Raw genomic sequence first — 111805 nt, 5'->3', positions numbered from 1 at the left:
CGGTCAAGCAGAAGTACGGTCGCAACATTTCCTGGGCCGACCTGATCGTGCTCACCGGCAACGTCGCCCTCGAGTCCATGGGCTTCAAGACCTTCGGTTTTTCCGGTGGCCGGGCCGACGTGTGGGAGCCGGACGAAGACGTCTACTGGGGCTCGGAAACCACCTGGCTGGGCGGTGAAGAACGCTATGGCGCGCACAAGGCCATGCAGCAGCCGGGGCAGGGCGATCTGGTGGCGGAACCGGCCAAGCGTCCCGAGGAAGAAAGCAGGACCGACTCTGGAGAGCGCATCCTGGAAAACCCGCTGGGCGCCGTGCAGATGGGCCTGATCTATGTGAACCCGGAAGGCCCCGAAGGCAATCCGGACCCGGTGAAGTCGGCCATCGACATTCGCGAAACCTTCGGCCGCATGGCCATGAACGATGAGGAAACCGTTGCGCTGATCGCCGGTGGCCACGCCTTCGGCAAGACCCACGGCGCCGGCCCGGCCAGCAACGTGGGCGCCGAGCCGGAAGCGGCGGGCCTGGAAGAACAAGGCCTGGGCTGGCGCAACAAATTCGGCAGCGGCAAAGGCATCGACGCCATCACCAGCGGCCTGGAAGTGACCTGGACTTCCACGCCGACCCAGTGGAGCAACGAGTACCTGGAAAACCTGTTCAACTTCGAGTGGGAACTGACCAAGAGCCCGGCGGGCGCCCATCAGTGGAAGCCGAAAAACGGCGCCGGCGCAGGGCAGATCCCCAACGCTTTCGACCCGGCCAAGCGGCAGGAACCGCGCATGCTGACCTCCGACCTGGCGCTGCGTTTTGACCCGGCCTACGAGAAGATTTCCCGGCGCTTCAAGGACAACCCCGATCAACTGGCCGACGCCTTCGCCCGCGCCTGGTTCAAGCTCACCCACCGCGACATGGGGCCGCTGTCCCGCTATCTGGGCCCGGAAATGCCCGGTGAAGAACTGCTCTGGCAGGATCCGCTGCCAGACGCCAAGCACCCGCCGATCGGTGACAGCGACGTCGCCGCGCTCAAGGCCAAGGTGCTGGCCTCGGGGCTGTCGGTGTCGCAACTGGTGTCCACCGCCTGGGCGGCCGCCTCGACCTTCCGTGGCTCGGACAAGCGCGGCGGTGCCAACGGCGGGCGTCTGCGTTTGGCGCCGCAGAAGGACTGGGCCGCCAACCAGCCGGAGCAACTGGCCAAGGTACTGAAAACCCTGGAAGGCATTCAGGGCGAGTTCAATGCCAGTGGCAAGCACGTTTCGCTGGCGGACCTGATCGTCATCGCGGGCGCCGCCGGCGTGGAACAGGCGGCGAAAAATGCCGGGCACAGCGTCACCGTGCCGTTCACCCCGGGGCGTACCGATGCCTCGCAAGAGCAGACCGATGTCGAGTCGTTCGGCTTCCTTGAGCCGATCGCCGATGGTTTCCGCAACTACCTGAAAGGGCAGTACAAGGTCTCGGCGGAAAAACTGTTGGTCGACAAAGCCCAACTGCTGACCCTCAGCGCCCCGGAAATGACCGTGTTGCTCGGCGGCCTGCGGGTGCTGGACATCGGCCAGGGCAAGCACGGTGTGTTCACCGACAAGCCGGGCGCGCTGACCAACGACTTCTTCAAGAACCTGTTGGACATGGGCGTGGAATGGAAACCCACCTCAGCGGCCAACGAGACCTTCGAGGGGCGCGATCGCAAGACCGGCGCTGTGAAGTGGACCGGCACTCGCGTGGATCTGGTGTTCGGCTCTCACGCGCAGTTGCGTGCGCTGAGCGAGGTGTATGGCAGTGACGATGCCAAGGAGAAGTTTGTGCAGGACTTCGTCAAGGTCTGGGCCAAGGTCATGAATCTGGACCGTTTCGACCTGGCCTGATTCAGCCCTGTTCTGTGCCTGAGTGAACGACAGCGCCGCCTCTTCAGGCGGCGTTGTCGTGTGTATTCCTGACGGGACTGGGCCCATGAAAAACATTGATTTGTATTGGATACGGCGGTTCTCGTAGCGTGGCGTTTCCTGCCGTTACGTTCCCTGAATACGGAGATCAAAGTCGTGAACACTGCCCGCGCCCGCCTGTACGTCGATGCCCAATACACCAGCCCCTACGCGATGTCGGCGTTCGTGGTGCTCAAGGAAAAGGGCATCGATTTCGAACTGATGCCGCTGGACCTCGGCGCCCGCGAGCACCATGCCAAGGACTATGCCGACCTGTCCCTGACCCAGCGCGTGCCGACCCTGGTGCAGGGGGATTTTGCCCTGTCCGAATCCAGCGCGATCATCGAGTACCTCGAAGAGGCCTTCCCGCAAACGCCGGTGTTTCCGCAGGACCTCCAACAGCGCGCCCGCGCCCGGCAGATCCAGGCCTGGCTGCGCAGCGACCTGATGCCCATCCGCGCGCAACGCTCCACCGAAGTGGTGTTCTGCGGGCAAACCCGGCCGCCGCTTACCGCCGAGGCGCTGCCTGCCGTGCGCAAGCTGTTCGACGCTGCCAGTGCCTTGCTGGCCGATGGTCGCGAGTACCTGTTCGGCGAGTGGTCGATTGCCGACGTGGATCTGGCGCTGATGCTCAACCGCCTGATCCTCAACGGCGACGAAGTACCGGCTGCGCTGGTGGCGTACGCAAAACGCCAGTGGGAGCGGCCGAGCGTTCAAGCGTGGGTGACCTTGCCCCGTTGAGAGGGACACGCTGACCTCGGTGCGAACCGCTTCTGGCCGAAGGCCGTGGGAGCCGGCTTGCTGGCGAATGCGATGTGTCATTCACCCCTTTGGTGCATGACGTGCGGCATTCGCCAGCAAGCCGGCTCCCACAGTATTGCGGTGTTGCGCAGAATCGTGCCGGGCTCTGTACCTGTGGGAGCCGCCTTGGTGGCGAAGCGATAGTTCGGGCGACTCGAATCACTTGTCTGGCGAACATTGAATCTTCCACAAGGTAATGGTCAGCTCATCTGATCCGTATTTTTCTCGCAAACCTGAATCTGTACTGAAACAGTCATCGCGCCCAAAATCATTCGCACATCAAGGCGATCCGCGAGCACCGCCAACGCCTTGGATGCCAGGTGTTTGCACCTGTACCGCACATCCATCGATCAGAGGTGGCCCCATGGGCAAGATGACGCTTTTTCTGTTGGGATTTCTGGCGCTGACCATTGGTGTCGGCCTGTTGGCGACCATTCCGCCGGGCTGATCGCCACGCCCGATCAGGCGCCGTAAAAGCTCTGGGCCTGGGAGTAGCACTGCTGGGCGATGGCCGAACGCGGTTCGGTGGCGCGCATCACGATGCCGAGCGGGGCGAGAATGCCGGCGTCCGGCAGTTTGATGAACGCCAGATGATCGTCGTTGGCTTCGATGCCGTTGTTCATCGGCATCACCGAGCAACAGAACCCCGAACGAATGGCCTGCAGCAACTGCCAGGTCGAATCGCTTTGCAGCACCGCGCGCGGTTGCAGCCCTCGGCTGTGAAAACTCAGGTCGATGGACTTCCGAAAGTGCATGCCGTCGGTAATCATGCCCAGCGGTAGTTCGGCGGCGGCTTGCCAACTCAATTCTTCGTCTTCGAATTGAAAATGGCGCTTGTCATACAGCAGGCCGACTTGGGTAGAACCCACTTCGAAGAAATCGAAATAATTGCGATCCACCCGGTCCAGATAACAGACACCCAAGTCCAACTGATTGTTGGCCAGCCCTTCAATGATTTCATCGGAACTTGCCGACGATACCGAAAAGGTCAGTTCCGGAAATACCGCTGACAAGTGCTGCATGTAATCGATCGGGTTGAAACTGCTCAGCGGCACCATGCCCAGCCTGAGATTGCCCACCAGTTGCCCACGGCACGCAGCCACTTCGGCAAACAAGCCGTCGTGAGCCGCCAGCAGGGTGCGTGCCCAGGCCAGCACCCGTTCGCCGGTTTCGGTAAAACCTTCGAAGCGCTGCCCGCGGTTGACCAGCACCACATCGAGTTCTTCCTCAAGGTTGCGCAGGCGCATGGACAGCGTGGGCTGGGTGATGTTGCAGCGGGCAGCCGCCTGGCCGAAGTGGCGGGTCTGGTCCAGCGCGATCAAAAATTTGAGCTGTTTGATGTCCATGCAAAGCCTGCGAGCAAGAGATGACCGTATGCCGCGCATGGTTGTTTCGATCCGCTGTGGGGTCAAATCGTTTGTATCGAAGGCGTCATCGACGCGCTCTATGTGTTTCGAACAGGCAACAGTCAACGCCTCGAAATAATAGTTATTCCAATAACATGGATGGGGTATCGAGCGGATTTATCGTCGGTTAAATATCATCGATCAGGACGCTATTAACCCTTTCGTTATCAATATTCATCCTGATGTATAGGTATTTGTAGCTGATAGATCTCGCTTATGGTGTGGTCGTAAATAGCGATTAGACAGCTTTTGCTCACCGCTTTATGGTGTTGTTCATGCCGAACTGATCCGCAGGGATTAAAAAGTTCGTGCAACTTCCGCTGTCGTGACTTTGTTATATAACCGCCCCTGATAGTGGCCGCGTGCGTTGTGCACGTTGCCGCTGTGGAGATCTATTGCCATGAGCCAAGTCAACCGTTACAAGCCCTACAAGGGCGCCGCCGCAGGATGGGGCGCATTGATCGCCGTGACCCGCAACTGGCTCGGCAGCAAGAACGCCTTCAAGAACATCCGCACCATGCTCAAGACCAACCAGAACGGCGGCTTCGACTGCCCGGGTTGCGCCTGGGGCGAGTCGCCGGAAGACGGCATGGTCAAGTTCTGCGAGAACGGCGCCAAGGCGGTGAACTGGGAAGCGACAGGGCGTTCGGTCGATCCGCGATTCTTCGCCACCTATTCGGTGTCGGCGCTGGCCGAGCAGACCGATTACTGGCTCGAATATCAGGGGCGGCTGACTCACCCGATGCGTTATGACGCCGCCAGCGATCATTACGTCGAAACCAGTTGGGACGACGCCTTCGCCCTGATCGCCCAGCATTTGAACAGCCTCGATTCGCCCGATCAGGCCGAGTTCTACACCTCGGGCCGTGCCAGTAACGAAGCGGCGTTCCTGTATCAATTGTTCGTCCGCGCCTTCGGCACCAACAACTTCCCCGATTGCTCGAACATGTGCCACGAAGCCAGCGCGGTCGGGATGTTCGAATCCATCGGCGTGGGCAAGGGCACCGTGGTGTTCCATGACCTGGAAAAGGCCGACGCCATTTTCGTCATCGGCCAGAACCCCGGCACCAACCATCCGCGCATGCTCGAACCGCTGCGCGAGGCGGTCAAACGCGGCGCTCAGGTGGTGGTGTTCAACCCGCTCAAGGAGCGTGGACTTGAGCGTTTCCAGCACCCGCAGCATCCGCTGGAAATGCTCAGCAACGGCTCGGAACCGACCAATACCGCGTATTTCCGTCCGGCACTGGGCGGCGACATGGCGGCCATTCGCGGCATGGCCAAGTTTCTCCTGGAGTGGGAAAAGCACGCACTGGCCACCGGCGGCGAAGCGGTGTTCGACCGCACCTTCATCGCCGAACAGACCTCGGGCCTCGATGAGTACCTGAAGGCGGTGGAGGCCACCCCGTGGCAACAGATCGTCGAGCAGTCGGGCATGTCGCTGAGCGACATCGAAATGGCCGCACGCATGTACAGCAAGGCCGAGCGGGTGATCATGTGCTGGGCCATGGGCCTGACCCAGCACACCCACTCGGTGCCAACGATTCAGGAGGTGATCAACCTGCAACTGCTGCGCGGTAACATGGGCCGCGAAGGCGCGGGCGTGTCGCCGGTGCGCGGCCACAGCAACGTGCAGGGCGACCGCACCATGGGCATCAACGAGGTGCCGCCGACCTGGCTGCTCGACGCGCTGGAAACCCGCTTCGCGTTCAAGGTGCCGCGTGAAGAAGGCCACAACACCGTGACCGCGATCAAGGCCATGGAAGAAGGGCGCTCGAAGGTGTTCATCGGCCTGGGCGGCAACTTCGCCCAGGCCACGCCGGACACCCCGCGCACCCATGCTGCGCTGCGCCGCTGCGAACTGACCGTGCACATTGCCACCAAGCTCAACCGCAGCCATCTGGTCACCGGCAGGGACGCACTGATCCTGCCGTGCCTGGGCCGCACCGACATCGACCTGCAGGCCAGCGGCCCTCAGGGCATCACCGTGGAAGACACCTTCAGCATGGTGCACATCTCCCACGGCCAGTTGCGGCCGCGCTCGAAACTGCTGCGCTCGGAACCGGCGATCATCGCCGGTATCGCCCACGCCACCCTGGGTGACAACCCCATCGACTGGAACTGGGTGATCGAAGACTACAGCCGCATCCGCAACCTGATCGCCGACGTGATCCCCGGCTTCAAGAATTTCAACCAGCGCCTGGAACACCCCGGCGGCTTCCATCTGGGCAACAGCGTCGCCGAGCGCATCTGGAAAACCACCACCGCAAGGCGCGTTTTATCCCAAGCAAACTGCCCGAGCACCTGGTCAACGCCGCGATTCGCAGCCTCAAGCAAAAGCCCGACCTGATTCTGCAGACCATGCGCTCCCACGATCAGTACAACACCACGTTGTACGGCCTGGACGATCGTTATCGCGGGGTTTACGGCCGACGTGACGTGGTGTTCGCCAATGAAGAAGACATTCGCCGCCTGGGCTATGCGCCGGGGGACAAGGTCGACCTGATTTCGCTCTGGGACGACGGTCGCGAGCGGCGGGTGTCGGGCTTCACCCTGATCGCCTACGACATTCCGCAGGGCCAGGCGGCGGCCTATTACCCGGAAACCAACCCGCTGGTGCCGCTGGACAGCTACGGCGACCGCACCTTCACACCGACCTCTAAGTTCATCGCGATCAAGTTCGAGAAGGCGGCCGAAAGCGATCTAATCACCGCATCCGTCGCTTGAGTGTCAGCCGTACCCGGAGCGCCAGACGACGCCCCGGGCACCCTTGATCACGCCTGCAGATACACCACATGGGTGTGGGTGTACTCATACAGGCCGTGCTTGCCGTCGGCGCCGCCAATCCCCGACTTGCGCACCCCGGCGTGGAAGCCCTGCATGGCTTCGAAGTTCTCGCGGTTGATGTAGGTCTCGCCGAAGTCGATCTCGCGCATGGCGTACATGGCCTTGGACAGGTCGCGGGTGTAGAGCGACGAGGTCAGGCCGTATTCGCAATCGTTGGCCAGGGCGATGGCCTGATCCAGGTCGTCGACGATCTGGATCGGCAGCACCGGGCCGAAGATTTCCTTGCGCATGATCTCCATGTCGGCGCTGCAGCCGGCCAGTACCGTCGGCTGATAGTGGAAGCCTTGGCCGAGATCCGCGACGTCACCGCCGGTGATCAGCGATGCGCCTTGGGCCTGAGCCTTCTTGACCTTGGCAGCCACGCTGTCCAGGCCCTTGCGGTTGATCAGCGGGCCCATCTCCACCGTGCTGTCGGCCAGCGGATCGCCGTAGCGGGTGGCGGCCATGGCGGCGCTGATCTTCTCGATGAACTGATCGGCCACCTGACGCTCGACGTAGACCCGTTCGGCGCAGTTGCACACTTGCCCGGTGTTGATGATCCGCGAGTCGCGAATGGCTTTGACCGCCAGCTCCAGGTCGGCATCGGCCAGGACGATGGCCGGGGCCTTGCCGCCCAGTTCCAGATTGAGCTTGGTGATGTTTGGCGCCGCCGCGCTCATGATCCGCGCGCCGGTTTCGACGCTGCCGGTGAAACTGACCATGTCGACCTGCTTGTGCGCCGAGAGCGCCGCACCCACGCGACCGTCGCCGCTGACCACGTTGAACACGCCGGGCGGCAGATCGGTTTCGGCGACCAGACGGGCGAATTCGAAGCAGTTGTTCGGCGTCTCTTCGCTGGGCTTGACCACGATGGTGTTGCCGGTGAGCAGCGCGGGGGCCATCTTGCGCGCGATCAGGAAGAACGGGAAGTTCCACGGCAGGATCCCGGCGACCACACCCAGCGGCTTGCGGAACATGAAGATGTTTTCGCCTGGGCGGTCGCTGGTAATGATTTCGCCTTCGATGCGCCGCGCCCACTCGGCCATGTAGTCCAGATAATCGGCGGTGAAGTTGACCTCGACCTCGGCAAGACCCGAGATCTTGCCCTGTTCCAGGGTGATGGTCCGTGCCAGGTGCGGGACATGTTCGCGCAGCTTGCTGGCGATCTTGCGCAGGTAGCTGGCGCGGTCGTTGGCGGTACGCCGGCCCCATTCGGGTTGCGCCGCGCGGGCAGCGGCCAGGGCGCGGTCGACCTGCTCGGTGTCCGCTGCTGGCACATGGGCCAGCAGCGCGCCGGTGGCCGGGTTGAGGACCTCGAAGTGCTCGCTGCCGGGGACGAACTGGCCGTTGATGTAATTCTGATAGACAGGCACTGAACTCATGGTCGGGCTCCTTCCTTATTAGTAGGTTTTGGATGCACTGCGTTGTTCGGTTTCGCGGTAGCGCGCCAGATTGTTCAGCGCCGCCTGACGCATCAGGCTGATGTCGATGGCCACGGCGATGAACTGGCAACCCCAGCCCTGATAGCGGCGCGCGTCCTCTTCGGCGGGCGCGAGGATGCCGCACACCTTGCCGGCGGCGAGGGTGGCGTCGATGGCGTGGCGGATCTTTTCCTGCACCTCGGGGTGGGACGGATTGCCGATGTGGCCAAGGCCGGTCGACAGGTCGGCCGGGCCGATGAACACCGCGTCCACGCCTTCGATCGCCGCGATTTCAGCGACGTTATCGACGCCGGCGCGGGACTCGACCTGGACGATTAGACACAGCTCCTGATGAGCGCTGTTGATGTAGTCGGGCACGCCGTCCCAGCGGGTCGCGCGGGTCAGGCCGCCGCCCACGCCACGGATGCCGTGGGGCGGATAGCGGGTGGCCTGGACCAGCGCGCGGGCCTGCTCGGCGGTCTCGACCATCGGGATCATCAGGTTCTGCGTGCCGATGTCCAGCAATTGCTTGATCAGCACCGGATCGTGGCCGACGGCGCGCACGATCGGTGCCGTGTCATAGGGCGCGACGGCCTGCAGCTGGGCCAGAATCGACGGCACCGTGTTCGGCGCGTGCTCGCCGTCGATCAGCATCCAGTCATAACCGAAGCTGGCGGTGATCTCGGCGGCGTAGCCGGTGGCGAACCCGGCCCAGATGCCATAGAGCGGTTCGTTTTTGGCCAGTGCGGCCTTGAAGGTGTTGCGCGGCAGTTTCATGAAAGGCTTCCTGTCGAATCGTGCATGGCCGTGGGATCAATGCTGATAGGGGCGATGCAGCTGGCATTCCGGGTTCAGGGTCACGCCAAAGCCTGGCTGGTCCAGGCGCGAGAGGCGCATGCGGCCGTTCTCAGGCACCGGCTCGCCGAGCAATTGCGGGTGGAACATCGGCACCACTTCGTCGGCTTTCGGCGCCATCATCAGAAACTCGGCGAACGGGCTGTTGGTGCGCGTGGCGACGAAGTGATAGCTGTACACCGACGAGCCATGGGGCACGACCAGCGCGTTATGAGCGTCGGCCAGCGCGGAAATCTTGATCAGCTCGGTGATGCCGCCGCACCAGCCGACGTCCGGCTGGATGATGTCGCAACAGCCCATTTCCAGCAGCATGCGAAAACCCCAGCGTGTCGCCTCGTGCTCGCCGGTGGTGACCAGCATCCCCGGTGGAACCGCCTTTTTCAGCGCGGCGTAACCCCAGTAATCGTCGGGGGACAGCGCTTCTTCGATCCACTTCAGGCCGAACTCCTTGGCGCCGTGGGCGAGCCTGGTAGCGTAGTTCAGATCCAGGCTCATCCAGCAATCGAGCATCAGCCAGAAGTCCTTGCCCACCCGCTCGCGCATCACCGCCAGTTCTTCGAGGTTCTTGCGCAGGCCTTCCTCGCCCTCGGCAGGGCCGTGGTGCAGCGGCAGCTTGCCGCCGATGAAGCCCATCTTCTGCGCCAGGTCCGGACGCGCGCCGGTGGCATAGAACTGCAACTCATCGCGCACTGCGCCGCCGAGCAACTGGTGCACCGGCTCCTTGCGCACTTTGCCGAGCAGGTCCCACAGCGCCAGGTCGATGCCGGAGATGGTGTTGATCACCAGGCCCTTGCGCCCGTAGTACTGCGACGAGAAATACATCTGGTCCCAGATGCGCTCGATGTCGGTGACCTTGGCCCCTTCGACGAAACGCGCCAGGTGTTTCTCGACGATGTAGGCGGCAGGTTCGCCGCCGGTGGTCACGGCAAAGCCGACGTTACCTTGGCTGTCCTCGACTTCCACCACCAGCGTGCCCAGCACGTTGATGCCGAAGCTGCGGCGGCTCTGGCGGTACTCGGGGTATTTGCTCATGGGGGTGGCGATGTGATCGTCGATCCAGTGGCCGTCGCCCTGGTCGTGATAGTCGGCGCCACCGCCACGCAGGACATAAGCGCGTACATGTTTGATGGTTGGAGTGGCCATGTTCGATTCCTTGGGGTCAGAGCTGAAATGAAGGCTGCTTGTGCGGGGTGACGCTGCGCGGACGGCGAATGCCCATGACCAGCGCAGCGGCGAGCAACGTGGTGATGGCCAGCAGGTACAAGCCTGCGGCCGGGGATTGAAAACTGCTTTCGGCCCAGTTCTTCAAAATCGGCGCGATAAAGCCGCCCAGGGCGCCGAACGAGTTGATCAGGGCAATCGCCGCTGCTGCTGCGGAGCCGGCGAGGAAACTGCCAGGAAAGGTCCAGAACACCGGCTGCACGGCGATGAAGCCCGAGGCGGCGAAGCACAGTGCGAGGATGCCCAGCAGCGGGCTGGTAAAGGTGACCGACGCGGCGATGCCAAGGCCGGAAACCACCAGAGTGATCGCCGCCACGGCCCGGCGTTGCCCGGTGCGGTCGGCGATGGCCGGGATCTTCCACGCCGCGAGCAACGCACACAGCCAGGGCACGGCGCTGACCAGCCCGACCATAAAGCCGACCTTGGTGCCCATCAGCCCGGCGACCTGGCTGGGCAGGTAGAACACCACTCCGTAGACGCTGGCCTGAATCAGCAGGTAGATCGCGCACAGGTACAACACCGCCGGTTGGCACATGGCCTTGAGCACGCTGCCGTGGGCCTGCTTGTGGCTGTCCTCGGCGTCGAGCACCGCTTGCAGTTGGGTACGTTCATCAACGCTCAGCCACTTGGCGTCGGCGGGGCGGTTGTCCAGATAGAAGTACGCCCACACGCCGACGGCGGAGGCCAGCAGGCCTTCGACCGCGAACAGCCATTGCCAGCCGTGGCTGTCGAGCACGCCGTCCAGTTCCAGCAACAGGCCCGACAACGGACTGCCGAAGATGAACGCCAGCGGTGCGCCGAAGTAGAAGAAGCCCATGGCCTTGCCACGCGCGTCCTGGGGGAACCAGTAGGTGAGGTAGAGGATCACCCCGGGGAAGAAGCCCGCTTCGGCAACACCCAACAGAAAGCGCAGCACATAGAAGGTGGTTTCAGTGTGGGCGAAGACCATCGCCGCCGACACCAGGCCCCAGGTCACCATGATCCGGCACATCCAGAGTTTGGCGCCGACCCGGTGCATGATCAGGTTGCTGGGCACTTCCAGCAGCGCGTAGCCGACGAAGAACACCCCGGCGCCAAAGGCGAAGGCGGCATCGCCGATCCCGGTGTCGGCCTGGAAGGCCTGTTTGGCAAAGCCGACGTTGGCCCGGTCGAGAAACGCCATGATGTACATCAGCAACAGAAACGGCAGCAGCCGCCACGAAACCTTGGCCAGCAAAGACGCAGGAAGAGTGTTCACGTCAGTGTCCTTTTCTTGGAATTGTTTGACTGCGTAGCTCTTTATAGAGACGGATGAGGCGGGCAACGCTTCAACAGGAATCGGCGAACGGGCGGGCGAGCAGCGGGGCGGGACGAGGGGGCAAAAGGGTCATGCGGTGCACCTCAGTGGGTGTGATTTCTTGTTGAACGGACTCTACTGCGTCGCTGTGATGCATGACTAATCGAAATAAGCTTATAGTCGATACCTTCAAGTTATCGATCAGAGGCGCCCCGATGAGCATCGAGCGATCCCCGCAGCACCTGTTCAGCCGCCTGCGCTACAAGCATCTGCAAATGCTCGTGGTGCTGGGCTCGAGCCTGAACCTGCACCGCGCCTCGCTGACCATGAACATGTCGCAGCCGGCGGCCACCCGCATGCTGCAGGAAATCGAAGACATGTTCGGTTGCGAACTGTTCGAGCGCCTGTCCCGCGGCATGCGGCCCACCGCGCTGGGCCGCGAGCTGCTGCGCTTCGCCGAGGCAGCGCTCAGCGGCCTGGACCGCGCCGCCGCGGATCTGGCGGCACGCAAGCAGGGCGGCTATGGCTATCTGTCGATCGGCACCATCATGGGCGCCGCGCCGGACCTGGTGATGAACGCCGTGGCCGAGATCAAGGCCATCCACCCGCAACTGCGCATCCGCATCATGGGCGACACCAGCGACCAGGTCATTCAACTGCTGGAACAGGGCCGGGTGGACATCGCCGTGACCCGCCGCAGCCCGGCCAACGACCGCGAGCAGTACGAATTCGAACCGCTGGGCAACGAGCGGCTGATCGCCGTGGTGCACAGCGGCCACCCGCTGGCCAGCCGGCGCAAGCTGGAGTGGGAAGAACTGGTGCGCGACTGGCCGTGGATCTTGCAGCCGGAAACCAGCCCGGCGCGCATCGCTATTGAACACGCCCTGGAACGGCTGGAACTGCCGATGCCAGCCGACATCATCGAATGCAGCTCGGTGTACTCGATGCAGCAACTGGTGCAACTGACCGACGCGCTGATGGTGCTCTCCGAATCGGCCATGCGCGACTACCTGAAAATGGGCCTGGTCAAGGCCCTGCCCGTGACCCTCGACGCACAGATGGCGCCGTTCGGCTTGCTGCGGCGTCGGCATGAGTCGGTGAGTCGGGAGTTGGCGCAGTTTATTGAGTTGTTGCGCAGGCGGGCGCAGGAGGGGTGTGATCGATCGCTGATACCTTGCGGGTATCAGTTAAAAACAAAAATCGATTAGTCACGCATAGCAACCCGCCTTAGAGTCTGTCGCCAATAACAACAAACATGGACGGACTCGGGTATGACGGCAGACCTGCACACAGGCGCTCTCTATAAAGGCGATATTGTCGACAGCCACATCCATCTGTTCGATGCCGGCCGCGCCGAGGGCATACCCTGGCCTGAGAAGGGCCATCCGTTGCACGGCGTGGCCTTGCCCGACACCTATTGGTGCGTGGCGGAAAATCATCCGATTGTCAGCGCCATCGTGGTGGAGGCCAGCCCCTGGCGGCAGGACAACTTCTGGTTGCTGGAACGGCTGCGCAACAGTCCTCGCATGGCCGGTTTCATCGGCAATCTTTGCCCCTTCGATGAACACTTCGACCAGGATCTGACCCGGCTGGAATCCGAGCCGCTGTTTCTGGGGCTGCGCTACGGCAATCTGTGGGACCGCAATCTGCGCGAGGATCTGTCTCGACCGGCGTTCATCGCTGCCATGAAGCGCCTTGCCGCCTCGGGCCGGACGCTGGACAGTGCCAATCCCGACCCCGAGCTGATCGAGGGCTTGCTGCGCCTGAGCGATGCGGTGCCTACGCTGCGCATCGTGGTCGACCACCTGCCCAACGCTCAGGTGCCCGATGGGCGAATGGTCGAATTTCAGCAGGATGTGTTCAGCCTGGCCGAACGACCCAATGTCTTCGCCAAACTGGCGGAAATCCCGCAACACAACGGCGCAGGTCAGATGATCGGCGACCCTGCGTATTACCGTGATCGGCTGGCGTATCTGTGGGAGGCCTTCGGCGAGGACCGCTGCTTCTTTGGCAGCGACTGGCCCAACAGCAACAGCATCGCCGATTTCGACACCACGCTGGATCTCGTACGCCGCTGCGTGGCGGACAGATCGCTGGCCGTGCAGGAGAAGTTCTTCCTGAAAAACGTCGGCCACGCCTACACCTTGCCCGCTGCAACGGGAGGCGCGTGATGCCGATCCGAGCCTTTCGCATGTCACTCAATCCTGGCCAGGCCGAAGAGTATCGCCAGCGCCATGAGCAAATCTGGCCGGAGCTGGTCGATGCCTTGCGCAGCGCAGGCGTGTCGGATTACCGGATCTTTCTCGACCCCCAGTCCTTCGCGCTGTTCGCGGTCATGACTCACGACGACGTGCATCAGCTGGACCAGCTGCACACCCTTGAGGTGATGCAGCGCTGGTGGCAATACATGCAGCCGATCATGCACAGCCATCCGGACGCTTCACCGGTCACCGTGGATCTGCAGCCAGTTTTCAGCCTCGCTCGAGACTGAAGACCGGCTGCGGCAAATACGTCAATCAATAACAACAAAAGGACGCGAACGTGGAAATCATCCTCCTGGGTGTGGTGCTGCATTTCATCGGAGGCTCGGCCTCGGGCAGTTTTTACATCCCCTACAAGAAGGTTCGAGGCTGGGCCTGGGAAAGCTACTGGATCACCGGGGGCCTGGCGTCGTGGCTGATCGTGCCGCTGATTGCCGCGCAACTGACGGTGCCGGGTTTTATCGACATTCTGCGTCAGGCCGATGGCGTGACCCTGTTCTGGACCTACGTGTTCGGCGTGTTGTGGGGCATCGGCGGGCTGACCTTCGGCCTGACGATGCGCTATCTGGGGTTGTCGCTCGGGATGTCGCTGGTCATGGGCCTGACCTCGGCATTGGGCGCGCTGATGCCGGCGCTGTATCGCGACCTGTTCACCGACGCCAGGGCCGGTACCCTGAGCGAGATGGTCACCAGCGCCAGCGGCAACTGGGTGCTGTGGGGCGTGGCGGTCTCGCTGGTGGGTATCGCGCTGTGCGGCCGGGCCGGGATGCTCAAGGAGCGTGAAGTCAGTGCTGAAACCAAGTTCGCAAGCATCAGTGAATTCTCCCTGAGCAAGGGCGCGCTGGTGGCAGTCATTTCCGGGGTGCTGAGCGCCTGTTTCAGCTACGGCATCAGCGCCGGGCGCCCTTTGGCCGAGGCCGCGGTGCAGCATGGCGCCAACAGCCTGTTCCAGAACAACGTGACGTTCATGGTGATCATGTGGGGCGGCCTGACCACCAACGCCCTCTGGTGCCTGTGGCTCAACAAGCGCAACCGTAGCTTCGGCGACTACACCAACACCCAGACTCCGCTGCTGCGCAACTACCTGCTGGTGGCCTGCGCCGGGACGCTCTGGTTCCTGCAGTTCTTCTTCTACGGCATGGGCGAGAGCCGCCTGAACAACGATGCCAGTTCCTGGGTGCTGCACATGTCTTTCATCATCATCGTGTCCAACTGCTGGGGCCTGTATTTCCGAGAGTGGCAGGGCACCAGCACCTCAAACAGAACCGTGCTGGTATCGGGCATCGTGGTGATTCTGGGAGCCATCGGCATGGTCGGCTATGGCAATTATCTGAGCTGAATCCGTCGCGGATTCAGCGTTTGATCGATCAAGGAGATTTCTATGTTACTGGCAGACAAAACCGTCATCATCACCGGCGCCTCCCGCGGAATCGGCCGCGCGGCGGCCGCTGAGTGTGCACGGCAGGGCGCGCGCGTGGTCATCGGCCACAGTGGAAGCGAGCAGGGCACAGAGGCTGCGCGCAGCCTGGTCGAGGAGATAGAAGCCTTCGGCGGCAAAGCGGTGGAAGTGGGCAGCGATGCGGCAGACCCGGACACCGGCGAGCGTCTGGTGGCCGGGGCGCTGGAGGCGTTCGGCAGTGTCGATGTGTTCGTCAACAATGCGGGCATCTGCCCGTTCCATTCTTTCCTCGACATGCCGCGCGAGGTTTACCTCAAGACTGTCAACACCAACCTCAACGGTGCTTACTTCGCCGTGCAGGCGGCTGCCAACCAGATGAAGAAGCAAGGCCGGGGCGGGGCGATCATTGCCGTGAGTTCGATCAGTGCGCTGGTCGGCGGCGGCATGCAGACCCACTACACGCCAACCAAGGCCGGCCTGCACTCGCTGATGCAGTCCTGCGCCATTGCGCTTGGGCCTTACGGCATTCGTTGCAATTCGGTATTGCCCGGTACCATCGCCACTGACATCAACAAGGACGATCTGGCCGACCAGGAAAAACTCGCCTACATGACGTCACGCACGCCGCTGGGACGCCTGGGAGAACCCCAGGACGTGGCAGGCCCGATTGTCTTTCTCGCCTCGGACATGGCCCGCTATGTAACGGGGGCTTCATTGCTGGTCGACGGTGGGCTGTTCGTGAACTTGCAGTAGTTCGGCGTCGTGCGTCGTGATGGCAAAGAGCGCAGCTTTTTGCCACCCGACGCAGCGGGCACAGAGTGGATTGCGGGTTTTAATAAGAACTATTACTATTCGCGCCTTTCTCTCCCCCAACATCCCATCCCATGTCCCTCAAGCTGCCACGAAGCAAAGGCTTTCTTGATCACTACGAAGAGCTCGTGGGCACCTGGACGCGTCGTTTGAAGAACCGTCAGCAGGCCGAAGACCTGACCCATGATGCGTTCGTGCGGGTCCTTGAATCGGGTGGGGCCAGTGTCGAGCAGCCGCGGGCGTATTTGCACCAGACTGCGCGCAACATCGCGGTCGACACCTGGCGCCGGGAAGATCGGCGTTTTGAGCTTGAAAACCAGTCCATCGACAGTTCAGCCGGCCACGAAGGTGACCCGGAGGCGTTCATGCATGCCGTTCAGTTGGCGGATTCGGTCGAGCGGGCGCTGGCCGAGCTGCCGCTCAATTGCCGCAAGGTGTTCATCTGGCAGAAGCTCGAAGGGCTCACGCAGCTGGAAATCGCCGAACGCCTGGGGTTGAGCAAGAACATGGTGGAAAAGTATATGATCCGCACACTTCGCCATTTGCGTGACCGGCTGGACGCCTCGGGCAAATGAAGCCGTGTCATCGGGTACAGGCCCGCCCTTTATCAGCTCAGGAAATTCCATGACGACGGACCGTGAATGCCCGTGCGGCACCGATACCGTACGCGATCAGGCAGCCTTCTGGTTCGCCCGCTCGCGCGACGGCGTCCTGAGCGCGGAAGAACAGGCCGGCTTTGAAGCCTGGCTGGCCGAGCACGACCAGCACGCCCATGAGTTTCGCCTGCTGCAGAACCTCTGGGGCGCTGCCGACCTGCTGCCCCGCGCGCGCCTCGAAGCGCTGTGCGAAGCCGATGCGCCGACGCCGTTGCATCCCCCGAAAGCCTCGACCCGCCGCGGCTTTGTCCGTTACGCGGTGGCGGCCAGCCTGGTGGCGATGGTGGGGGCAGGCGCGCTGTACTTCGGCATGAACAGCCAGCCTGACTACAGCGCCGAATTCGCCACCGTGCTGGGCGAGCGGCGTCAGGTGGCATTACCCGATGGTTCGGTGCTGGACCTCAACGGTCGCACGCGCCTGAAGGTACATTTCTACAGCGCCAGCCGCCAGATCGAGCTGGTCGAAGGCGAGGCGATGTTCAGCGTCGAGCACGACACCTCGCGGCCGTTCGTGGTGCAGACCGGCCACGGTTCGGTGACGGTCACCGGCACGCGCTTCGATGTGCGCAGCGATCCGGCGCTGACCCGGGTCGCGGTGGAGTCCGGTACGGTCAAGGTCAAGGGCCGCGCCGATGAGCAGGGCAATCAGGTCACCCTGACGGCGGGCCTGGGCTCGAACATCGACGCCAACGGCAAGGTGACCCCGGCGCTGGCGGTCAACACCGCAGCGATCACCGCCTGGCGCGGCGGCAAGCTGGTGTTCAACGACGCGGCGCTCAAGGATGTGGTGCAGGACGTCTCGCGCTACCGGGAGAAACCGCTGCGGGTGGCCCAGGGCAAAACCGAAAACCTGCGCCTGACCAGCGTGTTCAAATCCGACGACACCGACGCTCTATTACGGGCTTTGCCGAGCATCCTGCCGGTGGCGGTGCGGACGCTTGCCGATGGCAGTCAGGAAATTTTTTCAAAATAGATTCAGGTTTTTTTCGCGTCCTTCGTCTTCTTGTCCAACTGCGATTGCTTAGCATTCAAAAAAACGCAGGCGTGCCCCGCATTTCGGACTTCAGGACAAGAAACGACGTGAAAAACAATAGACTCAACGCGCTTCAACTGGCGGTCAGCCGCTCGCTGCCATCAGCTCCATCGGTGCAATCCTCGCGCTGGCTGCCCTGGGTGCTGGCGATTGCCGTCGGCACCGGCGCCAGCAACAGCTTCGCCGAAGGCGCGCCGACCGCCATTCACATTCAGGCCCAGGCGCTGGGCGCTGCGTTGAGTCAACTGGGTCAGCAGACCTCCCTGCAATTGTTCTTCAGCCCTGATCTGGTCGCTGGCAAGCAGGCGCCAGCGGTCGATGGCAACCTGTCGCCCGAGCAGGCGCTGCGTTCGCTGCTCCAGGGCAGCGGCCTGGACTACGAAATGTCCGCCGACACCGTGGTGCTCAAGCCGGCGGGCACTAGCGCTTCGGCCACCCCCGGCAGCATGGAAATCGCGCCCATGGAAGTGAAAGTGGTGGGCGACTGGCTGGGCGATGCCGACCAGGCCGTGGTGCAGAACCACCCCGGCGCACGCACCGTGGTGCGGCGTCAGGCCATGGTCGAGCAGGGCGCGCAGAACGTCGGTGACGTGCTGCGGCGGATCCCCGGCGTGCAGGTGCAGGAATCCAACGGCACCGGTGGCAGCGATATCTCCCTGAACGTCGGCGTACGCGGTCTGACGTCGCGCCTGTCGCCACGCTCCACCGTGTTGATCGACGGCGTACCGGCGGCGTTCGCGCCTTATGGCCAGCCGCAGTTGTCCATGGCGCCGATTTCCTCGGGCAACCTGGACAGCATCGACGTGGTGCGCGGCGCGGGCTCCGTGCGTTACGGGCCGCAGAACGTGGGCGGGGTGATCAACTTCGTGACCCGGGCGATTCCGGAAAAACTCAGCGGCGATCTGTCCAGCACCATCGAAACCAGCCGTCACGGCGGCTACAAGAACATGGAAACCCTGTTCCTCGGTGGCACCGCCGACAACGGCCTGGGCGCCGCCTTGCTGTATTCGACGGTCAATGGCTCAGGCTACCGTTCGAGCAACAATGACAACGACATCAACGACGTCATGCTCAAGACCCACTGGGCGCTGACCGAGGAAGACGACCTGTCGGTCAACTTCCACTACTACGACGCCACCGCCGACATGCCCGGCGGCCTGACCCAGAAGCAGTTCGACGCCAACCCGTACCAGTCCGACCGCGACTACGACAACTTCACCGGCCGGCGCAAGGACGTGTCGATCAAGTACAAGCGCCAGATCGACGACTCGACCCAGGCCGAAGTGCTGACCTACTACACCGACAGCTTTCGCGGCAGCAACATCGCCGCTCGCGATCAGAAGACTCTGGGCTCGTTCCCGCGCAGCTACCACACCTTTGGCATCGAGCCGCGGGTGTCCCACGTGCTGGACCTGGGGCCGACCACTCAGGAAGTCAGCGTCGGCGCGCGTTACCTGAAAGAAGCCATGCACGAACAGGCCTCGCGCCTGGGCCTGGTCAACAACACGCCGGTGGCGATTCCGGGCTCAGACGGGCACGTCTATCAGGACCGCACCGGCGGCACCGAGGCCACCGCGTTCTATATCGACGACAAGATCGACGTGGGCAAGTGGACCATCACCCCGGGCATCCGCTTCGAGCGCATCAGCACCGACTGGCACGAGCGCCCGGTGCTGGGCACCAACGGCGTGCGGGTGCAGGAGAAGGACCGCAGCGTCAACAACAACGAGCCGCTGCCGGCGCTGAGCGTGATGTATCACCTCTCGGATGAGTGGAAGTTGTTCGCCAACTACGAGACCTCGTTCGGCAGCCTGCAGTACTTTCAGGTGGCCCAGGGCGGCATCGGCAACGACACCGCCAACGGCCTGCAACCGGAAAAGGCCAAGACCTACGAGCTGGGTACGCGCTATGACAACGGCACCTGGGGCGGCGAGCTGACGGCGTTCTACATCGACTTCGACGACGAACTGCAATACATCAGCAACGACGTGGGCTGGACCAATCTGGGCGCGACCAAGCACCAGGGCATCGAGGCCTCGGCGCACTATGACCTCAGCGCGCTGGACGCACGCCTGCAAGGCCTGACCGCCAACGCCGGTTTCACCTACACCCGCGCCACCTACGAAGGCGACATCCCGGGCTTCAAGGGCCGCGATCTGCCGTTCTATTCCCGCCAGGTGGCGACGGTCGGCCTGCGTTATGAAGTGGACCGCTGGACCTACAACATCGACGGCTACGCCCAGTCCAAACAGCGCGCACCGGGCACCGGCACCAATGCCGACGGCAGCTTCAACGGCAACTACATCACCGAGCCGTCCGCCGATGGCCAGTACGGCAACATCCCCGGTTATGTGACCTGGAACCTGCGTGGCGCCTATGACTTCGGCAAAACCCTGTCCAACCTGAAACTGGGCGCGGGGGTGAAGAACGTCTTCGACCACCAGTATTTCACCCGCTCCAGCGACAACAACTCGGGCATCTACCTGGGCCAGCCGCGGACGTTCTTCGTGCAGGCTAGCGTGGGGTTCTGATTCAGCACTGCATTGCGTGAGCAAGAGCGCCTACGGGCGCTCTTTTTCGTTAATCCGGAAAACTGAACTGGAAACTCACCGCCCGGTGATCCGAAGGTCCCGCCGGCAGCACTGTCCCGGTCGAGGGCTGGGTACCGTTGACCACGGCATAATCGAGCACGCTGAGCGGCGCAGTACTGGGGTGGGTTTCGGAAGCGGGTAACGCCAGTTCCGCGATGTCGGGCGGAGAGATCCAGTTCCCTCGGTGCAGGGCGACATTGTCTGGAACGGGACGTGGATCCCTGTTGAAATCTCCCAGCAGGATGAAGCGCGAGGGCGTGTGCCAGCTGACTTCACGCAGCATGCGCGGGGCATTGACGCCGCCACCGGAGATTGAGTGAAAACTGTAGACGGTGATGAGTTCCTGTGAAGTCGATCGAAACCTGAGTTGCACGCCCAGCGCCGGGCGATTGAACCGGCCGCTCTCACTGTTCGGCAGGCCGTCGGAAATCAACACGGGACGCACGATGTCCAGTCCGCTGGCCTCCGAAACGACGATGGCCAGATTGACCCGCAAGCGTTGAACATCGATGAAGAAGATCTGATACCGCTCCGGGCGCGAATCCGTTCCGGCGTTCCAGCGGTAATGCTCTATCTGGAAGGGCGTTCCAAACTGGTCCAGAACCGCGATGTGGTGCACGAGCTCTGCGGAGCTGGGCATGACCCCCACTTCCTGCAAGGCCACCACGGCGTTGGCGCGAGCCAGTTGCAGGACAAATGTACGCCATTTGGCGTCGGTCGCCTCCGATACGCCCTGCATGTTCCAGGTCGCGACCTGGACTGAGTGGCCGTCCGCCAAGGGCACCCTGCCAAGCTCGATCAGCGCGTCCTGGGCGTCATCGCGAATCAGTGCGTGGTAGTAATCACGGATTCCCCCTTGCAGACGAATCCGCGCGAGCCACGGGCCGTGCGCCGCGCCGACGATGATCTGCAACAGTCTCAGCGCATCGCCATGGTCGAGGGTTTGAGGACCCTCTGGCGCCCGTAGGCCGTTCATGATCAGGGCGTGGTGCAGGTGATAGAAGCTCAGCAGCAATGGGTAGCTGTCCCGGGGATGCACGGCGGTGATGCGAGCGATGATGCGCGGATCGTTGTACAAGCGGCGAAACGTTGATGTGAGTATCAGCGCGTAGTTGCCTTGCGCGCGTTCGTTGGTGCTGCGGATGTGATGGGTCGACAGGTAATACACCAGCCAGGTGGCCGTGTGCCGCGCGTTGTCGGGGTGGGTTTGCAGGAGGTCGAAGATGTCCGTCACGATGACTTCCAGTTGTGTTTCGAAGTCGGTCATGGTGGCGGAGGGCAGCAACTGCATCAGGGTGTAGTTGTGAAGGGTGTTGTCAACCGGCATGGGCGAGGCTCTCCATCAGGAAGCAGAAGGCGTGGCGGGTTCAACGTAGCCGGGAAAAACCGCGACCAGTGCGCCGTCCTGGACGGCCACCCCGGGGCTCCCCCACCCGCATTGCACGCCGCTGCTGGAGATGAGCGGGCTGATGGCGTTGCCGTCGTAGGTGTATTGATCCAGCCCATGGTTCCTGCCGATGAAGACCAGTTTGAGCAGTCCGTTGTGTACCGCAAGGCCTGGGGAGTGGCCATACATTTTTTCTACCAGCAGGACGCTCCTCGTCCAGTTTTCGCCATCGCTTTTGAGCAGATAGACCTTCTTGTCGTCGCGATCTTCATAAATCAGGTGAATCAGGTTTTGATAGGTGGTTGCGACAGGACTCAGGTAGGTATACGCGTTGTTGGCGTTGTATCGCTTGATGGTCTGCCACGCGCTCCAGGTGATCAGATTGGTGGTCGTTCGGTAGAAGATGCTTGAGTAGTCAGGACGCTTGTAGAACATATGCAGCACGCCATTGAGGACTGCGAACGCCGGGGTCTGTGACAGCCCGCCTCGCAGCTCTGACGTCTGGGTGAAGGTCTGTGTCTGTTCGTCGAACCTGCACACCGCGAGGAGGTTGGGTGTCTTTCTGTATGCGATGACCAGGTGGTCTTTGAAAGACGCAAGTCCGGGTATCTCGGTGCTGACCAGGCCTGTGAGTGGCGTGCCGACGTTCCAGTGCGATGAAGAGGGCTGCCTGCGGCTCATCCTCACTTCAGTGCCGCTGAGGTAGACGCAATACAGAACGTTTTTGTGCAGTACCATGCGGCAGCTTTCCGAGGAGGCCTCGTCGAGCAGGGTTGAACCGGTGAGGATGCCGTGCCGGTTCTGTGTGTAATTCAAGTTCATGTTCGTGAGTTTCCTGAAGAAGGGAAGCCTCACGTAATCGTGCTGCGGCAGAGCTTTCTATCGGACCCCAGCCCTCTTGAAGGTGGGAAAGGGCGACTGGTAAAGGAGGATGCAGGACAAGAAAAGCGCCGAACGGATAGGCTCAAGCCTTGACGACAATTTGTAACGGGACAATACTTCGCCCAGATTCATATAGATGACTATATAAATACAACAGCGAAGCGCCTCCCATGAATAGACTGTCCAGTGATGTCCGCCTGCCGCTCTACCAACGTCTGCGCGACCAGTTGGCCGAGCAGATCGCCAATAACCGCTGGCGTCCGGGGGAAGCGATTCCTACCGAAGCCGCCTTGTCCAGTGAGTACTGCCTGTCCACCGGTACGGTGCGCAAGGCCATCGACATGCTGGTGGCCGAAAACATTCTCGAGCGTCAGCAGGGGCGGGGCACGTTCATTCGGCGTCCGCAGTTCCAGTCTTCGCTGTTCCGTTTCTTCCGTTTCCAGAGCGTGTCCGGCGAGCGTCAGGTTCCGGAAAGCCGCATTCTCTCCATCGACCCTGTCACTGCGCCGTCCGCGGTATCTCAGGCCCTGGGCCTGCCGCTGGAAGCCCCGGTGATCCGCATGATCCGTCTGCGTCTGCTGGACGCCCAGCCGGTGCTGGCCGAAGAGATCTGGTTGCCGCAAGTGCAGTTCCAGACCCTGCTGGAAACCGACCTGAGCAAACAGGGCCCGCTGTTGTACCCCATTTACGAAGAGTTGTGTGGCCAGGTGGTCGCCTATGCCGAAGAAACCCTCACCGCCGAGGCAATCAATGACGTGCATGCGCGCCTGCTGCAGGTGCCTGCGGGCAGCCCCGTGGTGGTGATCGAGCGTCTGGCGCGCAACTACGCAGGGCAACCCCTGGAATGGCGCCGCTCGCGCGGGCATGCCAGCCATTTCCGTTACAGCGTCGATATTCGTTAGGGTCCAGACGCTGCACGTGGACATGCCGCAGGCGTGTGGGAGTGAGCTTGCTCACGAACTCATGGGCCCGGCCACTGCGTATGGAGCGTCTGCATCTCTTCGTGAGCAAGCTCACTCCCACAGGGGGTCGTGATCTCGCTCAAATCAATATCAGGCCTGTCACATGAGAACAGGCTCAACAACAACTGCCGCATCACACGCAATAAGGACAAGAAATCATGTTCAACTGGTATCGCCAAGTCACTCCTCGGGAGCGCAAAACGTTCTGGGCCTGTTTCGGCGGATGGTCGCTGGATGCCCTTGAAGTCCAGATGTTCGGCCTGGCGATTCCGGCGCTGATCGCAGCCTTCGCCCTGAGCAAGGGCGACGCGGGCCTGATCAGCGGCGTGACCCTGGTCACCTCGGCATTGGGCGGCTGGGTCGGCGGCACGCTGTCGGACCGTTACGGCCGGGTGCGCACCCTGCAGTGGATGATCCTCTGGTTCTCGTTCTTCACCTTCCTGTCGGCGTTCGTCACCGGCTTCAGCTCGCTGCTGGTGGTCAAGGCCCTGCAAGGCTTCGGCATCGGCGGCGAGTGGGCGGCCGGCGCGGTGCTGATGGCCGAGACCATCAACCCCAAATACCGCGGCAAGGTCATGGGCACCGTGCAGAGCGCCTGGGCCGTGGGCTGGGGCCTGGCGGTGGGCGTGTTCACCCTGATCTACTCGCTGGTGCCGGCCGATATCGCCTGGCGCGTGATGTTCCTGGTCGGCCTGCTGCCGTCGCTGCTGATCATCTGGGTGCGTCGCAACGTCGAGGAGCCGGACAGCTTCCAGCGCCTGCAAAAGAACAACGCTATCCCGCAGAGTTTCTTCAAATCCCTGGCCGGCATCTTCCGTCCTGAACTGCTGCGCGTAACCCTGCTCGGCGGCCTGCTGGGCCTGGGCGCACACGGCGGTTATCACGCGGTCATGACCTGGCTGCCGACCTTCCTGAAAACCGAGCGCAACCTGTCGGTACTCAACTCCGGCGGCTACCTGGCGGTGATCATTTTCGCCTTCTGGTGTGGCTGCGTGGCCAGCGGTTTCATGATCGACCGCATCGGCCGTCGCATGAACATCGTGCTGTTCGCCCTGTGCTGCGTGATCACCGTGCAGTGCTATGTGTTCTTGCCGCTGACCAACACCCAGATGCTGTTCCTGGGCTTCCCGCTGGGCTTCTTCGCCGCGGGTATCCCGGCGAGCCTGGGTGCGCTGTTCAACGAGCTGTACCCGGCTGACGTGCGCGGTGCGGGCGTGGGCTTCTGCTACAACTTCGGCCGCGTTTTGTCCTCGGTGTTCCCGTTCCTGGTCGGCCACATGAGCGAGTCGATGTCGCTGGGTTCGGCCATCGGCATCGACGCCGGTATCGCGTATGGCGTAGCCGTGCTGGCCGCGTTGTGCCTGCCGGAAACCCGTGGCCGCAGCCTGGAAAACAGCGCCGCTGCCGCTCAAGGTTCTGCCGGGCACAACGAAACCGCCAGCGCCTGATGTGCTACCTGTGCGGCGGCCGGCTGAACCGGGCGCCGCACGTTCTTCGATAGATGAGACCCATGTCCGATACCTTTCCCGCGTCGATTCTTGGCATCGACGGCCACGCACACGTATTCAGCAGGGAGCTGGATCTGACCTCGGCACGACGCTATTCGCCCGACTACGACGCCACCCTGGCGCAGTATCAGCACAACCTGCAGGGCCACGGCCTGAGCCATGGGGTGCTGGTGCAGCCGAGCTTTCTGGGCACCGACAACAGCTACCTGCTGAACGCGCTCAAGCAGGCGCCAACGCAGCTGCGCGGGGTGGTCGTGGTGGATCGCGACATCAGCCGCGCCGAGCTGGATGCGATGGACCGTCTGGGCGTGGTCGGCATTCGTCTGAACCTGATGGGCAAGGCGCTGCCGGATTTTTCCGAGCCTGAGTGGAAGGGGCTGTTCGGGCACATCGCCGAACTGGACTGGCACGTGGAACTGCATCGCCATGTGGCGGACATTCCTGAGCTGATTCGCGGCCTGATGCCGTTTGGCGTCAAGGTGGTGATCGATCACTTTGGCCGTCCTGACGCGCGCCTTGGCCTGGAGCAACCCGGCTTTCGCGAGATGCTCGAACTGGGCCTGAGCGGTCAGGTGTGGATGAAGGTCTCGGGTATCTATCGGCTGGAGGGCAGCGAGCAGGAGAACCTCGACTTCGCCCGCGCCGCGTTCCCGTCGCTGGAGCAGAGCTTCGGCGCCCAGCGCATGGTCTGGGGCAGTGACTGGCCGCACACCCAGCACGAAGGCCGTGTCTCGTACGGGACCGTGGTCGAGCAATTGCAGGCGCTGGGTTGCTCGGCGCAAGCGATGCGCTCGCTGTTGATCGAAGCGCCGCAGGTGTTGTTCGATTTTGCGGTGGTCGAGGCCTAGGAGCGCATTTTCCGATAGCCATGTCTGCTTCGGCCGAAGGCGTGGGAGCCGGCTTGCTGGCGAATGCGTCAGATCAGACGCTGCAACGTTGAATGACCAATTGCATTCGCCAGCAAGCCGGCTCCCACAGGTTTGTGCTCGCAAGCTCGCGCTATAAATTGCTTTTCCAGCCACCTCCCAGCGCCACCATCAATCCCACACTGGCCTGCAACCGGCTGGTGTCGATTTCCTGCAAGCGCCGCTGCGCCTGTAGCGCGGTGGTCTGGGCGGTGACCACGTCCAGGTAATTCACGGCGCCAGCCTCGTAGCTGCTGGTGGCCATGCGTTCGGCGTTTGTCGCGGCGTCGACGGCGGCCTGCTGGTCGGCGGATTCGCGTTGCAGATCGCGCAATTGCCCCAGATTGTCTTCCACCTCGCGCACGGCCTTGAGCACCTGGCTGTGGTAGTGCGCGGCGGCCTCTTCGAATTCCGCGTGGGCTGCGCGTTCATCGGCGCTGCGTTTGCCGCCATCGAAAATCGGCAGGTTGACCAGCGGCCCCAGCGCCCAGAAGCGATTGGCCGCGGCCAGCAAGTTACCGTTGCCCTGAGTCTGGCCGCCGAGCAGGCCGGTCAGGCTGAAGTCCGGGTACCACGCGGCTTTGGCTACGCCAATGTTGGCGTTGGCGGCGAACACCCGACGTTCGGCGGCGGCGATGTCAGGGCGCTGTTGCAGCAGGGAGCCGGGCAGCGCTTGCGGGATCTCCGGCTGCTTGAGGGCCGTGCTGTCGTGGATCAGCGTCAGTTGGCTCGGCAACACGCCGACCAGTTCGGCAATGGCGTGCTGATTGAGATCGCTCTGGGCCTGCACATCGTCCAGTTGCGCCTGGGCTTCGGCCAGTTGGCTCTGGGCGCGGGTCAGGTCCAGTTCCGAGGCGATCTTGCCCTCGTAACGGTCGCGGGTCAGCTTCAGCGCCTGGCTGTAGTCATCCAGCGAGGTGCGCAGAATCCGGCTTTGCGCATCCAGCCCCCGCGCCTGCACATACAGGGTCGCCAGTTGTTTTTGCAGGCTCAGGCGCGCCACGGCCAAGTCATCCGCCGAGGCCTGGGCCTGGGCGTCACCGGCGGCCACCTGATTGCGAATGCGGCCCCAGAGGTCCGGGTCGAAGTTCAGGCTGAACCCGGCGGTGTCGCTGTTGTACACCGAAGGCTGATTGCTGCCGCGTAAGGGCTTGCGGTCCGACTGGCGCTGACGCAGCGGCGCGACGCCGGCGTTGACCTGCGGGAACAGCCCCGAGTGCAACTGGCTGGCGTAGGCGAGCGACGCATCGTAGTGCGCCAGTGCTGCTGCCAGGTCCGGGTTGGCCGTGAGCAATTGCTGTTGCAGGTCATCGAGTTGCCGGTCGCCAAACAGCTGCCACCACTGGGCATTCAGGCGGTCGGCGGGTTGTGCGGGGTGCCAGGGGCCGGCCGATTCCTGGTAATGCTCAGGCAGCGCCACGCTGGGGGCGTGATAGACCGGCGCCAGCGAACAGCCTTGCAGCGTCATGGCGATGACCAGAGCCAAGCCTTCAAGCCTTGGGCGCATGCTCACCTCCTGCGTCTGCCAGTTGCACCGGGTCGTTCTCGCGCAGCGCGTCAGGTGGGTTGTCGACCACTTTGTCTGCCGCCTGCAGGCCCTGATCGATCACCAGCCGGTCGCCCAGGTCCATGGCGATATGAATGTTGCGCAGGTGCACGTGGCCGGCGTTGTCCAGTGTCGCCACCTGGGTGCCCTTGGCGCGGAAGATCAGCGCACTGGCCGGAATGCTCACGCCATGGCTGCCCGCTGTAACGGGCAGCGTGGTGTCGGCGTAATCACCGGGCAGCAAGGCGCCATTGGGGTTGTCCGCCACGAACTGCGCGAGCAGGGTGCCGGAGCGCGGATCGACCGCCGTGGAGTCGCCCATCAAAGTGGCCGTGAAGGTCTGCCCGGGATGTTCCGGAACGCTCAGTTTCACCTGCATGCCGGGCGTGATCACGCTGGCGTAGTTCTGCGGGATCGGCACGTACAAGCGCAGGCGATGGGTGTCGGCCATGCTGAACAGCGCAGTACCGCCGCCATCGTCGGCCTTGATCAACTGGCCGATGTCGGTGTTGCGCGCGGTGACGGTGCCGCTGAACGGCGCGCGAATGGTCTTGTACGCGGTCAGGTCGGTCAGGCGTTGGTAATCGGCGTTGGCGGCTTGCAGGTCAGCCTTGGCCGCCGTCGCCGCCGAGACTTTCTCGTCCACTTCCTGTTGCGACACCGAGTGGGTCGCCAACAGGTGCTGCCAGCGTTCGGCGGTGGTCTGGGCGATACGCGTGGTGGCCTGCTGCTGCGCCAGATGGGCGCGGGTCTGGGCCAGTTGCTCATCGAGTTCCGGACTGTCGATCTGCGCCAATACCTGCCCGGCCTGGACCTGGGCGCCGATGTCCGCGCTCCAGCTTTTCAGATATCCGCTGACCCGGGCGTTGATCGAGGCCTTGCTCCAGGCCTCCAGCCGGGCGGGCAGTTGCAGGGTGTCGCCCTGGGCGTTCTGCGACGGCGAGATCACTGTGACCACCGGCACCGACTGGCTTTCGGTCCAGGCCGCGACGGCATGCTCATGGCGTGTGCGGGCCGCCAGACCGTTGGCGACCAGCAGCGCCGCCAGGGTCAGGCCGCCGATGCCGGTGAGCATCAGGCGTTTGCGCGAAGGGGCGTTTTCAGACGACATGGGGTGTTTCTCCATCAGTGGCACGGGCTTCATTGGCGAGGGTCGGATTTATGGAGCGGGGCTGCGATTTGCGGTGCACCAGGCTGAACACCACGGGCACGAACAACAGGGTGGCGGTGGTGGCCAGGATCAGCCCGCCGATCACAGCGCGGCCCAGTGGTGCGTTCTGTTCTTGAGAGATCGCCAGCGGCAGCATGCCGATGATCATCGCCAGGGCGGTCATGCAAACGGGCCTAAAGCGCGTGTAACCGGCTTCCAGCGCCGCGAGCAGGGCGTCGCCATGTTCGGCCAGGCGCTCGCGGCAGAAGCTCACCACCAGAATCGAGTTGGCGGTGGCCACGCCCATGCACAGGATCGCCCCGGTCAAGGCCGGCACCGACAGCGAGGTGCCGGACAGGAACAGCATCCAGACGATCCCGGCCAGCGCCGCAGGCAAGGCGGTGATGATCACAAAGGGGTCGGTCCACGACTGGAAGTTGACCACGATCAGCAGGTAGATCAGCGCCACCGCGCCCAGCAGACCCAGGCTCAGGCCGCTGAAGGCTTCGTGCAGGGCGTCGATCTGGCCGTGCAGGGTGATCGTCGCGCCCTTGGGCCGCAGCTGCGCCATGCTGTCGATGACCTGTTGTACGTCCTTGGCCACGCCGCCCAGATCACGCGCCTGAACGTTGGCGAACAGGTCCAGCGTCGGCTCGATGTTGTAGTGGGTGACCACCGCCGGGCTGTCGACCCGCTTGATGGTCGCCAGGCCGCCGAGGATCTGCGACTGGCCATCGCTGCCAGTGATCGGCAGCGCTTCCAGGCTTGGCAGGCTGTCGAGGCGGTATTGCGGGGTGGCGGCGACCACCGAATAGGACACGCCGTTTTTCGGGTTCAGCCAGTAGGTCGGCGCCACTTGCGAGGTGCCGGCCAGCGACGCGCCCAGGCTTGTGGTCACGTCTTTTTCAGTGATGCCCAGCTGCTTGGCGCGCAGACGATCCACGTCCACCTGCAGCGAGGGATAGCCGGTCGATTGCTGGATGCGCAGGTCGGCGATGCCGGGGACGTGCTCAAGGCGCCGCTGCAATTCCAGAGCGTAAGCGCGGTTGGCGTCGTTGTCGGGGCCGGAGATTTTCACGTCCAGCGGGGCCGGGGCGCCGAAGTTGAGGATCTGGCTGCTGATGTCCGCCGGCAGGAAGGCGAACTGGCTGCCGGGGAAGCTCTGCGGCAGTGCTTCGCGCAGGCGTTTGACGTAATCGGCGGTGGGCGCGTGGCCTTCCTTGAGCGTGACCTGAATGTCGCCGTCCTGCGGGCCGATGGTGCCGCTGGCGCTGTAGGCCATGTCGATGCCGCTGAGCGGGATGCCGATGTTGTCGATGACGGTGTCCAGTTCATTGGCCGGAATGATCTCGCGAATGCGCTGTTCGATGCGGTCGAAGGCCGCCGCACTTTCTTCGATCCGCGTGCCCAGCGGCAGGCGCACGTGCATCGACAGGGCACCGGCGTCGGTGGCCGGGAAGAAGTCTTCGCCGAGGCTCGGCAGCAGGGCGAAACTGGCCAGCACGCAAGCCAGAAAACCCAAAAGGAACGCCTTGCGCCGCTTGAGCGCCAGCCCCAGCAGGCCGTGATAGACATCGCGAATCGCCGAGAAACGCTTTTCGAACCCCTGCTGGAAACCCAAGGCGCCGCGCAACAGCGCATTGCGCTGGCGGCCATGCTGGTCGCCTTCGTGGTGGTTGATATAGGCGTCTTCAGGGTGATGCCCGGCGCCGCTTTCCAGCACGTGGGGCTTGAGCAGGAACATCGCCAGGGTCGGCACCAGCGTGCGCGACAGCAGGAACGAGCTGCCCATGGCGAAGATCACCGCCAGCGCCATCGGCCGGAACAGGTAGCCGGCGATGCCTTGCAGCATGAACATCGGCACGAACACGATGCAGATGCACAGCAGCGAGACGAACGCCGGGCCGACGATCTGCCGCGCGCCGTCGAGGATGGCGTCCTTGACCGCCTTGCCCTGTTCCAGGTGCCAGTTGATGTTCTCGATGGTCACCGTGGCGTCGTCCACCAGAATCCCCACGGCCAGCGCCAGGCCGCCCAGGGTCATGACGTTGAGGGTCTGCCCGGTGACCGAGAGCAGGGCGATGGCCGACAGCACCGCCAGCGGGATCGACGCGGCGATGATAATGGTCGAGCGCCAGCTGCCAAGGAACAGCAGGATCATCGCGCTAGTCAGCAGGGCGGCGATGATGCCTTCACGGGCCACGCTGCCCACCGATTCCTTGACGAACACCGAGGCGTCGCCCAGCAGCGAGGTCTTCAGCGCCGGTGGCAGGGTTTCGTCGATGCGCGGGAGCATGCTGCGGATGTCGTCGATGATCGACAGGGTCGAGATGTTGCCGTTCTTCAAGGCAGGCATCAGCACCGCGCGCCTGCCGTCGACCCGCACCACGTTGGTCTGCGGCGGTGAGCCGTCACGCACGTGGGCCACCTGGCCGATAGTGATCAGCGCGCCGTTGACGGTCTTGATCGGCAGGTCATTGAGTTCGTCGATGGCCTTGGGGCTGTTGTTGAGCAGCACGGTGTATTCGTCCTGGCCCATCTTCGCCGTGCCCACCGGGATGATCTGGTTGCCCGCCGCCAGCGCATTGCCGACGTCCTGGGCGGACAACCCCTTGGCGTCCAGCGCCTGCGGGTCCAGGTCCAGGGTGATTTGCCGCTGCTTGCCGCCCATGGGCGTCGGCATCGCCAGACCCGGTACGGCGCTCAGCGGCAGTCGGATGCTGTTCTGCACCAGGTCGCGGATCTTCGCCTCCGACAAGGTCGGGCTGGAAAACGCCATCTGCAGGATCGGCACCGTGGAGGCGTTGTAGTTGAGGATCAGCGGCGGGGTGATGCCCGCGGGCATCTGCTTGAGCACGGTTTGTGACACCGCCGTCACCTGGGCGTTGGCGGTGCGGATGTCGACCCCCGGCTGGAAGAAGATCTTGACGATGCCCATGCCGGGCAGCGATTGCGACTCGATGTGTTCGATGTCGTTGACGGTGGTGCTGAGCGAGCGCTCGTAGGTGTAAATCACGCGACCGGCCATGGCATCCGGCGATAACCCTGCGTACTGCCAGACCACCGCCACCACCGGAATGCCGATGTCAGGGAATACGTCCGTAGGCGTCTTGAGCGCCGCCATCGGCCCCACGATACAGATGAATATCGCCAACACGATGAACGTGTACGGCTTGAGCAATGCAGTCTTGACCAGCCCGAGCATGCCGAGAATCTCCCCATTTCGAATGGGCGAAGTCTTGCGGCGGGTACTTAACAGGCAGCTTTCGGCCAAATGAACAAATCGTTAGTCAGGCGCACAAAGAGCTTTCATGGGGTCTTCATTTGTACTTCATCAGGGGTGGGCGCAGCCTTGATTCATTGAAATCCGCACCGGCAAACCGGGGATTTCGCAACGGCTTTCCAACTGCTGAGGTGTGCCATGAAAACCCGATCGTTACTGCTGATCCCCTTGTTAGGCGTGGTGGCCGTGCTGTCCGCCTGCGCCGGCCCCATGCCCAAGGCCGACCCCACCGAGGCCTGGATCGGCCTGCAGGAAGAGCCTTCCGGCGTGCTGATGGCCGAAGACGTCGACGGCCACCGGCTCAGTGACGGCCGCTACTTCGACGTCAAACCCGGCGCGCACAAACTGGACGTCAATCTGATCGTTGAAGGCAACGGCGACGATGGCCAGATGAACTGCGAGGCAGGCATCAAGTTCAGCCAATTCAAGGCGGGCGAGACCTACAAACTGGTCGAATCGAGCCTGGGCGAAGAGTACAGCGTCAAACTGGAAGACTCCCACGGCCATCAACTGGGCCACAGCAAAGACTTCACCTGCATGCCGGGGTGACCCGAAGCTCCCTTGATCAACGGTTTTCGTTGGGCCCACGGTTGCAGGACCGTGGGCTTTTTTCTGTGAATGGTCGGCTACGTATCCTGTTTCGTTTTGTTGCGTCGGATAGGCATGGTCTGTGGGGCTATCAATACTGCGCGCTCTTTTACGGACGGGCGTTTGCACTATGGATGAAGATGATCAGAGGATTGCAGATCAAGCGGTGGCATTTGCGAAGGCAAACAGAAAGGAGATTGTGAGGCGGCTGACGGACCCGTCGATTTATCTGTCTGAGGACTCACCGGTCTCGGTGTTTATGGCGGGATCTCCCGGTGCCGGAAAAACAGAAGCTTCTCTGGAGTTTCTCGCCCGCTTCGGTGGGAGGGTGCTGCGGATAGATCCTGATACGTATCGCGGTGAACTGCCCGGCTACACAGGCAGTAATTCATCTCTGTTTCAACGGGCAGTATCGGTTCTGGTTTCTGCTGTTCATGATGAGGCGCTGCGATTGCAGCAGTCTTTTTTGCTGGATGGCACTTCTTCGAATTACGAGACGGTCTCGCGTAATATCCGACGCTCGCTCAAGCGTGATCGGTTTGTTCTGGTGCTTTATGTTCACCAAAAACCGGAACGCGCATGGGAGTTCGTGCAGGCGCGTGAACAGGTGGAAGGGCGAAATATTCCGCTCGCTGGATTCATTCATCAGTATTTCGCCGCCCGCGATGTGGTGAATCGGTTGAAATTCGAGTTTGGCCACGCAGTGACTGTCGATATCTTCATCAAGAACATCGACGGGTCGACGCGGGCGTACAAGGAGGACGTCCAGCGAATTGACAGGTATATACCCCAATCCTATGATCGAGCTTCGCTTGAACGAACGCTCAGTTGCACGAGGTATGAATAATGGGAGCCTCTGGAAAGCTCAAAACGGTGAAGTCGACGCCATTTTCCGACTTCGTCCGCAACGCCACATCCGAAGAAAAAGAACGCGTTTATCAGGACGTCATGAAAAAAGCCTGGGAGCGCCAGGACCGAATCATCGAGCAAGCCCGCAAGATGCAGTCCTGAATTCCGGATATCAAAGCAAAGCCGCCCGCGAGGCGGCTTTGTCGTTTCAACCCAACGCCAACACCTGCCGACACTCCAGCACCAGGCTCGCACCGCCTGAGGGGCTGTTGCCGATGCGCAGTTTGAAGCCGTGCAAGTTGACGATGGCCGCGACGATGGACAGGCCCAGGCCGAAGCCGCTTTGCTGGTTGCCGGTTTCGCTGCGGTAGAAGCGCTTGAACACCGCGTCGCGTTCGGCGTCGGGGATGCCGGGGCCGGTGTCCTGGACTTCGAGGAAGGTGGTCTCGCCTTCGGCCCGGGCAATCATCAGCACCTGGCCGCCCGGCGGAGTGAATTTGATCGAGTTGCTCAGCAGGTTCGACAGCGCCTCGAACAGCAACGCGCGATCGCCGACAACCGGCGGCAGGTGATCGGCGATCTTCAATTGCAGCGAGACGCGGCCTTCCTCGGCCAGCGGCAGGTAGAAGTCGTGCAGCTCCTGCAGCAAGGGCGCCGGGTCCAGTTGGCCAAACGCCGAACGCCGCTGGTGGTCTTCCAGCTCGGAGATGCGCAGCAGCCCGCGAAAACGCGCCATCAGCGTGTCGGCATCGGCGATGGCCTGGGTCAGTTGATCGCCGTGGGGCGAGTCTTCCGCTGACTGCTGCTGGATCCGATAGAGCTGCGCGCGCAGGCGGGTCAGCGGGGTGCGCAGGTCATGGGCGATGTTGTCGCAGACGCCCTTGACCTCGTTCATCAGGCGCTCGATGCGGTCGAGCATGGCGTTGACGATGTCGGCCAGCATGTCCAGCTCATCCCGGCGATTGGACACCGGCAGGCGCCGGGTCAGGTCGCCGATGACGATGGCTTCGGCGCTGGCCTGAATGCCGCGGATGCGTTGCAGCGGACGCTTCCTGAGAAAATGCCAGCCCAGCGCGCCGGGCAGGATGGTCAGCGAGATGCCCCACAACAGCGCGCGCAGAATCAGGGTGCTGACGGCGAACAGCGAGCCGTTGTCGCGCACCAGGATCAGCCAGCGGCTGTCCATGGTGTGGATGGCCACGGCGTCACAACTGGCGGGCGGCAGATTCGGATCGTCGGAGTCGATGCAAGTGTCCAGCTCCTGGATCTGGCCGTTCAGCGCCAGCCCCTGGGGGATCTCGCGGATCGGCCCGTTCAGGGGCTTGAGGTTCTCGTCGAACAGGCCGTAGGCGTCTACGGTGCGGATGTCGAACTTGTCGCTGGTGCGCAGGGCATCGTCCAGCTGTGTGCCTTCGAAGCGCGAAAACAGCTGCTGGCGCTGCATCAGCGAGTGCCGCGCCAGGGTGTTCAGGTAGCTGGTGACTTCCCAGTACAGCACCCCCATGAGGATGCTGCTCCAGGCCACGAACAGGAAACTGTAAAGCGCCAGCAGACGGCTGCTGGAGGAGCGCCAGCCCTTAGACGGGTTCGGCAATGACATAACCTGAGCCTCGAACGGTACGTATCAGCGGCGTCAGGGTAGGGGGATCGATTTTCTTGCGCAAGCGACCGATATGAACGTCGATCAGGTTGGTGCCCGGGTCGAAGTGATAACCCCAGACTTCCTCGAAAATCATCATGCGGGTGATGATCTGGCCGCTGTTGCGCATCAGAAATTCCAGCAGCTTGTATTCGGTGGGCAGCAGGTTCAGCGGCTGCCCGGCGCGGCTGGCTTCGCGGGTGATCAGGTTCAGTTCCAGGTCGGCGACCTTGAGCATGGTTTCGGCCTGGGTCACCGGATTGCTGCGGCGCAGCAGCACTTCGACACGGGCGGCCATTTCGTCGGAGGCAAACGGCTTGGACAGGTAGTCATCGCCGCCGGCACGCAGGCCGCGCACGCGTTCGTCAACGTCGGACAGCGCGCTGATCATCAGGATCGGCGTGGCAATGCCCAGTGCGCGCATGGTGGTGACAATCGCCAGACCGTCGACCTCCGGCAGCATGCGGTCCAGGGTGATCAGGTCGTAGTCGCCGCTGACGGCGCGCACCAGGCCTTCGCGGCCATTGTCGACCCAATCGACGGAAAGGCCATGGCTGCTGAGTTCGGCAACGATTTCCTTGGCGGTGACGGCATCGTCTTCGATTGTCAGGATTCGGGTCATTGGAGTGTCTGAACCACGTAGTGACTGGAGGCTTTAGTTTGCCTTTAAACGTAGCCTGATTTTCTTAAAAATAATTTAAGAAGAATCCGAGCGTTTTTGCATTGCGTAGCAGCACGGCTTGCCGGCGGGGCGGTATGTCGGACATATCGATGCCGACTGACACGCCGCTCCCGCCGGCAAGCCGTGCTGCTACGGGGCGGCGGTGGCCCGGGTTTTCTCGTTTTTGCTCTTTGGGTTTTTCTTCGGCGTGCCGCTCTCGCTCCTGATCTGCGCATGGCTGAGCAGGGCGAAGATAAAGCTGCCGCCAATGATGTTCCCCGCCAGCGTCGGCCCCGCGAACACCAGCCAGAATTCCTTCCAGGCCAGCTCGCCAGCGAATACCAAGTACGACACTTCCGCCGAGCCGACCACGATGTGGGTGAAGTCCCCCAGCGCCATCAGGTAGGTGATCATCAGGATGACCCACATCTTGGCGTTCTCCATGGACGGGATCATCCAGACCATGGTCGCGATCATCCAGCCGGAGACGATGCCTTTGGCGAACATGGTCTCCACGTCGTTTTCCATGACCTTGCGCCCGATTTCCAGAAAGGCTTTGTCGGTCTTGGCGTCGAAAATCGGCAGTTCCAGCATCACGTAGGCGACCAGCAGGGTGCCGCACAGGTTGCCCACCAGCACGACGGTCCAGAGCCGCAGCAGACGCACGACATTAAACAGTGTCGGCTTGGTCATCACCGGCAGTACCGCGGTCAGGGTGTTTTCGGTGAACAGTTGCTGGCGGGCGAGGATCACCGCCAGAAAGCCCGCGCTGTAGCCGATGCTGGCAATGACCTTGAAAGTGTCGCCGTCCGGCAGCCGCGAGTTGAGCAGCCCCATGGCCATCAGCGACAGGCCCATGGTCAGGCCGGCGGCCAATGCCGACCAGAACAGTGCGGCGACATTGCGCTCCAGCTCCTGATCGCCCTGCATGCGGATCGTCTCGTGCAGGACGGCGGCGCGGGGCGGCTGGTTCTCATCGATTTCGCGTTCTTCTTCCGGGGTCAGGCCGGGGGTTTTGCCGTCTTCTGGCTCGTGGTGTTGGTCGTTCATGGCAGGCGCTCGCGGGTGGGTCGTGCTGTTGATTCAGACACGTGGCGCGAGCGGTTCGTTCTACGAGGACATTGGCATTTACCCCGTAGCAGCACGGCTTGCCGGCGGGAGCGGTGTGTCAGTCAGCATCGAGGTGTCTGACACACCGCTCCCGCCGGCAAGCCGTGCTGCTACGGGCCGATGTTGAGCCGGGTTCTGGGTCGGGGGCCTACCCGAGCAGATCGGTGCTGTTGATGGGAACGACACCCGCCGTCTGCAGATCCTGCCAGGCCTTGGCCAGAGAGCCATTGAGGTCAATGGCCTTGCACGCATCGCCGATCACCCAGGTATTGAACCCGGCGGCGCGGGCGTCCAGTGCCGACCAGGCCACACAGAAGTCCAGCGCCAGGCCGACCACGAACACGCTGTCGATGCCGCGCTCCTTCAGGTAGCCCGCCAGACCGGTCTGCGTGGTGCGGTCGGCTTCGACGAACGCCGAGTAGCTGTCGATCCCGGCATTGCAGCCCTTGCGCAGAACCAGCTGTGCGTGGGCGATGTCGAGATCGGCATGCAGTGCGGCGCCGTGGCTGGCCTGCACACAGTGGTCAGGCCACAGCGTCTGCGGGCCGTAGGGCAGGGTGATGCTGTCGAACGGCTGTTTCCCGGCGTGGCTCGACGCGAACGAGATGTGCCCGGCCGGGTGCCAGTCCTGGGTGATCGCCACATTGCGAAAGCGCGCGCCGAGCCGGTTGATCAGCGGCACCAGTGCGTCACCCTCGGCCACTGCCAGCGCGCCGCCGGGCATGAAGTCGTACTGCATGTCGATGACCAGCAAGGCGGCGCGCGGGTCATCGGGCAGTCGGGCCAGCGGCGTGCTCATCAGGCGAACACCCGGATCGGCGCACCGGCATGCCAGGCCTGGATGTCTTCGATCATCTGGCTGAAGAACATGCCGTAGTTGTTCTCCGTCACATAACCCACATGCGGCGTGGCCAGCAAGTTGGGCAGGCTGCGGAACGGATGGTCGGCGGGCAACGGCTCGACGCTGTACACGTCCAGCGCGGCACCGGCGATTTTCTTCTGCTTGAGCACCTCGATCAGCGCGTCCTCGTCGACGATCGGGCCGCGGGCGGTGTTGACCAGATAGGCCGTCGGCTTCATGCGGTTGAGCGAGTCGGCGTCCACCAGCCCACGGCTGCGGTCGCTGAGCACCAGATTCACCGAGATGATGTCCGACTGCTCGAACAATTCCTGCTTGCTGACGTAGGTGGCGCCATGCTCGGCGGCGCGCTCGGCGGTGAGGTTTTCGCTCCAGGCGATGACCTTCATGTCGAAGGCGTGGGCATAGCGGGCTAGCTTCTGGCCGATGCTGCCCAGGCCGACGATGCCCAGCGTCTTGCCGTACAGGTCTCTGCCGATGCCGATCTGCCAGTTGCCGGCGCGCAGGGAATTGGCTTCGTCAACGATATTGCGGGTGACACCCATGATCAGCGCCCAGGTCAGCTCCGGCGCTGCGTACTTGTAGCTGTCGGTGCCGACTACGGTGATGCCCAGCCGCGCAGCGGCCTTGAGGTCCAGCGCGGCGTTGCGCATGCCGCCGGTGACCAGCAGCTTGAGATTGGGCAACTGGCTGAGCAGGGCATCGTCGAAAATCGTGCGCTCGCGCATCACGCAGATGACGTTGAAGCCTTTCAGGCGCTCGACCATCGTCTGGGTGTCGGCAGGGTACTGGTGCAGGAAGCTGACTTCGCCGATGGGGTTCAGGACGGTCCAGTCCACCACATCACGGGCCACCGATTGCCAGTCATCGAGTACGGCAATTTTCAGCGTCTGAGTCATTTGGGTTCACGCCTCGTTCAAGGAGCACATTGGATTTGTGGGCGCCAACATACGCTTGCCACGCCTAGTTGAACAACCCGGCGGCAATATTGATCGAGAACCCCAGAATCGAGGTGTTGAACAGAAAGCCGATCAACGACTGGGCCAGCACCACCTTGCGCAAGGCGCGGGTCGCGACGCCCACGTCCGAGGTCTGCACCGCCACGCTGATGGTGAACGAGAAATACAGAAAGTCCCAGTAATCGGGGTTCTGCTCGCCATCGGCAAAGCGCAACGCCGCGTCTTCGCCGTCCCAGGTGTAGAACATCCGCGCGTAGTGCAGGCTGAAGATCACCCCGATCAACAGCCACGAGCCGACAATGGTCAGGCCGGTAAAGGCGTAATGCAGGGCCTTGTCGCTGGATGACATGTCCTTGATCCCTGACAGCTCCAGCACAATGGCCGCCAGGCTGGCGATGGCGGCGATGCTCACCACCATCAGCACCAGGCCTGCGTTCTCGTCCTCGACCTCGGCGATGCGCCGCACGTCTTCGGCGTTGGAGTTGGAGGTGCGCAGCATGATCAGCGCCATGTAGATCCAGCCCGCGACGTTCCAGGCGATCAGGCATTTGCTGGTCAGGGTGATGGTCGGCGCGAGAATGGCGGCCGCAATGCCTGCGACGATGCCTAAGGCGACTGCGATGGTCAGGCGAGGGTGGGTCTGGGTCAGATGGGACATGGACGGCTTCACGCAGGCAAGATGGTCAAAACCATAGCACGCGGTGAGGCGGAACGCGGGGCAAGAAAAACGGCGCGCAAGGGGTTACGCGCCGGTCGCCAATTGGCAAGTTACGTGGTCGGTCTCAAGCAGCCTTCAGTGATCAGCGGACCAGGCAAGGCTGCTTGTTGTTGAACTTCCAGTTCGGGATCAGGAACTGCATCGCGACGCTGTCGTCACGCGCGCCCAGGCCCATGCCTTTATAGAGTTCGTGTGCCTTGGCCACCTGATCCATGTCGATCTCGATGCCCAGGCCCGGTTTTTTCGGCACGTCGACGTTGCCGCCGATGATCTTCAGCGGCTCTTTGGTCAGGCGCTGGCCGTCCTGCCAGATCCAGTGGGTGTCGATGGCGGTGATGTTGCCCGGCGCGGCGGCGGCGGCGTGGGTGAACATTGCCAGCGAGATGTCGAAGTGGTTGTTCGAATGTGAACCCCAGGTCAGGCCCCACTCGTTGCACATCTGCGCCACGCGCACCGAACCCTGCATGGTCCAGAAGTGCGGGTCGGCCAGCGGGATGTCCACCGATTGCAGCTGGATCGCGTGGCCCATTTCACGCCAGTCGGTGGCGATCATGTTGGTGGCGGTACGCAGGCCCGTGGCGCGGCGGAACTCGGCCATCACTTCGCGGCCCGAGTAGCCGTTTTCGGCACCGCACGGGTCTTCGGCGTAGGCCAGCACTTTGTGCTGGTCGCGGCACAGGCGGATGGCTTCTTTCAGCGACCAGGCGCCGTTGGGGTCCAGGGTGATGCGCGCTTTCGGGAAACGCTCGGCCAGCGCCGTGACCGCTTCGATTTCGGCGTCGCCACTCAGTGCGCCCCCCTTGAGCTTGAAGTCTTCGAAGCCATAGCGCTCGAACGCGGCTTCAGCCAGACGCACCACGCGCTCAGGGGTCAGGGCTTCTTCGTGGCGCACGCGGAACCAGTCGTTGTCGGCGTCTTCCTCGGTGCGGTACGGCAGGTTGGTTTTCTTCTGATCGCCCACGTAGAACAGGTAGCCGAGCATCTTGACCGAGTCGCGCTGCTGGCCTTCGCCGAGCAGTGCGGCCACTGGCACTTCCAGGTGCTGGCCGAGCAAGTCGAGCACGGCGGCTTCGATGCCGGTGACCGCGTGAATGGTGATGCGCAGGTCGAAGGTCTGCAGGCCACGACCACCGGCGTCGCGGTCGGCGAAGGCGCGGCGCACGTCGTTGAGGATCTTCTGGTAGTTGCCGACGGTGCTGCCGACCACCAGGGAACGGGCGTCTTCCAGGGTCTGGCGGATTTTTTCGCCGCCGGGGATTTCGCCGACGCCGGTGTGGCCGGCGTTGTCCTTGAGGATCACGATGTTACGGGTGAAGTACGGACCGTGGGCGCCGCTCAGGTTGAGCAGCATGTCATCGTGACCTGCGACGGGAATGACGTGCATCTCGGTGATGACGGGAGTGCTGCCGGAATATGGTGTGGTCATGACTCAATCCTTGTTGTTGGCAGGGCGCCGCAGGGCAGCGCCGGATGAAATGAGATTTGAACGGATCAGGAGTGGCTCGGGGTCACGTCGCTCTTGGCGAGCGGCACGCTGCCGGGCTTGCGGGTGGTGCGCACAGTGAACACCAGAATCGCCGCGATGATCGAGGTGGCGGTCAGGCCGTACAGGCCGCCCTGGATCGAACCGGTCTGCTGTTCGAGGATGCCGAAGGCGGTCGGGGCGACGAAGCCGCCGAGGTTGCCCAGCGAGTTGATCAGCGCAATCACGCCAGCGGCGATCCGTGCATCCAGATAACCCTGGGGAATCGGCCAGAACAGCGAAGAAGCGGACTTGAAGCCCAGCGCAGCGAAGCAGATCGCGACAAAGGCGAACACCGGACCACCGGTGGTGGACATGAACATGCCCGCAGCGGCGATCAGCAGGGCACAGGCGACCCAGGCTTGTTGATGCTTCCACTTGGCCGAGATGGCGGCAAAGCCGTACATGGCGACGATGGCGATGAACCAGGGGATCGAGTTGAACAGGCCGACCTGGAAGTCGGTCAGGTCGCCCATCTTCTTGATAATGCTTGGCAGCCAGAAGGTGGCGGCGTAGATCGTCAATTGAATGAAGAAGTACATCAGGCAGAACAGGATGATCTGCGGGTCCTTGAGCAACTGGCCGATGGACAGCTTCACCGGGCTGGCCGCTTCACGGGCGCGCTGCTCGTCGTCGATGGCGGTGGTCAGGGCGTCTTTCTCTTCTTGGCTCAGCCACTTGGCGTCCTGGGGCTTGGAATCCAGCCAGAACCAGACGAAGAAGCACAGGCCCACCGAGAACATGCCTTCGATGAAGTACATCCACTGCCAGCCGTGCATGCCCAGGCCTTCGATCTGCAGCAGCAGGCCGGAGAGGGGACCGGAGATCAGCGAAGCGAAGGCCGAACCGCTGAGGAAGATCGCAATGGCCTTGCCGCGCTCGACGCTCGGCAGCCAGCGGGTGAAGTAGTAGATCACCCCAGGGAAGAAACCGGCCTCCGCCACACCCAGCAAAAAGCGCAGGATATAGAAGTGGGTTTCGGTCTGGATGAACGCCATGCCGGCGGCCACCAGGCCCCAGGTGAGCATGATGCGGGTCAGCCACAGACGGGCGCCGACTTTCTGCATGAGGATGTTGGAGGGCACTTCGAACAGCGCATAGGCGACGAAGAACAGGCCGGCACCGAAGCCGTAGGCGGCTGCGCCGATACCCAGATCATGTTCCATGTGGCTACGTACGAACCCGATGTTGACCCGGTCGATGTAGTTGACGATGAACATGATGACGAACAGCGGCAGGATGTGGCGTTTGACTTTGGAAACCGCCGATTGCAGCACGGAATCGTTGCCGTCAGCCATCCGGGATGAGGATGTGTTCACTCTTGTTGACTCCCACTGATTATTTTTATGCGGGTTGTTGCCATGTGTGTGACAAGGTGTGTCCCTTGTTGTTAGTCATCATACAAGTAATGTTTGCCGGTGCAACTGGTTTTGCGGGGCTTGTGCAGTTTTTTTGAAGGAGTATTCTCGCTTGTACGACAAGTTGGATGAGTTTGAATTCAGGGGAAAAAGCCCCGTTTTTTCTGGCTTTTTGGCCGTTTTCTGCTTGCGTCAAGTTGACGCAGGGGGCGTCTTCAGGCTTCCGGTTGACCGCAAAAATACAAGTAGGATCGGCCCTTTGATCCGATCGCACCATTAACCACTGTTCGTACAACTGATCATGCAGACATCCCCCAAGCGACGGCAGCACAACCTGGCCACGGATCTGGTCACCGAACTCAGCCAGCGCATTCTCATGGGCAGCATTGCGCCGGGCGCCAAGCTGCCATCGGAAAATGAGATCGTCCGCGAGCACGGCGTCAGCCGCACCGTGGTGCGCGAGGCGATCTCCAAGTTGCAGGCCTCAGGGCTGGTCGAAACCCATCAGGGCAAGGGCACGTTCGTGCTGGCGCGCTCGGAACAGAGCGGCCTGCACCTGAAAATGGAAACCGCCTTCAGCGTGCGGCACATGATCGAACTGCGCATGGGCCTGGAAACCCAGGCCGTGGCGCTGGCGGCGCAGCGACGCACCCAGGCGCACCTGGCATCGATGCGCGAGGCGCTGGACGATTATCAGGACCTGCTGGCCAAGGAAGACAGCTGCGTGGAAGCCGACCGGCGTTTTCATCTGCTGATCGCCGAGGCGACCGGCAACCCGTATTTCTACGAGATCCTGCAGAACCTGGGCAACGCCGTGATCCCGCGCAGCCGCATCGCCTCGAGCGAGCGGGCAGGAACCAGCCTGACCCACCACGCCTATCTGGCGAACCTGGAACACGAAGCGATCCTCGCCGCCATCCGCCGCCAGGACCCCGATGCCGCGCGGGCGGCGATGTGGACGCACCTGTCCAACAGCCGCGAGCGGCTGGCGCCGGTGGAGTGAGCTGAGCGGGCGTCAGATGTCCAGTTGATCGGGGCGAATGCCAAACGCCTTGGCGATCTTTTCCCGGGTCAGCTTGCGCGGGCGTGACACCGATTCCTGCTGCGCATAGGCCGGTTGGGATATACCCAGGCGCCGCGCGACCTCATCCTGAGTCAAGTCCAGGTACTCGCGCCAGGCGCGAATGGGTGTAGCACCGTCGACCATGAGGCTGACGACCTCGTGGGGGATCAAATGAATCGTCTCGGGTTTGGCTTTTGAATGGGTGGGTGAAGTTGAAGTCATTTGCATGCTGGTACCTGTCAGAACTTGCTCGCTTATAAAGAAGTTTCCGGATCTTGGTCAATCGGCTTACATACGGCGATGCCGTAAGCATGCGAGCTACACAGGACCTCCCCGCAAAATTCAGGCAGACTCACCCCACCCATAAAAACAATTCGTGATGTGTATGAACCCTCAAACCCCTCGCTCCCCGGATGTGCCTCATGTTTGCCCTTGATCATGCCCTGGCCCAGGACATCGTCGACCGGGCGATGGCGATCCTGCCGTGTAACGTCAATGTGATGGATTATCTGGGGATCATCATCGGCAGTGGCGAGGCCGAGCGCTTGTATACGCGGCACGAAGGGGCACAGTTGGTGCTGGCCAACAGCCGGGTGGTGGAGATCGATTCCCACACCGCCAAGCGGCTCAATGGCGTGCGGCCGGGGGTGAATCTGCCGTTGATGCTCGATCACAAGCTGGTCGGCGTGCTGGGGATTACCGGCGAGCCGGACGAAGTGCGGGTGTACGGCGAGCTGGTGAAGATGACCGCCGAGATGCTGCTCGAGCATCGTCGGCAACAGGCCGACCAGCAATGGCGGCATCAGCGCAGTGAGGATCTGTTGTCACGGCTGTTGCTCGGTGACAGCGCCGCTCACTTGGTGGACGAGGCCGAGCAACTGGGGCTGCAGCCGCAATTGCCGCGTCAGGCGGTGTTGCTCGAATTGCCTGAAGGCGCAGCTTACGCCGGGCAACTGGCCGCCTGGCTCAATGGCCGTTACGCCAACAGTTGGTGCGTGAGTTGCGAGCCGGGCCTGGTTTACTGGTGCCGGGCGGCAGGCAAGGATCGCGACGATGCGTTGCTGCTGGAGCAGTTCGAAGAGCAGGGTTGGCCGGTGCAGCGCATGGCCACGGTCGAGCCTTCGGCCGACCTTGCCTCGTTGCGCGAAGCCTGCGCCGCTGCTCGCGATTTGCTCGATTACGCCCGCCACGTGCAGCCCGAGCGCAAATTGCTGCGCCTGGCGGCCCATCGGTTGGCGGTGCTGTTCTGGCGCAATCGCGAAGACTGGCTGGCCCGGGACATCAGCGAGCCGGTCATGCGCCTGCAAGGCAACGGCCAACTGCTCGACACGCTGCGCGCCTGGTTTGATTACAGCGGCGAGAACCAGGCCTGCGCCGACGCGCTGGGGATTCATCGCAACAGCCTGCGTTACCGATTGGAGAAAATCGCCGAAGTCAGCGGCTGCGACCCGTACCGCACCGACGATCTGCTGCGCCTGTATCTGGGGATGCAGATGCTGGCGCGCTGATTACAAATCCACCGCTTCAACCACCTCGACTCGCCCACGCACCCGCTTGGCGCGGTACAGCGCTTTGTCCACTGCGCGCAACAGAGCCTCGAAATCCTCACGGCTGTCCATGGCCTGGATCTGCGCCAGGCCCGCGCTGAAGCCGATCGGGCAGGGCAGTGATGGCACGTCGGCGGTTTCGCTCAGTGCTTCACGCAGGCGCGTCATGAAGTGCTGCGCTTGATGGATGTCGGTGCCTGGAAACACCAGCAGAAATTCCTCGCCGCCCCAGCGCACGAACACATCGTCCTGACGCTTGAGCCGCTTCACGGTGTGGGCGAACACCTGCAGTGCGGTGTCGCCGGTGGCGTGGCCGTATTGGTCGTTGATGCGCTTGAAGTTGTCCAGGTCGATCATCGCCACGGACAGCGGGTAGCGCTGCGCGGTGTTCTGCCGCCGTTCCTGGAGGATGGTCGACACCGCGCCACGGCGATTGAGGGCGCCGGTCAGGGTGTCGGTGACGCTGAGCTGCGTGACCTGCTGGCGCAATTGCTCCTGCAGCATCAGGGCGAAGCTTAAGGTGAACAGAAACGAAACCATGAAATCCATCGCCAGCGCCGGCAGGGAAAACATGTCCGGTTCGCTGAAATCCAGCGCGGGCGGCGGGTCAATCGACAGCGTGACAGCGGAGTGGGCATGGAACACCAGCAGCGCCGCGTGCCCGGCCAACAGAGCCCAGGCGCCACGAAAACGCTTGCGCAACGGCCAGGTCACGGCGAACTGAATGCCGATGGTGATCACGCAGAACAGGAAAAACCACGCCAGCATGAACGGATTGTGCAGCAGCATCGAGGTGCCGATCCCGTATACGGCCACCGGTGCCAGCAGGATTCGCGCATGCCAGCGCCCGTCGTGCCGGCGCTCGGCCAGTTGGTGCAGGGCCAGGGTATGGCAGCCGATCGCTAGCAGCAGCCCGGCGGTATTGGCGATGAACGCGGTCTGCGGCGCGAGGATCCCCAGCCACTCATGACCTGGCGGGACGACGCCCGGTTGCAGCAGATCCACGGCGCGGTAGGCGGCCAGCACCAGATCGCCGGCAATCCACCAATGCAGCGGCGCCCGGTGCTCGCTGGTGCCCACGTACGACAGGCACAGCATCAGCGTGGTCATGAGTCCGAAGGGGATGATGATGAGAAGCAGAGTGACCGGATCGTTCAGCAACATAAGGCAACGGCTTTCATCAGCGAGGAGCGGTCTGCGGGCGGGCCAGAGACCTTAAGAAAATAGTGGCTATATAGTGTCACATTTGTCAGCCCAAGTGGCGCTATCGCCGCTGACTTCCTTCTTTTATAGGTAATTTGCGTCAACGCGTCGATTGGCGCTCGTCGCACCCGTCGTTTTTGTTCGGATGAACAACGTCTCGGCGCGGCCGTTGTGCGAAGGTCTGGCGGAATCTGTCGCCAGTAATGAGAAGATCGCGACCATCGGATAAGGAGAACACCATGAAAATCGTCATCGCCCCGGATTCCTTCAAGGACAGCCTCAGTGCCCAAGGCGTGGCCCAGGCGATCGCCAGCGGCTTGCGTGAGGTCTGGCCGGATGCGCAACTGGTCGAATGCCCCATGGCCGATGGCGGCGAAGGCACGATCGAGGCGGTGCTGGCGGCGTGCGACGGGCAGTGGATGCAGAACACTGTCACCGGGCCACTGGGGCAGCCCGTCGAGGCGCAGTGGGGCTGGCTGGCCGAGAGCCGCACCGCGATCATCGAAATGGCCATGGCCAGCGGCCTGCAATTGCTGACCCTGGAACAGCGCGACGCCACGGTGACCACCACTTACGGCACCGGTGAGCTGATCGCCGCCGCGCTGGACGCCGGCGCGCAGCGCATCATCCTCGCCATCGGCGGCAGCGCCACCAACGACGCCGGCACCGGCATGCTCGCCGCACTCGGCGCACGGTTCCTCGACAGCCATGATGAGCCGCTGCCGCCGGGTGGCCTGGCGCTGGCCAGGGTTGCGCGCATCGACGTCGAGCATCTGGACCCGCGCCTTGAGGATGTGCGCTTCGAGGTGGCGGCCGACGTCAACAACCCGCTGTGCGGGCCGCAAGGCGCATCGCACATTTTCGGGCCGCAGAAGGGCGCCTCGCCCGAGCAGGTGCTGGCGCTGGATGCGGCGCTGCAGCACTTCGCCGAGCACTCGGCGCGGGTGCTGGGGCGCGATGAAAGCGAGCACCCCGGCAGTGGTGCGGCAGGCGGCATGGGCTTTGCCGCCAAGGCCTATCTGAATGCGTCGTTCCGCCCGGGTGTGGAGGTGGTCGCGGACCTGACCGGCCTTGCCGACGCCTTGCAGGGCGCGGATCTGGTGATCACTGGCGAAGGCCGTTTCGATGCCCAGACCCTGCGCGGCAAGACGCCGTTTGGCGTGGCCCGCGTTGCCCAACGGCACAACGTTCCGGTGATCGTGCTCGCCGGAACCTTGGGGGACGGCTATGCCGATCTCTATGAACATGGCATCAGCGCGGCTTTCGCCCTGACCAGCGGGCCGATGACCCTGGAGCACGCCTGCCGTAATGCCGAGGCGCTGTTGCATGACCGGGCCCGGGATCTGGCGCGGGTCTGGCGCCTGGCCGCACGCTGAGCGCTAACCGCCCGCATTTCGGCGAAGGGGCTATGCTCTAACCCTGTCTTGCCCGCGTGAGGTTCTCGCCAGAACAGCGAGAGACGCGGGTGGCGGGGCCTGGAGGTGCAAGTGCGGGTGCAAGGCGAGGCGCTGGAAATCCTGGTGGTGGATGACCAGGAAGAAAATCTTGAGCAGATGCAGGAGTTGCTCGAAGAGCTCGACAGATCCGTTCGCTGTGCCGACTCCGGGGCCAAGGCCCTGGCGGCGCTGGCCAGCGGCAACATCGGGCTGGTGCTGATGGACGTGCAGATGCCGGGCATGGACGGTTTCGAAGTGGCGCGGCGGATGCGCGCCGACCCCGAGACACGCTTCACGCCGATCATTTTCATTTCGGGCATGCGCCAGACCGACGAGGTGCTCGATCAGGGTTATTCGGCCGGTGCGGTCGATTTCATGACCAAGCCGGTGCAGCCCAATCTGTTGCTGCACAAGGCCCGCGTGCTGCTGGAGCATGAGCGCTACCGGCGCGGGCTGCTGCACACCACCGTCCAGCTGGAACAGGCCAGGGCCTTCAATGCGTCGATTCTGGACAACACCGGCGAAGGCATTCTGGTGGTCGACAGCGACGGCCTGATTCGTTACGCCAACCCGGCCATCACCCGCATGCTCGGCTGCAGCGGTGACGAGCTTCAGGGCAGCGCCTTGCTGCAATGGGTGCAGACGCCTCAGGAAGACCAGTGGGTCGGCTCGGTGTGGCGCGATCACTGGCTGCGCGGTGAGGGGCTGCGCCTGCACGACGCCAGCCTGCAAACCCGCGACGGGCAGAGCGTGCCTGTGGCGCTGTCCTGTTCGCCGCTGCCCCAGGGGCAGCAGGCCATGACCATCCTGGCCGTGGACATGTCGCCGGTGCGCGAGCTGCACCTGAGGCTGGAAAAACTCACGGTCACCGACGCCTTGACCGGGCTGCTCAACCGCCGCGGTTTCGTCCAGGCCTTGCAAGGCGCTATCGCCCGCACCGAGCGGTCGGGGCAGATGAGCGTTCTGCTATATCTGGACCTGGACGGTTTCAAGCAGATCAACGATGAACATGGCCATGAGCGCGGCGATGAGGCCCTGCGTTGGGTCGCCAACCAGTTGCAGGCCTGCCTGAGGCCGTATGACCGGCTGGCGCGAATCGGCGGCGACGAATTCACCGTGATCATCGAAGGCGTCAACAGCTCCGACGCAGCGGCTGCCGTGGCGCAGAAGCTGATCGGTCAGGTGTCTGCCGATCAGGACAGCTTCCGCCTGGGCGCCAGCATCGGCATCGCCTGCCTGCCGGACTGCGGGGGCACAGTCGAAGACTTGATACGCGCCGCCGATGCCGCCATGTACGAGGCCAAGCATCGCGGCAAGGGGCAGTATCGCTTCGCGCCTGGTCAGTGACGCGACCGTCTGCCCTCAGGCACTGGCCAGTTTCAGCGCCGGGATGGGTTTGCGCATCAGGGTGCCGACCAGCAACGCCGCGATCAGCCCGACGCTGCCGGCCACCCACAATACCGAACCGAATCCTTGCACGAAGGCCTGCTGCGCCAGCGGTTGCACAACGCTGCGCGCCCCGGCATCGACCGCCTGCAGCGCTGCGCCCATGTCGCCAGCGACAACGCGAGAGGCAACGTATTGCGCCTGGTCCAGCCAGTCCGGCGCCACATTGCCAAGGTTCAGGCGCAGCGCGTTCAGGGTGTGGCCGGCCAGCAGCGCGCCGTACACGCCGACGGCCAACATGATCGCGCTGAAACGCATGGTGGTGCTCATCCCCGAGGCCATGCCGGTGCGCTCGCGGGGCACGCAGGCCATGATGTTCTTCTGGGTGTCGCCGTTGAGCAATCCCGCGCCGGCACCGGTGACCGCCATGGCGATGGCGAACGCCGGGTAGCCGCCGATGGACGTCGCCAGGGCGCACAGCAGGTTGCCGGCACTCACCAGCGCCAGGCCCAGCGCCATGATCGCCGCCGGTGACAGATGGCGCGCCAAGGTCGGCCCAAGGCGAGGGAACAGCAGCATGGTGATGGCGAACGGCAACATCCCCAGCCCCGAACTGATCGCGCTGAACCCCAAACCGTTCTGCAGGTAGAACGGCAGCAGGGTCATCATCACCTGGGCGCAGCCGGCGTAGGCGAACATGCCCAGCAGCGCGCCGATGAAACGCGGGTGCCTGAACAGTTGCAGGTCGACCATCGGCCGCTGCTGAAGGCGCTCGGCGATCACGAACAGCCCCAGCAGCAAGGCGCCCCCCGCCAGCCGGGCGAAGGTCAGCGGGTTGTCCCAGCCGATGCGGTTCGCTTCGATCAGGCCCCAGATCAGGCTCAGCAGGCTGGAGCTGAAAAACAGGCTGCCGACCGGGTCCAGCCGCGCCGATTGCTCGTTGCGCGACTCGCCAATATTGCGCAGCACCATGGCCAGCAGCACCAGGCCCACCGGCAGGTTGAGGTAGAAGATCCAGCGCCAGCCGACCAACTCGGCAATCAGCCCGCCCACCGTGGGCGCTGCGGTCATTGCCACGCCCATGCACGCGCCCCAGAACGCCCAGGCCTTGGCCCGCTCGGCTTCGTCGTGGAACACGTGGCCGATGGTTGCCAGCGCCGAAGTCAACAACAGCGCCGCGCCCACGCCCTTGATCGCCCGGGCGATGTCCAGAAACAGGATGTTCGGCGCCGCCCCGCAGCCCACCGAGGCCAAAATGAACAGCAGCAGCCCGGTCAGCAGCATCTTCTTGCGCCCGAAGCGGTCGGCCAGGCTGCCCGCCGGCAGCAACAGCGCAGCAAAGGCCAGCATGTAGGCGCTGACCACCCACTCGATGTCGGCGAACCCGGCGCCCAGATCCCGGGCAATGCTCGGCAGGGTGACCGCAACGATGTTGGTGTCGAGCACGATCAGCGAGCACACGCCCGAGGCGGTGAGCAGGGTCATGCGGGGGGGGCTGGGTCGTGACATGGCGTGACTCCGACGCTGTTAGGTTTTAACTAATTAACGATGCCTTCGTAGCAGTCCGGCTTGCCGGCGGGTGCGGTGTGTCAGTCGGTATATCTGTCACTGATACACCGCACCCGCCGGCAAGCCGTGCTGCTACGTTTGATGACTGCCCGCAGAATATCCCGGTATGGCGTATGCTTCGTTACCCGCGCCTCGCATTTTCATTACCTTAAAGGTAACGCTCCATGGAAATCCGCCACTTCCGCTATTTCCTCGCCGTCGCCCGGCATCGGCACTTCACCCGTGCCGCCGAGCAGCTGGGCATCGCGCCGCCGACCCTGACTCGGCAGATCCAGGATCTGGAAAGTGCGCTGGGCACGCGCCTGTTCGTGCGCGAGCAGCGCGAAGTGCGTCTGACCGATGCAGGCCGGGCGTTGCAGATCGAAGCAGAGCTGGCGGTGCGCCAGTTCGAAACCGCGCAGTACAACGTGCAGCGTGCCGGCCGTGGCGAGGCGGGCAGGATCGAGCTGGGTTATGTGGCGTCGGCGGTGTTTTCCGGCGTGCTGCAAGATCAGGTCGGCCAGTTCCGTCAGCAATACGCCGACATCGACTTCACCATCACCGAATACTTGATGCCGGTGCTGCCGAAAATGATCGAAGAGGGCAGGCTGGACGTGGGGTTCATCCGTTCGCCCATGAACCTTCCCGAGTCATTGGGCGCGGTGAAGCTGCTGACCGAAGGCTTCGCCCTGGCGCTGGTCGAGCACTCCTGGCTGTGCAAGCTCAAGACCCTCAACGCCGCGCACTTGCAAAACGAGACGTTCATTCTCCCCGAGCAGATTTCCGGCACGCTGGAAGTCGCAGCGCAAGGTGGATTCGCGCCCACCCTCGGGCCGCAGCCGGGCACGTTGGTGTCGGTGGTGGCGCTGGTCAGCATGGGCCAGGGCGTGGCGGTGGTGCCGGAGTCGGTGGTCGATCACATCAGGTTGCCCAATGTGGTCTATCGGCGCATCGAAGACTGTCAGCCCACCTCGTACCTGTCGCTGATTCACCGCCGCCACGAGAAAGCCCCGGCGGTCACGCGCTTCATCGAGCACGTCAAACGCGCTCGCCAGGGCTGATCAGCCGCGTCGGGTCAGCAGCGCTTGCAACACGGCCTTGAGCCTTACCTGGCCCTTGCGTGGCAGTCCCTCGAAACGAATCCAGCCCTGGTTGAAACCGTCGAGCATCTGCATGCGCGGCAGCGGGTTGCTCATGCCTTGAGCGCTGAACAGCTCGTGCCAGCTGTCCCGCGGCACTTCCTGCATCGTCACCGGTTTGCGCAGCAGTTCGCTGAAGGTCGCAGCGATCAGGTTAGGCGTGACCTGTTCCTCGGCTTCAAGCTCGACAATGCGCTTGCCGAACCACTGCTCTTGCAGCAATTCGGCCGCCACACGGCCCACATCGGCGGTGGCGATCATCGGCACCGGTTTGTCCAGTGGTTGCAGGAAACTCGGAATAACACCGGTTTCGACTGCCGGGTCTATATCCCACAGGCAATTCTCCATGAACCAGGCGGGGCGCAGGAAGGTCACCGGAACATCCAGCGCCGACAGGCTTTGCTCCAGCAGCTGCAGTTGGTTGAGCAGGTTGGGCTGGGTCGCCTGAGCACCGATGGTGGAAATGCACACGACTTTGCCGGGGCGAGCCGCCGCCAGTGCCTCACTGATATGCGCGATCACCTGACGGGTTTGTGGGAAGCCTTCAATGGGATCGAAGTTAGGCGGCAGCAGAATGAACACCGCCGTGCTGTTCTGAAACGCCTGGGTCAGCGCCGAGACATCATCGACATCGGCCACCGCCACCTCACAGCCCTTGTCCGCCCAAACCTGGCCTTTCTCTGCGCTTCGCACGACGGCGCGCACCGGTTTGCCTGCTGCCAACAGATTGCGCGCCACTTCACCGCCCACTTGCCCGGTCACGCCCATGATCGTGTACATGTGTTGATTCCTCGAAAAGGACGACCCGATGTCGCCGTTGCCGGAAATACTGCGCCTGGCGGAAGGATTCTCCGATAGCATGGGTGTCATTGGATTCATGCCGGAGAGTCATCAATGAGTTTCGATGCGCGTTTGGCCAGCGGCATGGGGGTGATGTCGGCGGTGGTGGACACGGGCAGCTTCGTCAAGGCCGCCGAGGTGCTGGACATGACTCAGTCCGGGGTCAGCCGCGCCATCGCCCGGCTCGAAGCGCGCCTGGGGATTCGCCTGTTCGACCGCACCACGCGTTCGATCAAGCTGACCGACGAAGGACGGCGTTTTTATGAGGACGTCGCGCCGCTGCTGGCCGGGCTCGAAGAAGCCGCGTCACTGGCCTCGGGCAGTGCCACGGCAGTACGCGGGCGGCTGCGGGTCAACGTCGATCCGTATTTCTCGCGGCTGATTCTGGCGCCCGCGCTGGGGGATTTCATGGCCACGTATCCCGAGCTGGAACTGGATCTGGTGACCCGCGACGAGCTGGGCGACCTGGTGGCCGACGGCGTGGACCTGGCCGTGCGCTTCGGCGAGCCGCCTGCGTCGTCGCTGATCGGCCGTCAGTTGCTCAAGACCCGGGTGCTGACCGTGGCCGCACCAGCTTATCTGCAAAAACACGGGCGGCCCCGGCATCCGAGCGAGCTGCAAGACCCGCGGCACGTGTGTATCGATTTTCGCGATCCTCAGACCGGTCGGCCGTTCGTGTGGGAATTTCACCGTCAGGGTGAGCGATTGAGCCTCAATACTCGCAGGCGTCTGATGGTCAACGACGTGGGCACCATTCACCGCATCTGCGAGCAGGGGCAGGCGGTGGCGCAGGTGCTGGAACTGGGGGTGGAGCCGGCGATTCGGGAAGGGCGGCTGGTGGAGCTGTTTCCCGACTGGCCGGACGAGTACTTCCCGCTCTATGCGTTGTACCCGTCCCGCCATTTGCCGCCGGCGAAAGTGCGCGCCTTTCTGGAATTCGTGGTCGCGCTCAGCCGCTGAACTTAGCCGTGGATCATGGCTTGGTCGCGAGTTCGGCTTCCTCGTCCATGCGGTCGGACTCGAACAGCTCGGCCAGTTCCTTGCGGGCTTCCAGCGCGCTCTGCATGACCTTGGCTTCATCGTCGTAGATCAGGTGCTGACGGTTGAGCACCTGTTCGTCGTGACGTTTGAAGCGGTTGATCCGCGCCGCCGCCTGAGCCTCGCTCAGTCCCAGGCCGATCAGCGTGCGACGGGTCATTTCAAGGCTTGAATAGAAGGTTTCCCGGACCGGCTGCGCGTCCAGGTCCAGCAGGCGATGCACGTGCTGACGGTTACGGGCGCGGGCGATGATTTTCAGGTGCGGATACAGCTTGCGCACCAGTTCCGCGGTCTTGATGTTGGTGTCCGGATCGTCGGTGGCAATGACGAAATACTCGGCCTGATCGACCTTGGCCGCGCGCAGGATTTCCGGGCGCAGCGGGTCGCCGTAGAACACCGGCACATTACCGAAACTGCGGGTGAATTCGATCATCTCCACCGAGGTGTCCAGCGCGATGAACGGAATGTTCTGTGCACGCAGGATACGCGCGACGATCTGCCCCATACGGCCCATCCCGGCGATCACCACACGAGGATCGTCCGACTCGATGGCCTTGTATTCCTCCGGCACTTCCTTGACCACCGCCTTGGGCTTGAGCCAGCGCGCCATGACCAGCAGGATCAACGGCGTCAGCGCCATCGACAGGGTGATGGTCAGCACCAGCGTGTCGTACAGCGCAGCGTCGAACAGCCCCTGATCGCGGCCGATCTTGAACACCACGAAAGCGAATTCACCGCCTGCGGCCAGTACCAGCCCCAGACGCAGCGCGCTCTGTTTGCCCAGGCCACCGGCCAGGCGCCCGACGACGAATAACAGTGGCAGTTTCAGGCCGATCAGCAGCAGGGTCAGGCCGATGATGGTGGCCGGCGAGTCGAGCAGCAGGCTCAGGTTGGCGCCCATGCCGACGCTGATGAAGAACAGCCCCAGCAGCAGGCCCTTGAACGGCTCGATCTGCGATTCCAGCTCGTGACGGTACTCCGAGTCGGCCAGCAGCAGCCCGGCGAGAAACGCGCCCAGGGCCATGGACACGCCCACCAGGTCCATCACGTAAGCGGTGCCGATCACCACCAACAGAGCCGTGGCAGTGGACACCTCCTGCAGCTTGGTCTTGGCGACGACGCGGAACACCGGACGCAGCAGATAGCGACCGCCGACCACCACCACGGCGATGCCGCCGAGCACCTGCAGGCCATGGCGCAACGAGTCGCCGCCGGACGCTGCGTGGTCACTGCCGGCGAGCATGGGCACCAGGGCGATCAGCGGGATCGCGGCAATGTCCTGAAACAACAGGATGGCAAAGGCCAGACGACCATGGGGCGCGTTCAGCTCCTTGCGCTCGGCCAGGCTCTGCAGGCCGAAAGCGGTGGACGACAACGCCAGGCCTAGGCCCAGCACCACGGCGCTGTTGAGCGGCTGGCCGAAGCCGAGCAGGGCGACCACACCGATCACCAGGCCGGTCAGCAACACCTGGGCCAGGCCCACGCCGAACACCGACTTGCGCATCACCCACAGACGCTTGGGCGACAACTCCAGACCGATAATGAACAGCAGCAGGACCACGCCCAGCTCGGAAATGTGCGCCACGCTCTGCGGATTGCCGATCAGGCCAAGGCCGGACGGGCCGATGATCACGCCGGCGATCAGATAGCCGATCACCGCGCCCAGTTGCAGGCGTTTGGCCAGCGGAACGGTGACGACGGCGGCGAGCAGAAACACGACTGCGGCCTGTAGCAGGCTGCCTTCATGGGGCATTGGGAACTCCTTGTGACGACAAAAGAAAATGCGTTCAAAACGTAAAGTGCGCGTATTAAACCACGCAGAAGTGACAGCCCGCGCCGCCCGAGACGCTTCGCCGCAGTGCCGCGCGGCGCTTCGGGATGCGGGGCGGGCGAGGACGGCGTAAGATGGCGCACGATTTTTGCGTTGCCCACACGATTCGAAACGCTTTCAGGAAACCTGCAATGACCATCAAACAGCGTCTAATCTACTCGATCATCATCGCCCTGAGCGTGCTGGGCATCATGCTCGGCCTCTCGCACCTGCAGCAGATCGGCGTGCTCGACCAGAAGACCTTCCAGTACATCGCCATGGCCATCGCGGTGGTTGTCGTGGTCCTCAACGGCATCATGCGGCGCAAGGTCAAGCGCTGACCCCAAGCCTTGTAAAGATCGACTGTAGGAGCGAATTCATTCGCGAATGGCCGGGTCTGGCGACGCATGTGTGTGGCCTGACAGATGTTCGCGAATGAATTCGCTCCTACAGGGTTCAGCGTCCCTGAACTATTTATGAATCCGCGAACTCCAAAATTTCGCCTGTCATAAAGCCCGCAACGGGAAATGGAGTTCAACATGATCAAGAAACTGACCGCCGCCGTTCTCGCCACCGCCGCCCTGGCCACCGCCCAGGCCGCGCTGGCGGACAAACCGGGTCCCGGCTGGATCACCATCGAGAAGGCCATCGAAAAGGCCAAGTCGGCCGGTTACACGCAGATCTACAAGATCGAGGCCGATGACAAGGGATACTGGGAAGGCGAGGGCCGCAAGGCTGACAGCCTGACCTACGAATTCCGCATCGACGGCACGTCCGGCAACATCCTGCGCGATCAGAAAGACTGATCCACCCAGCGTTCAACCCTCTGCGGGAGCGGCCTGCACCGACTCCCGCGTCTTCGAACTATTACATCTTGTTGCCAAATCGATCCGGGCTGTAAGGCGCCGGGTCGGTGAATGCGGGCGCTCCCGTCATCATCTGCGCCAGCAGGCGCCCGGTCACCGGTCCCAGCGTCAGGCCATGATGGGCATGGCCGAAATTGAACCACAGGCCCTTGTGGTTGCGCGCTGGCCCGATCACCGGGCGCATGTCCGGCAGGCACGGTCGGCGACCCAGCCACGGCTCGGCATCCAGGCGTTCCCCCAGCGGATAGAGCGCGCGGGCGATGGCTTCGCAGCGGCGCAGCTGGATTTCGTTGGGCGCAGCATCGCTGGGGGCGAACTCGACGCCGGTGGTCAGGCGAATGCCCCGGGCCATGGGCGCCAGCACATAGCCGGCCTGGGCATCGATGACCGAGTGCTGCAGTTCTGCGCCCGGCTGTGTGGCGTAGTGCATGTGGTAGCCGCGTTTGACCGCCAGCGGGATACGATAGCCCAGCCCTGAAAATACCTCGGCTGATTGCGGGCCGAGGGCGACGATCACGTTCTGTGCAGTGACCGGATCTTGCTCGCTTTGCACCTGCCAGCTGTCACCGGCCTGCCGCAGGCTGCGCGCGTCGCCTTTGAGCAGCACGCCGCCGCGGGCCACGAACAGGGCCGCATAACCGCGCACCAATGCACCGGGATCGGTCACGCTCTTCGGATCGAGCCAGTGAATGCCGCCCACAGCGCCGTGCAGATCCGGTTCCCGCTCGCGCAGTTGCGCGGCATCGAGAATCTCGAAGCGCAGGCCGTACTGGTCGTAGGTGCGGGCATCGGCGGCCGCCAGCTCGAAGGCGTTAGGCTCGCGATAGAACTCGATCCAGCCCTTGGCGCGGAATAGGCCGGTCATGCCGGCGGCCTCGGCCAGCAGATCGTGTTCCTCGACGCAGCGCTGAATCAGCGGCTGCATCGCCCGGCTGGCCTTGGCCAGATTGGCCGGCGAGGACTGACGCCAGTATTCGAACAGCCACGGCGCGATGCTGGGCAGAAAGGCAGGGCTGAAGCGCATCGCCGAGTGCCGGTTGAGGCTGTAGCGCAGCAACGTTGACCACTCACGGGGAAAGGCATACGGGATGATGCTGGAGCGCTCGATCAGCCCGGCGTTGCCATGGCTGGTGCCGCGACCGGGTTCATCGCGATCGAGCAGCACGATGCGCTGGCCTGGGGCTTGCATTTGCAGATGAAGCGCAGAGCAGACGCCGACGATTCCGGCGCCCAAGACGAGGGTCTGACAATCCATGTAACGATCCTTGATCGGCGCAAAGTATGCGATGGGCAACGAGCAGATTGGCAGTTTACCCGGTTGTCGGCGCGCAGTACTCTCCCTGCGCGCACCTTCTGTTCGGCCTCCACTTCCAATAATCACACCGGAGCTTCAGATGTCTTCACCCCGCGATCCTGCACAGATTCAGACGATTTCCTTCGACGAACTGACCCACTTGCTCACCCAGGTATTCCAGCGCAACGGCACATCCGAGGCGGTTGCCGCGGTGCTGGCCGAGAACTGCGCCAGTGCCGAGCGCGACGGTTCGCACAGCCACGGGATCTTCCGCATCAAGGGCTATCTTTCGTCGCTGGCGGCCGGCTGGGTGAATGGCCACGCGGTGCCGAAGGTCGAGGACGTCGGTGCAGGTTTCGTGCGGGTCGATGCGGCCGGCGGCTTTGCCCAGCCTGCGTTGCAAGCGGCCAGAGACTTGCTGGTAGAGAAGGCACAATCGGCCGGCATCGCGATCCTGGCGATTCGCAATTCGCACCATTTCGCCGCGCTATGGCCGGATGTCGAGCCATTCGCCCAGCAGGGGCTGGTAGCCTTGAGCGTGGTCAACAGCATGACCTGCGTGGTGCCCCATGATGCGCAGAAGCCGTTGTTCGGCACCAACCCCATCGCCTTTGCCGCGCCGAGGGCAGAAGGGCAACCCATCGTTTTCGACATGGCCACCAGCGCCATCGCCCACGGCGACGTGCAGATCGCCGCGCGGGAAGGGCATATGCTGCCACCGGGCATGGGCGTGGACCGCGCAGGCCTTCCCACCCAGGATCCCAAGGCGATTCTCGATGGCGGCGCGCTGCTGCCGTTTGGCGGCTACAAGGGCTCGGCGCTGTCGATGATGGTCGAGCTGTTGTCGGCGGCGTTGACCGGCGGCAACTTCTCGTTCGAATTCGACATGTCCAAGGCACCGGGTGCGCAGACCCCGTGGACCGGGCAGTTGATCATCGTCATCGACCCGGACAAGGGCAGTGGCCAGTCCTTTGCCCAGCGCAGCGAGGAACTGGTGCGGCAGATGCACGGCGTCGGGCAGCAGCGCATGCCGGGCGACCGTCGCTATCGCCAGCGGGAGAAATCCCTGGCGGACGGCATCGAGCTGCCGGTGGCGGATCTGGCGCGGCTCAGAGAACTGGCTGGCGTTTGACCGCTCGTCGAATCGGCACTTGCGTTTGCGGGTCGATGAAAATACTGTATGTTTAAACAGTATTCGAAAAAGAGGGCTCGACCATGCAACTGAACCAAGCCATCACCCACGCTTCATTCTCCGTTCAGGCTCCGGAAGCGACGTTCAACAGCGTTTGGGGCAATGAAATGCAGCGTGAGGATTTCCTCGCGCTGGCCGCAGGCGTTCGCCAGTTCAGCGCCGATCTGGCACTGCTCAACGGCAACACGGGGTATCCACTGGAAAGCGCGCACTGCGCAGCAGAGTGAGCCCTCTGCTGCGTGGGGCAGTCAGTTCTGCGGGGCTTGCGCGGTGTTCACTGCGGTGTCATGGGGCACAGGATCATCGGCTTCCGGCTGGCGCCGTTTGCCGGTTCTGATCAGGCTGAGTGCAATCAGGGTGCCGATGACCGATAAAACGCACCAACCGAGCAGGAATGTGATCACGTCTGGTTCTCCGAACTGCATAAATCGGGTTGTCATGCAAAATGACAAACTGTCCATCCGAATCCATCGGCCTGCCAGGGAAAATCCTGAGGCCGAAAAGCGCGCAGCTTGAACAATTGTCGGAAGAATCGCAACTCCCCCGGACCAATGGGGTCTTGGTTTAAACATAACCAGCTTCGAGGTCCAGCGTATGAAAGATCTTGGTACCCGCTTGAAAGAGGAACGCAAGCGCCTGGGGCTCTCGCAACAGGAGTTCGGCACCATCGGCGGCGTGGAAGCCAATGCCCAGGGCAAGTACGAGAATGGCGAGCGTATCCCCAGGTCCGACTATCTGGCGGCCTTGGGCAAAAAGGGCGTGGATGTGCTTTACGTCATCACCGGCGAGCGTACGCCGATGACGGTGGATGCGCTGAATGAGGCGGAGCGGGCAATCATCACCCACTATCGCGCCTTGAACGAAGAAGACCAGGAGGCGATTTCGCAGTTGGCCACGTCGTTGTCCGAATGCGTGACGGAGCCTGCGAATTAGTTCGTCCTGCAGCGCAGAAGTCTTCAGTGGTGCTGATGACCTGCTTGTGAGTGAGTATATGAAACGTATATGCTTCGTATATTCAACGCGAGGTCATTTATGGGACTGGTCAAGATTTCCGAACACATGCATGCCAACATTCGATCCGCCAGCGCCGCGCTGAGCCGCTCCATCAATGCTCAGGCCGAGCACTGGATGCGCGTTGGCATGCTTGCCGAGCTCAACCCCGGGCTCAATTACAGCGACATCTGCCAGCTGTTGATCCGTGCCGAGACTTCCGGGCAGGCCTTGCAGGGGCTCGACCCCGACGTCTCCGTCAGCGAACCGCGCGTCAAGGCGGTGCTGCAATGAGTGTCAGCATCAAGAGCGAAGCCGATCTGGTCGGTCTGAGAGTAGCGGGGCGCCTGGCGGCCGACGTGTTGGCCATGATCGTGCCTTACGTCAAGCCGGGGGTCAGCACCGAGGCCCTGGATGACATCTGCAATGCCTATATCGTCAATGAACTGAAAGTCACTCCGGCCAACGTCGGCTATCACGGCTTCACCAAAACCACCTGCATTTCGCCCAACACGGTGGTGTGCCACGGTATTCCGTCGCCCGACGACATCCTCAAGGAAGGTGACATCGTCAACATCGACGTTGCGGTAATCAAGGATGGCTGGTACGGCGACACCAGCCGCATGTACTACGTCGGCGAAGTCAGCCCGCTGGCCCGGCGCCTGGTGGAAACCACCTACGAGGCCACTCTGGCGGGTATTCATGCGGTCCGCCCGGGGGCGACCCTGGGCGATATCGGCCACGCGATCCAGACCGTGGCGTACCGCGAGGGTTTCAGCGTGGTTCGCGAGTACTGCGGGCATGGCATCGGACGCAAGTACCATGAAGAGCCGCAGGTGCTGCATTACGGTGCAGCGGGCAAGGGCCTGAAACTCAAGCCGGGGATGGTGTTCACCATCGAGCCGATGATCAACGCCGGCAAGCCTGGCACCCATGTGCTGGAAGATGGCTGGACCGTGCTGACCCGGGACCAGTCGTTGTCGGCGCAGTGGGAGCATATGGTCGCGGTGACCGAGACCGGTTACGAGCTGCTGACCCCCTGGCCAGACGGGACGGGCAGCTACCCGCCGGTATAAGGCAAAAGGCCTTCAGAAGGATCAAGACACAATTGGAACGGTGACGAAAAGCCGACTGAGCCTGTAGTCTTTTTCTCGTTCCCCTGTAGTGCTGCTTCCTGACCGGCTCATGGATGATCAGGCTGGCAGCACTTGGGGAGAACACCAACGGGTTTCAATCCTCTGACAACTCACAAAATCTGATTCGATTCCCGAACGGATCGGCAATCTCCATCACTTTCCCCCAACCCTGCTCGACAATCCCCGGCCGCGAATAGCCATAGCGCTTGGCATTCAAATCCCGGCAAAACTCATCGATCCCCAGCACCGGCACAAACACCGTAGAACCCGGCGTCGCATCGCCATGATGGCCGGTCAGATGAAGCAGAAGACCGTCCCGACGAACCTGCATGTACAGCGGCAAATCCGCCTCGAACCGGTGCTCCCAGTCCACACTGAACCCCAGAAAATCCACATAAAATTCCCGGGCCTTGTCCTCGCAGAACATCCGCAACACCGGCACCGCGCCTGAAATCTGCATCACCCTCACTCCTTGACGGAAAAGCGCCGAGTCTAGCCCGACCGCTGCGAAACCCGAAAGTTAAAGGATTCAGCGTGCAATTCCGACCAAAGGCCCGATTTGCGCAAATAGGTTAGCGAGCAACGGCACATCGCCATAGGTATAGTGGCAACATTCCCCGGTCTGGGCATCGTCGATGAAATACCTGCGCCCGTTGGGGTTACTGTTGTGCTGCGTCCTCGCGTCGGTGCCGATTCAGGCTGCCGAACAGACGCTGCGTGTGCTGGCCTGGCCCGGTTACGCCGACTCCGATTTGGTGAGCGTTTTCGAGAAGCGCTACAAGGTCAAGGTCGAAGTCACTCTGGTGGGCAGCGATGAAGTCCTGCGCAGCAAGATGGCCGAAAACCAGGGCGGCGATTTCGACGTTATTGCGGCCAATACCGCCGAGGTTCACAACTACGTGAACCAGGGGCTGTTGCAGCCATTGCACCCCGATCGCATCGTCAACACCGCTCGCCAGCTGCCGCGTTTTCGCGATTACTCCAGAATCCCCGACATCGTCGTCAACGGGCAGGTTTATGCTGTGCCTTACGCGTGGTCGGACATGGGCCTGATCTATGACCGCAAGCAGTTCAGCGAGCCGCCGGACTCGATCCAGAGCATGTGGGACCCGAAATTTCAGGGCCGCGTGCTGGCGTTCAACACCAGCAACCATAATTTTTCCCTGGCAAGCCTGGCGTTGGGCGGCGATCCGTTTCGCATCCCGGCAGCGGACTTTCCCAGGGTCACCGACAAACTCATCGACCTGCGGCGTAACGTGCTGACCTTTTATTCCCTGCCGGAAGAGGCGGCGGAGCTGTTTCGCAGCCACTCGGTGGCGCTGATCTACGCCAACTATGGCCGCCAGCAGTTGCGCCAATTGCGCGATGCTGGCGTCGACGTCGGTTACGTGGTGCCGCGCGAAGGCGCGCTGGCCTGGCTCGATTGCTGGGCGATCAGCAAGGGCGCCCATGACCTGCGGCTGGCCAACGAGTGGATCAACTACATGCTCGAACCCGACGTCAGTCGCGCGCTGACCGAACGCCAGGATTTGTCCAACACGCTGCAGGAACCCAAAGATGCCAGCCCGTCCAATCGCATGATCTGGCTGCGCCCGGTCGAGGATGACCAGCGCCGGGCGGCGTTGTGGCAACGTATCGTGTCCGGTGAGCGGCCGCCGCTGGTGGAGGCGCGATGAGGTTCGGTATTGCATTCAAGCTTGGCTGCCTGATGGCGCTGTTCGGCATGCTGCCCACCGGGCTGGCCGGTTATTACATCTATAACAGTAGCCGGGAAATGCTGCTGCAGGCCGCCGAGCGTGACCTGCTGACTTCGGTGCAGGTGCTAGGCCGCAACCTGCACGGCAGTCTGCGCAATATCTCGCTGGATGCCACGGTCCTGACCAACGGGCCGCAGGTTCACGATCTTGGCGGCATGACCGATCCGGTAGCGCGGCAAACCGTGCAGAACAACCTCGCCGAGTCGTTCCGCGCCATGTTGCTGGCCCATCCCGATTACATGCAGATCCGCCTGATCAGCGCGACCGATCATGGCCTGGAACTGGTGCGCCAGGACCGCGACGGCGCTGACATCGTCCGGGTCGATGGCGCCGATCTGCAGGAGAAGGCCCACTACGCCTACGTGTTCGAAACCCTGCGGCTGGCGCCGGGTGAGGTGCGTATTTCGCCGATCGTGATCAACCACGAGCAAGGCGCGCACTCGGGGCTGGGCAAGCCGACGCTGCATGTGTCCACCCCGGTGGCGGACGCAACGGGCAAGGTGTTCGCGCTGCTGGTGATCAACGTCGACCTGGATCAACTGTTCAGCCAGCTGCAGAGCGACCTGCCCAAGGAATATCAGGTGTACCTGAGCAACCGCTGGGGCGATCTGCTGGTGCATCCGGACCATCGACGCACCTTCGGTTTCGATCAGGGCCGGCGCTTGTTCCTGCAGGATGAGTTCCCGGAAGTCACCAAGCTGTTGTCCGACTCAGCGCCCAGCAGCCTGATCAGCCGCAGCGTCGAGCAGGGCCAGAAGGACCGGCTGGTGGCGGCCTTTGTGAGGCTTTCGCACAATGGCGACGCCGAACCGTTCGTGGTGCTGGGCCTGGGGCAGCCGCAAAGTCATGTGCTGGCCAAGGCGTCGCGCGTGGGCAACAGCATCGTGCAGATCGCGTTGTTCTTCAGCGTGCTGGCGCTGTTCGCCGCATTCATCGCCTCTCGTGCGCTGATCCGACCGTTGCGCAGCATGTCCGATGCAGTCGAGCTGTTCTCCCGCGAGCGGAAAATCAGCGAGCTGGCGCCTCGGGACGACGAGCTGGGTGTGCTGGCCCGCCGTTTCCACGCAATGAAACAGGAAATCCTCGGTCAGCTGGACGACCTGACCTCCAGCCGCGCGGCGTTCGAGCACCTGGCCCGGCACGACCCGCTGACCGAATTGCCCAACCGACGCATGTGCTTCGAGCGCCTTGAGCAGGCGCTGGTCGAGGCGCGGGAGGGCGGGAAGAAGATGGCCTTGCTGTTCGTCGACCTGGACCACTTCAAGGAGATGAACGACCAGTACGGCCACCGCTTCGGCGATCAGGTGCTGCAGGCCGTGGCCAAACTGTTGACCAGCGCCAGCGAGGGTGCCGACTGCGTGGCTCGGCTGGGCGGGGACGAGTTCGTGATCTCGTTCTGTGACGTGAAGGACCCGCAGAAGATCGCGGCCCTGCTGGAAAAACTCCATCAGTGCTTCCAGCTGCCGCTGTTCATCGACGGGCGCCGGGTGCAGATCCACGCCAGCATGGGTGTGAGCCTGTTTCCCCGCGACGGCGACGACATCGGCACCCTGGTGCAGCATGCCGACCACGCGATGTACAAGGCCAAGAGCGCGGGGCGCAACCGTTATTCGTTCGAGATGCTCGAAGAGCAGTGACGCCCTCGATCAGAGGTTGTCACTGCTGCCGAAGGTGTAGACACAGGTCCAGACCGACACGGCGACGGGCACGATCAGGCACCACAGGCCAATCGCCAGGTACAACAGCGCCGCGCCAATACAGCCTACGGTAAAGCCCAGCAGGTTCAGGCCGATCGGCTTGAGCCGCTGCTTGATCGCTGCGCGCTGTTCGGCATCACGCTGGCCGATCAGGGCGAACAGGTCGATGGACAGTTGCGTGACGTTGCCGGTCATCAGGGTGGTGGGCGGTGCGCCTTTTAGGTGCTGGCGCGAGATCGCGTTGAGCACCGCCATCGCCGCCACGCCGGTCATGCCGGTGAGCAGGGCGCTGGCACTGTCGCCATCGTTGAACGGCCCCAGCTCGATGGTCAGCACGGCGAACAGGGCCAGCAGCAGGGTGTGCAGAATCAGCAGCGGACGCAGCGGCACCAGACCGCGACGGTTGATCGCCACGGCGGCCAGGTGAGTCAGACCGACCACCAGCGCGAACATCGGCAGGGCCAGCAACTTGGCCAGCGCGCCAGAGGTGCCGTGGACGATGCTCACGCCCAGGGTCACGAAGTTGCCGGTGACGTGAGCAGTGAACAGGCCTTGCAGGGCGAGGAAACCGATGGTGTCGACGAAGCCGCCGTTGAAGCTCAGGGCCGGGGCAGTGGTGCGGTGGATCGATGACATGGTGAACTCCTGATACAGAGCAATCCGTGATTGAAATGCGTCCCGTAGCAGCACGGCTTGCCGGCGGGAGCGTCCGAAAGATCGCTCCCGCCGGCAAGCCGTGCTGCTACGTGTGTACTCTTCGCTTAATTCAGGTGCGCCTTGAGCTCACCGGCCGCCTGACGCATCGCTGCCTTGACCTCCGGAATGTTGCTCAGCGGGTTGAGCAGGCCATAGTCGTGGATCATGCCGTTGTAGCGCACGGCGGTGACATCGACGCCAGCGGCATCCAGTTTGCGGGCATAGGCTTCACCTTCATCACGCAACACGTCCAGGCCTGCGGTCTGCACCAGCGCTGGCGGCAGCCCTTTCAATTGCTCGGTACTGGCCCGCAGCGGCGAGGCATGGATGTCGGCGCGCTGGGCGGCGTCAGTGGTGTAGCTGTCCCAGAACCACTTCATCATGTTCTTGGTGAGGAAGTGCCCTTCGGCGTACTGATCATAGGAGCCGGTCTCGAAGTTGGCATCGGTCACCGGCCACAGCAGCAACTGGAAACGCAGTTTCGGCGTGCCTTGCTCCTTGGCTTTCAACGCGACCACCGCCGCCATGTTGCCGCCGACGCTGTTGCCGGCCACCGCCAGACGCGAGCTGTCGACATGGATCTGTTTGCCATGCTCGGCCACCCAGCGAGTCGCCGCGTAGGCCTGGTTGATCGCGGTCGGGTAGTGCGCTTCTGGCGAAGGCGTGTAGTCGACGTAGACCGCCACTGCCCCCGAACCCACCACCAGGTCGCGAATCAGGCGAGCGTGGGTCGGGTAGTCGCCCAGCACCCAGCCACCGCCGTGGAAGTACATGAACACCGGCAACTCGCCCTTGACCCCGGCCGGACGCACGATGGTCAGTTTGATGTTCTGGCCGTCGGCCTGAATGACTTTGTCGCTGACTTCGATACCGGACATGTCGACCTTCACCGATTGCTGCGCGCCGGTCAGCACCGCACGGGCATCTTTCGGGCTCAATTGTTCCAGCGGGCGGCCGCCACCGGCTGCCAGGGCGTTGAGGAAGGCCTGGGTCTGGTGCTCGGGTACGGTGTTTTCCGCGGCGAAGGCGCTGCCGATGGAGAGGGCCAGCAGGGTGGCGGTCAGGGCTTTTTTAACAGTGTTCATGACGGGCTCGCTTATGAATTCGGTAATGGGTGCTGGGTGAAAAAGGGGCCCCGCGTCGAGGCCCGGATCAATCTGCTCAGTTGGCTTGGCGCTGCGGTGCGCCGTGGACCATGGTGTAGGCGTAGTCGACGCCCATGCCGTAGGCACCGCTGTGTTCGAGCACCAGTTGCATTACCGCCTCGTAGGTGTCCTTGTGCGCCCAGTCGCGCTGGAATTCGAGCAGCACCTGCTGCCAGGTCACCGGTACTGCACCGGCCTGAATCATGCGTTGCACCGACATGTCGTGAGCTTCCTTGGTGGTGCCGCCGGAAGCGTCGGTGACGATGTACACCTCGTAGCCTTCAGCCAGTGCGTCCAGGGTCGGGAAGTTCAGGCAGACCTCGGTCCACAGCGCGGCGATGATCAGCTTCTTGCGCCCGGTCGCCTTGACCGCTTCAACCAGTTTCTTGTCTTCCCAGGAGTTCATCGAGGTGCGCTCGATCGGCTGGTGGTCAGGGAACACACTCAGCAGCTCTGGCCAGATGTAACCGCTGAAACTCTTGGTCTCCACCGAGGTGAAAATGGTCGGCACGTTGAAGATTTTCGCTGCCTTGGCCAGTCCCACAGTGTTGTTCTTCAGGGTCTGACGATCGATCGACTGCACGCCGAAAGCCATCTGTGGCTGGTGGTCGATCAGGATCAGGGCGGCGTTGGTCGGGTTGAGCAGTTCGCGAATGGACATGGTGTGTTCCCTTTAAATCGAAAATGGTCTGTAGAGGTCGCCGCTTCAGCTCGTTGGCTGTTTGCTTGCTGGCTTGGGAGTAAATCTACGGACTAATCGAATGGGGAACAATTAGCGAAAATTGAGACTCATTGATTCTAAATTAGGGACATTGCTGTCAGGCGCTGATTCTGGTTCTGCGGGACAGGTCGGCATTTGATGCTGCGCTCCTACGCTCTCCGGGCAGAAACCGGTGCGTGCCTGACCTGGGCAGAGTCTTATCCATGCAATGTTTGCTTGCAACGGATCAACGTGAGGGTCGATTCAACGTCTGACTCGGATACTCCAGAAACAACTGCCGATACGCCTCGGCAAACCGCCCCAGATGCCAGAACGAATACCGCATGGCCACGTCCGCCACGCTGGTGTCGTGGGCGTGGGCCGTCAGCAGTTCTTGACGTGCCAGGTTCAGACGGCGGCTGCGCAGCCAGGCGGTGGGCGCCATGCCGACGCAGGCGTTGAAGGCCTTGCGCAGTTGCTGGAACGAGGTGCCGGCGCTGTCGGCCAGTTGCACCACGCTGAAGTTTTCCGTGGGTTGGGCGCTGACCTGTTCGAACACGCGCTGGACGATCTTGCGCTGTTCGGCCAGGCGCAGGCAGGCGTCGGACAGGCGCGCGGGGTCCGATTGCTCCAGCACGAACAGGCAGTCTTCGATCAGTTGCTCGCCCAGATGCTGTGCCTGTTCGGCGTCGTCGCTCTGGGCCATGCGGGTCAGCATCGTGCTCAACCAGCCGCTGAACAGCGCGCCGTGGCTGGATTTGAGCGGGGTCAGCAAGAGGTCTTCGAAGGTTTCGTGCAGGTGGCGTGAGCCCAGGCAATCCTGGCGGATCACCACGGCGATCTCGCGGTAGTTTTCCGGGGTGATCCACAGGTTCTGGGTGCTGGCGTCGAGCAGGTACAGCGCGTGTTCGTTCATGTCGAAACTGAACACCAGGGCATCGCTGGGCGCCTTGTAGTACTGCTCGATGCGGGTGTTCATGTGCTCTTCGTAGACCTGCACGCCACCCAGTTCGGCCTCCACCAGGCGGCCCTTGAACTGCCCCGAGGACATCTGCGAATAGTGCAGGCTCCAGCCCGCGTTGGAGATACCTTGCTGATCGGCGGCGACGGTTTCAAATACCCTGACCGACATGAGAGACCTGCTCAAGCAGTGTTGTTTTAGGTGTCGGCACCTTAGCAGCCCCTTCGAAGGCCAGACAATACGCGGCCACGCACCACCCGTCGCGCACCAAAATGAGGCGCGTGACGCGAGCGAAAGTGGATAGACGAACGTGCAGTGGCCCTTCAGCATGGGCGCCATTCCGACGCCAGGGCCCTTGCGCCCGGCGCCACGATCCGTCCCGACCGCCAGAGGCCCCATGGACAGTAGCGTGAAAGACCCACTCGCCGAGTGGCTGAAGAGTTATGGCATCACCGAAGTCGAATGCGTGGTCAGTGACCTGACCGGCATAGCCCGGGGCAAGATCCTGCCCACCAACAAGTTTCTCAACGAGCACGGCATGCGCCTGCCGGAAAGCGTGCTGCTGCAGACCGTCACCGGCGATTACGTCGACGACGAGATCTACTACAACCTGCTGGACCCCGCCGACATCGACATGAGCTGCCGCCCTGACGCACAGGCGGTGTACGTGCTGCCGTGGGCGCTGGAGCCGACGGCGATGGTCATTCACGACACTTTCGACCGCTATGGCAACCCGATCGAACTGTCGCCGCGCAACGTGCTGAAAAAGGTCCTGGGGCTATACGCCGAGCAGGGCTGGCGGCCAGTGGTGGCGCCGGAAATGGAGTTCTACCTGACCCAGCGCTGCGAGGACCCGGACCTGCCATTGCAAGTACCGACCGGCCGTTCGGGGCGTCCTGAGAGCGGCCGCCAGTCGTTCTCCATCGAAGCGGCCAACGAGTTCGACCCGCTGTTCGAAGACGTCTACGACTGGTGCGAAGCGCAAGGGCTGGATCTGGACACGCTGATCCATGAAGACGGCCCGGCGCAGATGGAAATCAACTTCCGCCATGGCGACGCGCTGGACCTGGCCGACCAGATCACGGTGTTCAAACGCACCATGCGTGAGGCCGCGCTCAAGCACAACGTCGCCGCGACCTTCATGGCCAAGCCGATCACCGACGAGCCGGGCAGCGCCATGCACCTGCACCAAAGCGTGGTCGACATTCACACCGGCAAAAGCGTGTTCAGCACCGAGGACGGCGAGCCCAGCAAGCTGTTCCTGCAGCACATCGGCGGCCTGCAGCGCTACATCCCGGAAATCCTGCCGCTGTTCGCACCCAACGCCAACTCGTTCCGGCGCTTTTTGCCGGACACCTCGGCGCCGGTCAACGTGGAGTGGGGCGAAGAAAACCGTACTGTCGGCTTGCGCGTCCCGGCTTCCGATCCTCAGGCGCGGCGGGTGGAGAACCGCTTGCCCGGCGCCGACGCCAACCCGTACCTGGCCATCGCCGCCAGCCTGTTGTGCGGCTACATGGGCATGATCGAAGGCTGCGACCCGAGCGCGCCGGTGCAGGGTCGTGGCTACGAGCGACGCAGCCTGCGCCTGCCACTGACCATCGAGGATGCGCTGGAGCGCCTGGAAGGCAGCAGCGCGGTGCGCCGTGTGCTTGGGGACAAATTCGTGCAGGGCTACGTCGCGGTCAAACGCGCCGAACATGAAAACTACAAGCGCGTCATCAGCTCATGGGAACGCCAGTTCCTGATGATGAGTGTGTAAGCGCAGCCGTCTTGTTCACTGAAGTTGGGGGCACCATGAAGTCGATCGTTTCCACGCTGTTCGTGCCGGCCGTCCTGGCTGGCGCTGTCACTGCTGCGCATGCTGAAGGCAACACCGTGAAGATTTACAACTGGTCCGACTACATCGGCCCGACCACCCTGGCGGACTTCAAGGCCGCCACGGGCATCGAGCCGATCTACGACGTCTTCGACTCCAACGAAACCCTGGAAGGCAAGATGCTGACAGGCCGTTCGGGGTATGACGTGGTGGTGCCGTCCAACCATTTTCTCGGCCGGCAGATCAAGGCCGGTGCGTTCCAGAAACTGGACATGAGTCAGCTGCCCAACCGCAAGAACCTCGACCCGCAACTGATGAAGCAACTGGAAGCCAACGACCCCGGCAACCAATACGCGGTGCCGTACCTGTGGGGCACCAACGGCATCGGCTACAACGTCGACAAGGTCAAGGCGGCGTTGGGCGTGGACAACATCGACTCGTGGGCGGTGCTGTTCGAGCCCGAGAACATGAAGAAACTGCAGAAGTGCGGCGTGTCGTTCATGGATTCCCCTGACGAAGTGTTCCCCGCCGTGCTCAATTACATGGGCATGGACCCGCGCAGCGAGTCGGCCAAGGACTACGAGCGCGCCACCGCGAAGCTCAAGGCGGTGCGGCCGTATGTCACTTATTTTCATTCATCCAAATGGGTGTCTGATCTCGCAAACGGCGATATCTGTGTCGCGTTCGGATACTCCGGCGATGTGCTGCAAGCCAAGAACCGCGCCATCGAAGCCAAGAACGGCGTGAACATCGCCTACTCGATCCCCAAGGAAGGCGCCAATGTCTGGTTCGACATGCTGGCCATTCCCAAGGACGCCGAGCACCCGAAAGAAGCCTTGGCGTTCATCAATTACCTGCTCGACCCGCAGGTGATCGCCAAAGTCAGCGAGACAGTCGGGTATGCTAACCCCAACCCCGCGTCCAACGCCCTGATGGGCACCGAGATCACACAGAACCCGTCGATCTACCCGACGGCGGATGTCATGAAACGCTTTTACATTTCTTCGGAATTGAGCCCGGCGACCCTGCGCCTGATGACGCGCAAATGGTCCGACATCAAATCCAACCGTTAAGGAAAACCCATGTCCGTTGCACTGCCACACACACCGTCCTATTACGCTGCGTCTGTCGACATGCCGCCTGAACGCTCTCCGCTCGAAGGGGCGATCAGCGCTGACGTGTGCGTCATCGGCGGCGGTTTCACCGGGGTGAACACCGCGCTGGAACTGGCCGAGCGGGGTGTGTCGGTGGTGCTGCTCGAAGCCCAGCGCATCGGCTGGGGCGCCAGCGGGCGCAACGGCGGGCAACTGATTCGCGGCCTGGGGCATGACGTCAGTGGCGTCGAGCGCTGGGTCGGCAAGGAAGGCGTGCATTACCTGCAACAGGCCGGTTTCGAGTCGGTCGACATCGTCCGCCAGCGTGTACAGCAGCATGGGCTGGAATGCGATTTGCGCTGGGGTTATTGCGACCTGGCCAACACCCCGGCGCACTGGAAAGGCTTGCAGGAAGAACTGCAATCGCTGACGGCCCAGGGCTATCCCCATGCCGTGCGCCTGGTGGAAAAAGATGCACTGGCTGAGGTGGTCGGCTCGTCTGTGTATCAGGGCGGGCTGATCGACATGGGCTCGGGGCACCTGCACCCACTCAAGCTGATTCTGGCCGAGGCGAAACTGGCAGAAGAGAAGGGCGCTGTGATTCATGAGGCAAGCCCCGTGCAACGCATCGTGCACGGCGCGAAGATCCAGGTGTTCACCGATCGCGGGCAGGTCACGGCCAACCGGATCGTGCTGGCGTGCGATGCGTTTCTCAACAAGCTGGAACCGGCGCTGACCGGCAAACTGCTGCCTGCGGGCAGTTACATCATCGCCACCGAGCCCTTGGGTGAAGAGCGCGCCCGAGCGCTGATCCCGCAGAACATGGCGCTGTGCGACCAGCGTGTGGCGCTGGATTACTACCGCCTCAGCGCCGACAACCGCTTGCTGTTCGGCGGCGCCTGCAACTATTCGGGGCGTGACCCGAAGAACATCGCCGACTACATGCGGCCGAAGATGGAACGGGTGTTCCCGCAGCTCAAGGGCGTGGGCATCGACTTCCAGTGGGGCGGCATGATCGGCATCAGCGCCAACCGCTTCCCGCAGATCGGCTTGGTGGCCGACAAACCCAACGTGTACTACGCCCAGGGCTATTCGGGCCACGGCCTGAACGTCACTCACTTCGCCGCCCGCGTCCTGGCCCAGGCGATCGCCGACAGAGACCGCCGCGCCGTCGACCTGTTCGCCCGCGTCCCGCACCGCACCTTCCCCGGTGGCGAGCTGTTGCGCTCGCCGCTGCTGGCGTTGGGGATGATGTGGTATCGGCTCAAGGAGTTGATATAAGGGGGCCGAACGAGCAACTGCCGTTGCGGCAGGCTTGTGGGTGGGGTGTTCTTGAGATCGCTCCCGCGGGCAAGCCCGGCTGCTACGTCGGCATTTGATGTTCATACGATTTGGGACCGACCGATGACCCTGCAGCAGCACGGCTTGCCGGCGGGGGCGTCCGAAAGAACGCCGCTACCATCGAGCCTTGTGGCGCGGGGCGGCTCAACGCCAATAGTTGGCCTTATCCCACCCGGTTCTACCCCTATACCCAACCCATCTAACCCCAGGCCCCGCACGCCTTGTCGCATCAGGGCTTTGCCGCTTGACTTCCTGAAGGCCCGGGCGCGAATTCGGGATAGGTGTTTTTGCTCATGCGCCGCATCAGGCCGATTCCATCAACTCAACGGCGCGCGGGTCGTCCGAAGGATGGCGGCTGCGCGGAGGAACAGGTGCATGTATGAGCACACCTCTGGATATGAACGCACTCAAGGCTCGGCAGCAGGCGGCGTGGGCCAGCGGCGATTACGCGGTGATCGGCACGACCCTGCAACTGGTGGGCGAGCTGTTGGCCGAAGCCTGTGACTTGCGCTGGGGCGAGACGGTGCTGGATGTCGCAGCGGGCAATGGCAACGCCACCCTGGCCGCGGCCAGGCGCGGATGTCAGGTGACCTCCACCGATTACGTGCCCGAGCTGCTCAAGCGCGGCGAAGAGCGCGCGCAGGCCGAGCATTTGCAGGTGCATTTTCAGGCGGCGGATGCCGAGGCGCTGCCGTTTCAGGAAGGGTCTTTTGATGCAGTGGTGTCGACCTTTGGCGTGATGTTCGCGCCCGATCAGGCGAAAGCCGCCAGTGAGCTGGCTCGGGTCTGTCGCTCGGGCGGGCGCATCGGGTTGGCCAACTGGACGCCGCAGGGTTTTGTCGGGCAGATGTTCAAGACCCTCGGGCAGCACGTGCCGCCGCCTGCCGGGGCGCAGTCACCCGCGCGCTGGGGCGATGAGGAGCAACTGCATCAGTGGTTCGATCAGGCAGGGGCGGTGAAGGTCAGCCGCCAGCATTTCAACTTCCGCTATCGTTCGGCGGCGCATTTCATCGATGTGTTCAGGGCCTGGTATGGGCCGGTGCATAAGGCTTTCGACTCGCTGGACAGCGACAAGGCCAGTGCGCTGGAACAGGATATGACCCGGTTGCTGGATGACCGGAACATCGCCGGGCCGTCGTCGCTGGTAGTGCCCAGTGAGTACCTGGAAGTGGTGATTACCCGCCGGTGAACCGCCTGGATGGCGACGGCGTTCTCAGGATCGCTCCCGCGGGCAAGCCCGGCTGCTACGTTGGCATTTGATGTTCATGCGATCTGGGTCCGACCGATGACCCCGTAGCAGCACGGCTTGCCGGCGGGGCGGTCTCAAGAACGCTGTCGCCGACAAACCAAACCGCAACATCGCGCCTTGCACAAAACCCGACATCCCCTCATCATGCACGCCATATATAGGGTAGGGGGGTATGCTATGTCGCACACCAAGGCCGGAAAAGACGATCTGCTCAAACGGGTCAAACGCATCGCAGGGCAGGTCCAGGCCATCGAACGCGCGCTGGAAGGCGATGCCGATTGCGCGAAAACCCTGCATCTGGTGGCCGCCACCCGCGGCGCCATCAACGGGCTACTCGATGAAATCATCGAAGATCACGCCCGTGAACACGTCGCCAAGCCGGGCCTGAGCGACGCCGAGCGAGCCCAGGGCGTCGAAGAGCTGCTTGAAGCCATCCGCCGATATTCCAAGTGAGGTTGCCATGAGCACAGTCGATTACAGCCACAGCCACGACTTCCTCGGCGCCGGGCACGATGAAAACGCCCGGCGCACGCTGTGGGTGGTCATGCTTACGGTGGTGATGATGGTGGGCGAGATTGCTGCCGGGTACATCACCGGCTCCATGGCGCTGTTGGCCGATGGCTTTCACATGGCGACCCATGCCGGGGCGCTGGGCATTGCCGCTGCGGCCTACGCTTTTGCGCGCCGGCATTCGGCCGATCACGCCTTTAGTTTCGGCACCGGCAAGGTGGGGGATCTGGGTGGTTTCGCTTCTGCACTGATCCTGGGCCTGATCTCGCTGGGCATCGGCGCCGAGTCGGTCATGCGCCTGTTCGCCCCCACACAGGTGCAGTTCGGCACCGCGACCCTGATCGCCGTCGTCGGCCTGATCGTCAACATCGTCAGCGCCTTGCTCCTGGGCCACGGTCACAGTCATGACCACCACCCTCATGACCATGATCACAGTCATCATCACGATCATGGCCACGATCACGACAACAACCTCCGATCTGCCTACGTTCACGTGCTCGCCGATGCGGTGACCTCGGTGCTGGCGATCGTCGCCTTGCTCGCCGGCAAATTCCTGGGCTGGGTCTGGCTCGACCCGGTCATGGGCATCGTCGGCGCCGTGGTGATCGCGCGTTGGGCCTGGACGCTGATGCGTGACACCGCTGCAGTGCTGCTGGACCAGACCGACGCGCAGGTGGCCGACGAGATTCGTCAGTTGGTCGGGCAGTACCCGGCGCTGCAGATCACTGACCTGCACGTCTGGCGCGTCGGCCCTTCGGCGCGGGCGGCGATCGTCAGCGTTCAGGGCTCGGCGCAACAGTGTGCCGAGGACGTGCGCGCCGCCCTCAAACCGGTGCATGAGGTCACACACCTCACCGTCGAATATCGGGTGGCGTGATGGCCACTTCGAAAAGAAAACACGCCGGTATCGAGCGTGAGCTGGCAAGGGCTTTGACCTGGGCCTGCGAAACCGCAAAGAGCGAGATTGCCGGCTTCCAGTGGCTGACCCATTGTGTGAACTACGAGCGATTCCCGGACAGCCTCGCTGTTGTCTGGGTGTTCGACACTGAGGCGAACAGGCAGGCCGCGCTGGCGAGCCCCGACAAAGCGCGAATGCAGGCGCTGACCCAGGCGGCCTTTGACGATATCGGTATCAGCGTCGCGAACATCGCTGCTCACGTCGAATTCGACGCCGAAGATCGCTGTGCCGCGCAGCACGGTGGCGATTGGGCGGCGCGGTTAAATGCACGGCAACCCACGGGAGGCAAGCGTGGCAAAGGACATTGAAAACCCCTGCGTCTCGCTGTGTCAGCTCAACAGCGAGATGTGCGTCAGTTGCGGCCGCAGCCGCGAGGAAATCCGCAAGTGGCGGGGCATGAAGCGGCCGGAGAAGATGGCCGCCGTGCAGAACGCCAGCGCGCGTTTGAAGGCGTTCAACAAGAAGAAAAACAAGGGCAAGGACTAGCGCCCTGTCAGCGACTCACTTCTGGCTGAAGCGCGCCGCATGTTCGCTGTTGCGAAAGCCTTCGACGATGAAGTCCACGAACACCCGCACCTTGGCAGGCACCAGTTTGCGGCTGGTGTAGTAGATCGACAGGGGTAGGGCGTCGGCGTACCAGTCGGGCAGCACGCGCACCAGCTCGCCGCTTTCCAGCCACGGCAGGGCGTGGGGCATCGGCAGCATGGCGATGCCCATGCCGGTGGCCGCGGCCCGGGCCATGGCTTCTGGATCGTCCAGCACCATCAGCGGGCGCACGTTGGCCACCACTTCTTCGCCGGCATCGTTCTTCAGTTTCCACGGCGCCAGCCGCCCGGTGCTCAGCAGGCGGCGCAGCAGTCCGCGATGACGCGCCAGGTCTTGAGGATGGTTGGGAGCGGGCTGCGTTTTCAGGTAGGCCGGGGAGGCCACCAGCACGATGCGCAGGCGCGCCAGTTCGCGGGCGATCAGGGCGTCGGTCAGTTCGATGCCGCCGCCAATGGCGACATCGAAGCCTTCGCCGATCAGATCCACCTGGCGGTTATCGAAATGCAGGTCGGGGACTACGTCCGGGTAGCGGCGCACGAACGCTTCCATCATCGGCACGAAATACTCGCGACCCACGGTGTACGCCAGCGCGACCTTGAGTGTGCCGGCCGGCTTGCCCGCGCCCTGACGCAGATCGGTCAGGGCATCGCCGATCTCGCTCCACGGCAGGCGCACCTGGGCGTACAGCCGCTCGCCGTCGCCGGTCAAAGCCAGGCTGCGGGTGCTGCGCTGGAACAGCCGCACGCCCACCCGCGCCTCCAGCTGGCCCACGCTCTTGCTCACCGCCGCCGGCGTCAGCCCCATACGCCTCGCGGCGGCCGAGAAGCTGCCTTCGTCGGCGGTGGCGACAAAGGCATCCAGGTAGCTACTGAGTTCGGTCAACATGGCAGGTTCCTTACGCCGCGGGTTCAAGCTGAGCGCGGAGTTTAGCGACTGCCGGACGAAACTGCCTCTCGATGTGCCGCTGCACGCGTTGCGCGCAATGCCCTACGCATTCGGTGAAAGATCACGCACCACTTCGGTCAGCTCCCCGGTGTCGGTGTTGTAGAACAGCCCATAGACGTTCACGTTCTTCGGCGTGCCCGGGTTCGCGCGGACCATGGCGACGTCGTATTGCAGGGATTTTTCGTAGTCGGTGATGCTGACGCTGCCGTGGTCGTAGCAGCCGGAGATGTCGGTGTGGTGCTCGTGGTTGAAGTTGCTGACGAAACCGTCGCGGGAGAACGACGTCGCGCCGCAGTTGGAGTGGTGGACGATGATGATGTTGCGGATGCCGAACAGGTATTCGGCGACGGTGATCGAGCGCAGCCCGTCGACGGCGCGGCCCGCTGCCACTGAGACGGTCGCAAGCGTGGTGGTCGAGCCGACGCTGTGGCCCTGGGCGTCGCGCAGCACTTCGCCGGGATACACCTCGCCGAAATGCGCCGCCACGGCCTCGGGAATGGCGCGCACCCGCGGGTCGTAGCAGTAGATCACCACGCTGTTCAGCGGCACGGCTTTGGAGAAGGCTTCGCGCATGGTGGGCTCGTCGAAACCGGGTTGGGCACTGAAGGCGTATTCATCGAATCGGGACATGTCTGTCTCCTTGCTCTGGGTTGAGGATGGCCGTTGTGTCGCGCGGCAGGAGGCGGCGCAGGCATGGGCAGAATCTAAGGAGAGCGAGGGCAGGGCGTGTGACAGATTTACGATGATTCGTGCCAGGGGCTGTAACAGACCTTTGAAGCACAGGTAGCGGATTTCAACGAGCGCAACAGTCAATTGCCCGGTGCGGTGATTCCTGACATTTGTGCGAGGAGTGACACTGCGCCCCACCTTAATCCTTAGTGGAGCGCATCATGAACAACACCGCACTGATCGTCGTCGACATCCAGAACGACTACTTCCCCGGCGGCAAATGGCAGCTGGCCAAGGTCCAGGCCGCCGCCGACAACGCCGCCCGCGTCATCGCCGCCGCGCGGGCCAAAGGCGAACTGGTCATCCATGTCCGCCATGAAACACCGTCCCCCGACGCACCGTTTTTCGTGCCCGGCAGCGACGGCGCGCAGTTGCATCCCAAAGCCGCGGCCAAGGCCGACGAAACGGTGATTCTCAAGCACTTCATGAGCCCGTACCGCGAGACGCAACTGCTGGCGATCCTGCGCGAGCAGCAGATCGAAAACGTCACGGTCATCGGCAACATGAGCCACATGTGCATCGACGCCGTGACCCGCTCCTCGGACGATTTCGGCTTCAAGACCACCGTCATCCACGACGCCTGCGCAACCCATGACCTGGAGTTCGAAGGCGTGACCGTGCCGGCGGCGCAGGTGCATGCGGCGTTTATGGCGGCGCTGCGGTTTGGTTATGCGCGAGTAGTTTCGGCGCAAGAGTTTCTGGAGTAATCACCGCAAGACCCGTAGCAGCACGGCTTGCCGGTGGGGGCGTCCGCAAGATCGCTCCCGCCGGCAAGCCGTGCTGCTACGTCGGAATCAGGTGCTCGCAGGATAGGTGTAACCGCCGATGGTCGGGCCGAAGCCGTAACAGGCGACAGCTGCGCCACCGCAAAGGCCAGTTCAAATGCAGTGAATCCCAGCAACAGAAAGCTCGCCCCCTGAGCCACGGCAAACAGCTGCCAGGCCGCAAACAACACTCTGGCGAGCGCGTCATAGTGGCCGATCTCGCGGCTGGGATGGGCGAGCCGCCAGAGTGACCAGACCACTACCACGCTGCCCAGCAGGTTGGCGAAGAGCATGGCGGTGACGTCCAGCACCGGCACCGGGCGGCTCAGCGCCAGGGCACTGGACAAGACCGCGAAGCCTTCGACGATCAGGGCCGCTGTCCAAGGCGTCATGAAACCGACCGTCACCACCAGGTCGTACCAGGCGCTGGCGCGCACGATATGCAGATTGTTCTTTACGCTGATCATGCTCATCCCTCAGAGTTCGAGCCCGCAGGCTAAACCCTGGTCCATGGTCCAGAGTCAACACGGAAGAATGCACTCATGAGAATTGGCGAAGTCGCCAGACGCACCGGCGTGTCGGTCGACGCACTGCGGTTTTATGAAGACAAGGGTTTGATCAGGCCGCAGCGCACGGGCAACGGTTATCGGCTATACCCGGAGCAGACGCTGCAACTGGTGGGCTATATCAAGCTCGCCCAGCAACTGGGGTTCTCCTTGGCGGAAATCGGCGAAAACCTGCCGCTGCTGTGGAACAGCGAAGCAGCTTCCAGCGAGTTGCTCGCACGTTTGTTCGCCGAGAAAATCGCCCTGCTCGACGAACGCATCGGCCAGATGCAGGCGCTGCGCAACGTACTGGCCGAGCGGGCGAGGCAGGTGTGTCCGTTGCTTGGCGACGGATGATCCGCATTGACGACATCCGCAGCAGCCCCATCTATCTCTATCAAGGAACGAACAATGCCCCTCAAGGTTATGGTCATCGGTGCTTACGGCAACTTCGGCAGCATCATCTGTCGGCATCTGGTTGCCATGGCTGACGTGGAGTTGATCATCACGGGGCGCAATTCGCGCAAGCTGGCGGCAAAGCAGCAAGCGCTCGACACCGAGGCTGTGAACGCTTGCCGCAGCTGGTGTGGCGATGCCATGGCGGCCGGCTTTACCGACGTGCTGCGTGAGTCCCAGGTGGACTGGGTCATCCACACGGCGGGGCCCTTTCAAGGGCAGAGCTATGCGGTGGCGCAGAGCTGCGTGCAGGCGGGCGTCAATTACTGCGATCTGTCCGACTGCCGTACTTTCGTCAACGGCATCTCGGTACTCGATGAGGCGGCCCGACAGGCTGGCGTCACGGTTTTCAGTGGATGCAGTTCGGTGCCGGCGCTGTCGTCGGCGTTGATCGACCAGTACCGCGACCGCTTCGGGCGAATCGACTCGATCAACCACGGCATCTCGTCCTCGGCGAAGATGCCGGGACTGTCCACCGTCCAGGGCGTGCTGGCCTACGCGGGAAAGCCGATCCGCCAGCTGCGCAACGGCCGGGTCTTCGAGGTGCCGGGCTGGCAGGGGCTGGAACTGCGGCGCATGCCGCTGCTCGGTTCGCGGATTCTGGCCAACGTCGATGTCCCGGACATGGACATCTTCGCCCGGCGCTACGGCGCGCACACGCTGGTGTTCAAGGCAGGTTCCGGGCTGAAGTCAGGCGGGCTGGCCAACTATATATTCGCGCTCGCCAACCGCTTGGGCCTGATGCGCGAGCCGCAGCGTTGGGCCGAAAGGCTGCATCGCCTGGGCGGGCATTTCGAGCGCTTCGGCGACGGCAAAAGCGCGATGTACATCGACGTTCACGGCATCGGCCTTGCCGGCAAGCCGCTCACGCTGCAGGTGCAACTGACCGCGTTCAACGACAAAGGCCCGGAGATTCCGAGCTGCGCCGCGGTGGCGCTGGTGGCCAAGATCGTCAAGGGCGAACGCCCAGAGCCGGGTGCGCGGACCTGTGTGGGGTTCATTGGCACGCAGGAGTACCTCGAAGCGATTGGCGAGCCGGACAACCTGCATCTGCGGGTCGAGTTTTCCGACGGGCAGGTTTGACCGATGCTCTACCTGTGCCTGAAGTACTTGCATGTGATTGCCGTGATCTTCCTCTTCGGTTTCGGCATGGGTTCCTACCTGTACCTGATTGCCGCCAATCGCAGTCGCTCCCCGGAGCTAATTGCCCACGTCGCCGGGATGGTGGTGCGTTATGACGCCTGGATCACCACCCCGGCGGGTTTCGTGCAACTGATCACCGGAGCCTGGCTGTTCCACTTGAGCGGGTTGACTATGGCCAGCGAGTGGGTGCTGGCCGCGGTGGTGGTCTTTCTGGCCGTCGGCGCGCTCTGGCTGCCGGTGCTGGTGATCCAGAAGCGCCTGCAGCGCATGGCTGCAGAGGCTGCACGACTGGGCGGCTCGCTGAATGAGGCCTATCGCAAGCAGTACCAGGCCTGGTTCTGGATGGGCGTTTGCGGTTTCGCTGGCATGTTCCTGATCGTGGCAATGATGGTGAGCAAGATGCCTCCCTGGCAATGGCTCATGCTGCCTGGCTGAGGTCCGGGCAGCCTGCCGACTCACCTTGGCGCTTGATCGCGATCAGTATTCCCCGCGCAGTGTCAGCATGAAGTTGCGCGGCTCGCCGTAGAAGTTGCCGTTGGCGGAACTTGAGACAGTGCGGTAGTAGTTCTTGTCGAACAGGTTGTTGCCGTTGAGGGTGACGTTCCAGTGCTCGTTGACCTTGTAACGCAGCATGGCGTCGTACAGCGTGTAGCCGGCCTGGGAGTAGTCGAACGGGACGCTGGTCTTGCCCAGGTTGCCGTTGCTGTCATAGGGCAGGGCGGTGCCGCTGACGTAGGTGGCGCTCTGCACGGTCACGCCGCCGCCGACGGTCCAGTCCGACAGCGTGCCGGGCAACTGGTAGGTGGTCCACAACTTGCCCTCGTGTTTGGGCGTGATGGTGCTCAGCGCGGTCTGCTGGGTCTTGTTGCGATTGTTGTTGTAGACGTAGCTGGCCATGAGGTTCCAGCCCGGCGCCAGCTCCCCTGAGGTCTGCAGTTCGACGCCTTTGCTGACCACTTCGCCCTGGTTGATGTAGCAGCAGCTGCCGCCATACAGCACGGCTTCTTCGGGGTAGTTGGTGTCGAGAACCGCGCCGCCGTCGCGCTTGGTGTAGAACACCGCGATGCCGGTGTTCAGGCGCCCGTCGAAGTGCTCACCCTTCAGGCCCACCTCATAGGTTTTGCCCACCATCGGGTCGACCACGCTGCCGCTGCCCACCGGGCCTTTCAGATAACTCTGCTGCGGTTTGAAGATCTTCGAATAGCTGGCGTAGGCCGACCAGTTGTCGTTGAGGTCATAGGTCACCCCGCCGTAGGGCACCAGCCGGGTCGGTTCGCGCATGTCGACGTCGCTCTGCACCACGCCGGCATTGGTGTACAGCTGCTCGAAGTGATAGCGCGCCAGGCGTCCGCCCAGGATCACTTTCATCGGGTCGGCCACCTGCAGCGTCAGGCGCGAGTACAGGCCGTACTGGGTCTGGGTGTTGGGGCTGTAGTCGCGGGACAGGTATTTGTTGATCGGGTTGGGGTCCCATTCCTGCGGGTCGAACACGTTGACCGGTTGCTTGATGTTGGACAGCGTGCCCGAGCCTTTCCATTCGCTGGTGACCTTCTGCCAGTCGCCGCCGATGACGAATTCGTGCTCGCGGCCGAAGGCGTCAAAGCTGCCCGACAGGTTGGTGTCGAACAGGTTCTGGTTGGTCCAGAAGCGGTTGATGCTGCCGTTGCGCACAGGGCCGGTCATGGTAACCGGGTTAAGCGCGCCGGTGGTGACCGCAGAGAGCGAGGTGCCTGCGTCGTGGGTGTTGGTGTAGGAAATATTGGCCTTCCAGTCGTTGTCGAAGTAGTGGTCCAGCTTGGTGAAGATTTCCTGCGAGACGGTGTCGGTGTACGCCCACTTCTGGCTCAGGCTGGTGTGCCGTGGCAGGCCAATGTCCGAGCCGTCGGAGTAGCGCGGCAAGCCTGCATAGTTGCGCGCATGGATTTCCTCGTACATGCCGCCCAGGGTCAGGGTGGTGGAGGGCGTCACGTCCCATTCCAGCGTGCCGTAGACCGTCGGTTTTTCCGTGTTCATGTCATCGACGAAATAATCGCGATCGGTGTAGGCCGTCACCAGGCGGCCACGCAGGTTGCCGCTCTCGGTCAAAGGGCCGGTCACGTCGAACATCGAGCGGTAGTTGTCCCAGGAGCCGGCGGCGACTTCGAACTTGGCCTGGTAGGTCGGCAGCGCGCGCTTGCGCACCACGTTGATCACCCCACCCGGATCGCCGACGCCACCGAACAGCGCTCCGGCGCCGTGCAGCACCTCGACGTGGTCGAACTCGACCATGTTGTACAGGCGCATCGAGTAGAAGCTGGAGGCAGCGGAGGTCAGGGCCATGGGCGCGGCGCCGTCGATCTGGATGCTGTCGATGTTGAAGCCGCGTGAGTAGTAGTCGTAGACGCTGCTGCCAGTTTTGACCACGGTCACGCCGGGGGCGTAGCGCAAGGCCTCTTCCAGTTCGTTGGCGCCGGTGTCGTCGATCATCTGGCGGGTGATCACCGATACCGATTGCGGGGTGTAGCGCAGGCTGGTCGGGGTTTTGGAGCCGACACTGGCGGCACCGGTGGTGTAAGAGCCGGAGTTCTCGGTCATCTCGCCGATGCCCTGGCCGCTGATCACCAGATCGCCCAGTTCCATCGTCGTGCCGGCGGTGAGTGCAGTCAGGAACCAGTGGCCGTTTTCGTTCTGCGCAGCCTTCAGGCCACTGCCGGACAGCAGGGTGGCCAGGCCGTTGCTGGCGCTGTAATTGCCATTGAGTGCAGCGGCCTGTTTTCCGGCCACGGCCTGCGGGTCGAACGTCAGGGTGATGCCGGCAGCCTGGGCAAAGCGGTTGAGCGAGTCTTCGAGCGCCCCGGCCGGGATCGAATAGTGCTGCACCTGTTCCTGTGCGGCCATGGCGCTGGAGGTCAATAATCCGGCCAGTAACGCGCCGTGCAGCGCCTGCACGAGCAGGTGGCGCGAGCGATCTGTGGGGCCTGAGAAACGCGACGACATGAGGGAGTTTCCTTACAAGGGGCAGAGTGTTCTTTCCCTTGTCGAATGAGCGGGAAAAACCCGTAACGCGACATCGAAAATTTTTTACCCCCGACGCGGCACCACCCGGATCCACCAGGGCGTGAAGTGCTGGATACGGATCGGCAGCGTCTGCGCGAGGGTGTCCAGGGTCTGCTCCAGATGGCCCAGTTGGTACACACCAGACACCTGCAAATGGGCCACCGCCGGGTCGCAGCCCAGCCAGCCGCGCTGGTAACGGGCGAATTCGTCGAGCAGGTCTTTCAGTGGCAGCTGCTTGGCGACCACCGCGCCCTGGGTCCACGCCGCCGGATCCAGCCCACCCTGAGGCAGTGGGTGATTGCCACTGGCGTCGATCCGGTAGCGCTGGCCGGCGGGCACCAGGGTCTGCCCTTGGGCGGTCTGGATGGCGACAATGCCTTCGGTCACCGCGAGCAGTGTGTCAGCGGGATTCATGCGCACCGCGAACGCCGTGCCGATCGGACGCAGGCTGCCCTGGGGGATCTGTACGGTCAGTGGCCGCGACGGGTCCTTGCCGGTTTCGACGAAGATCTCGCCGTGGAGCAATTCGATCGAGCGCAGGGTCGCAGTGAAGCGAACGTTCACCGCCGTGGCGGTGTTCAGTTGCAGGCGCGTGCCATCGGCCAACGCCAGGGTGCGTCGCTCGCCGGTGCCGGTGGCGTAGTCGGCGCGTAGCGTTTCAAGTGTCGGTTGCTGCCAGGCCCACCATCCCGCGCCGCCTGCACCAAGGCCCAGGCCCAGTAATTTGAGCGCCTGACGGCGCGACTGCCCGACACTGGCCAGCGCCTTGACCGCTGCCTGGCCATGGCCCGGCGGCAAGGGCGCGAACATCCGTTCGCTGGTCTGCAACGCCTGCCAGGCGGCTTCATGCAGCGGATCTGCCTGGCGCCACGCGCTGCAGCGGGCGAACAGCTCGGGCGCCGCATCCCCGGAGGTCAGCCGCACGCGCCAGAGAATGGCCTGGTCGAGAACCTCGTCGGGGAACGCGGCGCGGGCACCCATGGCGTTACAGCTGCGCCAGGTAGCAGTGGCGTACCGCAGCGGCCATGTACTTTTCCACCGACGCCACGCTGACCTCCAGACGGGCCGCGATCTCCTTGTAGGTCAGGCCTTCCAGGCGCGACATCAGGAACGCCGTGCGGGCCTTGACCGACAGCCCGTCGAGCAAGGCATCGATCCGCGTCAGCAACTCGAACATCAGCCACTGCTGCTCGGGCGAGGGCGCCTCGGCCTCGGGCAGATTGAGCATCGCCTCCCGATAAGCCCGCTCGTATTGCTGGCGACGCAGTTTGTCGATCAACAGACCACGGGCGACTGTGCTCAACCAGGCGCGCGGGGTGTGCAGCTCGGCCAGCAACTGCGGCCGACCGAGCAGATGGACGAAGGTGTCATGGGCCAGATCCGCTGCGCCATCGGGCTGGAACAGCCGTTTGCGCAGCCAGTTGATCAGCCAGCCGTGGTGATCCACGTACAGCGAACGGACATCGACTGGGGCGGCGGGCAGGGAGAGAGGAGCGCAGGACAATGGGGTCACACCGGAAGACGTATTTAAGAATCGTTCGCATCCTAGTGCGGGCGGGTTGTGCTGTGCAAGGGGTAATGGTCTTGGTTAGAGCATCCAGGGGCGGCGAGATTGCCCAACCGTAGCAGTCCGGCTTGCCGGCGATAGCGATCTCGCGGACGCATTCGCCAGCAAGCCGGCTCCCACGGCCTTCGGCCAGAGGCGGATCGTAAACAACATCAGCCCTGCTGCTACAGGATGGTTGGGTGTGCTCTGGATGGCTCGCCGATGCGTTTCTCATAACGCAGCGCCGGGGCGTGGTCTTCGTAGAAGTTCTCGGCGACCGCGAAACGGCAAAACCCGCAGGCCTCATACAGCCGGACCGCCGCCGGGTTATCGGCACGCACCTCCAGGCGAAGCAGGGCGCGGTTGCGATCCGTAGCGCAGGCTTGCGCCTGTTCGAGCAGTTGTTGCCCCAGGCCATGGCCACGCCAGTCAGGGCTGACCGCCAGCGAATAGAGGCGGGCAATTGCGGTATTACGGCGAAACAGCAGCAGCGCGTAGCCGGCGATGTTGCCTTCGCCGGTGGCGACGATCAGGCCGGCATTGGCGCGGCTGATCATCCAGTGGAAGTGGCGCCGGCGTAGCCGATCCAGCGCGAAGCATCGCTGCTCCAGCGCGAGTAGATCGTCGATATCGGCCACAGACGCAAAGCGGAAATCAAAAGGCATGGCAACACCGTAATTTTTGAGTAACGAACCGGGACAGGCTCAAGGGCCCGTGATTTATTGAAGCGGCGTCTTCTTCAACTCGGATCGATTACTCATGTCAGCGGTGCAAGCCAACGTGAACGCAGTATTGGACAAATCCGGATGTTCCACAATCACCCTCATCCAGGAGCCCCCCAACCGACAGCCCGCGGGCAGCCGCTTGCTCATCCTCGTCGAGCGCAAGGAGGACTGGGCCGATTACCTGCCCAGCGAGAGCCTGATGCTGGCTCAGGATTACCTTGAGCACAGTGACGATTCAGCCCATCGCACGCAGGTGATCAACCTGTGCCGCCATTACAAATACCTGGGGCAGGGCTATTACTGCTCACTGCTGGCCGAAGCACGCGGGCACAAGGTGTTTCCGTCGGTGCGCACGGTCAGCGAGCTGTCGCGCAAGGCGCTCTACGGGGTCGGCCTGGATGATCTGGAGCGCACCCTCGAACGCGCCCTGGCCAATCATCCCTACGGCAGCACCGAGGCGTTCACCCTCTCGCTGTATTTCGGCAAGGCCTCGATCGAGGCGCTGCAGGAAATCGGCCGGCAGCTGTTCGAAGCCTTTCCCTGCCCGATTCTGCTAGTGGAATTTCGTCGGGGCGACACCTGGCAAATCGCCGGAATCAAGGCCGGGGCGCTGCACCGGCTGCGCGATGCCCAACAGCACGTGTTCGCCGATGCGCTGGACGCGTTCAGCCGCCGCACCTGGCGCCACCCTGCGTCGAAAAGGGTGGCCAGATACGACCTGGCAATCCTCCACGACCCTGACGAAGCGCTGCCGCCCTCGAACGCCAAGGCCCTTGCAAGGTTCATCGAAACCGGCCGGACCCTGGGCATCGACGTGGAGCTGATCGAGAAAAAGGACTATGCGCGGCTGGCTGAATTCGACGCCCTGTTCATTCGTGAAACCACGCGGGTGGACGACCACACCTACCGCTTCGCGAAAAAGGCCGAAAGCGAGGGGCTGGTGGTCATCGATGATCCGTCGTCCATTTTGCGCTGCACCAACAAGGTCTATCTGGCCGACCTTCTGCAACGCAAAGGGTTGGGCATGCCGCTGACCCAGGTGCTGTACAAGGATCGCCCGCTGGAGCTGGAACAGGCCGGGCGGCGCCTGGGGTTTCCGCTGGTGCTGAAGATCCCCGACGGCTGTTTCTCCCGCGGGGTGATCAAGGTGGCCGACGCCCAGGCGCTTGCCGCCGCCGCGCAGGAACTGTTCGAACACTCGGTGCTGCTGCTCGCCCAGGAATATTGCTACACCGAATACGACTGGCGGGTCGGCGTGCTCAATGGCGAGGCGCTCTATGCCTGTCAGTACTTCATGTCCAAGGGGCACTGGCAGATTTACAACCACAAGGCCGTGCCCGGAGAAGTCAACGGCCTGTGCCGGGCCGTGGCCGTGGAGCAGGCGCCGCCCGAGGTGGTCAGGCTGGCGGTGGACACCGCGCGCTTGATCGGCGATGGCCTCTACGGTGTCGACCTCAAGCAGGCCGGGGACCGGGTGCTGGTCATCGAGGTCAATGACAACCCCAATCTGGACGCCGGTATCGAAGACGCCGTGCTGGGCGATGAGCTGTATCGACGGGTGTTGCAGGCCTTCACCCAGCGGCTCGAACGCAAACACCGTGGCCAGGCGTGGTGACTCATGATCGAAGGTTATTGCATCGAGTCGGGCGCCTTGCACCCGGTTCGCGAAGGGCGCGCGGGCGTGTGGCTGTGCGTGGCACCGGATGCCCATGAACAGGCACAGCTGCAGCGACGGTTCGGCATCGGCGCCCAGGCGCTGGAGTCGTCGCTGGACCCGGATGAGGTCGCGCGGATAGAGATCAAGCCCGAGCACCTGTTCCTGATCTGGAAGCGCCCGGAAAGCTTCGATGGGCGTGCCTTCAACGTGTCGTCGTTCGGCGTGGCGCTGAGCGAGCAGCGCCTGGTGGTGATCAGCGCCAGCAACTCGCTGTTGTCCAGCCTGGAGCGGGAAGCGGATCTGGAAGGCCCGCTGGATGTGTTGATGGCGCTGCTCGCGCAGAGCGTGCATCACTATCTGGGGCACCTGCGGGTGGTCAAACAGGTCGCCCGGGAAATCCAGCAGCAATTCACCCGCAGCATGGATAACCGGCAACTGGCGCAGATGTACCACCTGAGCGAGAGCCTCGTGTACTACGTCAACGCGATCCAGAGCAACGGTGCGGTGCTGACGCTGCTCAAGAGCCATGGCCAGCGCCACGGCTTCAGCGCCCGCCAGCTCGACGCACTGGATGACCTGATCATCGAGAACGACCAGAGCCACCAGCAGGCGAAGATCCACGCCAAGGTCTTCGCCAACCTCATCGAGTCGCGGGGCAACCTGGCCAACAACGGCATGAACCTGGCGCTGCGCAAGCTCACCCTGATCAACGTGGTGTTCCTGCCGCTGAACCTGATTGCCGGCATCGGCGGCATGTCGGAGTTCAGCATGATGACGTCCGGCATCGCCTGGTGGCTTTCCTTCCCGGCGCTGATCGTCGGCATGACGCTGCTCGGCGCGGTGATGGTGGTCGCGCTGCGGCGCATGGCGTGACGGGTTCACGCGCCCTTTCAAATTCGTCTTTCAAGGTATTGGAGTAGGTATGTCAGCTGCACAAATGGGAATGGTGATGCTGGTGGTCATCGCGATACTGGGCAGTGCGATCAGCATCCTGGATCATCGGGCGTTGATGGGCGCGGAAAAACAGACCAAAGCCAACACCGATGAGTCAGACATTACGCCAGTCCCGTAGCAGCACGGCTTGCCGGTGGGGCGATCTTGCGGACCACCCGCCGGCAAGCCGTGCTGCTACGGGGCGGTGTTTTGGCGGTCGAACTCGGATGTTTCTCCGATCCCATCCACCCCTCACATCCTATGATGCTCCACCAGAAAATCCACGAACACCCGCACGCGGGCGGGCATGGTGGGGCCGCCGATGAACACGGCGTGGATCGGTTCGCGATCGCCGGGGTTCCAGGCGTCGAGCAGGGAAACCAGCTCGCCCCGTTGCAGTTCTTCGGTGACGGTGAACTCGCCGATGCGGGCGATGCCAGCGCCAAGGCGGGCCAGTTGCGCCAGGGCTTCGCCGCTGCTGCATTCGATGTTGCCGGCGATCTTCAGGGAAAACGCCTCGCCGTCGCGGGCGAAGGGCCAGTCCGGTTCGGCGCGGCGGAAGTTGAAGCGCAGGCAGTTGTGCTGCAGCAGGTCTTCGGGCTTTTCCGGCGTGCCGTGGCGCTGCAGATAGGCCGGGGAGGCGACCACCACCTGGCCGGTGTCGCCGATCCGCCGGGCAGTCAGCGGGCTGTCGGGCAGGTGGCCGAAGCGCACCGCCACGTCAGCCTGGCCGGCGAGGATGTCGACCACTTCGTCGCCCAGGGTCAGGTCGACCACGATGTTCGGGTAGCGGGCGCTGAACGCCGCCACCAGCGGCACGATGGCCAGGCGCCCATGGCCGAGGGCGGCGCTGACCCGCAACCGGCCCTGGGGTACGCCCTGGTCGGCGATGGCTTCCTCGACCTCGTCCATGTCTGCCAGAATGCGCCGGGCGCCGCGCAGGTAGGCTTCGCCTTCGGCGGTGAAGGCGATCGCCCGGGTGGTGCGCAGCAACAGGCGGGTGCCCAGGCGCTGCTCGGTACGGGCAATGACCCGGCTGACCGCTGATGGCGTCAGCCCCAACGCTCTCGCCGCCGCCGACAAGCTGCCTTCCTGCGCGACCTTGGCGAACACCGCCATTTCACCTGACCTGCCGTTGAAGTCCATTTGTGCCTCTGACGCAAAAGTGTTTGACGATAACGCGGTCTACTGCGCGGAAAGTCTGGATCGTATCATTTGCGGCATAAATGAGGAGGCTTTCATGCGTATCAATCCACCCCTTGTCGCACTTGCCGTCGGTGCCTTTGGCATCGGCGTCACCGAATTCGCCCCGATGGGCATGCTGCCCGGCATCGCTGCCGATCTGGGCGTTTCCATTCCTGCTGCCGGCCTGCTGGTCAGCGCCTACGCGTTGGGCGTACTGCTTGGCGCGCCGCTGATGACCCTGACCACCGGCAGGATTCCCCGGCGTCAGCTGCTGATCGGGCTGATGGCGATTTTCACCCTGGGCAACCTGATGTCGGCCATGGCCACCGATTACACCAGCCTGCTGATCGCTCGCGTGGTGACCTCGCTCAACCATGGTGCGTTCTTTGGCGTGGGCTCGATCGTTGCCGCCAGTGTGGTGGCGCCGGACAAACGCGCTGGCGCCGTGGCGGCGATGTTCATGGGCCTGACGTTGGCGACCATCGGCGGTGTGCCGCTGGCGACCTGGTTCGGTGAACTGCTGGGCTGGCGCACTGCGTTCTGGGGCATCGCCGGGCTGGGCCTGGTGACCATGGCCGCGTTGTGGTTCGCGTTGCCCAATTTGCCGCTGCCGCAAACCGGCGGCGTACTGGCCGAGATCCGTGTGCTGGGTCGCGCCCCGGTGCTGGCCGCGCTGGCGCTGACGGTGGTCGGCTCGGGTGCGATGTTCACGGTCTTCACCTACATCGCGCCGATTCTGAGTCACGAAACCCATGCGTCCACCGCGTTCATCACCGCCATGCTGGTGCTGTTCGGCGTCGGCCTGACCCTGGGCAATATGTGGGGCGGCAAGGCGGCGGATCGCTCGATCGACCGCACGCTGATCGTGTCGCTCGGCGTATTGATTGCCGTGTTGCTGGCCTTCACCGTGCTGATGCGCTGGCCGCTGCCGGCCGCCGTGGCCATTCTGGTCTGGGGCATCGCCAGTTTCGCGCTGGTGCCGCCGCTGCAGATGCGCGTGATGGAAGCCGCCAAGGACGCGCCAAACCTGGCCTCGGCGGTGAACATCGGCGCGTTCAACTTCGGCAACGCGATCGGCGCCGCGCTGGGTGGGGCGGTCATCAACGCAGGGCTGGGTTACCCGGCGATCTCCCTGGCCGGTGCCGGTATGGCAGCCTTGGGCCTGGTGATGGTGCTGGCGTTCGCCTGGCGTTCCAGAGCCGGTGTGGCGGCAGCGGCCTGATGATGTTCGGCGCTTGCCAGCGGCAGTTGGCAAGCGCGGTTTTCCATCGCTGGCCTACACAATCGTCAAGGCCACATGCCCCTTGTTGTTCCCGTAGCAGTTCCAGGCATCGTTTGCGTAGGCGTACAGATACCCCGAGCGTTTGGGCGTATAGGTGCGGCCATGGCCGATGAGAAAGGTTTCCGGCTTGAGCAGCATGCCCTTGGCGTCGACCCCGTCGCTGTTGGCGATGGCGCCGATCAGGCTGAACCAGGGGTGATCCTCGTGCCGCCTGGTGAAATAGAAGTTGGCATCGGGGTTGTTGAACACCTTGCCGTACAAGGTTTCCAGCTTGCCCAACAGGCTTCCGGCGAGATGCCCCAACTGGCCGGGCTGGAAATGGCCAGTCACCGGGCCATCCGGATTACACACGATCGAATCATCCAGCCACTCGCCGCTCGCGGTGAAGGTGTACGTCTTGCCCGCCTCCAGCCACAGCCCGGTTTCATTCCATTGCACCCGCGCAGAGATGTCGATCACCAACGGCGTTGGCGGCGTGAGCAGGAACGTTTTGCGGTAGGGCGACTGGGTGATGGGCGGAGTTTTCTGCCGGGTCAGCGCCGACGGATCGAATGACGCCGGTTGCGTGCTCAGGTTCGGCACGCTGCGCGGCTGAGTCGCCAGCACGTTGAACACGCCATCGACCGAATCGTGCAGGGTGTCGTAGAGGTTGGGTTGGATCTGCGCAACGATGTTCGGCTCGAAGGTCAGGCCCGCCTTCTGCGCCTCATCGACCATCCACTTCAGCGCACCATCGGCCAGCCCGCAGTTCTGGTAGCCACCGCCGACATCCGAATGCACGCCGGGAAACCAGATCTGCGCAAGATCGGTCGGGCTTTTTGGTGGCAGGCTCCACAGCGTCGGTTGGAAGGAGGCGCGGCGCTCGTCCATCGCCAGGGCGTGGCGGGCGATCTGCACCGAAGGGTGCAGCGAGGTGTCGTGGAAGGTGTAGCGCTCGCGATTGTCCAGCAGGTTGAGCAAGGCCATGTCGTCAGGAATGCCCAGCGCACCGACGGTGTCCCACACGCCAATGAAGTGGATGGGGATCTGCTGTTTGGCTGTGTTGTGGAACTGCCAGCCCCGGGCATCCCAGTCTTTGCGTGTTTCGGTTTTGCGCCGGTAGCCCTGGGTGAGCAGGGTTTCGATGTTTTTCCAGACGTCGGCCGGTTTCAGGTCGGTGATCTTCAGCAATCCGCAGCAGGCAATGAACCCGCCCAGGCTGCGCACGGTGTAGGCGCCCCGGCTGAAGCCGAACAGGTAGATGGCATCGCCAGGCTGATAGCAGTAACACAGCTTCTGGTAGGCGCTCATGATGTTGTTGTCCAGGCCGGCACCGGTGCCGCCCCCGACGGCCTTGTCCCACCAGGTGCCATTGGTGCCCACGCCGGGGTGGTAGTAGGTGGTCTGGGCGATGCCCTTTGCATCGAAATCGGCCACCGCGTTGTACAGCCGCACCACATTGGTGGGGGCAGGTACGCCTTTGTCGAGTTGGTCGGGGGTGTTCCAGGTGCCGTCGCAGCAAATCACCAGATTGGGCATGGCAAATCCTTTTACCCGGCAAGCGGGAGCAAGTTCGAGAAGATCGACCAAGGATCTGGCGACAGGCCAAGCGCAGCAGTGCCAGATGCGGTAGTCGGTAAAGGCGCGCTGACTACGGAACCTAGCGGCAGGAAGGATTCAAGAACAGGCTGGTGGGGGCGTCAAGTCGTGCGAGCAGACACAAGAGGCTGAGCATGTGTGAGCACTGGGCTGGCACCCGTGGTGTTGAAGAAACCGCCGAACTCCATTTCGGCGGCAAAGGGGAGAGGCGGCACAGGCGTTCGCGCGTTACCCGTTCACCAGCGCGAAAGCACGGCGCCGGGCCAGCAAGGCATCGATGCTCAGCATCCCGCCGCCAAAGGCTGCCACCTGCAGCAGGCCGCCCGCGATCGAAATGTTTTTGAAGAAGTTGTCGAACTGCTCAGGATCGGCCAGCGAACTGTGAAAGATCGCGCCTGTGACCACTGTGAACACCGCAATGATCACGGCGACCAGGCGAGTCTGTATCCCCAGTACCAGCAACGCTGCCAGGCCCAGTTCGACACCCAGTGCGGCCAGATACGCCAGCGTGGGGAACGGCATGCCGCTCGAATCGATATACGCGATGGTGGAAGAGGGGTCGTTGAGTTTGGCGATACCGCTGAGCAGGAACAGCGCGGCCAGAAGCATACGGCCAATAAGTGCAGTGGTGTCTTTACAAGTGACAGGCATGGACAATCCTCTATGTCAGTGATTCAAAGCGCCAGGCAAGTTTGAGATTCAGCGGAATCCGACAATGAATTGCGTGCAGTGAACGTTCCGCCGGGAGGCGAGCGATGTGGCGCACTACAACCGGCGCGTTATCGCTCGGCGCCGATTGTGTGGCGGCGGATAACAGCCTTCTAGGTCATATGTGCTGCATCAGTCACCGCGAGCGCTGTCTGGCTTATGACCTATTAGCACGATGAATCACGCGCCGCGACAGCGTGTTTCCTCTGTGTCAGGGGCGGTGATCTGCGCACGTGTATCAACATGAAGATTTATTTAAGTATGCGCGGCGAAGTTTGCGTCTAGGATGGCTCCGCCGGTCCGCATCGCTGCATAACACATTTCGCGTAATTGCACGCCGTCGCTCTAAGCGAGCACATAGACTCTGAACGTTTGACAGTGTCTATTCACTCGATGTGCGAGTGTCATGCAGTTGTAATGTGGAGGTGTTACATGGCCAGCGTCAATGCTCAAGTGTCCCCGCCAGCCTGGCGGCTATCCCATCAATCGCCCGAACTGAACAGGAAGACCCCGCGTGCGTTGCAACACGATCACATTCCCCCGAAGCACGACAGTCATTTGCCTGTGCGGGCTCCCGAAGTGCTGGTCCCATGGAAAGTGCGCAAGGCTCAGGCCTTCATGCTAGATGCCATGATTGGCGGCTGTTCGGTGCAGAGGGTGGCCAGAGAGTGCGCCATGTCGAGAAGTCACTTCTCCCGGGCTTTCAAGCACGCCACCGGACTTTCTCCCCATGAATGGTTACAACGGGCGAAAGTGCGTAAGGCGGAACAGTTACTGGCTGACGAACGCATGAAGATTTGTCAGGTCGCGCAGGAGTGTGGTTTTGGCGACCAGTCTTATTTCACCCGTATATTCAAAAAACTTAATGGCGTCACGCCCAAACATTGGCGCTTGCGCATGACAAATAACAAGGTCGGTTAAACAAGGCCGGGCACTCAATAACAGCGGGAGGAAGTTCAAAGGCTTCAGGTGTTTCGGATCCCGCAAACACAACGCTCTTTCAATCTGCCCGGACACGTTTGATCGGTAGTGTTCTGGCAATCAATCGCCATCTTTGCACGGTACTGTTTCGTGAAAAGTGGCACGGTGTGTAACTCCAACCTTTATCAGCGGATGATCGCCCGTCGATCAACTGAGCCTGTGCCCGAAACGATGACCGTCGTGTTCGTTTACAGGCCAGCCTCCGCTGCTCGGGAGACGAGGGCAAACGTGGTCAAGTTACTGAAGAAAATTTCCTGGGACGACTTGCGCATTCTCAAGGCCATCGGTGAACACGGCGGACTGGTCGTCGCCGCCGATGCACTGGCGCTCAACCATTCCACCTTGTCCCGGCGACTGTCGGCGCTGGAAGCGGACCTGGGTGTGGTGCTGTTCGACCGCAGGCGCAATGGCTATATCCCCACCCAATCCGGCGCAGAACTGATTGCGTTGAGCGAAAAGGTCGAATGCGAAATTCATACGGTCGTGCGCAAGGTCGTGCATCAGTCCGATGGTCACGCCGGGGATTTACGCATCACCACCAGCGACGCCTTGTTGCTGGATTACCTGACGCCCATCGTCGCCGATTTTCAGGTCAAGAACCCTTGCGTGAAAATCGAGGTCATCGTCGACAACCGCCCGCTCAATCTTGCCCGTGGAGACTCCGACATTGCCTTGCGGGCAACCTGCGAGCCGCCGGAAAACCTGTTCGGGCGCAGGCTCGCCACCATTGCCTGGGCGGCCTATGGCTGTAAGGCCCAGTACGCAGATCGGGACCTGTGTCTGCAAGAGCTCTACACACATAAATGGGTGTCGTTTGCGGGGCGATTGGCGGAGCTGAACGCGGCCAGGCTCATCGCAGAGCAGGTCGAACCCCATCAGGTGGTTTACCGCAGTGATTCGGTGCCTGCGGTTATCGCTGCGGTCAAGGCCGGGATCGGTGTCGGGTTGCTGCCGTGCATGCACGGCGACCTGAACGACGATCTTGTGCGCATCGCCCGCGTGGAGCCTGGGTTTCGCGACGGCTTGTGGTTGCTGACCCATCCCGACATTCGCAAATCAGGACGGGTCTGCGCGTTCATGACCCACTGTGGCGAAGCCATTGCGAACCTGCGCGATCTCATCGAAGGGCGGTGCTTTCTGGAACCCGATGCGACCGACATCGTGTGTTTCCAATGAGCATCGATGCCGAAACAGTTGTGCGCAAATACACGCTGGCGCGCGGCACGCGTCCGTAGACTTCTCTGTGTCGACGGTGTCACGGCGCCGTCGGCACAAGTCCCGATCACTGCCCCATACCGAGGCAGTCCGACGTTTGCAAAGGAGTTTTTCATGAGTATCAAGGCATCCGCAAAGCCTGCCCGCAGCCTGCTGAGCCCCCATGATCACGCGCTGTTGCTGATCGATCACCAGTCGGAGATGGCGTTCAACACCAAGTCGATCGACATCGGAACCTTGCGCGCCAACACCGCCATCCTGGCGCACACCGCCAAGGGCTTCAAAGTGCCGACCATCATCACCACGATTTCCAAAGACACCTTCGCCGGTCCACTGTTCGACGAGATCGAAGAGGTCTTCGCGGATGCAGAAGTCATCGATCGCACCACGTCCAATGGCTGGGAAGACGAAAACCTGATCGCGCGGGTCAACGCCACTGGCAAGACCCGCCTGGTCATGGCCGGGCTCTGGACCTCGGTCTGCTGCAACGGCCCAGTGCTGTCTGCGCTCGAGCAAGGGTTCGAAGTGTACGTCGTGACCGACGCCTGCGGGGATTGCTCCACCGAGGCGCACGAACGCGCGGTCGAGCGGATGATTCAGGCGGGTGCTCGTCCGATCACTTCCCTGACGTACCTGTTGGAACTGCAGCGCGACTGGTCTCGCCTGGAAACCTACGACCTGACCACCGGCATCGCACGCAAGTACGGCGGTGCGTTCGGCGTGGGCCTGCAGTACGCCAAAACCATGCTGGCTCAGCACTGAGCCATGCGCTGCAGCGGCGGATAAAGCCGCTGCAGCTTTCGGCCATTCGCCTGCGTCTCTTGCAACAGATGTTCGCCACGCCTGCGCCATGTTAGTTTCGGCCCTTCTGCGGCCAGGCTGCCCGGCCGGTTGACGTTCGAATGGAGGCGTTGGCGTTGTTCAATTTGCTGGTGGTGGTCTTTCCCTACTGCAACGCTGCTGCAACCGCAGCGTTCATCGACCCGTTTCGCGCCTCCAATTACCTCACCGGTGAGCCGCGCTTTCACTGGGACATCGCTTCGCTCGATGGCGGCACCCTCGATGCCAGCAACGGCATGCAACTGCTGTGTAAGCCGTTGGCGGAAGTTGCCGACGTGCGCTGGGACCTGGTGGTGCTCTCCAGCAGTTGGGCGCCGGAGGAGCATTTCACCCCGGCCTTGCTGGCGATGCTCAAGGGCTGGGCGAAAAAGGGCTGCGCACTGGGCGCCATCGACACCGGCACCTTTCTGCTGGCCGAAGCGGGATTGCTGGCGGGAAGACGGGCGACCGCCCATTACGAGCACATCGATGCCCTGCGCGAGCTCTACCCGGAGGTCACCATCGTCGAAGACCTCTACGTGTTCGACCCGCAGCGCATGACCTGCTGCGGCGGCACCGCGGCGGCCGACATGGCGCTGGAACTGATCCGCACCCTGCACGGCGAGACCCTGGCCAATGAAGCGGCGCGCTACGTGTTCCACGAGACCCTGCGCCCCGGCAATACCCAGCAGAACCCCGAGGGGCGTCAGCCGCTGGGCTACACGATTCCGGCGCCGGTGAAGCAGGCCATCAAGCTGATGGAAGAGCATCTCGAAGAGGTCATCCATATCCCCGACATCTGTGAGCGCATCGGCGTGTCGCAACGCCAGCTGGACCGGCTGTTCCGCCAGTGCGTGCGCAAGACGCCCGCGCTGTATTACCGCGACATCCGCCTCGATCGTGCGCGCGGGCTGATCACCCAGACCGACCTGGCGCTGACCGAAGTGGCCATCGCCTCGGGCTTTCCTAACCAGTCGCATTTCTCCCGCCTGTACCGCGAACGCTTCGGCCTGACCCCACGCCGCGACCGCCTCGAAGGCCGCGTGCCATTCGACTACCGCGCCTGGCCGATGCATCAGATCAAGCACTGACGCCCCAGTCTGCATCATCGCGATCCGTAGCAGCACGGCTTGCCGGCGGGAGCGCTCTTGAAATCGCCCCGCCGGCAAGCCGTGCTGCTACGGGGCATGCGCGAGCGTTTGGCAATTGCCGAGGTCGTTTCAGCGGCCCACATACCTAAAAACGACACTTGCGCTTTCAGAACAAAACGCGGCTAAAACGGCACATTTTCACGATCCCGGTCGGACCACTATCAACCCCACAAAGCGAGCAGGCACGTCGCCTGACTCCCCTGGAAAAGGGCCGTTGATATGTCTGAATTGCTGTTTCCTCAACAATTCGAATCCATCAGGCAGGGTTACGATCCAGACCCGCTGGTGTCCCAATCGCTGCGCGCCGACGCCTATGTTCAACCGCTGTGGTTTTCGGTCGACCAGGAGCAGATTCTCGCCAAAAGCTGGCAGTGGGTGTGCCACGTCGAGAAGGTGCGTGAGGCGGGCAACTACGTCACCGCCGACGTGGCCGGGCGGCCGATTGCCGTTGTGCGCGATCAGGAAGGTGTACTGCGGGCGTTCTACAACGTGTGCAAGCACCGCGCCCATCCGGTGCTGCAGGGCGAGGGCAAGACTCGCCGCATCGTCTGCCCTTACCACTCCTGGTGCTACGGCCTGGATGGCGGCCTGGTCGCCGCGCCTCATGTCGGCGGGCTCAAGCAATTCGACAAGAGCGAAATCCACCTGATGCCGATCCAGGTCGAAGAGTTTTGCGGTTTCGTCTACGTCAACCTCGACCCGCAAGCCAGCCCCTTGAGCGTGCAATCCGGGGACTTGGCCAAAGAGATTCAGCACTGGGCGCCGGACATCGAAAACCTGACTTTCGCCCATCGCCTGACCTACGAGATCAAGTCGAACTGGAAGAACGTCGTCGATAACTTCCTGGAGTGCTACCACTGCCCGACGGCGCACAAGGACTTCTGCACCCTGGTGGACATGGACACCTACAAGGTGCAGACCCACGGCATTTATTCCAGCCACATGGCCGAAGCCGGGAAGGGCCAGAACAGCGCCTATGACGTGTCCAAGGCCAGCGTACGCACCCACGCGGTGTGGTGGCTGTGGCCCAACACCTGCCTGATGCGCTACCCCGGCCGCAGTTCGATGATCGTGCTCAATATCGTGCCGATGGGCCCGGACCGCACCTTCGAAACCTATGACTTTTTCCTCGAAACCCCCGAGCCGGATGATATGGAAAGAGAAGCCATTCGTTATCTGGATGAGGTGCTGCAGGTCGAGGACATCTCGCTGGTGGAGAACGTCCAGCGCGGCATGCAGACCCCGGCGTTCGATCAGGGGCGGATCGTCACCGACCCCAACGGCTCGGGAAAATCCGAGCACGCGTTGCACCATTTCCACGGGTTGGTGCTGGAGGCTTATGCCCGGGGAGTGACGCCATGAGTGGGTCACTGACAGGTCGCGTCGCCCTGGTCACCGGTGGCTGCGGCGGCATTGGCCGGGCCATTTGTGCGCGGCTGGCGAAGGAGGGCGCGGCGGTGTACGCCGCGGATCTCAAGCCCGGCGAGCAACAAGAGGGCGTCGAATTTTTGCGCCTGGATGTCACTGATGAGACCAACGCGATGGCCGCGATGCAGAGTGTCGAACGCGCCCACGGGCAGCTCGACATTCTGGTCAACGCCGCAGGCATCGAGGTGGAAGACACCATCGAACACACCAGCCTTGAAGTGTGGAACAAGGTGTTCGCAGTGAACGTCACCGGCACCTTTCTGGTGGCCAAACATGGCTTGCCGCTGTTGCGCAAAAGCCGTGGCGCCAGCGTGATCAACTTTGGCTCCTACGACGGCTTCATCGCCGACCCGGGCCTGGCCGCGTACTGCGCCAGCAAGGGTGCGGTGCATGCGCTGACCCGTGCCATGGCTTGCGATCACGGCCCCGAAGGCATCCGCGTCAACGCGATCTGCCCCGGCTACATCGACACGCCGATGCTGCGCAGCTTCTTCAAGGATCACGGCGACATCGACACCCTCGACAACGCCGTGCGGGGCGTCCACCCCACGCGCCGCTATGGCACGCCCGATGACGTCGCCAATCTCGTGAACTGGCTGGCCGGCGACGAAGCGCGTTACGCCAGCGGCCAGTTGTGGGTGCTCGATGGCGGCCTGACCGCCCAAGTCCAACAGATGAAATTGTGAGTCTCGCCATGCCCAAGTCCGTCATCATCACCTGCGCCACCACCGGTGGCGTGCACACCCCGACCATGTCCGAATACCTGCCGATCACGCCACGGGAGATCGCCGATTCGTCCATCGAAGCGGCCAACGCTGGCGCCTCGATCATCCACCTGCACGCCCGCCATCCGGAAACCGGCAAGCCCGATCCACGGCCCGAGCTGTTCCAGGATTTCATGGGGCAGATCCACCGCCAGAGCGATGCGGTGCTCAACGTGTCCACCGGCGGCGGCCTGGGCATGACCCGCGAGGAGCGCCTGCGCGCGGCCTTGAGCGTCAGCCCGGAGATGGCCTCTTTGAACGTCGGTTCGATGAACTTCGGCATCTTCCCGATGAAGGATAAGTACTCAAGCTGGAAGCACGACTGGGAACCGGCGTTCCTGGACAGCACCCGCGACTTCATTTTCCGCAACACCTTCGCCGACATCGAATACATCGTCAAAGAGCTGGGCGACGGCCATGGCACCCGCTTCGAGTTCGAGTGCTATGACCTGGGCCATCTCTACAACCTGGCGTGGGTCATTGATCAGGGCTGGGTCAAGCCGCCGTTCCTGATCCAGATCGTGTTCGGCGTGCTGGGCGGCGTCGGCGCCGATCTGGACAACCTGATGCACATGCACACTGTCGCGCAAAAGCTGTTCGGCAAGGACTACGAATGGTCGGTGCTGGCCGCAGGGCGCAACCAGATGGCCTTCGCCACCCAGGCCGCGATGCTCGGCGGCAACGTGCGGGTGGGGCTGGAAGACAGCCTGTTCATTGGCGCGGGAGAGAAGGCGAAAAGCAACGCCGAGCAGGTGCAGAAAATCCGCTCGATCGTCGAAAGCCTCGGCCTGACCGTGGCCACGCCAAGCGAAGCGCGCCAGCGCCTGGGCCTCAAAGGCCGCGACAAGATCACGCTGTAACCCGACAAGGAGCACAGCCATGCAGACAAAAATGCTGATCGACGGCGAACTGATCGACGGGGCGGGCGAAGCGCTGCCGGTCATCGACCCGGCCACCGGAGAAACCCTCGCCCATGTGCGCCAGGCCGATGAGGCGCAGGTGGACTGGGCCGTGCGCAGCGCTCAGGAAGCGTTCGCCCGCTATGGCAGAACCACGCCCGCCCAGCGTGCCGCGTTACTGGGGGACATCGCCGATGTCATCCAGCAGCACGCCCCCGAGCTGGCTGCGCTGGAAAGCGCCAACGGCGGCAAGCCATGGCCCTCGGCGCTGAACGACGAGATGCCGCTGACCCTGGACACCTTGCGCTTTTTCGCCGGTGCCGCCAGAACCCTGTCCGGGGTGGCGGCGGGGGAGTACGTCGAGGGCCACACCAGCCTGATCCGCCGCGACCCGATCGGTGCCGTGGCCGCCATCGCGCCGTGGAATTACCCGCTGATGATGGCCGCCTGGAAACTCGCAGCACCCTTGGCGGCAGGTTGCACGGTGGTGCTCAAACCGTCGGAGGTCACACCGTTGTCGACCCTGCGCCTGGCGCAGCTGGTGGCCGACGTTGCGCACAAAGGCGTGGTCAACATCATTCATGGCGCGGGAGGGCGTGTCGGTGATCGTCTCATCAATGCTGTGGGTATCGATGCTGTCAGCATCACCGGCTCGCCGGCCACGGGCAGTGCGGCCATGGCCGCCGCTGCGAAGGACATGCGCCAGGTTCATGTCGAACTGGGCGGCAAGGCGCCGGTGATCGTCTACGACGACGCCGACATCGACAAGCTGGTCGCGACCCTGCGTGCGGTAGCGTTTTTCAATGCCGGGCAGGACTGCGCGCAGCCGTGCCGCCTGTTGGTGGCGAGCAAGATTTACGACCGGGTGGTCGCCGAACTGGCTCAGGCCATGGGCACTATTCGCATGGGGGCACCCCGCGCTCAGGGCACGGAAATGGGGCCGCTGGTCACCGAACGCCATCGCCAGCACGTCGCCGGGTTCGTCGAGCGCGCCCGTGGCCGAGCGGAAATCGTCATGGGCGGCAGAGTCGACCAGGGACCGGGTTTCTTCTACCCGCCGACGCTGATCGCCGATGTCGATCATCACGCCGAAATCGCCACTCAGGAGATGTTCGGCCCGGTGCTGACGGTGTCGCGTTTCACGGAGGATCAAGACCCGGTCGAGATCGCCAATACCACCCGCTATGGCCTGGCGTCTTCGGTGTGGACCCGCGACAACGGCCGCGCCATGGACGCCACCAGCCGCCTGCGTTACGGCTTCACCTGGGTCAACACCCATGGTGTCGCCACCCCGGAAATGCCCTGGGCGGCCATGAAGGGCTCGGGCCATGGCTGCGACATGTCAGTGTTCGCGCTGGACGCCTACACCAGCGTGCGCCACGTGATGTTTGCCCATGGTGAGCGGACATGAGCAGGGCAGTGGTGATTGTCACCGGCGGCAGCCGGGGCATTGGCCGGGCCATCGTCGAGCGCTTCGTGGCCGATGGCGCAAATGTGCTGACCTGCGGTCGCGGGCCTCGGCCGGAAAATCTGGATGAACGCGTGGCCTGGGTGCAGGCGGACGTGTCTTCGCCCCAGGACGCCGATCGGCTGGTGGCCGCTGCCATCGAGCGGTTCGGGCCGGTGACCGTGCTGGTCAACAACGCCGGTGTGCAGGTCGAGAAGACCGTGGCGCAGACCGATGATTTCGACTGGGAACAGGTGATGGGCATCAACGCGCGCGGCACCTTCAACCTGTGTCGGGCGGTGCTGCCGGGCATGCTCGAAAGCGGCGGCAGCATCGTCAATCTGGGTTCCATCTCGGGCCTCAATGCCGATCCGGGCATGGCGCTCTACAACGCCTCCAAGGCGTTCGTCCACGGGCTGACCCGCTCGATTGCCGTGGACCACGGCCCGCAGGTGCGCTGCAACGCGGTGTGCCCCGGCTGGATCATGACCGCGATGGCCGAAGACGGCTTCGCGGTTGCGCGTAACCCGGCGGCGGCCAAGGCCGATGCCCTGGCGCGTCACCCCGCAGGCCGCTTCGGTGAGCCTGAGGACATCGCCCAAACCGTCGCCTGGCTCGCCTCCGACGCCGCGCGCTTCATCACCGGTCAGTGCCTGGTCGTCGATGGCGGCCTGACCTGCGCTTCTCCCCTTCAACCGAGGTTGTTCTGATGAGTGAATTTCAAAACGTGGCAGTGATCGGTGCCGGTGTGATCGGCGCCAGTTGGGCAGCGCTGTTTCTGGCGTCCGGGCGCAATGTGGCGGTGTACGATCCGTCGCCGACCATGGAAGCGGACGTACGCGCCTATATCGACAACGCCTGGCCGACCCTGACCGAGCTGGGGCTGGTGGCCGCAGTGCCTGGTCAATTGAGTTTCCATCAAGACGTCGCAAGTACCGTGGCCCAAGCGGATTTCGTTCAGGAAAGCGTGCCGGAGCGCATCGCGATCAAGCATGACTTGTTCGCCAGGCTCGAAGCCGCACTCAAGCCCGGCGCCATCGTCGCCTCGTCCGCCAGTGGCCTGCGCCTGAGCGAAATGCAGGCGGGCTGGCGCAATCCGTCGCACTTCATTCTCGGCCACCCGTTCAACCCGCCGCACCTGATCCCGCTGGTGGAAGTGATGGGCAATGACCAGACCGCGCCCGGCGTCGTCGAGCAGGCCGAGCGCTTCTACGCGTTGGTGGGCAAGGTGACCATCCGGGTCAATCGCGAAGTGCGCGGGCATGTCGCCAACCGCTTGCAGGCGGCGCTGTGGCGCGAGGCGATTCATCTGGTCAAGAGCGGCGTGGCCAGTGTCGAGGATGTCGACAAGGCCGTGTGGGCCGGGCCGGGCCTGCGCTGGGCGGCGATGGGGCCGACCATGCTGTTCCATCTGGGCGGCGGATCGCAGGGCCTCGAGTCTTTCTGCGAGAAGTACACCGAGAGCTTTCACGGCTGGTGGGACGACCTGGGTGATCCGCGCCTGGACAGCGAAACCGCCGCCGCGCTGGTCGAGGGCGTCCGGCAGGAGGCGGGCGACAGCAGTTGGTCGCAGCTGGCCGCCAATCGCGATGAGTTGATCACCCGCATGCTCAAGGTCACCACCCCCGTTCGCCGTTGTTGAGCGGGGCGCCCGTGGCGTGTGCTGCCACGGGCTGTGTTGCCAGTCGCTGCGTGCAGTTGCAAGAGGTCTTGCCATGCCTGATGAACCGCTGACATTACACATCACCGACCTGATCGCCGAAGCCAAGGGCGTGATGGTCATCGAATTGCGCGCGCCGGATGGGCGGGATCTGCCTGCCTTCAAGCCGGGCGCGCACATCGAACTGCACCTAGCCGGCGGCCTGGTGCGCCAGTATTCCCTGTGCAACGACTGGCGCGAGCGCGATCGCTACTGTGTCGGCGTGGGCTTGTCGCCGCTGAGCCGGGGCGGGTCGAAACAGGTGCATCAGTCCTTGCGCGTCGGCGACAGGTTGAAGGTCAGTCCGCCACGCAACCACTTTGCGCTGGAAGAGGACGCCTCGGGCTTCGTGTTCTTTGCCGGCGGCATTGGTATCACGCCGGTCTGGGCGATGATTCAGTGGTGCGAAAGCCACCAGCGTCCCTGGCACCTGTATTACCTGGTGCGCAGTCGTCAGCGCGCGGCGTTTCTCGAAGCGCTCGCGCCGTATCGCGAGCAGGTGACGCTGCACGCCGACGACGAGGCCGGGGGCTTTTTCGACATCCCCAGCGCGTTCAAGCGCCACCGCCCGGGTGATCACTTCTACACCTGCGGGCCGACGCCGCTGATGCAGGCGGTGGAAGCCGCGGCCGTCGAGTGGCCGCAAGAACAGGTGCATTTCGAGTGGTTCAGCCCCAAGGAGCCGGACAGCACGGTGCCCACCGGCAGCTTCACGGTCGAGCTGGCGCGCAGTGGCAAGACGCTGGAAGTGCCCGCCGACCAGAGCATCCTGCAAGTGCTCGAAGCCCATGGCCTGCGGGTGGACAGCTCGTGCCGCGAGGGCACCTGCGCCTCGTGCGAAACCTGTGTGCTGGAAGGCACGCCCGATCACCGCGACAGCGTGTTGAGCGCGACCGAACGCAAAAAGAACGACGTGATGATGATCTGCGTGTCTCGCGCGCTGTCCGCGAGTCTCGTGCTGGATCTGTAGAAAACACCCACAAGAAGAACGCCTTGCCTCTGTCACAACAAGAATCTGCCGCCACCACCGCTGCCATAAAAGAGAGGAACTTGCGCCATGAACATCGCCTACCGCGGGCTGCTGTGCTGTGCCCTTGCATTGCCGTTAACCGCCTTTGCCACCGAGCCCGAGCAGTGCGGCCTGGTCAGGCTGTCCGACCCCGGCTGGACCGACATCCAGAGCACCACGGCGGTCGCCACTTCGATTCTGAAAAGCCTCGGTTACCAGACCAAGGTGACCCTGCTCGGCGTGCCGCTGACCTACAAGGCGCTGGCCGAAGGGCGCAACATGGACGTGTTTCTCGGCACCTGGATTCCGACCATGGAGCCCGACCTGAAACCCTACCGCGAGGCCGGGACCATCGACATCGTGCGGGTCAATCTCCAGCACGCCAAATACACCCTGGCGGTGCCCGAAGCGCTGTGGAACAAGGGCCTGAAGGACTTCGCCGACATCCCGAAATTCAAGGGCGAACTGGGCGGCAAGATCTACGGGCTGGAACCCGGCGACGGCGGCAACAACGCCGTGCTCAAGGCCATCAGCGAGAACGCTTTTGGCCTGAAAGACGCCGGCTTTTCGGTGGTGGCGTCGAGCGAATCCGGCATGCTGTCGCAGGTCGAACGTGCCGTGCGTCGCGATCAAAGCGTGCTGTTTCTCGGCTGGGAACCGCACCCGATGAACACCCGCTTCAAGATGAAATACCTCACCGGCGGCGACGACTATTTCGGCCCCGATTTCGGCGATGCGACGGTCTACACCAGCACCCGCAAAGGCTATGTCGCGGACTGCCCGAACGTGGGGCAACTGCTGAAAAACCTCAGCTTCACCCTGGACATGGAAAACCACATCATGGGTTCGATCCTCGACCAGAAGATGGAGCCGGAAGTCGCCGCCAAGGCCTGGCTGAAGAACAACCCGCAAGTGCTCGACAACTGGCTGGCCGGGGTCACCACCCGCGACGGCCAACCGGGCCTGCCCAAGGTCAAGGCCGACCTGACACGCTGAAAAACATGAGCCGGGCGCCCACGTGCGGGGTGCCTGATTTGAAGAATCGAAAGGATTGAACATGAACAGATGTGCACAGATGTTGGCGGTGGCGGTAATGGCCTGCAGCGTGACGGCATGGGCGGCGGAAGCGCCGGAATGCAAGGTGGTCCGGCTCGGCTCGACCAACTGGTCGGACACCATCGCCACCACGGCGATGGCGGAAATCGCCATGGATGCCCTCGGTTATCAGGTGAAGCTGACCACTGCGTCGCAGCAGATCATTCTGGCCGGCATGGCGGAGAACAAGCTCGACACCTTCCTCGGTTACTGGCAACCGACCATGATCCCGGTCGCCACGCCCTACATCGACAAGGGGCAGATTGAAGTGATGGAGCCCGCTGCCGTTCCCGACGCGCAATCGACCTTCGCCGTGCCGCGCTACGCGTACGACGCTGGCCTTAAAACCTTCGCCGACATCGCCCGCTTCAAGGACAAGCTCGGCGGCAAGATCCACGTGATCGAACCCGGCGCCGGGGCCAACCGGATCACCGCGAAAATGATCGCCGAAAACAAGTTCGACCTGGGCGGCTTCACCCTGGTGGAGTCCAGCGAGGCGGGCATGCTCACGGCGGTCAAGCGTGCTGTCGAGCGCAAGGAGTGGGTGGTGTTCTTCGGCTGGAAACCGCACCCGATGAATCTGCAACTGGACATGGCGTACCTGACCGGCAGCGAAGACGTGTTCGGCCCTAACGAGGGCGCCGCGACCGTGTCGGTGATGACCGCCAAAGGCTATGGCGAGCGCTGCCCCAACGTCGACAAGCTGCTGCACAACCTGTCGTTCAAGAGCGACCAGGTCAGCCAGCTGATGGTGCCGATCCTCGACCGCATGCCGCCGAAAACCGCCGCACTCAAATGGTTGCAGGAGAACTCGGCAGCAGTGAAGGGCTGGTTCGACGGGGTGCAGACCCGCGACGGCAAGCCCGGCTATGAAGCCTTCGTTGCCAAGCTGAAGTCATAGCGCGTTGATGGGACCGGGCTGCCATGGAGTGGCTGCCCGTACGTCTTGTCAGCCAGTGCTCTCACATTCAGCGCCTAGACTCTTGAGCGAGGCGGCATATTCGCGCTGCCGCAGCACGGGAGCGCTGTGATGAACGTTCAACCCTATATTTTTCTCCCTGGCACCTGCCAGCAAGCGATGGATTTCTACTGCAAGGTGCTCGGTGCCACGGTGCAGTTCAAGATGACCTTCGGCGAAGCGCCTGAACCCTCGAACGGCGGTGACTGCCCGGCCGCGCCGCCGGACGGGATCATGCACGCCAACCTGCTGATCGGCAGTACCCAGTTGATGATGAGCGACGATCCGACCCCCGGTGAGAAAACCCACGCCGGGTATTCGTTGTCCATCGCCACCGATGACCTGGCCCAGGGCAAGGCCTGGTTCGATGGCCTGAGCGAAGGCGGCACGGTCCGCATGCCGTGGAGCGAAACGTTCTGGGCGCTGGGGTTCGGCATGCTGGTCGACCGTTTCGGCGTGCCGTGGATGGTCAATGTGGAGAAGAAAATGGGCAGCGCGTAATCGCTCAATCCTGCACCTGCGCGGTCGCGTACCAGCGTTCGTCGGGCGTGGAAAAACGCATGATCTGGCGGATGCTCTGTGCGTTGTGCCGGTCTGTCAGCAGTTCGACCAGCAGGAGTGCGACCTCCGAGGCGGTACCGGGGCCGCTGGAGCTGATGAGGTTGCCGTCTCGTACCACCGGCTGGTCGACGAACACCGCGCCGGTTTCGATCAGTTGCTGCTTTCGGCGTCCGCCGACCTGGTGATAGATCGTCGCCTGACGATTGCGTAATACCCCGGCACGGCCCAGGCACAGCGAGGCGACGCAGACGCTGGCAATCACCTTTCCGGCATCGGCGAAATGTCGGATGGCAGCCAGAAACGGTTCGCTCAATGCCTCTTCATAAAAGCCGTTGGGTTCGAAACCGCCGGGCAATGCCAGCGCGTCGAAAGTGTTCAGGTCCAGTTCGGCCAGCATCCGGTTGGGCCGGATCGACACGCCGAAGGTGCTGGTGATCTCGCTGCGCAAACCCGCCATGACCAGTTCGATTCGTTCCTCGCCCAGCAGGTCGGCCCAGCCGAGCACATCGGTAAACGCGGCCATTTCCATGGGTTCAACGCCATTGGCGAGCAGCATCAAGACCTTTTTCACAGAGCATTCTCCATTACGTGCAGGGCAGCGGCCTGTGGCCCAGGCGCTGGGTGATGGCGCAGATGTTCGACGCTAAATGGGAGTCAGACAATCCCCGCAATTGGCAATTGATAATTCTACGCGGTGAAACAAGCCTGCCGCTGAACCAAGGGAGTTGCCTGACCTTTCGCAACATGTCTTGGGCGATGTTATCGATCTCGAGCACGCCACCGCCGGCAAGCCGTGCTGCTACGGTGCGGGGGCGCTGACTTCGTTCTGCGCCGCCGCTTCTTCTGCGAGTTTCAGGCGATCGGCCTTGTTGACGTAGGTCGATTTGCGCTTGGGCGCGAGTTTGGCGTTGGCCTTTTTGGCCTTTGCCTTGAACAACTGCTGGAGTTTCTTCTGGCGATTCATGGTCTTTGCTTCAACGATGCGAGTGTGGCGCCCAGAGCGGCCACACAGATGGAGCGCACAGTACGGCGACACGGGCTGCGTGTCCACGACCGGCGGTCACGGCGTGCCGTTCTTTCCATACAGCCGATACCCCGGGTGCAGGCTCAGGCGCTGGTAATAGTCGCGCACGGCAGGCAGCTCGGGATGGTCCAGCGGCGTTTCGAACCAGCGGTTCACTGACAGGCCTATGGGGATATCGGCGAGGGAAAACGCCTGGCCGCCGACATAGCCGCCGGTCTTCTGCAACTGCTGTTCGAGCATCGCCATGTGCCGCGCCCAGTCCTGGCAACCGGCTGCGAGCAACTGGCTGTTCTGATGCTCTGCAGACTGCCGCACCAGCGCCATGAACGCGTAGGTCCATGACTTGTTAAGGTCTGTGGCCTGCCAGTCGATCCACTGGTCCACCCGCGCGCGCGCTTTTGCGTCGGCCGGGTAGAGGTGCTCGCCGCCATGGCGCGTGGCGAGATAGCGAATGATGCTGTTCGACTCCCAGAGCACGAAGTCGTCGTCCTGAATCACCGGCACCATGGCGTTGGGGTTGAGCGCCAGGAACTCGGGCGTATGGGTCGACTTGAAACCCGATCCCCAGTCCTCGCGCTCAAAGGGAATGTTCAACTCGGCACAAGTCCAGAGCACTTTGCGTACGTTGATCGAAGAGGCTTTGCCGAGGATGCGCAACATGTCTTGTCCTTGAGGAGGGCACGGATATTCGGCCTGAATGGTCTGGCAGAATAACCGGCCAATGCGGCGCCGTGTTAACGTTCGCGTCCACCTTCGTCGAGAACCTGCCCATGTCCATCGCCGACAACATTCTGGCCTTCACTCTGGCCGCCACCGTGCTGACCCTGACGCCGGGCCTGGACACCGCACTGGTGCTGCGCACGGCGACCGTGGAGGGCAAATTTCAGGCAGTGCGGGCGGCCTTGGGCATCAATGCCGGTTGCCTGTTGTGGGGTGCGGCGGTCGCGTTCGGGCTGGGGGCGTTGATCGCGGTGTCGGAGCTGGCCTTCAACGTGCTCAAGTACTGCGGCGCCGGTTATCTGGCCTGGCTGGGGCTGAACATGCTGCTGCGCCCGCGTCGCTCGCTGGGTGCCGAGGTGGCGTCCGGGAGACCTGAGGCCAACTGGTTCATGAAGGGGATGCTGGGCAATCTGCTCAATCCCAAGATCGGGATTTTCTACGTGTCGTTTCTGCCGCAGTTCATTCCACAGGGCCAGCCGCTGGTGGCCTGGACCTTCGGCCTGGTGAGCATTCATGTGGTGCTGGGGCTGCTCTGGTCGCTGGCGCTGATCGCCGCCACGCAACCGCTGGCCGGGGTGTTGCGCAAACCGAAGGTGATTCAGTGGATGGACCGGGCCACCGGCATGATCTTCGTGCTGTTCGCCGCGCGACTGGCGTTGAGCAAACGTTGAGACGCGTCTGCAGCCGCGACGGGGTGTTTGTGCCCCGTCGCGGTCAGTTTCACTGATTGCGGGTCACGCGCCACACCGTTCCCGAGAGGTCGTCGGCGACGATCAGCGCACCCTTCGGATCGACCGTGACGCCCACCGGGCGGCCTCGGGTCTTGCCATCGGAGCCCCGGAAGCCTGTGGCGAAGTCGACCGGCTCTCCGCTGGCGCGGCCGTTGCTGAAGGGCACGAACACCACTTTGTAGCCCACCGGATTTTCTCGGTTCCAGCTGCCGTGCTCGCCGACGAACACCCCATCAGCGAATTTCTCGCCCATCGCCGGGATGGAAAAATCCAGGCCGAGTGCCGCGACATGGGAGCCCAGGCTATAGTCGGGCTTGATCGCCGAGACGACCTTGGCCGGGTCCTGCGGCTGGGCGCGAGTGTCGACGTTCTGGCCCCAATAGCTGTAAGGCCAGCCGTAGAACCCGCCTTCGCGCACCGAGGTCAGGTAGTCGGGCACCAGATCTTCGCCCAGTTCATCACGCTCGTTGGCCACCGCCCACAATTGGCCGGTGCCGGGCTGGATCTTCAACGCGGTCGGGTTACGCACGCCGGTGGCGTACGGTTTGTGCGCGCCGGTCTTGGCATCGATCTGCCAGATCTGCGCGCGGTCAAGCTCGACCTCCATGCCGCGTTCGGTGACGTTGCTGTTGGAGCCGATGCCCACGTAGAGCGTGCTGCCGTCAGGGCTGACCGCCAGCGATTTGGTCCAGTGGTGATTGATCCTCGAGGGCAGCTCGGTGAGGGTGACCGGTGCGCCGCTGGCTTTGGTCTGGCCCTCTGTGTAGTCGAAGCTCACCAGCGCGTCCTGATTGGCCACGTAGAGCTTGCCGTTGGCGTAGGCCAGCCCATACGGCGCGTTGAGGTTCTCGGCGAACACCGTCCGTACTTCGTATTTGCCGTCGCCGTCGGCGTCGCGCAACAGGGTCAGGCGGTTGCCGCCCTTGACCTTGGTGTTGCCCTGAGCCTTGATCACGCTGGCAATGACGTCCTTGGGTTTGAGTTTCGGCGCATCGGTACCGCCTTTGCCTTCGGCCACCAGAATGTCGCCATTGGGCAGCACCAGGGTTTGGCGCGGCACCAGCAGTTCGGTGGCGATGGCCGAGATGCTGTAGCCCTCGGGCACGCTCGGTTTCTGATCGCCCCAGGCCACCGGCTCGGCGATTTTCATGCTCGGCAGCAGCCCGCGTTCGGCTTGCGGCAGCTTCGGATCGGGGCCGTGGATTTGCGGTGTGTCTTTCTCGCCACCGCAGGCGCTCAGCAGTAGTGCCATGGCCAGAGCGCTCAATGCGTAAGTCGGTCTCATCGGGCGTCTCCTGCGCGAAGGTTGGTGAATCCTGTCCAGGCCGACACGCAGGCCAGCAGGGTGACGATGACCGAGAGGACGAGCCCCGTCGGCATGACCGCCCAGGCATCCTTGGCGTGCTCGAAGGCATTGATCCAGCCCAACCCCCAGGTCACCAGCAACAGCAGGAAATATAGGGTCGGGCGCCCGGCTTTCGGGCGGGCGCGAAGCAGATTGACCAGGGCGAACAGCAATGCCAGCCCGCAGAACAGCATGCCGCCGGCAATCAGCCAGGAGGCGAAGTTGCTCCACTGGATCAGGAAGGTCTTGAAGTAGGCGATGTCGCTGAGCAATCCGCCGAGAAACAGCGCCACGGTGCCGCCCAGCAGAATGGCGTGCAACGGCCCGGGCGTGCTGCGAAACGTAGGGTAGGGGGTGTCGGTCACGGCGGCTCCTTGATGTGGGTCGATCCGGTACTGATTCGCAGCGCCGATGCACTGGTCCATCAGGTTCATGCGCGGGGTGCGCGTAAAAGGGGATCACCGTCGAGCCGGGTTAGTTCAAAGAAATGCAGTGCGCCTGTGATGTTAAAAGCAGACAGTTATCGCGCGAACACCACGATCCGTAGCAGCACGGCTTGCCGGCGGGAGCGTCTTCAAGATCTTTGTAGATCTCAAGATCGCCCCGCCGGCAAGCCGTGCTGCTACGGATCGTGATGTTCGACGCTATTGTTGGGTCAGCCCAGGTGATGGGTTTCGGCCAGCCCGAACACCGGTGTCGGCAGGCCCTCGAAACGCGCTTTCAGTTGCAGCGCCAGGTACAGCGAGTAGTGCCGAGACTGGTGCAGATTGCCGCCGTGGAACCACAGGTTCTGCTGTTGCGTGGGCTTCCACATGTTGCGCAACTCACCCACGTACGGGCCTGGATCCTTGGTGGTGCCTGAGCCCAGCCCCCAGCAGCGACCGACCTTGTCGGCGACTTCCTGGGAGATCAGCTTGGCCGCCCAGCCGTTCATCGAGCCATAGCCTGTGGCGTAGACGATCAGATCCGCCGGCAGACGGCTGCCGTCGTTGAGCAGCACGGCGTCAGGCTCGATCCGCTCCACGCCAAGGCCGGGCGCGCTCTTGAGCCTGATGGTGCCGTCGGCGATCAGTTGCGAGGCGCCGACGTCGATGTAATACCCCGAGCCGCGCCGCACGTATTTCATGAATAGCCCTGACTCGTCGTCGCCAAAATCGAGCATGAAACCGGCCTTGCTCAAGCCCGCGTAGAAATCCTTGTCGCGCTCCTTGATCGCCTCGAACACCGGCTGGTGAAAGCTGGGCATGACCTTGTAGGGGATCGAGGCGAACAGCATGTCGGCCTTGTCGGTGGTCAGGCCGTTTTCCACCGCTTCTTCGGAATACAGGCCGCCGAACACCAGCTCCATCAGGCTGTCGGAGCGCACGATGTGGGTCGAAGAACGCTGGACCATGGTCACCTCGGCGCCGTTTTCCAC

108 protein-coding genes and 1 pseudogene (2 of these 109 only partly in view) are annotated in these 111805 nt (G+C 63.0%); 63 read left to right on the top strand and 46 right to left on the bottom strand.

Translation table 11 applies throughout. The annotated features are described in order from the left end of the window. Positions 1-1856 carry the 3' portion of a catalase/peroxidase HPI gene (katG, locus tag AC1MEK_RS01845; RefSeq protein ID WP_480394554.1) on the top strand. 400 nt of this gene lie to the left of the window's left edge, so 1856 of the gene's 2256 nt are visible here — the last part of the coding sequence; its start codon lies beyond the left edge, outside the window; the stop codon is at positions 1854-1856. Between the two features lie 174 nt (positions 1857-2030). Continuing rightward, positions 2031-2654 carry a glutathione transferase gene (gene yfcF / locus AC1MEK_RS01840; protein WP_480394553.1) on the top strand — a complete coding sequence of 208 codons (624 nt, stop codon included), beginning with the start codon at positions 2031-2033 and terminating at the stop codon, positions 2652-2654. A gap of 521 nt (positions 2655-3175) precedes the next feature. Here the strand turns inward: yfcF and AC1MEK_RS01835 are convergent. After that, positions 3176-4060 carry a LysR family transcriptional regulator gene (locus tag AC1MEK_RS01835; RefSeq protein ID WP_480394552.1) on the bottom strand — a complete coding sequence of 295 codons (885 nt, stop codon included), beginning with the start codon at positions 4058-4060 and terminating at the stop codon, positions 3176-3178. A gap of 460 nt (positions 4061-4520) precedes the next feature. On the opposite strand from AC1MEK_RS01835, the pseudogene AC1MEK_RS01830 reads away from it, so the two are divergent. Next, positions 4521-6844: pseudogene (locus AC1MEK_RS01830) on the top strand (FdhF/YdeP family oxidoreductase). A 47-nt stretch (positions 6845-6891) separates the two neighbouring features. Here AC1MEK_RS01830 and aldA read toward each other — a convergent pair. From aldA to AC1MEK_RS01810, 4 genes are read right to left on the bottom strand one after another with little or no spacing between them, the layout of a single operon-like run. After that, positions 6892-8325 carry an aldehyde dehydrogenase gene (aldA, locus tag AC1MEK_RS01825; RefSeq protein WP_480394551.1) on the bottom strand — a complete coding sequence of 478 codons (1434 nt, stop codon included), beginning with the start codon at positions 8323-8325 and terminating at the stop codon, positions 6892-6894. 18 nt (positions 8326-8343) lie between these two features. After that, a complete protein-coding gene (locus AC1MEK_RS01820; RefSeq protein WP_480394550.1) occupies positions 8344-9141 on the bottom strand; it encodes an HpcH/HpaI aldolase family protein in 798 nt (265 codons plus the stop codon). Between the two features lie 36 nt (positions 9142-9177). Beyond that, positions 9178-10362, bottom strand: coding sequence for an L-rhamnonate dehydratase (gene rhmD, locus AC1MEK_RS01815; protein ID WP_480394549.1), 1185 nt, complete (start codon positions 10360-10362; stop codon positions 9178-9180). A gap of 16 nt (positions 10363-10378) precedes the next feature. Beyond that, positions 10379-11677 (bottom strand): MFS transporter, encoded by a 1299-nt coding sequence (locus tag AC1MEK_RS01810; protein WP_480394548.1) that lies wholly within the window; start codon positions 11675-11677, stop codon positions 10379-10381. 254 nt (positions 11678-11931) lie between these two features. Here AC1MEK_RS01810 and AC1MEK_RS01805 point away from each other — a divergent pair, with 254 nt between their 5' ends. The 8 genes from AC1MEK_RS01805 to AC1MEK_RS01770 all read left to right on the top strand — a co-directional run bounded on the left by AC1MEK_RS01805 (position 11932) and on the right by AC1MEK_RS01770 (position 20406). Next, positions 11932-12924 (top strand): LysR family transcriptional regulator, encoded by a 993-nt coding sequence (locus AC1MEK_RS01805; protein ID WP_480394547.1) that lies wholly within the window; start codon positions 11932-11934, stop codon positions 12922-12924. Positions 12925-12987: 63 nt separating this feature from the next. Further along, positions 12988-13887 (top strand): amidohydrolase family protein, encoded by a 900-nt coding sequence (locus AC1MEK_RS01800; RefSeq protein WP_480394546.1) that lies wholly within the window; start codon positions 12988-12990, stop codon positions 13885-13887. A gap of 20 nt (positions 13888-13907) precedes the next feature. Continuing rightward, on the top strand, positions 13908-14207 hold the full coding sequence (gene rhaM / locus AC1MEK_RS01795) for an L-rhamnose mutarotase (protein ID WP_480394545.1): 300 nt from the start codon (positions 13908-13910) through the stop codon (positions 14205-14207). Between the two features lie 50 nt (positions 14208-14257). Then, on the top strand, positions 14258-15316 hold the full coding sequence (rhaT, locus tag AC1MEK_RS01790; protein WP_480394544.1) for an L-rhamnose/proton symporter RhaT: 1059 nt from the start codon (positions 14258-14260) through the stop codon (positions 15314-15316). A gap of 42 nt (positions 15317-15358) precedes the next feature. Next, entirely contained in the window at positions 15359-16129 is a 771-nt protein-coding gene (locus AC1MEK_RS01785) for an SDR family NAD(P)-dependent oxidoreductase (RefSeq protein ID WP_480394543.1), read from the top strand. A 131-nt stretch (positions 16130-16260) separates the two neighbouring features. Then, the gene (locus AC1MEK_RS01780; protein ID WP_480394542.1) at positions 16261-16761 is read left to right on the top strand and encodes a sigma-70 family RNA polymerase sigma factor; all 501 of its coding nucleotides are present in this window, start codon (positions 16261-16263) and stop codon (positions 16759-16761) included. A gap of 49 nt (positions 16762-16810) precedes the next feature. Next, entirely contained in the window at positions 16811-17815 is a 1005-nt protein-coding gene (locus tag AC1MEK_RS01775; protein WP_480394541.1) for a FecR family protein, read from the top strand. Between the two features lie 155 nt (positions 17816-17970). Further along, positions 17971-20406, top strand: coding sequence for a TonB-dependent siderophore receptor (locus AC1MEK_RS01770; RefSeq protein ID WP_480394769.1), 2436 nt, complete (start codon positions 17971-17973; stop codon positions 20404-20406). 49 nt (positions 20407-20455) lie between these two features. On the opposite strand, the gene AC1MEK_RS01765 is transcribed toward AC1MEK_RS01770, so the two are convergent. Then, positions 20456-21793: an endonuclease/exonuclease/phosphatase family protein gene (locus AC1MEK_RS01765; RefSeq protein WP_480394540.1), complete on the bottom strand. Its 1338-nt coding sequence runs from the start codon at positions 21791-21793 to the stop codon at positions 20456-20458. A gap of 15 nt (positions 21794-21808) precedes the next feature. Continuing rightward, a complete protein-coding gene (locus AC1MEK_RS01760; RefSeq protein WP_480394539.1) occupies positions 21809-22675 on the bottom strand; it encodes a hypothetical protein in 867 nt (288 codons plus the stop codon). Between the two features lie 230 nt (positions 22676-22905). Here AC1MEK_RS01760 and AC1MEK_RS01755 point away from each other — a divergent pair, with 230 nt between their 5' ends. From AC1MEK_RS01755 to AC1MEK_RS01745, 3 genes are all read left to right on the top strand, one after another. Further along, positions 22906-23637: a GntR family transcriptional regulator gene (locus AC1MEK_RS01755; protein ID WP_480394538.1), complete on the top strand. Its 732-nt coding sequence runs from the start codon at positions 22906-22908 to the stop codon at positions 23635-23637. Between the two features lie 218 nt (positions 23638-23855). Continuing rightward, on the top strand, positions 23856-25145 hold the full coding sequence (locus AC1MEK_RS01750) for an MFS transporter (protein ID WP_480394537.1): 1290 nt from the start codon (positions 23856-23858) through the stop codon (positions 25143-25145). Positions 25146-25207: 62 nt separating this feature from the next. Continuing rightward, positions 25208-26053 (top strand): amidohydrolase family protein, encoded by an 846-nt coding sequence (locus tag AC1MEK_RS01745; protein ID WP_480394536.1) that lies wholly within the window; start codon positions 25208-25210, stop codon positions 26051-26053. A gap of 151 nt (positions 26054-26204) precedes the next feature. On the opposite strand, the gene AC1MEK_RS01740 is transcribed toward AC1MEK_RS01745, so the two are convergent. The 3 genes from AC1MEK_RS01740 to AC1MEK_RS01730 are packed head-to-tail and all read right to left on the bottom strand — an operon-like array spanning position 26205 to position 32011. Continuing rightward, positions 26205-27617: an efflux transporter outer membrane subunit gene (locus tag AC1MEK_RS01740; protein ID WP_480394535.1), complete on the bottom strand. Its 1413-nt coding sequence runs from the start codon at positions 27615-27617 to the stop codon at positions 26205-26207. Continuing rightward, positions 27601-28767: an efflux RND transporter periplasmic adaptor subunit gene (locus AC1MEK_RS01735; RefSeq protein WP_480394534.1), complete on the bottom strand. Its 1167-nt coding sequence runs from the start codon at positions 28765-28767 to the stop codon at positions 27601-27603. The genes AC1MEK_RS01740 and AC1MEK_RS01735 overlap by 17 nt, the downstream gene beginning before the upstream one ends. After that, positions 28757-32011 carry an efflux RND transporter permease subunit gene (locus AC1MEK_RS01730; RefSeq protein ID WP_480394533.1) on the bottom strand — a complete coding sequence of 1085 codons (3255 nt, stop codon included), beginning with the start codon at positions 32009-32011 and terminating at the stop codon, positions 28757-28759. The genes AC1MEK_RS01735 and AC1MEK_RS01730 overlap by 11 nt, the downstream gene beginning before the upstream one ends. Positions 32012-32227: 216 nt before the next feature. Here AC1MEK_RS01730 and AC1MEK_RS01725 point away from each other — a divergent pair, with 216 nt between their 5' ends. The 3 genes from AC1MEK_RS01725 to AC1MEK_RS01715 all read left to right on the top strand — a co-directional run bounded on the left by AC1MEK_RS01725 (position 32228) and on the right by AC1MEK_RS01715 (position 33688). Further along, entirely contained in the window at positions 32228-32638 is a 411-nt protein-coding gene (locus tag AC1MEK_RS01725) for a PA0061/PA0062 family lipoprotein (protein ID WP_480394532.1), read from the top strand. A gap of 169 nt (positions 32639-32807) precedes the next feature. After that, a complete protein-coding gene (locus AC1MEK_RS01720) occupies positions 32808-33524 on the top strand; it encodes a zeta toxin family protein (protein ID WP_480394531.1) in 717 nt (238 codons plus the stop codon). After that, entirely contained in the window at positions 33524-33688 is a 165-nt protein-coding gene (locus tag AC1MEK_RS01715; protein WP_480394530.1) for a hypothetical protein, read from the top strand. Before AC1MEK_RS01720 ends, AC1MEK_RS01715 begins: the two co-directional genes overlap by 1 nt. Before the next feature lie 46 nt (positions 33689-33734). Here AC1MEK_RS01715 and AC1MEK_RS01710 read toward each other — a convergent pair whose 3' ends face one another. The 8 genes from AC1MEK_RS01710 to AC1MEK_RS01675 all read right to left on the bottom strand — a co-directional run bounded on the left by AC1MEK_RS01710 (position 33735) and on the right by AC1MEK_RS01675 (position 42292). Further along, the gene (locus tag AC1MEK_RS01710; protein WP_480394529.1) at positions 33735-35126 is read right to left on the bottom strand and encodes a sensor histidine kinase; all 1392 of its coding nucleotides are present in this window, start codon (positions 35124-35126) and stop codon (positions 33735-33737) included. Continuing rightward, positions 35104-35787, bottom strand: a complete 684-nt coding sequence (locus tag AC1MEK_RS01705; RefSeq protein ID WP_480394528.1) for a response regulator transcription factor — start codon at positions 35785-35787, stop codon at positions 35104-35106. Before AC1MEK_RS01705 ends, AC1MEK_RS01710 begins: the two co-directional genes overlap by 23 nt. Positions 35788-35976: 189 nt before the next feature. Next, positions 35977-36876: a formate/nitrite transporter family protein gene (locus AC1MEK_RS01700; RefSeq protein WP_480394527.1), complete on the bottom strand. Its 900-nt coding sequence runs from the start codon at positions 36874-36876 to the stop codon at positions 35977-35979. A gap of 208 nt (positions 36877-37084) precedes the next feature. After that, positions 37085-37735, bottom strand: coding sequence for a bifunctional nicotinamidase/pyrazinamidase (gene pncA / locus AC1MEK_RS01695; protein WP_480394526.1), 651 nt, complete (start codon positions 37733-37735; stop codon positions 37085-37087). Then, positions 37735-38694 carry a D-2-hydroxyacid dehydrogenase family protein gene (locus AC1MEK_RS01690; protein WP_480394525.1) on the bottom strand — a complete coding sequence of 320 codons (960 nt, stop codon included), beginning with the start codon at positions 38692-38694 and terminating at the stop codon, positions 37735-37737. Before AC1MEK_RS01690 ends, pncA begins: the two co-directional genes overlap by 1 nt. 64 nt (positions 38695-38758) lie before the next feature. Continuing rightward, on the bottom strand, positions 38759-39412 hold the full coding sequence (locus AC1MEK_RS01685; RefSeq protein ID WP_480394524.1) for a DUF1345 domain-containing protein: 654 nt from the start codon (positions 39410-39412) through the stop codon (positions 38759-38761). A gap of 142 nt (positions 39413-39554) precedes the next feature. Further along, a complete protein-coding gene (gene gudD, locus AC1MEK_RS01680) occupies positions 39555-40898 on the bottom strand; it encodes a glucarate dehydratase (RefSeq protein ID WP_480394523.1) in 1344 nt (447 codons plus the stop codon). Positions 40899-40963: 65 nt separating this feature from the next. Continuing rightward, positions 40964-42292 (bottom strand): MFS transporter, encoded by a 1329-nt coding sequence (locus AC1MEK_RS01675; protein ID WP_480394768.1) that lies wholly within the window; start codon positions 42290-42292, stop codon positions 40964-40966. 361 nt (positions 42293-42653) lie between these two features. Between AC1MEK_RS01675 and AC1MEK_RS01670 the strand changes: the two genes are divergently transcribed. Beyond that, on the top strand, positions 42654-43355 hold the full coding sequence (locus tag AC1MEK_RS01670) for a FadR/GntR family transcriptional regulator (RefSeq protein ID WP_480394522.1): 702 nt from the start codon (positions 42654-42656) through the stop codon (positions 43353-43355). Between the two features lie 12 nt (positions 43356-43367). On the opposite strand, the gene AC1MEK_RS01665 is transcribed toward AC1MEK_RS01670, so the two are convergent. Beyond that, a complete protein-coding gene (locus AC1MEK_RS01665; protein WP_480394521.1) occupies positions 43368-43643 on the bottom strand; it encodes a helix-turn-helix domain-containing protein in 276 nt (91 codons plus the stop codon). A 194-nt stretch (positions 43644-43837) separates the two neighbouring features. Here AC1MEK_RS01665 and AC1MEK_RS01660 point away from each other — a divergent pair, with 194 nt between their 5' ends. Further along, positions 43838-44923, top strand: coding sequence for a sugar diacid recognition domain-containing protein (locus AC1MEK_RS01660; RefSeq protein ID WP_480394520.1), 1086 nt, complete (start codon positions 43838-43840; stop codon positions 44921-44923). On the opposite strand, the gene AC1MEK_RS01655 is transcribed toward AC1MEK_RS01660, so the two are convergent. Beyond that, the gene (locus AC1MEK_RS01655; protein WP_480394519.1) at positions 44924-46126 is read right to left on the bottom strand and encodes a GGDEF domain-containing protein; all 1203 of its coding nucleotides are present in this window, start codon (positions 46124-46126) and stop codon (positions 44924-44926) included. It abuts the gene before it with no gap. A 278-nt stretch (positions 46127-46404) separates the two neighbouring features. Between AC1MEK_RS01655 and AC1MEK_RS01650 the strand changes: the two genes are divergently transcribed. Further along, complete coding sequence (locus AC1MEK_RS01650) at positions 46405-47541, top strand: glycerate kinase (protein ID WP_480394518.1); 1137 nt, start codon at positions 46405-46407, stop codon at positions 47539-47541. A gap of 111 nt (positions 47542-47652) precedes the next feature. Then, positions 47653-48948, top strand: coding sequence for a diguanylate cyclase domain-containing protein (locus AC1MEK_RS01645; RefSeq protein WP_480394517.1), 1296 nt, complete (start codon positions 47653-47655; stop codon positions 48946-48948). Positions 48949-48963: 15 nt separating this feature from the next. Here AC1MEK_RS01645 and AC1MEK_RS01640 read toward each other — a convergent pair whose 3' ends face one another. Then, positions 48964-50496 (bottom strand): MFS transporter, encoded by a 1533-nt coding sequence (locus AC1MEK_RS01640; protein ID WP_480394516.1) that lies wholly within the window; start codon positions 50494-50496, stop codon positions 48964-48966. 224 nt (positions 50497-50720) lie between these two features. Here AC1MEK_RS01640 and AC1MEK_RS01635 point away from each other — a divergent pair, with 224 nt between their 5' ends. Continuing rightward, entirely contained in the window at positions 50721-51596 is an 876-nt protein-coding gene (locus AC1MEK_RS01635) for a LysR family transcriptional regulator (RefSeq protein WP_480394515.1), read from the top strand. Here AC1MEK_RS01635 and AC1MEK_RS01630 read toward each other — a convergent pair whose 3' ends face one another. Next, positions 51597-52454, bottom strand: a complete 858-nt coding sequence (locus AC1MEK_RS01630; RefSeq protein ID WP_480394514.1) for an NmrA family NAD(P)-binding protein — start codon at positions 52452-52454, stop codon at positions 51597-51599. A 114-nt stretch (positions 52455-52568) separates the two neighbouring features. Between AC1MEK_RS01630 and AC1MEK_RS01625 the strand changes: the two genes are divergently transcribed. Beyond that, positions 52569-53474 carry a LysR substrate-binding domain-containing protein gene (locus AC1MEK_RS01625; RefSeq protein WP_480394513.1) on the top strand — a complete coding sequence of 302 codons (906 nt, stop codon included), beginning with the start codon at positions 52569-52571 and terminating at the stop codon, positions 53472-53474. Positions 53475-53487: 13 nt separating this feature from the next. On the opposite strand, the gene AC1MEK_RS01620 is transcribed toward AC1MEK_RS01625, so the two are convergent. Next, the gene (locus tag AC1MEK_RS01620; protein WP_480394512.1) at positions 53488-55305 is read right to left on the bottom strand and encodes a monovalent cation:proton antiporter-2 (CPA2) family protein; all 1818 of its coding nucleotides are present in this window, start codon (positions 55303-55305) and stop codon (positions 53488-53490) included. Between the two features lie 209 nt (positions 55306-55514). Between AC1MEK_RS01620 and AC1MEK_RS01615 the strand changes: the two genes are divergently transcribed. Further along, positions 55515-55703 carry a hypothetical protein gene (locus tag AC1MEK_RS01615; RefSeq protein ID WP_480394511.1) on the top strand — a complete coding sequence of 63 codons (189 nt, stop codon included), beginning with the start codon at positions 55515-55517 and terminating at the stop codon, positions 55701-55703. Positions 55704-55901: 198 nt separating this feature from the next. Beyond that, the gene (locus AC1MEK_RS01610) at positions 55902-56168 is read left to right on the top strand and encodes a PepSY domain-containing protein (RefSeq protein WP_480394510.1); all 267 of its coding nucleotides are present in this window, start codon (positions 55902-55904) and stop codon (positions 56166-56168) included. Positions 56169-56229: 61 nt separating this feature from the next. On the opposite strand, the gene AC1MEK_RS01605 is transcribed toward AC1MEK_RS01610, so the two are convergent. Then, positions 56230-57483, bottom strand: coding sequence for an NAD(P)/FAD-dependent oxidoreductase (locus AC1MEK_RS01605; RefSeq protein ID WP_480394509.1), 1254 nt, complete (start codon positions 57481-57483; stop codon positions 56230-56232). A 139-nt stretch (positions 57484-57622) separates the two neighbouring features. On the opposite strand from AC1MEK_RS01605, the gene AC1MEK_RS01600 reads away from it, so the two are divergent. Beyond that, positions 57623-58654: an Ldh family oxidoreductase gene (locus tag AC1MEK_RS01600; protein ID WP_480394508.1), complete on the top strand. Its 1032-nt coding sequence runs from the start codon at positions 57623-57625 to the stop codon at positions 58652-58654. 83 nt (positions 58655-58737) lie between these two features. Beyond that, entirely contained in the window at positions 58738-58941 is a 204-nt protein-coding gene (locus AC1MEK_RS01595) for a hypothetical protein (protein WP_480394507.1), read from the top strand. Positions 58942-58962: 21 nt separating this feature from the next. On the opposite strand, the gene AC1MEK_RS01590 is transcribed toward AC1MEK_RS01595, so the two are convergent. Beyond that, positions 58963-59175, bottom strand: coding sequence for a hypothetical protein (locus tag AC1MEK_RS01590; RefSeq protein ID WP_480394506.1), 213 nt, complete (start codon positions 59173-59175; stop codon positions 58963-58965). Between the two features lie 133 nt (positions 59176-59308). Between AC1MEK_RS01590 and AC1MEK_RS01585 the strand changes: the two genes are divergently transcribed. The 3 genes from AC1MEK_RS01585 to map all read left to right on the top strand — a co-directional run bounded on the left by AC1MEK_RS01585 (position 59309) and on the right by map (position 60780). After that, positions 59309-59647 (top strand): helix-turn-helix domain-containing protein, encoded by a 339-nt coding sequence (locus AC1MEK_RS01585; RefSeq protein ID WP_480394505.1) that lies wholly within the window; start codon positions 59309-59311, stop codon positions 59645-59647. Positions 59648-59746: 99 nt separating this feature from the next. After that, positions 59747-59998 (top strand): ParD-like family protein, encoded by a 252-nt coding sequence (locus AC1MEK_RS01580; RefSeq protein WP_480394504.1) that lies wholly within the window; start codon positions 59747-59749, stop codon positions 59996-59998. Further along, the gene (map, locus tag AC1MEK_RS01575; protein ID WP_480394503.1) at positions 59995-60780 is read left to right on the top strand and encodes a type I methionyl aminopeptidase; all 786 of its coding nucleotides are present in this window, start codon (positions 59995-59997) and stop codon (positions 60778-60780) included. Before AC1MEK_RS01580 ends, map begins: the two co-directional genes overlap by 4 nt. Before the next feature lie 154 nt (positions 60781-60934). Here map and AC1MEK_RS01570 read toward each other — a convergent pair whose 3' ends face one another. After that, positions 60935-61300 (bottom strand): glyoxalase superfamily protein, encoded by a 366-nt coding sequence (locus tag AC1MEK_RS01570; RefSeq protein WP_480394502.1) that lies wholly within the window; start codon positions 61298-61300, stop codon positions 60935-60937. Between the two features lie 175 nt (positions 61301-61475). Between AC1MEK_RS01570 and AC1MEK_RS01565 the strand changes: the two genes are divergently transcribed. Together AC1MEK_RS01565 and AC1MEK_RS01560 are read left to right on the top strand one after the other, a co-directional pair. Then, entirely contained in the window at positions 61476-62516 is a 1041-nt protein-coding gene (locus AC1MEK_RS01565) for an ABC transporter substrate-binding protein (protein ID WP_480394501.1), read from the top strand. Next, the gene (locus AC1MEK_RS01560) at positions 62513-64234 is read left to right on the top strand and encodes a diguanylate cyclase domain-containing protein (RefSeq protein WP_480394500.1); all 1722 of its coding nucleotides are present in this window, start codon (positions 62513-62515) and stop codon (positions 64232-64234) included. The genes AC1MEK_RS01565 and AC1MEK_RS01560 overlap by 4 nt, the downstream gene beginning before the upstream one ends. A gap of 9 nt (positions 64235-64243) precedes the next feature. On the opposite strand, the gene AC1MEK_RS01555 is transcribed toward AC1MEK_RS01560, so the two are convergent. The 4 genes from AC1MEK_RS01555 to AC1MEK_RS01540 all read right to left on the bottom strand — a co-directional run bounded on the left by AC1MEK_RS01555 (position 64244) and on the right by AC1MEK_RS01540 (position 67967). Continuing rightward, a complete protein-coding gene (locus tag AC1MEK_RS01555) occupies positions 64244-64930 on the bottom strand; it encodes a YoaK family protein (RefSeq protein WP_480394499.1) in 687 nt (228 codons plus the stop codon). A gap of 125 nt (positions 64931-65055) precedes the next feature. Continuing rightward, positions 65056-66075 carry an alpha/beta hydrolase gene (locus AC1MEK_RS01550; RefSeq protein WP_480394498.1) on the bottom strand — a complete coding sequence of 340 codons (1020 nt, stop codon included), beginning with the start codon at positions 66073-66075 and terminating at the stop codon, positions 65056-65058. Between the two features lie 76 nt (positions 66076-66151). Then, complete coding sequence (locus AC1MEK_RS01545) at positions 66152-66796, bottom strand: hydrolase (RefSeq protein WP_480394497.1); 645 nt, start codon at positions 66794-66796, stop codon at positions 66152-66154. A gap of 286 nt (positions 66797-67082) precedes the next feature. Continuing rightward, a complete protein-coding gene (locus AC1MEK_RS01540) occupies positions 67083-67967 on the bottom strand; it encodes a helix-turn-helix domain-containing protein (protein ID WP_480394496.1) in 885 nt (294 codons plus the stop codon). 238 nt (positions 67968-68205) lie between these two features. On the opposite strand from AC1MEK_RS01540, the gene AC1MEK_RS01535 reads away from it, so the two are divergent. The 8 genes from AC1MEK_RS01535 to AC1MEK_RS01500 all read left to right on the top strand — a co-directional run bounded on the left by AC1MEK_RS01535 (position 68206) and on the right by AC1MEK_RS01500 (position 75250). Then, a complete protein-coding gene (locus tag AC1MEK_RS01535; protein WP_480394495.1) occupies positions 68206-69555 on the top strand; it encodes a glutamine synthetase family protein in 1350 nt (449 codons plus the stop codon). A gap of 35 nt (positions 69556-69590) precedes the next feature. Further along, positions 69591-70685, top strand: coding sequence for a polyamine ABC transporter substrate-binding protein (locus tag AC1MEK_RS01530; RefSeq protein WP_480394494.1), 1095 nt, complete (start codon positions 69591-69593; stop codon positions 70683-70685). A gap of 9 nt (positions 70686-70694) precedes the next feature. Beyond that, entirely contained in the window at positions 70695-71987 is a 1293-nt protein-coding gene (locus tag AC1MEK_RS01525) for an NAD(P)/FAD-dependent oxidoreductase (protein WP_480394493.1), read from the top strand. Positions 71988-72426: 439 nt separating this feature from the next. After that, positions 72427-73236 carry a class I SAM-dependent methyltransferase gene (locus AC1MEK_RS01520; RefSeq protein ID WP_480394492.1) on the top strand — a complete coding sequence of 270 codons (810 nt, stop codon included), beginning with the start codon at positions 72427-72429 and terminating at the stop codon, positions 73234-73236. A gap of 237 nt (positions 73237-73473) precedes the next feature. Beyond that, entirely contained in the window at positions 73474-73749 is a 276-nt protein-coding gene (locus AC1MEK_RS01515; RefSeq protein WP_480394491.1) for a metal/formaldehyde-sensitive transcriptional repressor, read from the top strand. Between the two features lie 7 nt (positions 73750-73756). Next, positions 73757-74683, top strand: coding sequence for a CDF family Co(II)/Ni(II) efflux transporter DmeF (dmeF, locus tag AC1MEK_RS01510; protein ID WP_480394490.1), 927 nt, complete (start codon positions 73757-73759; stop codon positions 74681-74683). Further along, the gene (locus AC1MEK_RS01505; RefSeq protein ID WP_480394489.1) at positions 74683-75072 is read left to right on the top strand and encodes a hypothetical protein; all 390 of its coding nucleotides are present in this window, start codon (positions 74683-74685) and stop codon (positions 75070-75072) included. The genes dmeF and AC1MEK_RS01505 overlap by 1 nt, the downstream gene beginning before the upstream one ends. After that, a complete protein-coding gene (locus tag AC1MEK_RS01500) occupies positions 75056-75250 on the top strand; it encodes a DUF1289 domain-containing protein (RefSeq protein WP_480394488.1) in 195 nt (64 codons plus the stop codon). The genes AC1MEK_RS01505 and AC1MEK_RS01500 overlap by 17 nt, the downstream gene beginning before the upstream one ends. A gap of 15 nt (positions 75251-75265) precedes the next feature. On the opposite strand, the gene AC1MEK_RS01495 is transcribed toward AC1MEK_RS01500, so the two are convergent. Beyond that, complete coding sequence (locus tag AC1MEK_RS01495; RefSeq protein ID WP_480394487.1) at positions 75266-76195, bottom strand: LysR family transcriptional regulator; 930 nt, start codon at positions 76193-76195, stop codon at positions 75266-75268. A gap of 102 nt (positions 76196-76297) precedes the next feature. After that, entirely contained in the window at positions 76298-76885 is a 588-nt protein-coding gene (locus AC1MEK_RS01490) for a carbonic anhydrase (protein ID WP_480394486.1), read from the bottom strand. Positions 76886-77145: 260 nt separating this feature from the next. On the opposite strand from AC1MEK_RS01490, the gene AC1MEK_RS01485 reads away from it, so the two are divergent. Then, complete coding sequence (locus tag AC1MEK_RS01485) at positions 77146-77691, top strand: cysteine hydrolase family protein (protein WP_480394485.1); 546 nt, start codon at positions 77146-77148, stop codon at positions 77689-77691. On the opposite strand, the gene AC1MEK_RS01480 is transcribed toward AC1MEK_RS01485, so the two are convergent. Then, positions 77652-78215 (bottom strand): hypothetical protein, encoded by a 564-nt coding sequence (locus AC1MEK_RS01480; protein ID WP_480394484.1) that lies wholly within the window; start codon positions 78213-78215, stop codon positions 77652-77654. The two genes, AC1MEK_RS01485 and AC1MEK_RS01480, sit on opposite strands and share 40 nt — an antisense overlap. Positions 78216-78290: 75 nt before the next feature. Between AC1MEK_RS01480 and AC1MEK_RS01475 the strand changes: the two genes are divergently transcribed. Genes AC1MEK_RS01475 through AC1MEK_RS01465 form a run of 3 tightly spaced genes read left to right on the top strand, consistent with a single transcriptional unit; the run spans position 78291 to position 80327 of the window. After that, positions 78291-78650, top strand: a complete 360-nt coding sequence (locus AC1MEK_RS01475; RefSeq protein WP_480394483.1) for a MerR family transcriptional regulator — start codon at positions 78291-78293, stop codon at positions 78648-78650. A 54-nt stretch (positions 78651-78704) separates the two neighbouring features. Beyond that, complete coding sequence (locus tag AC1MEK_RS01470; protein WP_480394482.1) at positions 78705-79832, top strand: saccharopine dehydrogenase family protein; 1128 nt, start codon at positions 78705-78707, stop codon at positions 79830-79832. 3 nt (positions 79833-79835) lie between these two features. After that, positions 79836-80327: a DUF2269 family protein gene (locus AC1MEK_RS01465; RefSeq protein WP_480394481.1), complete on the top strand. Its 492-nt coding sequence runs from the start codon at positions 79836-79838 to the stop codon at positions 80325-80327. 42 nt (positions 80328-80369) lie between these two features. On the opposite strand, the gene AC1MEK_RS01460 is transcribed toward AC1MEK_RS01465, so the two are convergent. The 4 genes from AC1MEK_RS01460 to AC1MEK_RS01445 all read right to left on the bottom strand — a co-directional run bounded on the left by AC1MEK_RS01460 (position 80370) and on the right by AC1MEK_RS01445 (position 85139). Next, positions 80370-82868, bottom strand: a complete 2499-nt coding sequence (locus AC1MEK_RS01460) for a TonB-dependent siderophore receptor (protein WP_480394480.1) — start codon at positions 82866-82868, stop codon at positions 80370-80372. An 84-nt stretch (positions 82869-82952) separates the two neighbouring features. After that, complete coding sequence (locus AC1MEK_RS01455; protein ID WP_480394479.1) at positions 82953-83909, bottom strand: FecR domain-containing protein; 957 nt, start codon at positions 83907-83909, stop codon at positions 82953-82955. 4 nt (positions 83910-83913) lie between these two features. Further along, on the bottom strand, positions 83914-84432 hold the full coding sequence (locus AC1MEK_RS01450) for a sigma-70 family RNA polymerase sigma factor (RefSeq protein ID WP_480394478.1): 519 nt from the start codon (positions 84430-84432) through the stop codon (positions 83914-83916). A 227-nt stretch (positions 84433-84659) separates the two neighbouring features. Further along, positions 84660-85139, bottom strand: coding sequence for a GNAT family N-acetyltransferase (locus AC1MEK_RS01445; RefSeq protein ID WP_480394477.1), 480 nt, complete (start codon positions 85137-85139; stop codon positions 84660-84662). Between the two features lie 94 nt (positions 85140-85233). On the opposite strand from AC1MEK_RS01445, the gene AC1MEK_RS01440 reads away from it, so the two are divergent. Genes AC1MEK_RS01440 through AC1MEK_RS01430 form a run of 3 tightly spaced genes read left to right on the top strand, consistent with a single transcriptional unit; the run spans position 85234 to position 87928 of the window. Then, the gene (locus AC1MEK_RS01440; RefSeq protein WP_480394476.1) at positions 85234-86814 is read left to right on the top strand and encodes a RimK family protein; all 1581 of its coding nucleotides are present in this window, start codon (positions 85234-85236) and stop codon (positions 86812-86814) included. A 3-nt stretch (positions 86815-86817) separates the two neighbouring features. After that, a complete protein-coding gene (locus tag AC1MEK_RS01435) occupies positions 86818-87729 on the top strand; it encodes a magnesium transporter CorA family protein (protein WP_480394475.1) in 912 nt (303 codons plus the stop codon). A 49-nt stretch (positions 87730-87778) separates the two neighbouring features. Further along, a complete protein-coding gene (locus AC1MEK_RS01430) occupies positions 87779-87928 on the top strand; it encodes a hypothetical protein (protein ID WP_480394474.1) in 150 nt (49 codons plus the stop codon). A 113-nt stretch (positions 87929-88041) separates the two neighbouring features. Here the strand turns inward: AC1MEK_RS01430 and AC1MEK_RS01425 are convergent, their stop codons facing one another. After that, entirely contained in the window at positions 88042-88935 is an 894-nt protein-coding gene (locus AC1MEK_RS01425) for a LysR family transcriptional regulator (RefSeq protein WP_480394473.1), read from the bottom strand. A 94-nt stretch (positions 88936-89029) separates the two neighbouring features. Between AC1MEK_RS01425 and AC1MEK_RS01420 the strand changes: the two genes are divergently transcribed. After that, a complete protein-coding gene (locus AC1MEK_RS01420; RefSeq protein WP_480394472.1) occupies positions 89030-90196 on the top strand; it encodes an MFS transporter in 1167 nt (388 codons plus the stop codon). Positions 90197-90250: 54 nt separating this feature from the next. On the opposite strand, the gene AC1MEK_RS01415 is transcribed toward AC1MEK_RS01420, so the two are convergent. Beyond that, complete coding sequence (locus tag AC1MEK_RS01415; protein WP_480394471.1) at positions 90251-91774, bottom strand: DUF2235 domain-containing protein; 1524 nt, start codon at positions 91772-91774, stop codon at positions 90251-90253. 288 nt (positions 91775-92062) lie between these two features. Continuing rightward, a complete protein-coding gene (locus AC1MEK_RS01410) occupies positions 92063-92485 on the bottom strand; it encodes a DoxX family protein (RefSeq protein WP_480394470.1) in 423 nt (140 codons plus the stop codon). A gap of 489 nt (positions 92486-92974) precedes the next feature. Here AC1MEK_RS01410 and AC1MEK_RS01405 point away from each other — a divergent pair, with 489 nt between their 5' ends. From AC1MEK_RS01405 to yjdN, 14 genes are all read left to right on the top strand, one after another. Further along, positions 92975-93463, top strand: coding sequence for an AraC family transcriptional regulator (locus tag AC1MEK_RS01405; protein ID WP_480394469.1), 489 nt, complete (start codon positions 92975-92977; stop codon positions 93461-93463). A 108-nt stretch (positions 93464-93571) separates the two neighbouring features. Continuing rightward, complete coding sequence (locus AC1MEK_RS01400; protein ID WP_480394468.1) at positions 93572-94699, top strand: LysR family transcriptional regulator; 1128 nt, start codon at positions 93572-93574, stop codon at positions 94697-94699. A gap of 153 nt (positions 94700-94852) precedes the next feature. Further along, positions 94853-95500, top strand: coding sequence for a hydrolase (locus AC1MEK_RS01395; RefSeq protein ID WP_480394467.1), 648 nt, complete (start codon positions 94853-94855; stop codon positions 95498-95500). Between the two features lie 155 nt (positions 95501-95655). Continuing rightward, complete coding sequence (locus AC1MEK_RS01390) at positions 95656-96648, top strand: GlxA family transcriptional regulator (protein WP_480394466.1); 993 nt, start codon at positions 95656-95658, stop codon at positions 96646-96648. 279 nt (positions 96649-96927) lie between these two features. Further along, positions 96928-98070: an aromatic ring-hydroxylating oxygenase subunit alpha gene (locus AC1MEK_RS01385; protein ID WP_480394465.1), complete on the top strand. Its 1143-nt coding sequence runs from the start codon at positions 96928-96930 to the stop codon at positions 98068-98070. Beyond that, positions 98067-98822 carry an SDR family NAD(P)-dependent oxidoreductase gene (locus tag AC1MEK_RS01380; protein WP_480394464.1) on the top strand — a complete coding sequence of 252 codons (756 nt, stop codon included), beginning with the start codon at positions 98067-98069 and terminating at the stop codon, positions 98820-98822. The genes AC1MEK_RS01385 and AC1MEK_RS01380 overlap by 4 nt, the downstream gene beginning before the upstream one ends. 8 nt (positions 98823-98830) lie before the next feature. Further along, positions 98831-99760 carry a 3,5-dioxohexanoate:acetyl-CoA acetone transferase gene (gene kce, locus AC1MEK_RS01375; protein WP_480394463.1) on the top strand — a complete coding sequence of 310 codons (930 nt, stop codon included), beginning with the start codon at positions 98831-98833 and terminating at the stop codon, positions 99758-99760. A gap of 19 nt (positions 99761-99779) precedes the next feature. Next, a complete protein-coding gene (locus AC1MEK_RS01370) occupies positions 99780-101210 on the top strand; it encodes an aminobutyraldehyde dehydrogenase (RefSeq protein WP_480394462.1) in 1431 nt (476 codons plus the stop codon). After that, positions 101207-101956 (top strand): SDR family NAD(P)-dependent oxidoreductase, encoded by a 750-nt coding sequence (locus tag AC1MEK_RS01365; RefSeq protein WP_480394461.1) that lies wholly within the window; start codon positions 101207-101209, stop codon positions 101954-101956. Before AC1MEK_RS01370 ends, AC1MEK_RS01365 begins: the two co-directional genes overlap by 4 nt. Then, positions 101956-102888, top strand: a complete 933-nt coding sequence (locus tag AC1MEK_RS01360; RefSeq protein WP_480394460.1) for a 3-hydroxyacyl-CoA dehydrogenase NAD-binding domain-containing protein — start codon at positions 101956-101958, stop codon at positions 102886-102888. The genes AC1MEK_RS01365 and AC1MEK_RS01360 overlap by 1 nt, the downstream gene beginning before the upstream one ends. A gap of 73 nt (positions 102889-102961) precedes the next feature. Further along, positions 102962-103915, top strand: coding sequence for a PDR/VanB family oxidoreductase (locus AC1MEK_RS01355; RefSeq protein WP_480394459.1), 954 nt, complete (start codon positions 102962-102964; stop codon positions 103913-103915). An 87-nt stretch (positions 103916-104002) separates the two neighbouring features. Further along, positions 104003-104950: a choline ABC transporter substrate-binding protein gene (locus AC1MEK_RS01350; protein WP_480394458.1), complete on the top strand. Its 948-nt coding sequence runs from the start codon at positions 104003-104005 to the stop codon at positions 104948-104950. 61 nt (positions 104951-105011) lie between these two features. Beyond that, positions 105012-105950, top strand: a complete 939-nt coding sequence (gene choX / locus AC1MEK_RS01345; protein WP_480394457.1) for a choline ABC transporter substrate-binding protein — start codon at positions 105012-105014, stop codon at positions 105948-105950. 129 nt (positions 105951-106079) lie between these two features. After that, positions 106080-106508 carry a VOC family metalloprotein YjdN gene (yjdN, locus tag AC1MEK_RS01340; protein WP_480394456.1) on the top strand — a complete coding sequence of 143 codons (429 nt, stop codon included), beginning with the start codon at positions 106080-106082 and terminating at the stop codon, positions 106506-106508. A 4-nt stretch (positions 106509-106512) separates the two neighbouring features. On the opposite strand, the gene AC1MEK_RS01335 is transcribed toward yjdN, so the two are convergent. From AC1MEK_RS01335 to AC1MEK_RS01325, 3 genes are all read right to left on the bottom strand, one after another. Further along, complete coding sequence (locus AC1MEK_RS01335; protein ID WP_480394455.1) at positions 106513-107139, bottom strand: DJ-1/PfpI family protein; 627 nt, start codon at positions 107137-107139, stop codon at positions 106513-106515. Positions 107140-107367: 228 nt separating this feature from the next. After that, on the bottom strand, positions 107368-107532 hold the full coding sequence (locus tag AC1MEK_RS01330; protein WP_480394454.1) for a DUF2986 domain-containing protein: 165 nt from the start codon (positions 107530-107532) through the stop codon (positions 107368-107370). Positions 107533-107628: 96 nt separating this feature from the next. Continuing rightward, positions 107629-108252 (bottom strand): glutathione S-transferase family protein, encoded by a 624-nt coding sequence (locus AC1MEK_RS01325; protein WP_480394453.1) that lies wholly within the window; start codon positions 108250-108252, stop codon positions 107629-107631. A gap of 110 nt (positions 108253-108362) precedes the next feature. Between AC1MEK_RS01325 and AC1MEK_RS01320 the strand changes: the two genes are divergently transcribed. Continuing rightward, positions 108363-108983, top strand: coding sequence for a LysE family translocator (locus tag AC1MEK_RS01320; RefSeq protein ID WP_480394767.1), 621 nt, complete (start codon positions 108363-108365; stop codon positions 108981-108983). A gap of 49 nt (positions 108984-109032) precedes the next feature. On the opposite strand, the gene AC1MEK_RS01315 is transcribed toward AC1MEK_RS01320, so the two are convergent. The 3 genes from AC1MEK_RS01315 to AC1MEK_RS01305 all read right to left on the bottom strand — a co-directional run. Further along, the gene (locus AC1MEK_RS01315) at positions 109033-110328 is read right to left on the bottom strand and encodes a PQQ-dependent sugar dehydrogenase (protein WP_480394452.1); all 1296 of its coding nucleotides are present in this window, start codon (positions 110326-110328) and stop codon (positions 109033-109035) included. Further along, positions 110325-110753, bottom strand: coding sequence for a DUF2231 domain-containing protein (locus AC1MEK_RS01310; protein ID WP_480394451.1), 429 nt, complete (start codon positions 110751-110753; stop codon positions 110325-110327). Before AC1MEK_RS01310 ends, AC1MEK_RS01315 begins: the two co-directional genes overlap by 4 nt. 290 nt (positions 110754-111043) lie before the next feature. Continuing rightward, positions 111044-111805: the end of an NAD(P)/FAD-dependent oxidoreductase gene (locus AC1MEK_RS01305; protein ID WP_480394450.1), read on the bottom strand. It continues 1062 nt past the right edge of the window; 762 of the gene's 1824 nt are visible here — the last part of the coding sequence; its start codon lies beyond the right edge, outside the window — the gene reads right to left on this strand; the stop codon is at positions 111044-111046.

This window comes from Pseudomonas sp. 2, from assembly GCF_056627435.1.
The sequence above is the reverse complement of the archived record's forward strand: the minus strand, read 5'-3'. Positions and strand labels throughout refer to the sequence as shown.

Bases quoted from the DNA above. Each gene is read 5' to 3' on its own strand.
- AC1MEK_RS01320 (WP_480394767.1), top strand. From the start codon at position 108,363: ATGTCCATCGCCGACAACATTCTGGCCTTCACTCTGGCCGCCACCGTG.
- kce (WP_480394463.1), top strand. From the start codon at position 98,831: ATGCCCAAGTCCGTCATCATCACCTGCGCCACCACCGGTGGCGTGCAC.
- AC1MEK_RS01555 (WP_480394499.1), bottom strand. From the start codon at position 64,930: ATGTCATCGATCCACCGCACCACTGCCCCGGCCCTGAGCTTCAACGGC.
- choX (WP_480394457.1), top strand. From the start codon at position 105,012: ATGAACAGATGTGCACAGATGTTGGCGGTGGCGGTAATGGCCTGCAGC.
- AC1MEK_RS01690 (WP_480394525.1), bottom strand. From the start codon at position 38,694: ATGACTCAGACGCTGAAAATTGCCGTACTCGATGACTGGCAATCGGTG.
- AC1MEK_RS01685 (WP_480394524.1), bottom strand. From the start codon at position 39,412: ATGTCCCATCTGACCCAGACCCACCCTCGCCTGACCATCGCAGTCGCC.
- AC1MEK_RS01705 (WP_480394528.1), bottom strand. From the start codon at position 35,787: ATGACCCGAATCCTGACAATCGAAGACGATGCCGTCACCGCCAAGGAA.
- AC1MEK_RS01460 (WP_480394480.1), bottom strand. From the start codon at position 82,868: ATGTCGTCGCGTTTCTCAGGCCCCACAGATCGCTCGCGCCACCTGCTC.
- AC1MEK_RS01725 (WP_480394532.1), top strand. From the start codon at position 32,228: ATGAAAACCCGATCGTTACTGCTGATCCCCTTGTTAGGCGTGGTGGCC.
- AC1MEK_RS01800 (WP_480394546.1), top strand. From the start codon at position 12,988: ATGACGGCAGACCTGCACACAGGCGCTCTCTATAAAGGCGATATTGTC.
- AC1MEK_RS01615 (WP_480394511.1), top strand. From the start codon at position 55,515: ATGACCATCAAACAGCGTCTAATCTACTCGATCATCATCGCCCTGAGC.
- AC1MEK_RS01710 (WP_480394529.1), bottom strand. From the start codon at position 35,126: ATGTCATTGCCGAACCCGTCTAAGGGCTGGCGCTCCTCCAGCAGCCGT.
- AC1MEK_RS01600 (WP_480394508.1), top strand. From the start codon at position 57,623: ATGTCTTCACCCCGCGATCCTGCACAGATTCAGACGATTTCCTTCGAC.
- AC1MEK_RS01430 (WP_480394474.1), top strand. From the start codon at position 87,779: ATGTCAGCTGCACAAATGGGAATGGTGATGCTGGTGGTCATCGCGATA.
- AC1MEK_RS01740 (WP_480394535.1), bottom strand. From the start codon at position 27,617: ATGCGCCCAAGGCTTGAAGGCTTGGCTCTGGTCATCGCCATGACGCTG.
- AC1MEK_RS01425 (WP_480394473.1), bottom strand. From the start codon at position 88,935: ATGGACTTCAACGGCAGGTCAGGTGAAATGGCGGTGTTCGCCAAGGTC.
- AC1MEK_RS01675 (WP_480394768.1), bottom strand. From the start codon at position 42,292: ATGGCTGACGGCAACGATTCCGTGCTGCAATCGGCGGTTTCCAAAGTC.
- AC1MEK_RS01540 (WP_480394496.1), bottom strand. From the start codon at position 67,967: ATGTCGGTCAGGGTATTTGAAACCGTCGCCGCCGATCAGCAAGGTATC.
- AC1MEK_RS01465 (WP_480394481.1), top strand. From the start codon at position 79,836: ATGCTCTACCTGTGCCTGAAGTACTTGCATGTGATTGCCGTGATCTTC.
- AC1MEK_RS01835 (WP_480394552.1), bottom strand. From the start codon at position 4,060: ATGGACATCAAACAGCTCAAATTTTTGATCGCGCTGGACCAGACCCGC.
- AC1MEK_RS01495 (WP_480394487.1), bottom strand. From the start codon at position 76,195: ATGTTGACCGAACTCAGTAGCTACCTGGATGCCTTTGTCGCCACCGCC.
- AC1MEK_RS01750 (WP_480394537.1), top strand. From the start codon at position 23,856: ATGTTCAACTGGTATCGCCAAGTCACTCCTCGGGAGCGCAAAACGTTC.
- map (WP_480394503.1), top strand. From the start codon at position 59,995: ATGAGTGTCAGCATCAAGAGCGAAGCCGATCTGGTCGGTCTGAGAGTA.
- AC1MEK_RS01625 (WP_480394513.1), top strand. From the start codon at position 52,569: ATGAGTTTCGATGCGCGTTTGGCCAGCGGCATGGGGGTGATGTCGGCG.
- AC1MEK_RS01355 (WP_480394459.1), top strand. From the start codon at position 102,962: ATGCCTGATGAACCGCTGACATTACACATCACCGACCTGATCGCCGAA.
- AC1MEK_RS01415 (WP_480394471.1), bottom strand. From the start codon at position 91,774: ATGCCCAATCTGGTGATTTGCTGCGACGGCACCTGGAACACCCCCGAC.
- AC1MEK_RS01670 (WP_480394522.1), top strand. From the start codon at position 42,654: ATGCAGACATCCCCCAAGCGACGGCAGCACAACCTGGCCACGGATCTG.
- AC1MEK_RS01595 (WP_480394507.1), top strand. From the start codon at position 58,738: ATGCAACTGAACCAAGCCATCACCCACGCTTCATTCTCCGTTCAGGCT.
- AC1MEK_RS01385 (WP_480394465.1), top strand. From the start codon at position 96,928: ATGTCTGAATTGCTGTTTCCTCAACAATTCGAATCCATCAGGCAGGGT.
- AC1MEK_RS01505 (WP_480394489.1), top strand. From the start codon at position 74,683: ATGGCCACTTCGAAAAGAAAACACGCCGGTATCGAGCGTGAGCTGGCA.
- AC1MEK_RS01325 (WP_480394453.1), bottom strand. From the start codon at position 108,252: ATGTTGCGCATCCTCGGCAAAGCCTCTTCGATCAACGTACGCAAAGTG.
- AC1MEK_RS01560 (WP_480394500.1), top strand. From the start codon at position 62,513: ATGAGGTTCGGTATTGCATTCAAGCTTGGCTGCCTGATGGCGCTGTTC.
- AC1MEK_RS01475 (WP_480394483.1), top strand. From the start codon at position 78,291: ATGAGAATTGGCGAAGTCGCCAGACGCACCGGCGTGTCGGTCGACGCA.
- AC1MEK_RS01420 (WP_480394472.1), top strand. From the start codon at position 89,030: ATGCGTATCAATCCACCCCTTGTCGCACTTGCCGTCGGTGCCTTTGGC.
- AC1MEK_RS01440 (WP_480394476.1), top strand. From the start codon at position 85,234: ATGTCAGCGGTGCAAGCCAACGTGAACGCAGTATTGGACAAATCCGGA.
- AC1MEK_RS01605 (WP_480394509.1), bottom strand. From the start codon at position 57,483: ATGGATTGTCAGACCCTCGTCTTGGGCGCCGGAATCGTCGGCGTCTGC.
- AC1MEK_RS01520 (WP_480394492.1), top strand. From the start codon at position 72,427: ATGAGCACACCTCTGGATATGAACGCACTCAAGGCTCGGCAGCAGGCG.
- AC1MEK_RS01515 (WP_480394491.1), top strand. From the start codon at position 73,474: ATGTCGCACACCAAGGCCGGAAAAGACGATCTGCTCAAACGGGTCAAA.
- AC1MEK_RS01365 (WP_480394461.1), top strand. From the start codon at position 101,207: ATGAGCAGGGCAGTGGTGATTGTCACCGGCGGCAGCCGGGGCATTGGC.
- AC1MEK_RS01445 (WP_480394477.1), bottom strand. From the start codon at position 85,139: ATGCCTTTTGATTTCCGCTTTGCGTCTGTGGCCGATATCGACGATCTA.
- AC1MEK_RS01410 (WP_480394470.1), bottom strand. From the start codon at position 92,485: ATGCCTGTCACTTGTAAAGACACCACTGCACTTATTGGCCGTATGCTT.
- AC1MEK_RS01735 (WP_480394534.1), bottom strand. From the start codon at position 28,767: ATGTCGTCTGAAAACGCCCCTTCGCGCAAACGCCTGATGCTCACCGGC.
- dmeF (WP_480394490.1), top strand. From the start codon at position 73,757: ATGAGCACAGTCGATTACAGCCACAGCCACGACTTCCTCGGCGCCGGG.
- AC1MEK_RS01455 (WP_480394479.1), bottom strand. From the start codon at position 83,909: ATGGGTGCCCGCGCCGCGTTCCCCGACGAGGTTCTCGACCAGGCCATT.
- AC1MEK_RS01570 (WP_480394502.1), bottom strand. From the start codon at position 61,300: ATGCAGATTTCAGGCGCGGTGCCGGTGTTGCGGATGTTCTGCGAGGAC.
- AC1MEK_RS01350 (WP_480394458.1), top strand. From the start codon at position 104,003: ATGAACATCGCCTACCGCGGGCTGCTGTGCTGTGCCCTTGCATTGCCG.
- AC1MEK_RS01580 (WP_480394504.1), top strand. From the start codon at position 59,747: ATGGGACTGGTCAAGATTTCCGAACACATGCATGCCAACATTCGATCC.
- AC1MEK_RS01640 (WP_480394516.1), bottom strand. From the start codon at position 50,496: ATGTCACGACCCAGCCCCCCCCGCATGACCCTGCTCACCGCCTCGGGC.
- AC1MEK_RS01660 (WP_480394520.1), top strand. From the start codon at position 43,838: ATGTTTGCCCTTGATCATGCCCTGGCCCAGGACATCGTCGACCGGGCG.
- AC1MEK_RS01755 (WP_480394538.1), top strand. From the start codon at position 22,906: ATGAATAGACTGTCCAGTGATGTCCGCCTGCCGCTCTACCAACGTCTG.
- yjdN (WP_480394456.1), top strand. From the start codon at position 106,080: ATGAACGTTCAACCCTATATTTTTCTCCCTGGCACCTGCCAGCAAGCG.
- AC1MEK_RS01360 (WP_480394460.1), top strand. From the start codon at position 101,956: ATGAGTGAATTTCAAAACGTGGCAGTGATCGGTGCCGGTGTGATCGGC.
- AC1MEK_RS01395 (WP_480394467.1), top strand. From the start codon at position 94,853: ATGAGTATCAAGGCATCCGCAAAGCCTGCCCGCAGCCTGCTGAGCCCC.
- AC1MEK_RS01780 (WP_480394542.1), top strand. From the start codon at position 16,261: ATGTCCCTCAAGCTGCCACGAAGCAAAGGCTTTCTTGATCACTACGAA.
- AC1MEK_RS01380 (WP_480394464.1), top strand. From the start codon at position 98,067: ATGAGTGGGTCACTGACAGGTCGCGTCGCCCTGGTCACCGGTGGCTGC.
- AC1MEK_RS01630 (WP_480394514.1), bottom strand. From the start codon at position 52,454: ATGTACACGATCATGGGCGTGACCGGGCAAGTGGGCGGTGAAGTGGCG.
- AC1MEK_RS01760 (WP_480394539.1), bottom strand. From the start codon at position 22,675: ATGAACTTGAATTACACACAGAACCGGCACGGCATCCTCACCGGTTCA.
- rhaM (WP_480394545.1), top strand. From the start codon at position 13,908: ATGTCACTCAATCCTGGCCAGGCCGAAGAGTATCGCCAGCGCCATGAG.
- rhmD (WP_480394549.1), bottom strand. From the start codon at position 10,362: ATGGCCACTCCAACCATCAAACATGTACGCGCTTATGTCCTGCGTGGC.
- AC1MEK_RS01715 (WP_480394530.1), top strand. From the start codon at position 33,524: ATGGGAGCCTCTGGAAAGCTCAAAACGGTGAAGTCGACGCCATTTTCC.
- AC1MEK_RS01620 (WP_480394512.1), bottom strand. From the start codon at position 55,305: ATGCCCCATGAAGGCAGCCTGCTACAGGCCGCAGTCGTGTTTCTGCTC.
- AC1MEK_RS01405 (WP_480394469.1), top strand. From the start codon at position 92,975: ATGGCCAGCGTCAATGCTCAAGTGTCCCCGCCAGCCTGGCGGCTATCC.
- AC1MEK_RS01730 (WP_480394533.1), bottom strand. From the start codon at position 32,011: ATGCTCGGGCTGGTCAAGACTGCATTGCTCAAGCCGTACACGTTCATC.
- AC1MEK_RS01565 (WP_480394501.1), top strand. From the start codon at position 61,476: ATGAAATACCTGCGCCCGTTGGGGTTACTGTTGTGCTGCGTCCTCGCG.
- AC1MEK_RS01700 (WP_480394527.1), bottom strand. From the start codon at position 36,876: ATGAACGACCAACACCACGAGCCAGAAGACGGCAAAACCCCCGGCCTG.
- AC1MEK_RS01745 (WP_480394536.1), top strand. From the start codon at position 25,208: ATGTCCGATACCTTTCCCGCGTCGATTCTTGGCATCGACGGCCACGCA.
- AC1MEK_RS01315 (WP_480394452.1), bottom strand. From the start codon at position 110,328: ATGAGACCGACTTACGCATTGAGCGCTCTGGCCATGGCACTACTGCTG.
- AC1MEK_RS01530 (WP_480394494.1), top strand. From the start codon at position 69,591: ATGAAGTCGATCGTTTCCACGCTGTTCGTGCCGGCCGTCCTGGCTGGC.
- AC1MEK_RS01480 (WP_480394484.1), bottom strand. From the start codon at position 78,215: ATGATCAGCGTAAAGAACAATCTGCATATCGTGCGCGCCAGCGCCTGG.
- AC1MEK_RS01435 (WP_480394475.1), top strand. From the start codon at position 86,818: ATGATCGAAGGTTATTGCATCGAGTCGGGCGCCTTGCACCCGGTTCGC.
- AC1MEK_RS01650 (WP_480394518.1), top strand. From the start codon at position 46,405: ATGAAAATCGTCATCGCCCCGGATTCCTTCAAGGACAGCCTCAGTGCC.
- AC1MEK_RS01585 (WP_480394505.1), top strand. From the start codon at position 59,309: ATGAAAGATCTTGGTACCCGCTTGAAAGAGGAACGCAAGCGCCTGGGG.
- AC1MEK_RS01545 (WP_480394497.1), bottom strand. From the start codon at position 66,796: ATGTCCATTCGCGAACTGCTCAACCCGACCAACGCCGCCCTGATCCTG.
- AC1MEK_RS01720 (WP_480394531.1), top strand. From the start codon at position 32,808: ATGGATGAAGATGATCAGAGGATTGCAGATCAAGCGGTGGCATTTGCG.
- AC1MEK_RS01805 (WP_480394547.1), top strand. From the start codon at position 11,932: ATGAGCATCGAGCGATCCCCGCAGCACCTGTTCAGCCGCCTGCGCTAC.
- AC1MEK_RS01655 (WP_480394519.1), bottom strand. From the start codon at position 46,126: ATGTTGCTGAACGATCCGGTCACTCTGCTTCTCATCATCATCCCCTTC.
- AC1MEK_RS01590 (WP_480394506.1), bottom strand. From the start codon at position 59,175: ATGGACAGTTTGTCATTTTGCATGACAACCCGATTTATGCAGTTCGGA.
- AC1MEK_RS01765 (WP_480394540.1), bottom strand. From the start codon at position 21,793: ATGCCGGTTGACAACACCCTTCACAACTACACCCTGATGCAGTTGCTG.
- AC1MEK_RS01550 (WP_480394498.1), bottom strand. From the start codon at position 66,075: ATGAACACTGTTAAAAAAGCCCTGACCGCCACCCTGCTGGCCCTCTCC.
- pncA (WP_480394526.1), bottom strand. From the start codon at position 37,735: ATGAGCACGCCGCTGGCCCGACTGCCCGATGACCCGCGCGCCGCCTTG.
- AC1MEK_RS01785 (WP_480394543.1), top strand. From the start codon at position 15,359: ATGTTACTGGCAGACAAAACCGTCATCATCACCGGCGCCTCCCGCGGA.
- AC1MEK_RS01370 (WP_480394462.1), top strand. From the start codon at position 99,780: ATGCAGACAAAAATGCTGATCGACGGCGAACTGATCGACGGGGCGGGC.
- AC1MEK_RS01330 (WP_480394454.1), bottom strand. From the start codon at position 107,532: ATGAATCGCCAGAAGAAACTCCAGCAGTTGTTCAAGGCAAAGGCCAAA.
- AC1MEK_RS01775 (WP_480394541.1), top strand. From the start codon at position 16,811: ATGACGACGGACCGTGAATGCCCGTGCGGCACCGATACCGTACGCGAT.
- AC1MEK_RS01665 (WP_480394521.1), bottom strand. From the start codon at position 43,643: ATGCAAATGACTTCAACTTCACCCACCCATTCAAAAGCCAAACCCGAG.
- AC1MEK_RS01635 (WP_480394515.1), top strand. From the start codon at position 50,721: ATGGAAATCCGCCACTTCCGCTATTTCCTCGCCGTCGCCCGGCATCGG.
- AC1MEK_RS01490 (WP_480394486.1), bottom strand. From the start codon at position 76,885: ATGTCCCGATTCGATGAATACGCCTTCAGTGCCCAACCCGGTTTCGAC.
- AC1MEK_RS01485 (WP_480394485.1), top strand. From the start codon at position 77,146: ATGAACAACACCGCACTGATCGTCGTCGACATCCAGAACGACTACTTC.
- aldA (WP_480394551.1), bottom strand. From the start codon at position 8,325: ATGAGTTCAGTGCCTGTCTATCAGAATTACATCAACGGCCAGTTCGTC.
- AC1MEK_RS01610 (WP_480394510.1), top strand. From the start codon at position 55,902: ATGATCAAGAAACTGACCGCCGCCGTTCTCGCCACCGCCGCCCTGGCC.
- AC1MEK_RS01470 (WP_480394482.1), top strand. From the start codon at position 78,705: ATGCCCCTCAAGGTTATGGTCATCGGTGCTTACGGCAACTTCGGCAGC.
- AC1MEK_RS01820 (WP_480394550.1), bottom strand. From the start codon at position 9,141: ATGAAACTGCCGCGCAACACCTTCAAGGCCGCACTGGCCAAAAACGAA.
- AC1MEK_RS01525 (WP_480394493.1), top strand. From the start codon at position 70,695: ATGTCCGTTGCACTGCCACACACACCGTCCTATTACGCTGCGTCTGTC.
- gudD (WP_480394523.1), bottom strand. From the start codon at position 40,898: ATGACCACACCATATTCCGGCAGCACTCCCGTCATCACCGAGATGCAC.